The organism is Streptomyces sp. NPDC096310 (assembly GCF_044763125.1).
In the GTDB taxonomy this organism is placed as follows: domain Bacteria; phylum Actinomycetota; class Actinomycetes; order Streptomycetales; family Streptomycetaceae; genus Streptomyces.
On record NZ_JBIWFO010000019.1, the window covers coordinates 1 to 111,690 of the forward strand.

104 protein-coding genes and 4 pseudogenes are annotated in these 111,690 nt (G+C 70.5%); 53 read left to right on the plus strand and 55 right to left on the minus strand.

Annotation, left to right across the window (positions count from 1 at the left end):
- Positions 1-201: 201 nt before the first annotated feature.
- A pseudogene (locus tag ACIQ7D_RS27790) lies at positions 202-813 on the minus strand (PH domain-containing protein); the annotation flags it as partial.
- A 439-nt stretch (positions 814-1,252) separates the two neighbouring features.
- On the opposite strand from ACIQ7D_RS27790, the gene deoC reads away from it, so the two are divergent.
- The 3 genes from deoC to ACIQ7D_RS27805 are packed head-to-tail and all read left to right on the plus strand — an operon-like array spanning position 1,253 to position 4,599.
- Positions 1,253-2,200 (plus strand): deoxyribose-phosphate aldolase, encoded by a 948-nt coding sequence (deoC, locus tag ACIQ7D_RS27795; protein WP_403942246.1) that lies wholly within the window; start codon positions 1,253-1,255, stop codon positions 2,198-2,200.
- A 7-nt stretch (positions 2,201-2,207) separates the two neighbouring features.
- Entirely contained in the window at positions 2,208-3,662 is a 1,455-nt protein-coding gene (locus ACIQ7D_RS27800) for an aldehyde dehydrogenase family protein (RefSeq protein WP_403941972.1), read from the plus strand.
- Positions 3,655-4,599: an aldehyde dehydrogenase family protein gene (locus tag ACIQ7D_RS27805; protein ID WP_403941973.1), complete on the plus strand. Its 945-nt coding sequence runs from the start codon at positions 3,655-3,657 to the stop codon at positions 4,597-4,599. The genes ACIQ7D_RS27800 and ACIQ7D_RS27805 overlap by 8 nt, the downstream gene beginning before the upstream one ends.
- A 113-nt stretch (positions 4,600-4,712) precedes the next feature.
- Here the strand turns inward: ACIQ7D_RS27805 and ACIQ7D_RS27810 are convergent, their stop codons facing one another.
- Entirely contained in the window at positions 4,713-5,135 is a 423-nt protein-coding gene (locus ACIQ7D_RS27810) for a hypothetical protein (protein WP_403941975.1), read from the minus strand.
- 180 nt (positions 5,136-5,315) lie between these two features.
- On the opposite strand from ACIQ7D_RS27810, the gene ACIQ7D_RS27815 reads away from it, so the two are divergent.
- Positions 5,316-5,996 (plus strand): uridine kinase, encoded by a 681-nt coding sequence (locus ACIQ7D_RS27815; protein WP_403941977.1) that lies wholly within the window; start codon positions 5,316-5,318, stop codon positions 5,994-5,996.
- 373 nt (positions 5,997-6,369) lie between these two features.
- On the opposite strand, the gene ACIQ7D_RS27820 is transcribed toward ACIQ7D_RS27815, so the two are convergent.
- Positions 6,370-7,131, minus strand: coding sequence for a SigE family RNA polymerase sigma factor (locus tag ACIQ7D_RS27820; RefSeq protein ID WP_403941979.1), 762 nt, complete (start codon positions 7,129-7,131; stop codon positions 6,370-6,372).
- 159 nt (positions 7,132-7,290) lie between these two features.
- Between ACIQ7D_RS27820 and afsQ1 the strand changes: the two genes are divergently transcribed.
- The 5 genes from afsQ1 (at position 7,291) to ACIQ7D_RS27845 (ending at position 11,479) form a co-directional block, all read left to right on the plus strand.
- A complete protein-coding gene (afsQ1, locus tag ACIQ7D_RS27825; RefSeq protein ID WP_403941981.1) occupies positions 7,291-7,968 on the plus strand; it encodes a two-component system response regulator AfsQ1 in 678 nt (225 codons plus the stop codon).
- Complete coding sequence (locus tag ACIQ7D_RS27830; RefSeq protein ID WP_403941983.1) at positions 7,965-9,671, plus strand: ATP-binding protein; 1,707 nt, start codon at positions 7,965-7,967, stop codon at positions 9,669-9,671. The genes afsQ1 and ACIQ7D_RS27830 overlap by 4 nt, the downstream gene beginning before the upstream one ends.
- Positions 9,668-10,351 (plus strand): hypothetical protein, encoded by a 684-nt coding sequence (locus tag ACIQ7D_RS27835; protein WP_403941985.1) that lies wholly within the window; start codon positions 9,668-9,670, stop codon positions 10,349-10,351. The genes ACIQ7D_RS27830 and ACIQ7D_RS27835 overlap by 4 nt, the downstream gene beginning before the upstream one ends.
- Positions 10,352-10,511: 160 nt before the next feature.
- Positions 10,512-11,174, plus strand: a complete 663-nt coding sequence (locus ACIQ7D_RS27840; protein WP_403941987.1) for a VanZ family protein — start codon at positions 10,512-10,514, stop codon at positions 11,172-11,174.
- Between the two features lie 95 nt (positions 11,175-11,269).
- Entirely contained in the window at positions 11,270-11,479 is a 210-nt protein-coding gene (locus ACIQ7D_RS27845) for a PspC domain-containing protein (RefSeq protein ID WP_403941989.1), read from the plus strand.
- 262 nt (positions 11,480-11,741) lie between these two features.
- On the opposite strand, the gene ACIQ7D_RS27850 is transcribed toward ACIQ7D_RS27845, so the two are convergent.
- Positions 11,742-12,125 carry an ATP-binding protein gene (locus ACIQ7D_RS27850; RefSeq protein ID WP_403941992.1) on the minus strand — a complete coding sequence of 128 codons (384 nt, stop codon included), beginning with the start codon at positions 12,123-12,125 and terminating at the stop codon, positions 11,742-11,744.
- Between the two features lie 167 nt (positions 12,126-12,292).
- Positions 12,293-13,426 (minus strand): adenosine deaminase, encoded by a 1,134-nt coding sequence (locus ACIQ7D_RS27855; RefSeq protein WP_403941994.1) that lies wholly within the window; start codon positions 13,424-13,426, stop codon positions 12,293-12,295.
- Between the two features lie 201 nt (positions 13,427-13,627).
- On the opposite strand from ACIQ7D_RS27855, the gene ACIQ7D_RS27860 reads away from it, so the two are divergent.
- Positions 13,628-14,356, plus strand: a complete 729-nt coding sequence (locus ACIQ7D_RS27860) for an alpha/beta hydrolase (RefSeq protein ID WP_403942248.1) — start codon at positions 13,628-13,630, stop codon at positions 14,354-14,356.
- A gap of 7 nt (positions 14,357-14,363) precedes the next feature.
- Here ACIQ7D_RS27860 and ACIQ7D_RS27865 read toward each other — a convergent pair whose 3' ends face one another.
- On the minus strand, positions 14,364-15,275 hold the full coding sequence (locus tag ACIQ7D_RS27865) for a LysR substrate-binding domain-containing protein (protein WP_403942250.1): 912 nt from the start codon (positions 15,273-15,275) through the stop codon (positions 14,364-14,366).
- A 302-nt stretch (positions 15,276-15,577) separates the two neighbouring features.
- Here ACIQ7D_RS27865 and ACIQ7D_RS27870 point away from each other — a divergent pair, with 302 nt between their 5' ends.
- From ACIQ7D_RS27870 to ACIQ7D_RS27880, 3 genes are all read left to right on the plus strand, one after another.
- Positions 15,578-16,864, plus strand: coding sequence for an MFS transporter (locus ACIQ7D_RS27870; RefSeq protein WP_403941995.1), 1,287 nt, complete (start codon positions 15,578-15,580; stop codon positions 16,862-16,864).
- A 116-nt stretch (positions 16,865-16,980) separates the two neighbouring features.
- Positions 16,981-17,688, plus strand: coding sequence for a L,D-transpeptidase family protein (locus ACIQ7D_RS27875; RefSeq protein ID WP_403941998.1), 708 nt, complete (start codon positions 16,981-16,983; stop codon positions 17,686-17,688).
- Between the two features lie 105 nt (positions 17,689-17,793).
- A complete protein-coding gene (locus ACIQ7D_RS27880) occupies positions 17,794-18,777 on the plus strand; it encodes a sigma-70 family RNA polymerase sigma factor (RefSeq protein ID WP_403942001.1) in 984 nt (327 codons plus the stop codon).
- A 67-nt stretch (positions 18,778-18,844) separates the two neighbouring features.
- Here the strand turns inward: ACIQ7D_RS27880 and ACIQ7D_RS27885 are convergent, their stop codons facing one another.
- From ACIQ7D_RS27885 to ACIQ7D_RS27895, 3 genes are all read right to left on the minus strand, one after another.
- Positions 18,845-20,485, minus strand: coding sequence for a carboxylesterase/lipase family protein (locus ACIQ7D_RS27885; protein WP_403942003.1), 1,641 nt, complete (start codon positions 20,483-20,485; stop codon positions 18,845-18,847).
- A 107-nt stretch (positions 20,486-20,592) separates the two neighbouring features.
- Positions 20,593-20,745 carry a hypothetical protein gene (locus tag ACIQ7D_RS27890; RefSeq protein ID WP_403942004.1) on the minus strand — a complete coding sequence of 51 codons (153 nt, stop codon included), beginning with the start codon at positions 20,743-20,745 and terminating at the stop codon, positions 20,593-20,595.
- 120 nt (positions 20,746-20,865) lie between these two features.
- Complete coding sequence (locus tag ACIQ7D_RS27895) at positions 20,866-21,174, minus strand: STAS domain-containing protein (RefSeq protein ID WP_403942007.1); 309 nt, start codon at positions 21,172-21,174, stop codon at positions 20,866-20,868.
- A gap of 100 nt (positions 21,175-21,274) precedes the next feature.
- Here ACIQ7D_RS27895 and ACIQ7D_RS27900 point away from each other — a divergent pair, with 100 nt between their 5' ends.
- The gene (locus ACIQ7D_RS27900; RefSeq protein WP_403942009.1) at positions 21,275-21,961 is read left to right on the plus strand and encodes an HAD family hydrolase; all 687 of its coding nucleotides are present in this window, start codon (positions 21,275-21,277) and stop codon (positions 21,959-21,961) included.
- Here the strand turns inward: ACIQ7D_RS27900 and ACIQ7D_RS27905 are convergent.
- From ACIQ7D_RS27905 to ACIQ7D_RS27940, 8 genes are all read right to left on the minus strand, one after another.
- Complete coding sequence (locus ACIQ7D_RS27905; protein WP_399290677.1) at positions 21,954-22,538, minus strand: Uma2 family endonuclease; 585 nt, start codon at positions 22,536-22,538, stop codon at positions 21,954-21,956. The two genes, ACIQ7D_RS27900 and ACIQ7D_RS27905, sit on opposite strands and share 8 nt — an antisense overlap.
- A 94-nt stretch (positions 22,539-22,632) precedes the next feature.
- Positions 22,633-23,910, minus strand: a complete 1,278-nt coding sequence (locus tag ACIQ7D_RS27910; RefSeq protein ID WP_403942012.1) for a thymidine phosphorylase — start codon at positions 23,908-23,910, stop codon at positions 22,633-22,635.
- Between the two features lie 82 nt (positions 23,911-23,992).
- Entirely contained in the window at positions 23,993-24,439 is a 447-nt protein-coding gene (locus ACIQ7D_RS27915; RefSeq protein WP_403942014.1) for a cytidine deaminase, read from the minus strand.
- On the minus strand, positions 24,436-25,707 hold the full coding sequence (locus ACIQ7D_RS27920) for an ABC transporter permease (RefSeq protein WP_403942016.1): 1,272 nt from the start codon (positions 25,705-25,707) through the stop codon (positions 24,436-24,438). The genes ACIQ7D_RS27915 and ACIQ7D_RS27920 overlap by 4 nt, the downstream gene beginning before the upstream one ends.
- The gene (locus tag ACIQ7D_RS27925; protein ID WP_403942018.1) at positions 25,704-26,900 is read right to left on the minus strand and encodes an ABC transporter permease; all 1,197 of its coding nucleotides are present in this window, start codon (positions 26,898-26,900) and stop codon (positions 25,704-25,706) included. The genes ACIQ7D_RS27920 and ACIQ7D_RS27925 overlap by 4 nt, the downstream gene beginning before the upstream one ends.
- On the minus strand, positions 26,897-28,636 hold the full coding sequence (locus tag ACIQ7D_RS27930; RefSeq protein ID WP_403942253.1) for an ABC transporter ATP-binding protein: 1,740 nt from the start codon (positions 28,634-28,636) through the stop codon (positions 26,897-26,899). Before ACIQ7D_RS27930 ends, ACIQ7D_RS27925 begins: the two co-directional genes overlap by 4 nt.
- Positions 28,637-28,814: 178 nt before the next feature.
- The gene (locus ACIQ7D_RS27935; RefSeq protein WP_403942020.1) at positions 28,815-29,864 is read right to left on the minus strand and encodes a BMP family protein; all 1,050 of its coding nucleotides are present in this window, start codon (positions 29,862-29,864) and stop codon (positions 28,815-28,817) included.
- A gap of 164 nt (positions 29,865-30,028) precedes the next feature.
- The gene (locus tag ACIQ7D_RS27940; RefSeq protein WP_403942255.1) at positions 30,029-31,261 is read right to left on the minus strand and encodes an amidohydrolase; all 1,233 of its coding nucleotides are present in this window, start codon (positions 31,259-31,261) and stop codon (positions 30,029-30,031) included.
- A gap of 407 nt (positions 31,262-31,668) precedes the next feature.
- Here ACIQ7D_RS27940 and ACIQ7D_RS27945 point away from each other — a divergent pair, with 407 nt between their 5' ends.
- Complete coding sequence (locus ACIQ7D_RS27945; RefSeq protein WP_403942022.1) at positions 31,669-33,183, plus strand: ATP-binding protein; 1,515 nt, start codon at positions 31,669-31,671, stop codon at positions 33,181-33,183.
- A gap of 18 nt (positions 33,184-33,201) precedes the next feature.
- Here the strand turns inward: ACIQ7D_RS27945 and tgmC are convergent, their stop codons facing one another.
- The 3 genes from tgmC to ACIQ7D_RS27960 all read right to left on the minus strand — a co-directional run bounded on the left by tgmC (position 33,202) and on the right by ACIQ7D_RS27960 (position 35,528).
- Complete coding sequence (gene tgmC, locus ACIQ7D_RS27950; protein ID WP_403942023.1) at positions 33,202-34,344, minus strand: ATP-grasp peptide maturase system methyltransferase; 1,143 nt, start codon at positions 34,342-34,344, stop codon at positions 33,202-33,204.
- Between the two features lie 144 nt (positions 34,345-34,488).
- Positions 34,489-34,701: a DUF397 domain-containing protein gene (locus ACIQ7D_RS27955; protein WP_403942025.1), complete on the minus strand. Its 213-nt coding sequence runs from the start codon at positions 34,699-34,701 to the stop codon at positions 34,489-34,491.
- On the minus strand, positions 34,698-35,528 hold the full coding sequence (locus ACIQ7D_RS27960; protein ID WP_403942028.1) for a helix-turn-helix domain-containing protein: 831 nt from the start codon (positions 35,526-35,528) through the stop codon (positions 34,698-34,700). Before ACIQ7D_RS27960 ends, ACIQ7D_RS27955 begins: the two co-directional genes overlap by 4 nt.
- Positions 35,529-35,632: 104 nt before the next feature.
- Here ACIQ7D_RS27960 and ACIQ7D_RS27965 point away from each other — a divergent pair, with 104 nt between their 5' ends.
- The 3 genes from ACIQ7D_RS27965 to ACIQ7D_RS27975 are packed head-to-tail and all read left to right on the plus strand — an operon-like array spanning position 35,633 to position 36,800.
- The gene (locus ACIQ7D_RS27965; RefSeq protein WP_403942030.1) at positions 35,633-35,908 is read left to right on the plus strand and encodes a hypothetical protein; all 276 of its coding nucleotides are present in this window, start codon (positions 35,633-35,635) and stop codon (positions 35,906-35,908) included.
- Entirely contained in the window at positions 35,905-36,210 is a 306-nt protein-coding gene (locus ACIQ7D_RS27970; protein WP_403942032.1) for a hypothetical protein, read from the plus strand. Before ACIQ7D_RS27965 ends, ACIQ7D_RS27970 begins: the two co-directional genes overlap by 4 nt.
- Complete coding sequence (locus tag ACIQ7D_RS27975; RefSeq protein WP_403942033.1) at positions 36,207-36,800, plus strand: hypothetical protein; 594 nt, start codon at positions 36,207-36,209, stop codon at positions 36,798-36,800. Before ACIQ7D_RS27970 ends, ACIQ7D_RS27975 begins: the two co-directional genes overlap by 4 nt.
- Here ACIQ7D_RS27975 and ACIQ7D_RS27980 read toward each other — a convergent pair.
- The 4 genes from ACIQ7D_RS27980 to ACIQ7D_RS27995 all read right to left on the minus strand — a co-directional run bounded on the left by ACIQ7D_RS27980 (position 36,745) and on the right by ACIQ7D_RS27995 (position 41,485).
- Positions 36,745-37,875: a hypothetical protein gene (locus tag ACIQ7D_RS27980; protein WP_403942035.1), complete on the minus strand. Its 1,131-nt coding sequence runs from the start codon at positions 37,873-37,875 to the stop codon at positions 36,745-36,747. The genes ACIQ7D_RS27975 and ACIQ7D_RS27980 overlap by 56 nt on opposite strands.
- A 4-nt stretch (positions 37,876-37,879) precedes the next feature.
- Complete coding sequence (locus ACIQ7D_RS27985; RefSeq protein ID WP_403942036.1) at positions 37,880-38,806, minus strand: N-acetylneuraminate synthase family protein; 927 nt, start codon at positions 38,804-38,806, stop codon at positions 37,880-37,882.
- Positions 38,807-38,850: 44 nt separating this feature from the next.
- On the minus strand, positions 38,851-40,068 hold the full coding sequence (locus ACIQ7D_RS27990) for a cytidylyltransferase domain-containing protein (protein ID WP_403942038.1): 1,218 nt from the start codon (positions 40,066-40,068) through the stop codon (positions 38,851-38,853).
- An 82-nt stretch (positions 40,069-40,150) separates the two neighbouring features.
- A complete protein-coding gene (locus ACIQ7D_RS27995) occupies positions 40,151-41,485 on the minus strand; it encodes a DUF6716 putative glycosyltransferase (protein WP_403942039.1) in 1,335 nt (444 codons plus the stop codon).
- Between the two features lie 208 nt (positions 41,486-41,693).
- Here ACIQ7D_RS27995 and ACIQ7D_RS28000 point away from each other — a divergent pair, with 208 nt between their 5' ends.
- The 3 genes from ACIQ7D_RS28000 to ACIQ7D_RS28010 all read left to right on the plus strand — a co-directional run bounded on the left by ACIQ7D_RS28000 (position 41,694) and on the right by ACIQ7D_RS28010 (position 45,389).
- Positions 41,694-42,677 carry a glycosyltransferase family 2 protein gene (locus ACIQ7D_RS28000; protein WP_403942041.1) on the plus strand — a complete coding sequence of 328 codons (984 nt, stop codon included), beginning with the start codon at positions 41,694-41,696 and terminating at the stop codon, positions 42,675-42,677.
- Positions 42,678-42,682: 5 nt separating this feature from the next.
- Positions 42,683-44,092, plus strand: coding sequence for a polysialyltransferase family glycosyltransferase (locus ACIQ7D_RS28005; protein WP_403942257.1), 1,410 nt, complete (start codon positions 42,683-42,685; stop codon positions 44,090-44,092).
- 145 nt (positions 44,093-44,237) lie between these two features.
- On the plus strand, positions 44,238-45,389 hold the full coding sequence (locus ACIQ7D_RS28010) for an acyltransferase family protein (RefSeq protein ID WP_403942043.1): 1,152 nt from the start codon (positions 44,238-44,240) through the stop codon (positions 45,387-45,389).
- 70 nt (positions 45,390-45,459) lie between these two features.
- Here ACIQ7D_RS28010 and ACIQ7D_RS28015 read toward each other — a convergent pair whose 3' ends face one another.
- Positions 45,460-45,948 carry an RICIN domain-containing protein gene (locus ACIQ7D_RS28015; protein ID WP_403942045.1) on the minus strand — a complete coding sequence of 163 codons (489 nt, stop codon included), beginning with the start codon at positions 45,946-45,948 and terminating at the stop codon, positions 45,460-45,462.
- A gap of 451 nt (positions 45,949-46,399) precedes the next feature.
- Between ACIQ7D_RS28015 and ACIQ7D_RS28020 the strand changes: the two genes are divergently transcribed.
- Positions 46,400-46,594 carry a DUF1918 domain-containing protein gene (locus ACIQ7D_RS28020; RefSeq protein WP_403942047.1) on the plus strand — a complete coding sequence of 65 codons (195 nt, stop codon included), beginning with the start codon at positions 46,400-46,402 and terminating at the stop codon, positions 46,592-46,594.
- 19 nt (positions 46,595-46,613) lie between these two features.
- On the opposite strand, the gene hemC is transcribed toward ACIQ7D_RS28020, so the two are convergent.
- The 3 genes from hemC to ACIQ7D_RS28035 form a co-directional block, all read right to left on the minus strand.
- Positions 46,614-47,549: a hydroxymethylbilane synthase gene (gene hemC / locus ACIQ7D_RS28025; RefSeq protein ID WP_403942049.1), complete on the minus strand. Its 936-nt coding sequence runs from the start codon at positions 47,547-47,549 to the stop codon at positions 46,614-46,616.
- Positions 47,550-47,665: 116 nt separating this feature from the next.
- Positions 47,666-48,325 (minus strand): leucine efflux protein LeuE, encoded by a 660-nt coding sequence (gene leuE / locus ACIQ7D_RS28030; RefSeq protein WP_403942051.1) that lies wholly within the window; start codon positions 48,323-48,325, stop codon positions 47,666-47,668.
- A gap of 108 nt (positions 48,326-48,433) precedes the next feature.
- Positions 48,434-49,990, minus strand: a complete 1,557-nt coding sequence (locus ACIQ7D_RS28035; RefSeq protein WP_403942054.1) for a methylmalonyl-CoA mutase — start codon at positions 49,988-49,990, stop codon at positions 48,434-48,436.
- Positions 49,991-50,298: 308 nt separating this feature from the next.
- On the opposite strand from ACIQ7D_RS28035, the gene ACIQ7D_RS28040 reads away from it, so the two are divergent.
- A complete protein-coding gene (locus ACIQ7D_RS28040) occupies positions 50,299-51,231 on the plus strand; it encodes a peptidoglycan-binding protein (protein ID WP_403942056.1) in 933 nt (310 codons plus the stop codon).
- Between the two features lie 172 nt (positions 51,232-51,403).
- On the opposite strand, the gene ACIQ7D_RS28045 is transcribed toward ACIQ7D_RS28040, so the two are convergent.
- Positions 51,404-52,588: a hypothetical protein gene (locus ACIQ7D_RS28045; protein WP_403942059.1), complete on the minus strand. Its 1,185-nt coding sequence runs from the start codon at positions 52,586-52,588 to the stop codon at positions 51,404-51,406.
- Complete coding sequence (locus ACIQ7D_RS28050; protein ID WP_403942260.1) at positions 52,588-53,301, minus strand: RNA polymerase sigma factor; 714 nt, start codon at positions 53,299-53,301, stop codon at positions 52,588-52,590. The genes ACIQ7D_RS28045 and ACIQ7D_RS28050 overlap by 1 nt, the downstream gene beginning before the upstream one ends.
- 490 nt (positions 53,302-53,791) lie before the next feature.
- Here ACIQ7D_RS28050 and ACIQ7D_RS28055 point away from each other — a divergent pair, with 490 nt between their 5' ends.
- Positions 53,792-54,058: a type II toxin-antitoxin system Phd/YefM family antitoxin gene (locus tag ACIQ7D_RS28055; protein ID WP_403942061.1), complete on the plus strand. Its 267-nt coding sequence runs from the start codon at positions 53,792-53,794 to the stop codon at positions 54,056-54,058.
- 7 nt (positions 54,059-54,065) lie between these two features.
- Positions 54,066-54,332, plus strand: a complete 267-nt coding sequence (locus ACIQ7D_RS28060) for a type II toxin-antitoxin system RelE/ParE family toxin (protein WP_403942064.1) — start codon at positions 54,066-54,068, stop codon at positions 54,330-54,332.
- Here the strand turns inward: ACIQ7D_RS28060 and ACIQ7D_RS28065 are convergent.
- On the minus strand, positions 54,317-55,825 hold the full coding sequence (locus ACIQ7D_RS28065) for an ATP-binding protein (RefSeq protein ID WP_403942066.1): 1,509 nt from the start codon (positions 55,823-55,825) through the stop codon (positions 54,317-54,319). The genes ACIQ7D_RS28060 and ACIQ7D_RS28065 overlap by 16 nt on opposite strands.
- A 383-nt stretch (positions 55,826-56,208) precedes the next feature.
- Between ACIQ7D_RS28065 and ACIQ7D_RS28070 the strand changes: the two genes are divergently transcribed.
- Positions 56,209-56,373 (plus strand): integrase, encoded by a 165-nt coding sequence (locus ACIQ7D_RS28070; RefSeq protein ID WP_403942068.1) that lies wholly within the window; start codon positions 56,209-56,211, stop codon positions 56,371-56,373.
- A 162-nt stretch (positions 56,374-56,535) separates the two neighbouring features.
- Here the strand turns inward: ACIQ7D_RS28070 and ACIQ7D_RS28075 are convergent, their stop codons facing one another.
- The 4 genes from ACIQ7D_RS28075 to ACIQ7D_RS28090 form a co-directional block, all read right to left on the minus strand.
- Positions 56,536-56,814, minus strand: a complete 279-nt coding sequence (locus ACIQ7D_RS28075; protein ID WP_403942070.1) for a DUF6881 domain-containing protein — start codon at positions 56,812-56,814, stop codon at positions 56,536-56,538.
- Positions 56,811-57,206, minus strand: a complete 396-nt coding sequence (locus ACIQ7D_RS28080) for an HYD1 signature containing ADP-ribosyltransferase family protein (RefSeq protein WP_403942072.1) — start codon at positions 57,204-57,206, stop codon at positions 56,811-56,813. Before ACIQ7D_RS28080 ends, ACIQ7D_RS28075 begins: the two co-directional genes overlap by 4 nt.
- A gap of 130 nt (positions 57,207-57,336) precedes the next feature.
- A complete protein-coding gene (locus ACIQ7D_RS28085) occupies positions 57,337-57,807 on the minus strand; it encodes an NUDIX domain-containing protein (protein WP_403942074.1) in 471 nt (156 codons plus the stop codon).
- A gap of 2 nt (positions 57,808-57,809) precedes the next feature.
- Positions 57,810-58,529 carry an XRE family transcriptional regulator gene (locus ACIQ7D_RS28090; protein ID WP_403942263.1) on the minus strand — a complete coding sequence of 240 codons (720 nt, stop codon included), beginning with the start codon at positions 58,527-58,529 and terminating at the stop codon, positions 57,810-57,812.
- Positions 58,530-58,811: 282 nt separating this feature from the next.
- Between ACIQ7D_RS28090 and ACIQ7D_RS28095 the strand changes: the two genes are divergently transcribed.
- The 5 genes from ACIQ7D_RS28095 to ACIQ7D_RS28115 all read left to right on the plus strand — a co-directional run bounded on the left by ACIQ7D_RS28095 (position 58,812) and on the right by ACIQ7D_RS28115 (position 61,729).
- Entirely contained in the window at positions 58,812-59,054 is a 243-nt protein-coding gene (locus ACIQ7D_RS28095) for a hypothetical protein (protein WP_403942265.1), read from the plus strand.
- Complete coding sequence (locus tag ACIQ7D_RS28100; protein WP_403942077.1) at positions 59,042-59,287, plus strand: hypothetical protein; 246 nt, start codon at positions 59,042-59,044, stop codon at positions 59,285-59,287. The genes ACIQ7D_RS28095 and ACIQ7D_RS28100 overlap by 13 nt, the downstream gene beginning before the upstream one ends.
- A 600-nt stretch (positions 59,288-59,887) precedes the next feature.
- Positions 59,888-60,088, plus strand: coding sequence for a hypothetical protein (locus ACIQ7D_RS28105; RefSeq protein ID WP_403942079.1), 201 nt, complete (start codon positions 59,888-59,890; stop codon positions 60,086-60,088).
- Between the two features lie 184 nt (positions 60,089-60,272).
- On the plus strand, positions 60,273-60,449 hold the full coding sequence (locus tag ACIQ7D_RS28110) for a DNA-binding protein (protein ID WP_403942082.1): 177 nt from the start codon (positions 60,273-60,275) through the stop codon (positions 60,447-60,449).
- The gene (locus tag ACIQ7D_RS28115) at positions 60,449-61,729 is read left to right on the plus strand and encodes a tyrosine-type recombinase/integrase (protein WP_403942084.1); all 1,281 of its coding nucleotides are present in this window, start codon (positions 60,449-60,451) and stop codon (positions 61,727-61,729) included. The genes ACIQ7D_RS28110 and ACIQ7D_RS28115 overlap by 1 nt, the downstream gene beginning before the upstream one ends.
- Before the next feature lie 106 nt (positions 61,730-61,835).
- On the opposite strand, the gene ACIQ7D_RS28120 is transcribed toward ACIQ7D_RS28115, so the two are convergent.
- Together ACIQ7D_RS28120 and ACIQ7D_RS28125 are read right to left on the minus strand one after the other, a co-directional pair.
- Complete coding sequence (locus ACIQ7D_RS28120; protein ID WP_403942086.1) at positions 61,836-62,504, minus strand: hypothetical protein; 669 nt, start codon at positions 62,502-62,504, stop codon at positions 61,836-61,838.
- Between the two features lie 9 nt (positions 62,505-62,513).
- Complete coding sequence (locus ACIQ7D_RS28125; RefSeq protein ID WP_403942089.1) at positions 62,514-70,265, minus strand: polymorphic toxin-type HINT domain-containing protein; 7,752 nt, start codon at positions 70,263-70,265, stop codon at positions 62,514-62,516.
- Between the two features lie 571 nt (positions 70,266-70,836).
- Here ACIQ7D_RS28125 and ACIQ7D_RS28130 point away from each other — a divergent pair.
- The 4 genes and pseudogenes from ACIQ7D_RS28130 to ACIQ7D_RS28145 form a co-directional block, all read left to right on the plus strand.
- A complete protein-coding gene (locus ACIQ7D_RS28130; RefSeq protein ID WP_403942091.1) occupies positions 70,837-74,064 on the plus strand; it encodes an FG-GAP-like repeat-containing protein in 3,228 nt (1,075 codons plus the stop codon).
- A 50-nt stretch (positions 74,065-74,114) separates the two neighbouring features.
- A complete protein-coding gene (locus ACIQ7D_RS28135) occupies positions 74,115-74,786 on the plus strand; it encodes a hypothetical protein (RefSeq protein WP_403942094.1) in 672 nt (223 codons plus the stop codon).
- Positions 74,787-74,931: 145 nt separating this feature from the next.
- Positions 74,932-75,294, plus strand: coding sequence for a hypothetical protein (locus tag ACIQ7D_RS28140; RefSeq protein ID WP_403942096.1), 363 nt, complete (start codon positions 74,932-74,934; stop codon positions 75,292-75,294).
- Between the two features lie 320 nt (positions 75,295-75,614).
- Positions 75,615-75,695 (plus strand): annotated as a pseudogene (locus ACIQ7D_RS28145) (hypothetical protein); the annotation flags it as partial.
- A 115-nt stretch (positions 75,696-75,810) separates the two neighbouring features.
- Here the strand turns inward: ACIQ7D_RS28145 and ACIQ7D_RS28150 are convergent.
- From ACIQ7D_RS28150 to ACIQ7D_RS28160, 3 genes and pseudogenes are all read right to left on the minus strand, one after another.
- Positions 75,811-75,927, minus strand: a pseudogene (locus ACIQ7D_RS28150) (site-specific integrase); the annotation flags it as partial.
- 168 nt (positions 75,928-76,095) lie between these two features.
- Positions 76,096-76,758 carry a hypothetical protein gene (locus ACIQ7D_RS28155; protein WP_403942098.1) on the minus strand — a complete coding sequence of 221 codons (663 nt, stop codon included), beginning with the start codon at positions 76,756-76,758 and terminating at the stop codon, positions 76,096-76,098.
- A gap of 233 nt (positions 76,759-76,991) precedes the next feature.
- Positions 76,992-78,590 carry a glycoside hydrolase family 20 protein gene (locus ACIQ7D_RS28160; RefSeq protein WP_403942101.1) on the minus strand — a complete coding sequence of 533 codons (1,599 nt, stop codon included), beginning with the start codon at positions 78,588-78,590 and terminating at the stop codon, positions 76,992-76,994.
- Between the two features lie 307 nt (positions 78,591-78,897).
- Between ACIQ7D_RS28160 and ACIQ7D_RS28165 the strand changes: the two genes are divergently transcribed.
- The 6 genes from ACIQ7D_RS28165 to ACIQ7D_RS28190 all read left to right on the plus strand — a co-directional run bounded on the left by ACIQ7D_RS28165 (position 78,898) and on the right by ACIQ7D_RS28190 (position 83,995).
- Positions 78,898-79,665, plus strand: coding sequence for a 2-oxo-4-hydroxy-4-carboxy-5-ureidoimidazoline decarboxylase (locus tag ACIQ7D_RS28165; protein WP_403942103.1), 768 nt, complete (start codon positions 78,898-78,900; stop codon positions 79,663-79,665).
- A 169-nt stretch (positions 79,666-79,834) separates the two neighbouring features.
- A complete protein-coding gene (gene sdhC / locus ACIQ7D_RS28170; RefSeq protein WP_403942105.1) occupies positions 79,835-80,215 on the plus strand; it encodes a succinate dehydrogenase, cytochrome b556 subunit in 381 nt (126 codons plus the stop codon).
- An 8-nt stretch (positions 80,216-80,223) separates the two neighbouring features.
- Positions 80,224-80,718: a succinate dehydrogenase hydrophobic membrane anchor subunit gene (locus ACIQ7D_RS28175; RefSeq protein ID WP_403942107.1), complete on the plus strand. Its 495-nt coding sequence runs from the start codon at positions 80,224-80,226 to the stop codon at positions 80,716-80,718.
- 20 nt (positions 80,719-80,738) lie between these two features.
- A complete protein-coding gene (sdhA, locus tag ACIQ7D_RS28180) occupies positions 80,739-82,493 on the plus strand; it encodes a succinate dehydrogenase flavoprotein subunit (RefSeq protein WP_403942109.1) in 1,755 nt (584 codons plus the stop codon).
- Entirely contained in the window at positions 82,493-83,281 is a 789-nt protein-coding gene (locus ACIQ7D_RS28185) for a succinate dehydrogenase iron-sulfur subunit (protein WP_403942111.1), read from the plus strand. The genes sdhA and ACIQ7D_RS28185 overlap by 1 nt, the downstream gene beginning before the upstream one ends.
- Positions 83,282-83,413: 132 nt before the next feature.
- Complete coding sequence (locus ACIQ7D_RS28190) at positions 83,414-83,995, plus strand: hypothetical protein (RefSeq protein ID WP_403942113.1); 582 nt, start codon at positions 83,414-83,416, stop codon at positions 83,993-83,995.
- Positions 83,996-84,455: 460 nt separating this feature from the next.
- On the opposite strand, the gene ACIQ7D_RS28195 is transcribed toward ACIQ7D_RS28190, so the two are convergent.
- Positions 84,456-84,686, minus strand: coding sequence for a hypothetical protein (locus tag ACIQ7D_RS28195; RefSeq protein ID WP_403942115.1), 231 nt, complete (start codon positions 84,684-84,686; stop codon positions 84,456-84,458).
- Between the two features lie 292 nt (positions 84,687-84,978).
- Here ACIQ7D_RS28195 and ACIQ7D_RS28200 point away from each other — a divergent pair, with 292 nt between their 5' ends.
- Both ACIQ7D_RS28200 and ACIQ7D_RS28205 read left to right on the plus strand, forming a co-directional pair.
- Positions 84,979-85,803, plus strand: a complete 825-nt coding sequence (locus ACIQ7D_RS28200) for a Scr1 family TA system antitoxin-like transcriptional regulator (protein WP_403942118.1) — start codon at positions 84,979-84,981, stop codon at positions 85,801-85,803.
- Positions 85,800-86,015, plus strand: coding sequence for a DUF397 domain-containing protein (locus ACIQ7D_RS28205; RefSeq protein WP_403942119.1), 216 nt, complete (start codon positions 85,800-85,802; stop codon positions 86,013-86,015). Before ACIQ7D_RS28200 ends, ACIQ7D_RS28205 begins: the two co-directional genes overlap by 4 nt.
- Positions 86,016-86,021: 6 nt before the next feature.
- Here ACIQ7D_RS28205 and ACIQ7D_RS28210 read toward each other — a convergent pair whose 3' ends face one another.
- Entirely contained in the window at positions 86,022-86,843 is an 822-nt protein-coding gene (locus tag ACIQ7D_RS28210) for an SDR family NAD(P)-dependent oxidoreductase (RefSeq protein ID WP_403942121.1), read from the minus strand.
- 127 nt (positions 86,844-86,970) lie between these two features.
- Between ACIQ7D_RS28210 and ACIQ7D_RS28215 the strand changes: the two genes are divergently transcribed.
- The 5 genes and pseudogenes from ACIQ7D_RS28215 to ACIQ7D_RS28235 all read left to right on the plus strand — a co-directional run bounded on the left by ACIQ7D_RS28215 (position 86,971) and on the right by ACIQ7D_RS28235 (position 89,777).
- Positions 86,971-87,618, plus strand: a complete 648-nt coding sequence (locus ACIQ7D_RS28215; RefSeq protein WP_403942124.1) for a TetR/AcrR family transcriptional regulator — start codon at positions 86,971-86,973, stop codon at positions 87,616-87,618.
- Between the two features lie 98 nt (positions 87,619-87,716).
- Complete coding sequence (locus ACIQ7D_RS28220; RefSeq protein WP_403942126.1) at positions 87,717-88,127, plus strand: hypothetical protein; 411 nt, start codon at positions 87,717-87,719, stop codon at positions 88,125-88,127.
- A gap of 6 nt (positions 88,128-88,133) precedes the next feature.
- Entirely contained in the window at positions 88,134-88,607 is a 474-nt protein-coding gene (locus ACIQ7D_RS28225) for a thiol-disulfide oxidoreductase DCC family protein (RefSeq protein ID WP_403942127.1), read from the plus strand.
- A 142-nt stretch (positions 88,608-88,749) separates the two neighbouring features.
- Positions 88,750-88,929, plus strand: a pseudogene (locus ACIQ7D_RS28230) (TetR/AcrR family transcriptional regulator); the annotation flags it as partial.
- Positions 88,930-89,018: 89 nt separating this feature from the next.
- Entirely contained in the window at positions 89,019-89,777 is a 759-nt protein-coding gene (locus ACIQ7D_RS28235) for a TetR/AcrR family transcriptional regulator (RefSeq protein ID WP_403942129.1), read from the plus strand.
- A gap of 61 nt (positions 89,778-89,838) precedes the next feature.
- Here the strand turns inward: ACIQ7D_RS28235 and ACIQ7D_RS28240 are convergent, their stop codons facing one another.
- The 3 genes from ACIQ7D_RS28240 to ACIQ7D_RS28250 all read right to left on the minus strand — a co-directional run bounded on the left by ACIQ7D_RS28240 (position 89,839) and on the right by ACIQ7D_RS28250 (position 93,309).
- Positions 89,839-91,395 carry an ABC transporter substrate-binding protein gene (locus ACIQ7D_RS28240; protein ID WP_403942132.1) on the minus strand — a complete coding sequence of 519 codons (1,557 nt, stop codon included), beginning with the start codon at positions 91,393-91,395 and terminating at the stop codon, positions 89,839-89,841.
- Positions 91,396-91,588: 193 nt separating this feature from the next.
- Complete coding sequence (locus ACIQ7D_RS28245) at positions 91,589-93,034, minus strand: metallophosphoesterase (protein ID WP_403942134.1); 1,446 nt, start codon at positions 93,032-93,034, stop codon at positions 91,589-91,591.
- A complete protein-coding gene (locus ACIQ7D_RS28250; protein WP_403942137.1) occupies positions 93,034-93,309 on the minus strand; it encodes an SCO4848 family membrane protein in 276 nt (91 codons plus the stop codon). The genes ACIQ7D_RS28245 and ACIQ7D_RS28250 overlap by 1 nt, the downstream gene beginning before the upstream one ends.
- Positions 93,310-93,406: 97 nt before the next feature.
- Here ACIQ7D_RS28250 and ACIQ7D_RS28255 point away from each other — a divergent pair, with 97 nt between their 5' ends.
- The gene (locus ACIQ7D_RS28255) at positions 93,407-94,723 is read left to right on the plus strand and encodes a D-alanyl-D-alanine carboxypeptidase family protein (protein WP_403942138.1); all 1,317 of its coding nucleotides are present in this window, start codon (positions 93,407-93,409) and stop codon (positions 94,721-94,723) included.
- Here the strand turns inward: ACIQ7D_RS28255 and ACIQ7D_RS28260 are convergent.
- Positions 94,671-95,702: a YihY/virulence factor BrkB family protein gene (locus ACIQ7D_RS28260; protein WP_403942140.1), complete on the minus strand. Its 1,032-nt coding sequence runs from the start codon at positions 95,700-95,702 to the stop codon at positions 94,671-94,673. The genes ACIQ7D_RS28255 and ACIQ7D_RS28260 overlap by 53 nt on opposite strands.
- A 114-nt stretch (positions 95,703-95,816) precedes the next feature.
- Between ACIQ7D_RS28260 and ACIQ7D_RS28265 the strand changes: the two genes are divergently transcribed.
- The gene (locus ACIQ7D_RS28265; RefSeq protein WP_403942267.1) at positions 95,817-96,626 is read left to right on the plus strand and encodes an SDR family NAD(P)-dependent oxidoreductase; all 810 of its coding nucleotides are present in this window, start codon (positions 95,817-95,819) and stop codon (positions 96,624-96,626) included.
- Positions 96,627-96,662: 36 nt separating this feature from the next.
- Here the strand turns inward: ACIQ7D_RS28265 and ACIQ7D_RS28270 are convergent, their stop codons facing one another.
- Both ACIQ7D_RS28270 and trpS read right to left on the minus strand, forming a co-directional pair.
- A complete protein-coding gene (locus ACIQ7D_RS28270; RefSeq protein WP_403942143.1) occupies positions 96,663-97,253 on the minus strand; it encodes a 2'-5' RNA ligase family protein in 591 nt (196 codons plus the stop codon).
- A gap of 270 nt (positions 97,254-97,523) precedes the next feature.
- Positions 97,524-98,591 carry a tryptophan--tRNA ligase gene (trpS, locus tag ACIQ7D_RS28275; RefSeq protein WP_403942145.1) on the minus strand — a complete coding sequence of 356 codons (1,068 nt, stop codon included), beginning with the start codon at positions 98,589-98,591 and terminating at the stop codon, positions 97,524-97,526.
- 232 nt (positions 98,592-98,823) lie between these two features.
- Here trpS and rocD point away from each other — a divergent pair, with 232 nt between their 5' ends.
- On the plus strand, positions 98,824-100,029 hold the full coding sequence (rocD, locus tag ACIQ7D_RS28280; protein ID WP_403942147.1) for an ornithine--oxo-acid transaminase: 1,206 nt from the start codon (positions 98,824-98,826) through the stop codon (positions 100,027-100,029).
- A 22-nt stretch (positions 100,030-100,051) separates the two neighbouring features.
- Here the strand turns inward: rocD and ACIQ7D_RS28285 are convergent, their stop codons facing one another.
- From ACIQ7D_RS28285 to ACIQ7D_RS28295, 3 genes are all read right to left on the minus strand, one after another.
- Positions 100,052-101,503, minus strand: a complete 1,452-nt coding sequence (locus tag ACIQ7D_RS28285) for a hypothetical protein (protein ID WP_403942148.1) — start codon at positions 101,501-101,503, stop codon at positions 100,052-100,054.
- Positions 101,504-101,621: 118 nt separating this feature from the next.
- A complete protein-coding gene (locus ACIQ7D_RS28290; RefSeq protein ID WP_403942150.1) occupies positions 101,622-102,842 on the minus strand; it encodes a glutathionylspermidine synthase family protein in 1,221 nt (406 codons plus the stop codon).
- Positions 102,842-103,126, minus strand: coding sequence for a hypothetical protein (locus ACIQ7D_RS28295; protein ID WP_403942152.1), 285 nt, complete (start codon positions 103,124-103,126; stop codon positions 102,842-102,844). The genes ACIQ7D_RS28290 and ACIQ7D_RS28295 overlap by 1 nt, the downstream gene beginning before the upstream one ends.
- A 204-nt stretch (positions 103,127-103,330) precedes the next feature.
- On the opposite strand from ACIQ7D_RS28295, the gene ACIQ7D_RS28300 reads away from it, so the two are divergent.
- Complete coding sequence (locus ACIQ7D_RS28300) at positions 103,331-104,194, plus strand: hypothetical protein (protein WP_403942270.1); 864 nt, start codon at positions 103,331-103,333, stop codon at positions 104,192-104,194.
- Positions 104,195-104,395: 201 nt separating this feature from the next.
- Positions 104,396-105,532: a methyltransferase domain-containing protein gene (locus ACIQ7D_RS28305; protein WP_403942155.1), complete on the plus strand. Its 1,137-nt coding sequence runs from the start codon at positions 104,396-104,398 to the stop codon at positions 105,530-105,532.
- Between the two features lie 179 nt (positions 105,533-105,711).
- Here the strand turns inward: ACIQ7D_RS28305 and ACIQ7D_RS28310 are convergent, their stop codons facing one another.
- The 4 genes from ACIQ7D_RS28310 to ACIQ7D_RS28325 are packed head-to-tail and all read right to left on the minus strand — an operon-like array spanning position 105,712 to position 111,557.
- On the minus strand, positions 105,712-106,701 hold the full coding sequence (locus ACIQ7D_RS28310; protein WP_403942157.1) for an ABC transporter substrate-binding protein: 990 nt from the start codon (positions 106,699-106,701) through the stop codon (positions 105,712-105,714).
- A gap of 1 nt (position 106,702) precedes the next feature.
- The gene (locus ACIQ7D_RS28315) at positions 106,703-108,790 is read right to left on the minus strand and encodes an ABC transporter permease subunit (protein WP_403942160.1); all 2,088 of its coding nucleotides are present in this window, start codon (positions 108,788-108,790) and stop codon (positions 106,703-106,705) included.
- Positions 108,787-110,010, minus strand: a complete 1,224-nt coding sequence (locus tag ACIQ7D_RS28320; protein WP_403942162.1) for a glycine betaine/L-proline ABC transporter ATP-binding protein — start codon at positions 110,008-110,010, stop codon at positions 108,787-108,789. Before ACIQ7D_RS28320 ends, ACIQ7D_RS28315 begins: the two co-directional genes overlap by 4 nt.
- Positions 110,007-111,557, minus strand: coding sequence for a GMC family oxidoreductase (locus tag ACIQ7D_RS28325; RefSeq protein ID WP_403942164.1), 1,551 nt, complete (start codon positions 111,555-111,557; stop codon positions 110,007-110,009). The genes ACIQ7D_RS28320 and ACIQ7D_RS28325 overlap by 4 nt, the downstream gene beginning before the upstream one ends.
- Between the last annotated feature and the right edge of the window lie 133 nt (positions 111,558-111,690).

A 111,690-nucleotide genomic window follows, 5' to 3' on the forward strand; every position in this document is an offset into this window, starting at 1 on the left:
GCGGTGCAGGGACGGGGGTCAAGGGTGGAGCGCAGCGACATCGGCGAAGCCGACGCGACGCAGGAGCGCCCTTGACGCCCGGCCCGGAACCGCGATCATCGGATCAGGGAGGGGGCGGCCCGCCCGCCACAAAACACCCCGCGCCCACCCCGACAGGCACGACCGCCCGCGCCCCGGATTGCCTGTGGCTTCCCTGGGCCTTCAGCGCGCCAGCAGCAGGACCAGCAGGACCACCAGGCCCGCCACTGACGGGGCGATGACCTCGTAGGCCCAGCGGATCACCGGGGCGCCCTGGGCCGTGGTGCGGGTGGCGGAGCGTTCGGCCAGGTCTTTGAGGTCGGCGGTTGTGCGATCCGCCGTGGCCATTCTGGCCTGGTGGTCCGTGACGTCCACGTTGACCGAGGTCCTGCCGTGCGGGTCGTCGCCCGCCCTGCGGGTCTGCTGGCGGGCGGCGCGCTTGCGCTGACGCAGGGAGACGGGGACCGCCCAGAGCTGGAACTTTCCGTTGTCCCGCGTGAACGCCTCGCACGAGTACGAGGCCCGTATGTCCGTGACCGACCCCCAGGGCAGGACGATCGTCCGGAACGGGTTCCTGATCCGGAGCCGGTCCTCGCCCGCGAAAACCGCAGGGCGCAGCGTGAACGCGACGATCAGCGGTACGGCGCAGAGCATCCCGGCGAGCGCCAGCCACGGCGTACTCCTCGTACCCCGGACAAGCGCGTCGATGCCGATCCACAGGACGAGCGCGAGCAGCAGGGCGCCGCCCACGATCCCGCCGCCGGACCGGAAGACACGATCGGCGTAGGCCGGCTCCGCCTTCCGCCGAGCAGGCTCCGCAGCGGCGCCGGGCTCGGAACCGGACTCGGGCCCGGAACCGGAGCCGGAACCGGAGCCGGAGCCGGAACCGGAGCCGGAACCGGAACCGGAGCCGGAACCGGAGCCGGAACCGGAGCCGGAACCGGAGCCGGATTCAGTACCCGCTGCGGAACCCGGTTCGGAATCGGGCTCGGGCGCAGGGTCGGGGGCAGGGCTCGTCATACGTCCGATTCTGCCGTACGGCTCCGACAGGCGCGGCCCCCGTCCCCCGCCCATGGACGCCCCCGCCCGCGACGCCCCGGTCCACGGTCATCCCCCGCCCGCGTATCGGGCACCCCTGGGGCGCCCCGGGTCACAGCTCGGAAACAGCCCGTTCGCGGAACCTCACACCCCCTGTACAGGTCGCTACGCGCGTAGATATGCTCATCTGGTGACCATGCCCACCATCACCCCCGCATTCGCTGACGCGACCGCGTCCGACAGCACACTGCGCCGCTACCTGCACGGGCTGCCCGGTGTCGACGCCGTCGGCCTGGAGGCCCGCGCCGCCGCGCTCGGTACGCGTTCGATCAAGACCACGGCCAAGGCGTACGCCATCGATCTGGCGATCTCCATGATCGACCTGACGACGCTCGAAGGCGCGGACACCCCCGGCAAGGTCCGGGCGCTCGCCGCCAAGGCCGTACGCCCCGATCCGACCGACCGTACGACGCCCGCGACCGCCGCCGTCTGCGTCTACCCGGACATGGCGGAGACCGCGGTCGCCGCGCTCGCCGGGTCCGGGGTGAAGGTCGCTTCCGTCGCCACCGCCTTCCCGGCCGGCCGCGCCGCGCTCGGCGTGAAGCTCGCCGACACGCGGGACGCCGTGGCCGCGGGCGCCGACGAGATCGACATGGTCATCGATCGCGGCGCGTTCCTCGCGGGGCACTACCTCAAGGTGTACGAGGAGATCCGCGCCGTGAAGGAGGCGGCCGGGGCCGCCCGGCTCAAGGTGATCTTCGAGACCGGCGAGCTGTCCACGTACGACAACATCCGCCGCGCGTCCTGGCTCGGCATGATCGCGGGCGCGGACTTCATCAAGACGTCGACCGGCAAGGTCGGCGTCAACGCCACCCCCGCCAACACGCTCCTGATGCTGGAGGCGGTACGCGACTTCCGGGCGCAGACCGGGGTGCGGATCGGGGTGAAGCCCGCGGGCGGCATCCGTTCCACGAAGGACGCGGTCAAGTTCCTGGTGCTGGTCAACGAGACCGTGGGCGCGGACTGGCTGGACAACCACTGGTTCCGCTTCGGCGCTTCCAGTCTGCTGAACGACCTGCTGATGCAGCGTCAGAAGCTCAGCACCGGCCGGTACTCCGGCCCCGATTACGTCACGGTGGACTGAGGCAGAGATGGCATCACAGAGCACACCCGAGAACCCGTTCACGTACGCGCCCGCCCCCGAGTCCCGCTCGGTCGTCGACATCGCGCCCTCCTACGGGCTGTTCATCGACGGCGAGTTCGGCGAGGCGGCCGACGGCAAGGTCTTCAAGACCGTCAGCCCGTCCACCGAGGAGGTGCTGTCCGAGGTCGCGCAGGCCGGTGCCGACGACGTCGACCGCGCCGTACGGGCCGCCCGTAAGGCGTTCGAGAAGTGGTCGGCCCTGCCCGGCGCCGAGCGCGCCAAGTACCTCTTCCGTATCGCGCGGATCATCCAGGAGCGCTCGCGCGAACTGGCCGTGCTGGAAACCCTCGACAACGGCAAGCCGATCAAGGAGACCCGCGACGCGGACCTCCCGCTGGTCGCCGCGCACTTCTTCTACTACGCGGGCTGGGCCGACAAGCTCGGCCACGCGGGTTACGGCGCCGATCCGCGCCCGCTCGGGGTCGCCGGGCAGGTCATCCCCTGGAACTTCCCGCTCCTCATGCTCGCTTGGAAGATCGCCCCGGCGCTCGCCACCGGCAATACGGTCGTTCTGAAGCCCGCCGAGACGACCCCGCTCTCCGCGCTCTTCTTCGCGGACATCTGCCGCCAGGCCGGGCTCCCCAAGGGCGTTGTCAACATCATCACCGGCGACGGCACGACGGGCGCGGCGCTCGTCGGCCACCCGGGCATCGACAAGGTCGCCTTCACCGGTTCGACCGCCGTCGGCAAGGCCATCGCCCGCGAGATCGCCGGTACGGGGAAGAGGGCCACGCTCGAACTGGGCGGCAAGGGCGCGAACATCGTCTTCGACGACGCCCCGGTCGACCAGGCCGTCGAGGGCATCGTCACGGGCATCTTCTTCAACCAGGGCCAGGTCTGCTGCGCGGGCTCGCGGCTGCTCGTCCAGGAGTCGGTCCACGACGAGGTGCTGGACGCGCTCAAGCGCCGGCTGTCCACGCTGCGCGTGGGCGATCCGCTGGACAAGAACACCGACCTCGGCGCGATCAACTCCGCCGAGCAGCTCGCCCGGATCCGGGCGCTGGCCGAGACGGGCGAGGCGGAGGGCGCGGAGCGCTGGTCGCCCGCGTGCGAGCTGCCGTCGGCCGGCTACTGGTTCGCGCCGACGCTCTTCACCAACGTCACGCAGGCGCACACCATCGCCCGGGACGAGATCTTCGGCCCGGTGCTGTCGGTGCTGACGTTCCGTACGCCCGACGAGGCCGTGGCGAAGGCCAACAACACGCAGTACGGCCTTTCCGCGGGCATCTGGACGGAGAAGGGCTCGCGCATCCTCGCGGTCGCGAGCAAGCTCCGGGCGGGTGTCGTCTGGGCCAACACGTTCAACAAGTTCGACCCGACCTCGCCCTTCGGCGGCTACAAGGAGTCGGGTTACGGCCGCGAGGGCGGTCGCCACGGCCTGGAGGCGTACCTCGATGTCTAAGGATTCCGCAGGCGCCGCCACCGGCCGTCTGAACGTGTTCAAGACCTACAAGCTGTACGTAGGGGGCAAGTTCCCCCGGAGCGAGAGCGGTCGGGTGTACGAAGTGACCGACTCAAAGGGCGCCTGGCTGGCCAACGCCCCGCTGTCCTCCCGCAAGGACGCCCGGGACGCGGTCGTCGCGGCCCGCAAGGCGTTCGGCGGCTGGTCGGGCGCGACGGCGTACAACCGGGGCCAGGTCCTCTACCGGGTCGCCGAGATGCTGGAGGGCCGCCGGGAGCAGTTCGTACGGGAGGTCGCGGAGGCCGAGGGCCTGTCGAAGCCGAAGGCGGCGGCCGTGGTGGACGCGGCGGTGGACCGCTGGGTCTGGTACGCGGGGTGGACGGACAAGATCGCCCAGATCGCGGGCGGGGCCAACCCGGTCGCGGGGCCGTTCTTCAACCTCTCCACGCCCGAGCCGAGCGGTGTCGTCGCGGTCCTGGCACCGCGTGAGTCGTCGTTCCTGGGGCTGGTCTCGGTGATCGCGCCGGTGATCGCGACGGGCAACACGGCGGTGGTCGTGGCGAGCGAGACGTTCCCGCTGCCCGCGCTCTCGCTGGGCGAGGTACTGGCCACGTCGGACCTGCCGGGCGGGGTGGTCAACATCCTCTCCGGCCGTACGGCGGAGATCGCCGCGCCGCTCGCCGCGCACCAGGACGTCAACGGGATCGATCTGACCGGCGCGGACGAGGCGTTGGCCAAGGAGCTGGAGATCGCCGCGGCCGACAACCTCAAGCGCGTACGGCGCCCCCGCGCCCAGGACGCCACGGGCGCCACGGGCACCCCGGGCGCCACGGAGTGGACGGCCGACCCGGGTACGCACCGCCTGACGGCCTTCCTGGAGACGAAGACGGTCTGGCACCCGACGGGCAGCCTGGGTGCGTCCGGCTCGGCGTACTGAATCGGCGTAGCGAATCGGCGTAGCGAATCGGCGTAGCGAATCGTCAACGCGGAAGCCCTGTCTCCCCTCGCTCAAGGGGAGACAGGGCTTTCTCCATGCGGTCCTCGCACGGCTCACCCCGGCAGCAGCGCCACCACCTGGCCCACCAGCGGCATGTCCTTGAGCGCGCCGCTCCCCTTGGTCAGCGGGTCGGTGAGCGGGGCCGTGGAGATCGGCTTGAAGTCCGCCACCTGGGTGCCCAGCGAATTGTCCAGCGGGTCCACGCCCGTACCGGCCAGGGGGTTGAGCTTGAGGGAGGTGATCGGGTTCAGGGCGCCCGCCACCCCGTAGCCGAGCGCGCCGGTGAGGGCCTGGCCCGCCGCCCGGCCCGACTCGGCGATCTGCGCCTCCGTGTCGGACGAGGAGGCGGGTGCGGGCGCCGGGGCCGCGTGGGCCGCCGCCCCGCCCAGGCCGAGGGCCGCGCCCGCCGCCGTGAGGGTCAGGCCGGCGCGCAGCAGGGTGCGACGCGGGGCGGGGGGAAGTGCGTGACGTGCCATGAGATGTCCTGCCTGGCCGGATCGAGCAAGCCGGTTGGTGGTTTTGGGTAATCGAAGCGGCACTCAGCGTAGTTGACGCACCGTTCGCGATGCCGATAAACCCGCCAAATCGACCACGGGAACTCGCCTGATCGCCCCCAGGGGTTCACCGTACGGACGGATGCCGCACACTGGTGTCCCGTGAGCTCTCCCACTCTTCCGCCCCGAGTCGTGCTGCTCGCGGGGCCGTCCGGCTCCGGAAAGTCGTCTCTCGCCGCCCGTACGGGGCTGCCGGTGCTGCGCCTCGACGACTTCTACAAGGAGGGCGACGACCCGACGCTGCCACTGGTCCCCGACAGCGCGGACATCGACTGGGACTCCGTACGCTCCTGGGACGCCGACGCCGCGATCGCCGCGATCGTGGAGCTGTGCCGTACGGGCCGTACGACCGTTCCCGTCTACTCCATCGCCACCAGCTCGCGCGTGGACACGGAGGCGCTGGACGTCGAAGGGGCGCCCCTGTTCCTCGCGGAGGGCATCTTCGCCGCGGACATCGTCGCGCGCTGCCGGGAGCTGGGGTTGCTGGCCGACGCGCTCTGTCTGCGGGGCCGGCCCTCGACCACGTTCCGGCGGCGTCTCGCGCGCGATCTGCGCGAGGGGCGGAAGTCGGTGCCGTTCCTGCTGCGGCGCGGCTGGCGGCTGATGCGCGCCGAGCGCGCGATCGTCGAACGGCAGACGGCGCTGGGCGCCCACCCGTGCGCCAGGCCGGAGGCGCTGGACCGGATCGCCGCGGCGAGAGCCGGGCGGCGCCTCATGCCGCGCGCCGAACAGGACGCCGGGCTGCCCGCGGAGCCCACGGCCACCCGGACCAGCTCCACCTGACCAGCTCCACCTGACCGGCACGCACGAAAATCCGCGCGGACGGAACTCGGCGCGTACGGAAACGTCCGCCCCCGAAGAGCGGGGGCCGCACGGCCCCCGCCCCCACAGAACACGAAAGCGGGGCCGTACCGGCCCCCCAGCCCGTACGGTCCCGCTTCCTTTTTCGTGTTCCCCCATTGGTCACCGCAGTTCCCCCGCGGCTTTTACTGTCCCCCCGTATCCCCCCGTATCCCCCCTGTCCCCCGTGGTTCCCCCCGTTCCCCACGGGTTCTCCCCCGAACCCCCCATATTTCCCCCGTGCTTCCGCCGTCTCCCCCGAAACGACGGACCCCCCGCATTCCCCCGTGTTTCCCCCGTGCTCCCCCCACTGCCCTCAGGCGACCAGTTCGCCGAAGGACTCTTCCTCGTCACGGCCGAAGCTGAGGACCTCGTCCTCGCGCAGCCGGCGGAGCGACCGCCAGATGCTCGACTTCACCGTGCCGACACTGATGTCGAGGATGTCCGCGATCTCCGGATCCGTGCGGCCCTCGTAGTAGCGCAGGACGAGCATCGTCCGCTGGAGTTCGGGCAGCCGGGCGAGCGCCTGCCAGAGCACGGCGCGCAACTCCGTGCCGCGCATCGCGTCCGTGTCGCCCGCCGTCTCCGGCAGCTCCTCCGTCGGGTACTCGTTGAGCTTGCGCCTGCGCCAGGCGCTGATGTGCAGATTGGTCATCGTGCGGCGGAGGTAGCCCCCGACCGCCGCCTTGTCACTGATCCTGTCCCAAGCCCGGTACGTGGAGAACAGGGCGCTCTGGAGCAGGTCTTCGGCCTCGAACCGGTCCCCGGTCAGGTGGTAGGCCGTCGCGTACAGGGAGGCGCGGCGCTCCTGGACGTAGGCAGTGAACGCCGCTTCGGCGTCCGCCGTCCCCGCCGGAGCGGTCCGCTCCCCCGTGGCCCCCGTGGCCTCCCCGTACGCGACTTTCCCGCCGCCCGCCTGGGGCGCGTCAACCACCGTCATGTACGACGGCTTGTGCTGACGCCCGGCGCCGCGAACGCACCCCCGCCCGTTCACGGCGCCGGACTTCTCCGTACTCCTGGTGACGTCGTGAAGACGCGTGACCACTGCGCTTGAGGTCGTTCCGTGCAGTGCGTTCATCCCGCGCCCCCCGTCGGTTGGAGTCTCTTCGTTCCGTGTGGCAATGAGCTTGCCGGGGCAGTTTCATGGCCCTGTCCTCCGACTGTCACAGCCGTGTCACAGGGGCCGGTGGCACGCAACGGTCGAACTCCGGTCCCCCCATGGGACACAATGACCTCCGTGCCTTTTCTGCTGCTGATCGAGGACGACGACGCCATCCGCACGGCCCTCGAACTCTCCCTGTCACGCCAGGGCCACCGGGTGGCCACCGCGGCGACCGGTGAGGACGGCCTGAAACTGCTCCGCGAGCAGCGGCCGGATCTGATCGTGCTGGATGTGATGCTGCCCGGGATCGACGGGTTCGAGGTGTGCCGCCGGATCCGTCGCACGGACCAGTTGCCCATCATCCTGTTGACCGCCCGTAACGACGACATCGACGTGGTGGTCGGACTGGAGTCCGGCGCGGACGACTATGTGGTGAAACCGGTGCAGGGCCGGGTGCTGGACGCCCGGATCCGCGCGGTGCTGCGACGTGGTGAGCGGGAGGCCACGGACTCCGCGACGTTCGGGAGTCTGGTGATCGACCGCTCCGCGATGACGGTGACCAAGAACGGTGAGGACCTTCAGCTCACGCCGACCGAGCTGCGGCTGCTGCTGGAGCTGAGCCGACGGCCCGGACAGGCGCTGTCGCGGCAGCAGTTGCTCCGGCTGGTGTGGGAGCACGACTATCTCGGTGACTCGCGGCTGGTGGACGCGTGCGTGCAGCGGCTGCGCGCCAAGGTGGAGGACGTGCCGTCCTCGCCGACGCTGATCCGTACCGTGCGCGGGGTGGGCTACAGGCTGGACACGCCTTCGTGAGTGACGTACCCAGGGGGGACGGGCCGGAGACCGGCCCGGAGAAGAGCGAGCGGGCGGGCGACGACCGTCACCCGGGTACGGAACCGTGCCAGGACCAGGGGTCCGCGGACCAGGCCGTGGACCCGTATGTCCGTCCGCGGCGCGGCAGCCCGGCCGCGGGCAAGGGCGGTACGGCCAGGAAGGCGTTTCTGGCCGGGCTCCGCTGGACGAGTCTGCGGCTGCGGCTCGTCATCGTCTTCGGGGCCGTGGCGCTGACGGCCGCCGTCTCCGCGTCGGGGATCGCGTACTGGCTCAACCGCCAGGCGGTGCTGACCCGTACGCAGGACTCGGCGCTCAACGACTTCCAGCAGGAGATGCAGAGCCGCGCCGCCGAGCTGCCGCTCTGGCCGCGGCAGGGCGATCTCCAGAACACCGCGGAGCGGATGGCGGGCGACAACTCCGGTTACAGCGTGGTGCTGATCGCCGCGCGGGACAAGGGGAAGCCGATCGTCGGCGCCTCCGATCCCGACCTGTTCACCATGGACGACGTGCCGGAATCGCTGCGGAACGCCGTGAACGACCGGCAGCAGGTCACGGCGTCCAACAAGTACCCGTACCACGTGTTCTGGCAGCGCACCGAGCGCGGCGGCACCCCCTATCTGGTGGGTGGCACGCGGATCATCGGGGGCGGTCCCACCGGCTATCTGTTCAAGTCCCTCGACCAGGAGCAGGCGGATCTCAACTCGCTGGCCTGGTCGCTGGGGATCGCCACGACGCTCGCGCTGATCGGTTCCGCGCTGCTCGCGCAGGCCGCCGCCGAGACCGTGCTCAGGCCGGTGCAGCGGCTCGGTGAGGCGGCGCGGCAGCTCGGCGAGGGCAAGTTCGGGACGCGGCTGCGGGTGTCAGGCTCGGACGAGCTGGCGGATCTGTCCCGTACGTTCAACAGCGCCGCCGAGTCCTTGCAGAAGAAGGTCGCGGACATGAGCGCGCGGGAGGAGTCGAGCCGCCGCTTCGTCGCCGACATGTCGCACGAGCTGCGCACCCCGCTGACCGCGCTCACCGCCGTGACGGAGGTCCTGGAGGAGGAGGCCGACAGCCTGGACCCGATGATCGCGCCGGCGGTGACGCTGGTGGTGAGCGAGACACGGCGGCTCAATGTGCTGGTCGAGAACCTGATGGAGGTCACCCGCTTCGACGCCGGTACGGCGCGGCTCGTGCTGGACGACGTCGATGTGGCGGACCAGGTCACGGCGTGCATCGACGCACGCGCCTGGCTGGACGCGGTGGAGCTGGACGCGGAGCGCGGCATCATGGCGCGGCTCGATCCGCGCCGGCTCGACGTGATCCTGGCGAATCTGATCGGCAACGCGCTCAAGCACGGCGGTTCGCCGGTGCGGGTGGCGGTGCGGACCGAGGACGACGAACTGGTCATCGAGGTACGGGACCACGGCCCGGGCATCCCCGAGGACGTGCTGCCGCATGTCTTCGACCGTTTCTACAAGGCGAGCGCGTCCCGGCCGCGTTCGGAGGGCAGCGGGCTCGGCCTGTCGATCGCGATGGAGAACGCGCATATCCACGGCGGGGACATCATGGCGGCGAACGTGCCGGACGGCGGCGCGATGTTCGTGCTGCGGCTGCCGCGCGACGGCGGGGAGGAGCCGGACCGGGACCATGGTCCCGGGTCCGGGGACACGGAGCCGGGAGAGGCGGGCGGGACGCCGTGACGCGGGGGAAGAGGGCCGGTCGTCGCCGTACGGACGGACGTACGGTTGCGGGCGTCCGTACGGTTGCGGATGCCCGTACGGTCGCCGGGCGCATCGCCGGTCTGGTCGTGCTCATGGCGCTCGCGGCCGGGTGCGGGATCAGGACCACCTCCGTACCGGTGGACGCCGGGCCCGCGCCGTCGCGGATGCCGTGCGAGATCGCCGGGAAGGATGCCGCCGCGCAGTCGGAGTCCGGCGTTGCGGTCCGGGTCTATCTGGTGTGCGCCTCCGGCCTCGCGTCCGTCGGGCGTACGGCCGGGGCCCCGGCGGGCAAGGCCGCCGACGCCCGGGTGGGGGCCGCGCAGACGCTGCTGGACGCGTTGCAGGCCGAGCCGTCCGCCGCCGAGCGCGAGGCGGGGTTCACCACGTCCGTACGGGGGCCGCTGACCGTCTCGGCCGCGCACGGCGGCGATCCGGCCGGGGCGCTGCGCCTCAGCCGGCAGCCGGAGGATCTGCCCGCCGCGGCGCTCGCCCAGATCGTCTGTACGTTCGCGGAGAGCGCGGGCTCGGACGGCCGGGTCGTCCTGGGCGGCCCGGGCGCGTACCCGACGCGTACCTATGTCTGCGACCAGGAGACGAAGCGGCATCCGGACGCCGATGTGCCGACCCTGACCCCGAGTGCGAGCGCGAGCGGCGGCTGAGTCACGCCCACCGCGCTCCGTTCGGGCGGTACGAGGCCGCCCGCACCATCGTCCGTACGTTCGAGCGAGGTGCCCGCTCCGGCCCACCGGGCGGGTGACTCCGGTCTCAACCGCGCGTTGCCCCGATCCGCCCGGAACCGATGACGAGGCGCGCCGCGTCTTGGGAAGCGTGCGTCAAGGTCCGGGCGGCAGTGCCGTCTTCCGCTTCCGTGTGGCGGGGTTCGTATCCCTGCTCGTGCATCTCTCACTGGTGGGGTGGGTGACGCTCCGCCCTCTCGATGTGATGTGGGTGAACGCGGCCAATCTGACGCCGTTCGCGGGCATCAGGGCCGATCTGGCCCTCGGGCCGCTGGAGGCGGCGCGCCGGATCGGTGAGGGGCTGCTGCTGCTCGCCCCGGTCGGGGTGCTGCTGCCGCTGGTGGACGGCCGGATCGCCGTCTCCTTCTGGGCCTCCCTGACGCGTACGGTCACGGCGGGCGCGCTGCTCTCGCTCGGGATCGAGATGGCGCAGACCGTGGTGCCGGGCCGGGTCGTCGATGTGGATTCCCTGCTGCTCAACACCGTCGGGGTGGCGCTCGCGCATCTCGCGGTGGTGCCCGCGTGCCGGGCCAGGCTCCGCGGGGAGGGCCGGGTGCGGCGGCCCCGTACGGTGCGCGGGGGGCCTTCGTCGCCCCGTACCGCCGGCGGCCGGGCCCGGGCCGGTGGGGAGACGACGGTCCGGGAGTCGGCCCTCAGGAGGGCCGCCGCGGGCGAGAACGTTCTGCGGGAGGAGAACCCTCAGGGGGTCACCCCGACGATTCCCAGGGTCGGGATCGCCCCGTAGAGGGATGCTTTGCTCCCTCCGCCGCGCGACCATGGAGTCATCGGGAGCACACGGACAAGGGATGCTCCCCCGATGGTCTCGTGAAGGAGCCCACCATGGCCGGTCGTCTGGTCCGCCCCCGTCACGGACGCATGCTCGGCGGGGTGTGCGCGGCGCTGGCACAGCGCTTCGGCACCTCCGCGAGCACGATGCGCGTGATCTTCCTGGTCTCGTGTCTGCTGCCCGGACCCCAGTTCCTGCTGTACCTGGCGCTCTGGATACTGCTGCCCGGCGAGAAGCGGGCGTCGGCCTCCACGGCCTGGTAGCCCGCCCGCCGGGCTCCGCCGACGCCCGGCCCCGATGCCGTGCGCGCGTCCGTAACGCCGTAGATGCCGGTACGGGCGCGCGCACACACGACGGTGGGCCGCGTACCCCGGATCCGGGGTACGCGGCCCACCGCGTGGTGTCCTGGACGGTGGTCCCGGACGGCAGGGGATCCGGCTCGGGAGCGGACCGGGCCGGACGGGGACCAGCCGGACGCGGACCAGCCGGACGGGCCCGAGTCGGCTCGGGCCGGGGCGGGAGGGGTCAGCCGCCGAGCGGGATGCCGTTGACGCCGAGGCCGCCATCGGCCAGGCCGTTCACGGGCAGGCCGCCGAGAAGGGTGCCGAGGGGGTCGGAGACCAGGTCGCCGAGCGGGTTGGAGGCGCGGACCGCGTCGAGCGCGTACGGCGTGGTGAACTCGACGGTGTCCACCGCGCTTCCAGCGGCCGTCGCCGCGCCGGAGAGCGGCTGCGGGAGCTGTGTGGCGGCCTCGTCCAGGGGCAGCGTCTTGGCGACGGAGCCGACGACGCCGAGCGCGGCACCCGCGTCGGGGACGGCGGGCGCTGCGGAGGCGCTGCCCGCGGCGGCTACGGCGAAGGCGGCGCCGAGGGCGGCGACACCGAGGGTCTTGACGGCGGACTGCTTCATCGGGATCTCGTCCTTGGGGACTCGGGGATACGGGGAATATGAGCGGCTCTGCAAGGTAGTCAGCCGCATACCTGCCCCGCAAATACCCGGCGGCGGCCGGAAACACGTGTTCCCGACCGCCCGGTATAACTCCGGATTCCCGCTGTTCGATCCGCGAAGCGTGCGTTTTAGCTGGTCACAGCGGTCTGACGAAACAGCCATTCGGATTTCAGCTCGGCATATCCGGGCTTGATCACGTCATTGATCATGGCCAGTCGTTCATCGAAAGGAATGAATGCTGATTTCATCGCATTGACTGTGAACCATTGCATGTCGTCGAGCGTGTACGTGAAGGCGTCGACCAGCAGCTCGAACTCCCGGCTCATGCTCGTGGCGCTCATCAGCCGGTTGTCGGTGTTGACCGTCGCGCGGAAGTGCAGCTTGCGCAGCAGCCCGATGGGGTGGTCCGCGATCGAGGCGGCCGCGCCGGTCTGGAGGTTGGAGCTGGGGCACATCTCCAGCGGGACGCGCTTGTCCCGTACGTACGCGGCGAGCCGGCCCAGCTTCACCGTGCCGTCCTCCGCGACCTCGATGTCGTCGATGATGCGCACGCCGTGGCCGAGCCGGTCGGCGCCGCACCACTGGAGCGCCTGCCAGATGGAGGGGAGCCCGAACGCCTCGCCGGCGTGGATGGTGAAGTGGTTGTTCTCGCGCTTCAGGTACTCGAACGCGTCGAGATGCCGGGTGGGCGGGAAGCCGGCCTCGGCGCCCGCGATGTCGAAGCCGACGACGCCCGAGTCCCGGTAGCGGTTGGCGAGTTCGGCGATCTCCAGGGCGCGGGCCGCGTGCCGCATCGCGGTGAGCAGCGCGCCGACGCGGATCCGGTGGCCGTCGGCGCGGGCGCGCAGCTCGCCTTCGCGGAAGCCCTCGTTGACGGCCTCGACGACCTCTTCGAGGGTGAGCCCGCCTTCGAGGTGCTGCTCGGGCGCGTACCGCACCTCGGCGTAGACGACGCCGTCCTCGGCGAGGTCCTGGGCACACTCGGCGGCGACCCGGAAAAGGGCGTCGCGGGTCTGCATCACGGCGCAGGTGTGGGCGAAGGTCTCCAGATAGCGCTCCAGCGACCCGGAGTCGGCGGCCTCGCGGAACCAGAGGCCGAGCTTGTCGGACTCGTGCTCCGGCAGGGACGCGTAGCCGGTCTCCCGGGCGAGATCGATGATCGTGCCGGGACGCAGTCCGCCGTCCAGATGGTCGTGGAGCAGGACCTTGGGGGCGCGGCGGATCTGATCGGCGGTGGGCGGACGGTACGTCGGGCTCGTCATCCGTGAACTCTAACGCCTCTCCCCCTACGCGCGTAGAGTACAGCTGGGCGATACGTAACAGTGACCGCGCGGACGGGTGGCGTACACCTGCCCTTCTGAGACTGTTCTGTTATGGGACAGCAGGCGGTTCCCGCGCCGGGGGGACGTACGGCAGGCCGGGACGGTGGGGCACGCGCGCGTCGCGCGGAGCCACGGGCGCGACTGGGACGGGCGGTCGCCGCACCGGCCGCGGACGCGGCGGTGGGGGGTGTGATCCTCGTCCTCCCTTCGGGTGCACCGGTCTCGGCCAAGGGCGCCTCGCTCCTCGCCCACGCCCGGATGCTGCCGCTCGCGCGCTCGCTGGCCTCGGCGGGCGCGCCGGAGGGGCTGGTGGCACATGTGGTGCGGTACGCGCGGCGCGGCTGGAACGGTACGGAGGCGCATCTCGCCGCGGATGCCCGCTGGGCGGCGGAGGAGGTCGTACGGCGGTACGGGGACGTGCCGGTGTGCCTGGTGGGGCACGGGATGGGCGGCCGGGCGGCGCTGTGGGCCGCCGGCCATCCGGCCGTCAACTCCGTACTGGCGATGGCTCCGTGGCTGCCGGAGGACGACCGGGCCGCCGAACCGGAGCCGGTACGCCAGCTCGTGGGGCGCCGGGTGCTGATCATGCACGGCACCACCGACGCGCGCACGGACCCGGAGCTGTCCTACCGGCTGGCCGAGCGCGCCAAGAAGACGAGCCGCGACATCTGCCGCTTCGAGGTCCACTCCGACGGCCACGCGCTGCGCCAGCACCATGCCGAAGTCCTGGCGCTGGCCTCGGACTTCGTCCTGGGTTCGCTGCTGTCGCGGGCGTACTCGCGCCCGGTGGCGGACGCGCTGGCCGCGCCGCCGCCGCTGGGGCTGCGGATGCCGCTGGCGGCGGGGTTCGGCCGGTCGCTGCGGCCGTGACCGGCGGTCATACGGGCAGGAGTTGACCCCGGCGCGAGAGCAGAAAGCGTTTGAAGGCGGCCACCGGCGGGGTGTCCGGATGCCCGTCGAGCCAGGCGACGCCGATCTCCCGTACCGCGCGCGGCGCCGTGACCGTCAGCTCGACGACGCCCGGGCGGGCCACGGCCGGGGGCGGCAGCAGCGCGACGCCCAGGCCCGCGGCGACCAGGCCGCGCAGTGTCTCGGCCTCCTCGCCCTCGAAGGCGACGCGCGGCCGGAACCCCGCCTCGGCGCAGAGGTCGTCGGTGATCCGGCGCAGCCCGTACCCGGGTTCGAGGGTGACGAACGTTTCGTCGGCGGCCTCGGCGAGGCGTACCCGGCGGCGCCGGGCGAGCCGGTGGTCGTCGGGGACCACCAGGCGCAGCCGCTGTTCGTCGAGGCGGCGGGCGACCAGGTCGGGGGCGTCGGGGACCGGTGAGGTGAGACAGAGGTCGAGTTCGCCCGCGCGCAGGCGCTCGATCATCGCCTCGCCGTAGTTCTGGACGAGCTGGAACCGGATCCGGGGGTGGTCGGCGCGGAAGGCCCTGATCAGGCCGGGTACGGTCTCGGAGCCCATGGTGTGCAGGAAGCCGAAGGCGACCTTGCCGGAGGCCGGGTCGGCGTCGGCGCGGACGGATTCGGCGGCGCGCTCGACCTCGCCGAGGGCGCGTTCGACGGAGCCGAGGAACGCCCGCCCCGCGTGGGTGAGGGCGACCGTACGGCCCTTGCGGGCGAACAGGGCGACGCCCAGGTCCTCTTCGAGCCGGACCATCGCCCGGGAGAGCGTGGACTGCGGGACGCCCATGTCCTGCGCGGCGCGGGTGACGTGTTCGTGGCGGGCCACCCCGGCGAAGGAGGCGAGGCGCGGGGCGAGGACGGCGGACCAGGACCCGGGGTCCAGGCCGGCGACCGCCGGGGGCCGGGGGCCGGGGTCCCGGTCCGGGGGTCTGCGGTCCGGGGCCGACGGTCCCCGCTCCGGGTTCGAGGGCGAGTTCGGGGACGGGTTCGGGGACGGGTTCGCGGGCGTCCTCGGCGACGTTCGAGGCGACGTTCGCGGGGCCGCGCTCGGGGGCGTGTGATCCATGTCCTGTTCGTCACTGTTCTGTGACAGCTCAGCCTGTGACCTCTGCTCATGCACCATGGGAACGATTATCGCCATTCCATGCATTGGACGCATGAGAAGGCGCTGCCTATGTTCGACGTATGCCTTCAGTCAGTACCGAGGCACCCGCCACCCCGGGTGCCTCCGCCGCGCCGTCCGCTCCGAACTCCTCGGATTCGCTTCTCTCCCCCGGCCTGCCCGGCTACCGCCGGATGAGCTTCGCGCTCTTCGCCGCCGGGGTGGCGACCTTCGCCCTCCTCTACTCGACGCAGGCGCTGCTGCCCGCGATCTCCGCCGGGCTCGGTGTGACGGCGGGTCAGGCGAGCTGGACGGTCTCGGCGGCGACGGGCGCGCTGGCCGTCTTCGTCCTGCCGCTGAGCGCGCTCTCGGAGCGATACGGGCGCCGTACGGTGATGACCGCCTCGCTGGTGGTCGCGGTGGCGGTCGGGCTGCTGGTGCCGTTCGCGCCGAACGTCGAGTCGCTGGTGGCGCTGCGCGCCGTGCAGGGCGCGGCGCTCGCCGGGCTGCCGGCCTCCGCGATGGCGTTTCTCGCGGAGGAGGTACGGCCGAAGGCGCTGGTCGCCGCGATCGGGCTGTTCGTCGCGGGCAACAGCGTCGGCGGTATGAGCGGCCGGATCGTCACCGGCTGGGTCGCCCAGCTCTGGGGCTGGCGCGCGGCGCTGGGCGCGGTCGGTCTGATGGCCGTGGTGTGCGCGGTGGCCTTCCGGATCCTGCTGCCGAAGGCGCGGCACTTCCGCCCGCGCTCGCTGAGTCCGAGGGGGCTGGCGCGGACGGTGAGCGGCCATCTCTCCGATCCGCTGCTGCGCCGGCTGTACGCGATCGGCGGGCTCTTCATGGTGGTGTTCGGCGCGGTCTACACCGTGATCGGATACCGGCTGGTGGAGGAGCCGTTCAGTCTGCCGCAGGGCGTCATCGGCTCGATCTTCCTGGTCTATCTCGTGGGTACGGTCTCCTCGGCGGCGGCCGGCCGGCTGGTCGCGCGGCTGGGGCGGCGCGGCGCGCTCTACCTGGCCGTCGGGACGACGACGACGGGGCTGCTGCTCTCCCTGTCGGACGCGCTGTCGGTGGTGCTGCTGGGGCTGGTGCTGATCACGGCGGGCTTCTTCGCCGGGCACGCGGTCGCCTCGTCCTCCGTGAGCCGCACGGCGCAGACGGCGCGCGCGCAGGCGTCGGCGCTCTACCAGTCGTCGTACTACCTGGGCAGCAGCGCGGGCGGCACGCTCGGCGCGGTCGCCTTCCACGCGGGCGGCTGGGCGGCGACGGTGGCGCTGGGTCTTGCGGCGGTCCTCGGGGTCGTCTCGATCACCCTGTACGGGACGCGGGTCGCGCGGGCGGAGCGCGCCGAGCGGCACCTGGCACTTTCGTAGAACCGTAAAGAACGCCCCATCACTGCTCCGTTCAGGGCAACTGCCCGCGCCCCTCGGCCGTCTAGCCCTCCAGGACGCGCCCTTGAGGCGGCGCGCGGTGAAGGGGGCGGGGACGCATGGGTCGCAGAGGACCGATATCGCGCAGAGGGGCCGTGGCCGCGGGGATCGCGGGGCTCGTCGTACCACTGGCCGTGTCGGTGGCGGGCGCCGCGCCCGCGCAGGCCGCGTCGTGCACGTCCGGTACGGGTCCGTACCAGAAGCAGGTCGAGAAGTTCCTGGGCCGGCCGGCGGACGGCAAGCAGTCCACCGCCGACTGCACGGCCGTCCGGGCCTTCCAGACGAAGCACGGCATCACTCCGAACATCGGTTACGCGGGCCCCGTCACCTGGGGCGTGATGGACCTGATGAACAAGCAGAAAGCGGCGGGCAAGACCCCCAACGCGGCCGGGAAGTGCCCCACGAACAAGGGGCGGATCGCCTGCGTCGACCTCACTCGGCAGCTCAGTTGGGTCCAGGACGGCAAGAAGCTGGTGTACGGCCCGGTGCCGGTGCGTACCGGCCGGGACGGCTACGAGACCAGGACCGGGCTGAAGAAGGTCTACTGGCGCCACAAGGACCATGTCTCGTCGATCTACCACGTGCCCATGCCGTACAGCCAGTTCTTCGACGGCGGCCAGGCCTTCCACTCGGTGGGCGTCAGCATGTGGAATCCGCCGGGCTCCCACGGCTGTGTGAACATGACCAAGGCCGACGCGGTGAAGTACTGGTCGCTGCTGAAGAACGGCGACGAGGTGTACGTGTACGGGCGCAAGCCGGGAACCTGAGCAAACGGCGAATTCACGCCATTTGTCGGCACGGGGCGGCGGCTTCCGGGAGACTGGATCAGGACGGGACCAGAACTGGATTCAACGGGCTGCCGGGGTGACGCCGTGAGCGAGAGTGCCGCTACACAAGATCTGGACGTGCGGCTGGAGAAGCACCGTACGGAGCTGACCGGCTACTGCTACCGGATGCTCGGCTCGGCGTTCGAGGCCGAGGACGCCGTCCAGGACACGATGGTGCGCGCGTGGAAGAGCTTCGACAAGTTCGAGGGCCGCTCCTCGCTCCGGTCCTGGCTCTACCGCATCGCGACGAACGTCTGTCTGGACATGCTCACGGCGGGCAACCGCCGGGCCCGCCCGATGGACCTCAGCGGCCCGACTCCGGTGGCGCAGGCGCAGCTCAACCCCCAGCCGGAGATCGTCTGGCTGGAGCCGGTGCCGGACGGCCGGGTCCTGCCGTCGATGGCGGACCCGGCGGAGGCCGCGGTGTCCCGGGAAACGATCCGGCTGGCGTTCGTCGCCGCGCTCCAGCACCTCCCGCCGAAACAGCGGGCGGTGCTGATCCTGCGCGAGGTGCTGGCGTGGAAGGCGAGCGAGGTCGCCGAACTGCTGGACACGACGGTCGCGTCGGTCAACAGCGCGCTCCAGCGGGCCCGCGCGACGATCGCCGAGTCGGAACCGGCCACGACGGAGACCTCGGACCCCCTGGACGAGGAGCAGAAGGCGCTGCTGGAGCGGTATGTCACGGCCTTCGAGGGCTACGACATGAAGGCGCTGACCGCGCTGCTCCACGACGACGCCAAGTTCACGATGCCGCCGTTCGACCTGTGGCTCCAGGGACACGACGACATCGTGGCCTGGATGCTCGGCCCAGGCGCCGCGTGCCGCGGCTCGCGGCTGCTGCCGACGTTCGCCAACGGCACTCCGGCCTTCGCCCACTACAAGCCCACGGAGTCGGGCGACGCGTACGTGCCGTGGGCGCTCCAGATCATCGAGATCGAGAACGGCCGGATCTCCACGATGCACTGCTTCCTGGACACCGCGCGGTGGTTCCCGCTCTTCGACCTGCCGATGAGGCTGGAGAAGGAGTAGCCGCGTGCGGGCCGGGGCGCCACGCGGATGGCGTCCCGGCCCGAACCGGCTTCTCCGGCCGGTCAGTTCACTCCTTCTCCCCCGGCAGGGGCAGGGCCGTGAACAGATGGGACTCCCAGAGCAGACGGGAGTCCTCCTCGGGATAGGCGGCGATCGCGTTCTCCCCGCCGTCGAGGACGAGGACCTGGCGCTCCTTCGGGTCGTACCGGGGCCAGTCCTCGTCGGTGAGCCGGTCGGACGCGAAGGCCGTCCACGCGGCGCGCAGGCGGGCCGACAGGGTCTCCGCCTCGGCCGGCGGCTCCGGCCCGATCAGCATCGGCGCGAGCCCGCTCGTGAGATTGCCGAAGGTCAGCGGTACGTCGAGGGCGTGGCAGGCCCCGAGGACGCCGCCCATCCCGGGCGCCTGCCAGGTCAGTTCGTAGACGCGGGCCCTGCCGCTCCCGGCCACCTGCGCCTGTGCGAGACGCAGGCTCGGCATCCGGAACAGCCAGTCGGAGAAGACGAGTTCGTGCAGCTGCTCGGCGTCGGCGTCCGGGTGGGCGGCGCGGTAGGCCGCCGCGCTGTCGGCCACCGGACCGAAGGCGCTGAACGCGGCACGGGCCTGCTCCTCGGTGATCCGGCCGAGCTGCCCGCTCAGGGCGGCGAACAGCCGGAACTCGTCGCGGTTGTGCCCGACGATCAGCTCGACGTCCGAGGCTGCCCCGTCCGCCAGCGCCTCCCAGGGCGCGCGGGGCAGCACCTCGCCGTCGACGACCGGTGAGTACGGCGCTCCCGTACGGGCGACCCCGCCCCAGCGCTCCTCCCACCCGCGCATCTTGCCGGCCGTGGCGGCGCCCGCCGCGACCAGCCGGTCCGGTGCGAACTCCGCCAGCTCCCGGGCCGTCGGCCGGATGCCCGGGCCCAGCTCGGCGGCGATCTCCGTGGAGATGTCCGCCGCCAGCTCCGACGAGAAGTACGTTCCCGGGACGCTCTGGGCGATGGCCCGCGCGAAGAGCCCGGCGGCCCGCTCCATGACCAGCAGCGCGGCCACCGACCCGGCGCCCGCCGACTCCCCGAAGACGGTGACACGGCCCGGGTCACCGCCGAACGCGCCGATGTTGTCCCGTACCCACTCCAGTGCGGCGACCTGGTCGAGCAGCCCCCGGTTGGCGGGCGCCCCCTCGATCCAGGCGAAACCCTCCACCCCGAGACGGTAGTTGAGGGTGACCACCACAACGCCGCCCTCGCGCGCGAGCCGCCCGCCGTCGTAGCCGGGGTCGCCCGCGGTCCCCGACATGTAGGCGCCGCCGTGGATCCACACCATGACCGGCAACCGGACATCGGGGTCCGTGACGGTGCCGGGGAGCGCGGGCGACCAGACGTTGACGGTCAGCCACTCGTCCGGCGCCGCCCCGGGGCCCCCGTCGTCCGCGTCACCGCTCGACCGGGTGAGCCGGACCGGCACCTCGGCCTGCGGGCACGAGGGCCCGTACGCCCCCGCGTCCCGCACCCCCGCCCAGCCGGCGGCGGGGCTCGGCGCCGCGAACCGCAGTGCGCCCACCGGCGGTTGTGCGTAGGGAATGCCACGGAAGACGGCGACGCCGCCCTCCCGGCGGCCCCGCAGTCTTCCGGTCGCGATGCTCAGTTCCGTGCCAGGATCGGACCCGGTCGCCGTTCCCACCGAATCGGGGTGGGAGTTGGGGTCCGGGTCGAGGTCGGCAGCGGTCATCGGAGGTCCTCTCGGCCGGGCCGGCCGGGCCGGCCGACGGGGTACGCCGTACACGACGCACTACGGCAACGTCCGAGCCGCGCGGCCGGGTTCCGGACACCCCCCGTCTATCCGCGTGACCTCTTACGGACCAGGAGGCAGCCCTGTGGAGCCCCCGTACCGTCCAGATCTCTCACCAGCGTGGCGTCCACGACGAGCCCGGCGCGCTCCGCCAGAGCGGCGACCCGTTCGATCGGCAGCAGATGGACGTCGAGGGACATGGGGTGGCCGCCGTACCCCTCCTTCTTGCGCCGCCGCTCGTCCCCGACGTGGAAACCGAGCAGAAGAAGTCCGCCGGGCGCCAGGACCCGGCTGAAGTCGGCTCGGCCATGCCGGGCATCCTATTCCCGCGCCTCCCGGCCCCGTCCGTCCTCCTCGTCGCCGAGCCCGAGCGGCGCCCCGTCCCGCCCGGCGAGCCCCACCAGATCCAGCAGCAGCCGCAGTTCGCGCCCCACCCCGCGCAGCCGCAGCCGGCTGCCCTGTCTGCGGGCGTCGAGCTGGAGCGCGGCCAGGACATGGACGGCGGCCAGGTTCGGCCGGCGGAGCCCGCCGACGTCACAGACGACGCCGGCCCCCTCGGCCCCGTACAGCCGCGCGCCCAGCTCGGCACGGAGCCGGGGCACGTCGCCGGGGGTGACGTGGCCCGCCACGACAAGAACGATCGGATCACCTGCGTCCACGTGAAAGGAGACCGATCCCACGCCCGGAACTCATCGCAACGCCCCGTGCACAGCCCGTACGCTGCCGGTCATGACCCATGCCCCTGTCGAACACGCCGAACAGGCCCCTGTCGAGCTGGTGATCTTCGACTGCGACGGTGTCCTGGTGGACAGCGAGCGGATATGCGTCCGCGTGGACGCGCAGGTCTTCGCCGCGCTGGGCTGCCACTTCACCGAGGAGGAGATCGTCGAGACCTTCGTCGGCTCCTCGGGGGAGATCTACGACGCGGCCGTCGAACAGCGCCTCGGCCGCCCGCTGGAGCCGGGCTGGCACCGCGCGTACGAACACCTCTACCAGGAGGCGTTCGACGCGGAGCTGACCGCGATCGACGGCGTCGCCGAGACGCTGGAAGCCCTCGGCCTTCCCTTCTGCCTCGCCTCGAACGGCGGCCACGCCACCATCCGCCGCAACCTGACGACCACGGGCCTCCACCACCACTTCGAGGGCCGTATCTTCAGCGCCTCCGATGTCCCCCGGGGCAAGCCCGCCCCGGACCTCTTCCTCCACGCGGCCCGCACGATGGGCGTGGCCCCGGAGCGCTGCGCGGTCGTGGAGGACAGCGCGTACGGCGTGACGGCGGCCCGCGCGGCGGGCATGCGCGCGTTCGGCTACGCGGGCGGCCTGACGGCCCCGCACAAGCTGGCGGGGCCGGGGACGGTCGTCTTCGAGGACATGCGGGAGCTGCCGGGGCTGCTGGCGGGCCGGCCAGTTAGCTGACAGGCAGCTCGGAGGTGTCGATGGCCAGGTCGAAGGGGGCGGGGAGGGTGAGCTTGCCCCCGTACTCGACCGCCTGAAGCGTGCGGTACGTGCCGCCCTCGGGCTCGCCGTAGAGCGTCGCGGTCGGGCTGTCCGACACCCAAGGGTCGAGGAGCAGGTAGAGCGGAACTCCGGCCTGGGCGTAGCCGCGCGTCTTGGCGATGCGGTCGTGGTTGGCGTTGCTGCGTGAGGTGATCTCTACGACGAGCTTCGCCCGGCTCACGGGGAACAGGTCCCCGGGGGCGGGCCGGTCCTCCTCCGCCGCCACCATCAGGTCGGGGATGTAGAGGCCCTTGCGACCCGGTACCGCCGCTTCCTGGGTCTGGAAGATTCTCCAGTCGCTCGGGATCACCGCCGCGAGTCGAAGCAGCAACAGAAAGGCAGTCGAATTGTGATCCCAGGACGGCGTCGGTGACACGGTGATGATCCCCTCGATGATCTCCACCTTGCAGCCCTCGGGTGCGTCCTTCTCCTTCCAGAGACGGACGAGGTCGTCCCAGCCCGGCTCGGGCTCGTGGTCGACGGTGAGTGCGCTCATGGCGGTCTCCTTCGTTGTGTCACCGATTCCAGCATGCCGAACGGGACCGGTGGCCGTCCACCGGTCCCGTTCACCCGAATGAGGAAACCGCAGGTCAGGCGATACGTTCCCGCACCACCGGCGTGGTCTCGTACGCCGTGCCCGCCGGGCTGATGTCGTACGCGCCCTCCAGCGCCCCGGCCGCGTACGCGAACTTCTCCGGGGTGTCCGTGTGCAGGGTCAGCAGAGGCTGGCCCGCCGTGATGTGATCGCCCGGCTTCGCGTGGAGTTCGACGCCCGCGCCCGCCTGGACCGGGTCCTCCTTGCGGGCGCGGCCCGCGCCCAGGCGCCAGGCGGCGACGCCGACGCCGTACGCGTCCAGGCGGGTCAGGACGCCCGAGGCCGGGGCCGTGACGGTCTGCTGTTCGCGGGCGACCGGGAGGGCCGCGTCCGGGTCGCCGCCCTGGGCCGCGATCATGCGGCGCCAGACGTCCATCGCGGAGCCGTCGGCGAGGGCCCTCGCCGGGTCGGCATCGGTCAGGCCCGCCGCGTCGAGCATTTCGCGGGCCAGGGCGAGGGTCAGTTCCACGACATCGGCCGGGCCGCCGCCCGCCAGGACCTCGACGGACTCGCGGACCTCCAGGGCGTTGCCGGCGGTGAGACCGAGCGGGGTGGCCATGTCGGTGAGCAGCGCGACCGTCCGTACACCGTGGTCGGTGCCCAGGCCGACCATGGTGGAGGCGAGTTCGCGGGCGTCCCGAAGAGTCTTCATGAAGGCGCCGGAGCCGACCTTGACGTCCAGGACCAGCGAGCCGGTTCCCTCGGCGATCTTCTTGGACATGATCGAGGAGGCGATCAGCGGGATCGCCTCGACGGTGCCGGTGACGTCCCGGAGCGCGTACAGCTTCTTGTCGGCGGGGGCCAGTCCGTCGCCCGCCGCGCAGATGACCGCGCCGGTGGTGTCGAGGACGTCCAGCATCTCGGCGTTGGAGAGCAGCGCCCGCCAGCCGGGGATGGACTCCAGCTTGTCGAGGGTGCCGCCGGTGTGGCCGAGGCCGCGTCCGCTGAGCTGCGGTACGGCGGCGCCGCACGCGGCGACCAGCGGGGCCAGCGGAAGTGTGATCTTGTCGCCGACGCCGCCCGTGGAGTGCTTGTCGGCCGTGGGGCGCGACAGCGCGGAGAAGTCCATGCGCTCGCCGGAGGCGATCATGGCGGCGGTCCAGCGGGCGATCTCCGTTCGGTTCATGCCGTTGAGCAGGATGGCCATCGCCAGCGCCGACATCTGTTCGTCGGCGACCTCGCCGCGCGTGTAGGCGTCGATCACCCAGTCGATCTGCTCCGGGCTCAGTTCGCCCCGGTCGCGCTTGGTGCGGATGACGGAGATGACGTCCATGGCGGTCCTTTGATCCTTGCGTTCGACTACGTACGTACAGCGGCCCCGGCGCCGCCGGATCGCGGCGGGGCCGGGGCCGGGTTCAGTGGGTGCGCTCCGGCGGGCGGTTGGTGAGGTGCCCGGGGCCGAAGGCCTGCGGAAGCATGTCGGCAAGCGTACGGATCCCGTCCGGGGTCTCCATGACCAGCTCCGGGCCGCCGAACTCGTACAGGAGCTGGCGGCAGCGCCCGCACGGCACCAGCACCTCGCCCGCGCCGTCGACGCAGGTGAAGTGGGTGAGCCGGCCGCCGCCGCTGAGCTGGAGCGCGGAGATCAGCCCGCACTCGGCGCAGAGCCCGAGACCGTACGAGGCGTTCTCGACATTGCAGCCGGTGAGCGTGCGGGCCGTACCGCCGTCGTCGGTCACCGCGAGCGCCGCGACGCCGACCGGGTAGCCGGAGTACGGGGCGTACGCGCGGGACATCGCGTCCCGCGCCGCCGCCCGCAGCGCCTCCCAGTCCACCCCGGCCGTCCCGTCCGGGGCCGTCACTTGCCCTGGCCCTTCCGGTACGGGAGTCCGTCCGCCTTGGGCATCCTGAGCCGTTGCGCGGAGAGCGCGAGGACCAGCAGCGTGGTGACGTACGGCGCGGCGTCCACGAACTGGCTGGGCACCTGGTCGGTGAGGCCGTACCAGACGAAGAGCAGCGCGGAGACGGCCGCGGAGATCACCGCGGGCACGTACTTCTTCTTGTAGAGCTGCCAGCAGAGGACCAGCACCAGCAGGATCGCGAGGAGCAGCAGCATCGCGTGGACGTTCTCGGCGCCGCCGCGCAGCTTGAGGCTGTCGGTGAAGCCGAAGAGCCCGGCGCCCAGGGCCATGCCGCCCGGCATCCAGTTGCCGAAGATCATCGCGGCGAGGCCGATGTAGCCGCGCCCGCCGGTCTGGCCCTCCTGGTAGATGCCGGTGGAGACGATGGCGAGGAAGGCGCCGCCGAGCCCGGCGAGACCGCCGGAGACGACGACGGCGATGTACTTGTACTTGTAGACGTTGACGCCGAGGGATTCGGCGGCGACGGGGTTCTCGCCGCAGGAGCGCAGCCGCAGGCCGAACGCGGTGCGCCACAGCAGCCACCAGGTGCCCGGGATCAGCAGCAGGGCGACGACGGTGAGCAGCGAGAGGCCGGTGACCAGGCCGCCGACCAGGCCCGCGAGGTCGGAGACGAGGAACCAGTGTCTGGCCTGGAGGTCCTGCATCCAGTCGGAGAGCCCGGGGACGGTGATCTCGGTGATCGGGTCGACGCGGGGGGACTGCTTGGAGGAGCCGCCCTCGGCCGCGTCGAAGGTGAACTTGGAGAGGTAGCGGGTGGCGCCGACGGCGAGGATGTTGATGGCCACACCGGAGACGATGTGGTTCACGCCGAAGGAGACGGTGACGACGGCGTGCAGCAGTCCGCCGAGGGCGCCGCCGATGATGCCGAAGAGGACACCGGTCCAGGGGCCCCACTGGTAGCCGGCCCAGGCGCCGAACCAGGTGCCGAGGACCATCATCCCTTCGAGGCCGATGTTGACGACGCCCGCGCGCTCGGCCCACAGGCCGCCGAGTCCGGCGAGGCCGATGGGGATGGCGAGTTCGAGCGCGCCGGCCACCTGGCCGACGGAGGTGATGTCCTCGGCTCCGCTGATCAGCCGTACGAGCGAGACCAGGGCGAGCGCGCCGGCGACGATCAGCAGGATGACGGGCAGGGAGAGGGTGGGCCGGCCACCGCCCTTCCTGGGGGCGGCGCTCGTGGCGGAGACGGTGCTCGTGGTCGTGGTCACAGCGCGGACCCCTCCTTCTCGGTCTTGTCGTTGCCCGACGGGCCGGTGGCCGGGGTGTCGCTGTCCGACGGGCCGTGGTCCGGCGGGGTCCCGGTGGTGGCGAGGGCGCCGCCCGCGGCGAGTTCCTCGCCGACCTTCTGCTGCTGGCGGCGGAGCCCGTAGCGGCGGACGAGTTCGTAGCTGACCACGACCGAGATCACGATCAGGCCCTGCATGATCGTGGCGATCTCCTTCTCGTACCCGAACTGGTCGAGGGAGGCCGACGACTTGTCGAGGAAGGCGATCAGCAGCGCGCTGAACGCGATGCCCAGCGGGTTGTTCCGGCCCAGCAGCGCGATGGTGATGCCGGTGAAGCCGACGCCGGTGGGGAAGTCGAGACTGTACGTGTGGGCGTCGCCCAGCAGGGTCGGCATCCCGGCGAGTCCGGCGATGCCGCCGGAGACTAGCATCGCGGTGAGGATCATCTTCTTGGCGTCGACGCCGGAGGCCTGGGCCGCGCTCTCGCTGGCGCCGGTGGCGCGCAGGTCGAAGCCGAAGCGGGTCCGGCCGAGGACGAACCAGTAGACGATGCCGCAGGCCGCGGCGACGAAGGTGAAGCCGTAGATCTCACCGGCCTCGGCGCCCATGTTCAGGCCGGGGAACCAGCCGGACTCCGGGATGTCGCCGGTGGTGAGGTTGTTGGAGCCGGCGGGCTGGACGCCGAAGTTCTTCGGCAGGATCAGCCAGGCGACCAGGCTGGTGGCGATGGAGTTGAGCATGATCGTGGAGACGACCTCGCTCACCCCGCGGGTCGTCTTGAGGATGCCCGCGATCCCGGACCAGAGGGCGCCGACGAGCATCGCGACGACCACGATCAGGGCGATCTGGAGCGGCCCCGGCAGGTCGACACTGGCGCCGACGAGCGCGGCGGTCATCGCGGCGAGCCGGTACTGGCCGTCGACCCCGATGTTGAACAGGTTCATCCGGAAGCCGATGGCCACGGCGAGGGCGGCCAGGTAGTACGTACCGGCCTGGTTGACGATCAGCACCTGTACGTCGACGTACGAGGCCGACTCGAACATGATGCGGTACGGCTCCCACGGGTTGGTGCCCGAGACGAGCAGCACCACCGTGGTGAGGGCGAGGGCGACGACGAGTGCGAGCACCGGTCCCGCGAACCCCAGGATCAGCCGGTCCTTGTCGAATTTCTTCATCGGGCGTCGTCCTCCGGGACCGTGCTCTCCGCTGCTGCCTGTGCCGCCGCCGGCGCCCCGGGGGCCTCCGGGGCGTCCGCCGCTTCAAGGTGACCGGTGGCGGCGCCCGTCATGGCCGAGCCCAGCTCCTCCGGGGTGATGGTGGCGGGGTCCGCGTCGGCGACGAGCCGGCCGCGGTACATCACCCGCAGCGTGTCGGAGAGCCCGATCAGCTCGTCGAGGTCGGCGGAGACCAGGAGCACGGCCAGGCCCTCGCGGCGCGCCTCGCGGATCTGGTCCCAGATCTGCGCCTGCGCGCCGACGTCCACCCCGCGGGTGGGGTGCGCGGCGATCAGCAGCTTGGGGTGGTGGCTCATCTCGCGGCCGACGATCAGCTTCTGCTGGTTGCCGCCGGACAGGGAGGCCGCGGTGACCTCGATGCCGGGGGTGCGGACGTCGTACTCGCGCACGATCCGCTCGGTGTCGGCGCGGGCGGCCTTGAGGTCGAGGAGGCCGCCGCGGCTGTTGGGCCGCTCGGTGACATGGCCGAGGATGCGGTTCTCCCAGAGCGGGGACTCCAGCAGCAGGCCGTGGCGGTGCCGGTCCTCGGGGATGTAGCCGATGCCGTCCTCGCGCCGCTTGCGGGTGGGGGCGTGGGAGATGTCCTCGGTGCCGAGGGTGATCGCGCCGCCGTCGGGGTCGCGCATCCCCATCAGCGCCTCGATCAGCTCGGTCTGGCCGTTGCCCTCGACGCCGGCGATGCCCAGGACCTCGCCGCGGTGGATGGTGAAGCCGATCCCGTCCAGGACCTCGCGGACGACGCCGTCGGGGTCGGTGGCGGTGAGCCGCAGCGCGTCGACGGTGAGCACGGGGACGTCCGTGACGGTGGACTCCCGGGTCTCCGGCGAGGGCAGCTCGCTGCCGACCATCAGCTCGGCGAGCTGCTTGGTCGTGGTGCGCGCCGGGTCGGCGGTGCCCACGGTCGTACCGCGGCGTATGACGGTGATGTCGTCGGCGACGGACAGCACCTCGCCCAGCTTGTGCGAGATGAAGATGACGGTGAGGCCCTCGGCCTTCAGCTCCCGCAGGTTGTCGAAGAGCGCGTCGACCTCCTGCGGTACGAGGACGGCGGTGGGCTCGTCGAGGATCAGGATGCGGGCGCCGCGGTAGAGGACCTTGAGGATCTCCACGCGCTGGCGGTCGGCGACGCCGAGGTCCTCGACGAGCGCGTCGGGGCGCACGCCGAGTCCGTACGCCTCGGAGATCTCCTTGATCTTCCGGCGCGCCTTGGTGCCGATGCCGTGCAGCTTCTCGCCGCCGAGAACGACGTTCTCCAGGACGGTGAGGTTGTCGGCGAGCATGAAGTGCTGGTGGACCATGCCGATGCCGCGCGCGATGGCGTCGGCGGGGCTGCCGAAGACGGCCTGTTCGCCGTCGACGGTGATGGTGCCCTCGTCCGGCTTCTGCATGCCGTAGAGGATCTTCATCAGGGTCGACTTGCCGGCCCCGTTCTCGCCCACGAGGGCGTGGACGGTGCCCTTGCGGATGGTGATGTCGATGTCGTGGTTGGCGACGACACCGGGAAAGCGCTTGGTGATCCCCTGGAGCCGCACGGCGGGCGGCGCGACGGGCGCGGGGCGCTCGGCGGTCTCCGGGGTCGCGGGCGGGCTCGGGGGGCTGCTGGGCGGACTGCTGGACGCGTTGATGACGCACTCTCCTCGGCGGGGAAGGAGCGGGGGGTGAGGCTGCGGGGGCAGGGCGGGGGTGAAGCTATCGCGCCGGAGGGCCGTCAACACGCTTAGCGCTGCCAGAACATGAGGGATGGGGCGGGATGAGCTGAATCTCCCGGGCCCGGAGCGGCGGCGGCCGCCGTCGTCCGGGCCCGGGAGACCCGGGGTGCACAGCGCGGACCGGGTGCGGTCCGCGGGTGCGATGTTACGGGGTGGTCTTGACGGTGATCTTGCCGTCGATGATGTCCTTCTTCGCCTTCTCGACGGCGGTGACGACATCGGTCATCTTGGTGTACGCCGGGTTGGAGTCGGCCAGGCCGACGCCGTCCTTGTCCAGGCCGTACCGGATCTCACCGGACTCGGGCTTGCCGTCCTTGACCGACTTGATCAGGTTGTAGACCGCGTCGGAGACGTCCTTGGTGACCGAGGTGAGGATCTTGTCCTTGTACTTGGCCAGGCCCTTCTGGGCGTACTGGTCGGAGTCGACGCCGATGGCCCACTTGCCGGCCGTCGCGGTCGCCTCGATGGCGCCGAAGCCGGCCAGACCGGCGGCGTGGTAGACCACGTCGGCCTTCTTGTCGAGCTGGCCCTGCGCGGCGGCCTTGCCCAGGTCGGGCTTGGAGAAGCCGTCGAAGTTCGGGGGCTGCGTCAGGTACTGCGAGAGGACCTTCACCGACGGGTCGGTGGCCTTGACGCCCTGCTCGAAACCGGCCTGGAACTTCTTGATCAGCGGGGTCTCGACACCGCCGATGAAGCCGACGGTCTTCGTCTTGCTGACCTTGGCGGCGGCGACGCCCGCGAGGTAGGAGCCCTGCTCCTCGTTGAACACCATGTTGGCGATGTTCTTGTCGGTCATCGAGGAGTCGTCGATGATCCCGAAGGAGACCTTGGGGAACTTCGGGGCGACCTTCTTGATGGCGGGCGCGTAGGCGAAGCCGATACCGATGACCGGGTTGTTGCCGGCGCGGGCCAGGTCGGTCAGGCGCTGCACCTTGTCGGCGTCGGCCTCCCCGTCCGTCGGCTCCGAGTCGGTGCCCTTGATGTCGAGGTCCTTCTCGGCCTTGGCCAGACCGGCGTAGGCCGCGTCGTTGAAGGACTGGTCACCCTTGCCACCGACGTCGTACGCGATGGCGGCCTTGGCCCCGCCGGAGCCGGTTCCTGCGTCCGACGACGACTTGCCGCCACAGGCGGTGGCGGAGAGCGCGAGTGCCGCTGACGCGACGCCCACGGTGGCTATCCTGGTGATCCGGCGCACGGGAGGCTCCTTCTGGCCTAAGCGCCTCTTCCGGCGCTGGTTTCGCGGCGATCGTAACGCGCGTAGATGTCAGATAAAGACCTGTACGGAAGCCGTTATCGGATCGTCGCGAACGGGAAGCGAACAGCAGGCGAGCGGACGGCACGCCGGAGCTCCGCGGCCGGTTACGGACGGTCGCCGTCGATCAACGCGGCGGCGGTGAAAAGCTCCACGCCGACCTGGATGGCATGCTCGTCGACGTCGAAATCACCACGATGCAGGTCGTACCGCGCCTGGCTGCCGGGGGCCCGTACGCCGAGCCGTGCCATGGCTCCCGGCACCTGTTCGAGATACCAGGAGAAGTCCTCGCCGCCGAGGCTCTGCTCGGTGTCCTCGATCGCATACGAACCGCGGCGCGCGGCCTGCGCGGTGCGGAGCAGTTCGGTGACGACGGGGTCGTTGACGACCGGCGGCACCCCGCGTACGTATGTGATCTGTGACTTCGCGCGGTGGAGCGTGGCGATCTCGTCGATCGCGGCGTGCACCAGGTCCGGCGCTTCCCGCCACGCGGGCAGGTCCAGGCAGCGGACGGTGCCGGAGAGTTCGGCGTGCTGCGGGATGACGTTGCAGGCGTGGCCCGCCTCGATACGGCCCCAGGTGACGGCGAGCCCGGAGCGGGCGTCGACGCGGCGCGCGAGCAGCGCGGGGACGTCGGTGGCGACCTTGGCGGCGGCGGTGACCAGGTCGGTGGTGAGATGCGGGCGGGCGGTGTGACCGCCGGGCCCGTCGAGGGCGATCTCCAGCCGGTCACAGGCGGAGGTGATCGGTCCTGGCCGCAGTCCGATCGTTCCGGCGTCGACCTTGGGGTCGCAGTGCACGGCGATGATCGATCCGACGCCGTCCAGCACACCGGACTCGATGGCGTCGGCGGCGCCGCCGGGCAGGACCTCCTCGGCGGGCTGGAAGATCAGCCGTACGGGCGACGGCAGCAGCCCCTGCCGGTCAAGACCGGCGAGGACGAGCCCGGCGCCGAGGACGGCGGCGGTGTGCACGTCGTGCCCGCAGGCGTGTGCCCGGTCGGGCACGGTGGAGCGGTACGGGACGCCGGTCTTGGTGTCCGGGATGGGCAGGCCGTCGATGTCGGCGCGCAGCGCGAGCATGGGGCGCGCGGGGTCCGGGGTCCCGATGTCGCAGACGAGCCCGGTCCCGGTGTGCAGGACGCGCGGTGCGAGCCCCGCCTGCTCCAGCCGCCGCTTGAGCGCGGCGGTGGTCCGGAACTCCTGGTTCCCCAGCTCGGGGTGCATGTGCATGTCCCGGCGGAAGGCGATCAGCTCGTCGCGCAGGGCGTCGGGCAGCGTGCCGGGGAGCGCCGGGTGGGTCGCTTCCCCGGGCAGATCGGTCTCGGACTCGCAGGACATCAACTGGCTCACCTGTCGAAGGGTAGGCCCCTTTAGTGATCAACCAACCATGGATCAACAAAATTTCAGCCACTCAGGCGAAGAAATTTTATGCCTCCGCGCTTGGCGATCACTCACAGCGGGTATCACAAGCGATTTCGCCCAGCCGGGTGTCCGCGTCCCAGCCCCGGGGTCCGCCTGATGGGCAGCGCCGCAGGCGGCGAGGAGAGGCTCCCGGAGACCGGCGAGAGCGGGGCGGGGATTGGCCCGCGCGCCCCCGCCGGGGAGAAGGCCCGCCGGGAGGAGGGGGAACAGGGAAGAGGACGAACGGGCGCCGAACCGCGACGTGACCACGACGGAGGTTCGTATAACTGGACCTATACTGATCAGTATAGGTCCAGTTATACGACTCCGGGAGTGGCCGAACGATGCTGGAGAAGCCTTCATGGGTACACGACCGCGACCGTGAATGGCGGGTCCTGAACCAGTTCCTGTCCGCCGAGGACCCGTACCTGCGGCTCGGGCTGCTCTCCGGACGTAGGCGCCACGGCAAGTCGTTTCTGCTGCGCGCCCTCGCCGAACAGGCCGGCGGTCTGTATCTGACGGCGGTACGGGAAGAGGGGCGCACCGCCTCGCTGCGGCGGGCCACCGCTGCCGTCGCCGCCTATGCCGGGCTGCCGGAGGCCGAGGTCGCGATCGGCGACTGGGAACGGATACTGACCACGGCGCTCGACCAGACCGCCGCCCGCGCGGCCGTTCCGCTCCTCGTCATCGACGAACTGCCCTATCTGCTGGAGCACTCTCCCGAGGTCCCCGGCATCCTCCAGAAGCTCTACGACGACTCCCGCGCCCGGGCGGGCGCCACCGGGGAGCGCGGCTCGGGGGCCCGGATCATTCTGTGCGGTTCGGCCATGAGCGTCATGCACGAACTGCTCTCGGGCTCCCAGCCACTGCGCGGCCGGGCGGCCATGGACATGCGGCTCGCCGCCTTCGGTTACCGGGCCGCCCGGCGGCTCTGGTCGGTCGAGGACCCGGCGGTCGCCCTGCGGCTGCACGCCGTCCTCGGCGGTGCGCCCGGCTACCGTCAACTGGTCGCGACCGGCACCCCCGACTCGGAGGCGTCGTTCGACACCTGGGTCGTGGACAACCTCCTCAGCCCGGACATCGGCGTCTTCACCCGGACCGAGACCGAGTACCTGCTGCGCGAAGATCCCCGCATCACCCGCCGCACCCTCTATTACGACGTCCTCACGGCGGTGGCCCGAGGAGCGTCCTCACCGGCGAAGATCGGCGGTCTGATCGGCCGGGAACGGACGGCGCTGGCACACCCGCTCGACGTACTGCAGAGCTCCGGATACCTGGTCAAGGAGCAGGACATGCTGCGGGGCCGCAGCACCAGCATCAAGGTCGTGGACCCGGTGATCAGGTTCAATCAGCTCGTCGCCGTTCCCCGGGCCGATCTCATCGACCGGGGCCAGTCCGAGCAGGCTTGGCGGGCCTCGGCCACCACCTTCCGGTCGAAGATCCTCGGACCGCACTTCGAAGAGCTGGCCCGCCAGTGGACGGGGCATTACGCCCACGAGCTCCTGCCCGACCTGGAACCGGGCGCGATCGGCACGACCGTCGCACCCGACCCCGCGGCGCGCACCGCCCACGAGATCGACGTCATCGCCCTCGACCTGGACAGCCGCCGTCAGCAGCCCGGGGCCCGTATCCGGCTGCTCGGAGAGGCCAAGGCGACGGTCGAGCGCCGAGGCCCGCACGACCTCGCCCGCCTGGAGCACATCCGTACCCTCCTGGCCGACCAGGGCTACCGAACGGACGGGACGGTTCTCGCCCTGTTCTCGCTCAGCGGCTTCCACTCGGACCTGGCACGCATCGCCGAACGCCGCGCCGATGTGGCACTGGTGGACCTGGCGACGCTGTACGGAGCGCAGGGCTGACCACAGGGCCCGCTTGTGTCAGATCGGCAGGTCCCACCCGGGGCCGTCCTCGGTGCCGAGCCACACCCTCTGGCCGGCGGCCGAGACCGTGATTCCGAACCGCTCCTGGTGAGGCTCGTCGGCAGCCTGCCAGCACTGCACGGCCCCTTCGACCCGATCCCACAGACGAACGGGGCCCCGCTGGACAACGGTCCACCCGCCTTGGGAGGTGGGGGCCGTCCGGGCCTGCGAACCGGTGGACACGTCCCAGAGGATCTGTTCCGCCCCCGCCCCCATGCGTTCGGCCGAGGGCGCCGCGAGCTGCGCGACCCAACCGCCCGTCCAGTCGTCGAGCTTCGCGGGGTCGATCTGGCTCGGACGCTCATCTCCAGGCAGCAGGGCCAGCATCGCGCGCGGCGGACGGTCGTGCGGCCGGGCGATCATGAAGCTGGTGTAGCCGGGCAGGAAACGGCCCGTGGCCTCCCCGGGGCCGGTCACGTCCAGCAGTGCAAGGGCGTTGGCGTAGCTCCACCCGGACAGCGTGACCAGAATCCTTCCGCCCGGCTGCACCTGGTGCAGCCACGGCAACGGAATATATCGGACCGAACACGTGGCGATCAGCCGGTCGAACCTGCCTCCGTCCGGGTCACCACGCAGCCCGTCACCGATGATCAGCCGGGGCGCGAAACCGGCGGCCTTGAGCGCTGCTGCCGCAGCACCACCGACCACCGGGTCGTACTCGACGCTGGTGAGGTTGGCGTCCCCGAGGCAGTGCGCACCGAGGGCGGTCGAGTACCCGGTGCCCGTGCCGATCTCCAACACCCGGTGACCGGCCTCGGCGCCGAGTTGCTGCCACATACGCAGCACCAACGACGGCAGGGTGGAGGACGACGACGGAGAGCCGGCCACGGTCCCCTCGGTCACGTCGTCGGGCCTGACCCGACCGTCCAGTTGGGTGATCAGCGTTTCGTCGGAGTAGGCCCCCTCCAGCCATCCGGGCTCCCCCTCCCTGACGGGCCGGTAGCTGGTCGGAACGCTTCCCGTCACCGGCATGAAGTAGGACCCGGTGAACAGCTCGCGCGGAACCGCCATGACGGCGCTGCGCCAATCAGGTTCCGTCAGGGCGCCCTCTTCGGTGAGTCTGTCCGTCAAGGCGTGGCGAAGCCGAGCCGATGTGCTCACGCGTCGGGGCCTTTCTCCAACTGGTCGGTCAGAGCATGGAGCGAGGACCGCGCCGCCACACGGAACCGCACCCGGCCCCCGACGGCGGCCGGCCCGCCACCCGAAGAGGGTGGCGGGCCGGGAGTGGTACCGGTGTGGGCGTGCTCAGGCGGCGCGGAACTCTTCGGCGCTGACGGACGCGACGAAGGACGCGAACGAGTCGGCGGGGAACGCCAGTTGCGGACCGCTCGGGTTCTTGGAGTCCCGCACGGGGACCACGCCGCGCGAGGCGACGAGATTGATGGCGACCTCTACGCAGGTACCGCCGTTGCCGCTGTAGGAGGAGGTGAACCAGCGAGGGGATGCGTCGGTTGTCACAGGATGCCCTTTCGTACCTCGTTGATCAGGGCCACGGATGCCGCTTGGGAGAGCGCTTCGGCCTGTAGTTGATGGTAGGCCCTCACCAGCGGCACCACGGTAGGGATATCGCGGTCCAGATATCCCCGGGTCTGCGACTCGACGTAGGAGACCACGGACCGGTCCGCCAGGGTCAGCAGATTGACCACCCTGCTGAACGGGCACCGCTCTCCTATGGCGAAGGGGGCGATCTGGAGCATCGTGTTCGGCTGATCGGCGAATGCGATCAGTCGCGTCAGCTGGGCCTCCATGACCTCGGGCCCGCCCACCATCTTGCGGATACAGCTCTCGTCCAACACGGCGATCACGATGGGCGGGTTGGGCCGTTCCAGGGCGGCCTGCCGCTCGGCCAGGAAGGTGAGCCGTTCCTCGGCCTGTTCGGGCGGGATGGCTCCGCGCTTGACGTTCGCCGCCTCCACGGCCGTCGCGTACTCCGGTGTCTGGAGCAGCCCAGGGATGGCACCGACTTCGAAGATACGGATCTCCACGGCGCGCTCCTCGCACCGCACGTACTCCGGGAAGCCCTCCAACAGGCTGCCGTGCCGAAGATCGCGCCACTCGCGTTCGAATTCGTCGCCGACGTCCAAAACGAGATCAGCACGGCGCGCGAAGCGCAGAGTTGGCGGTTTGCGACCAGTTTCGACAGCGGACACATGCTGCCCTGAATATTCCATCTGGTCCCCGAGGTCGTCCTGCGTCACCCCGCGCGCCTCTCGCACACTGCGTAAACGCGCTCCGAACGCCGCTCGTGGCGATGCTTCCGGGTTCAGATCCTTGCGGTTGACCATGGCGTGGCCCTCTCTTCAATCCCTGCTGCCAGGTTGCTTGCTTTTCCGAGGGTAGGTGACTCTGAACGCGTTTGGTAGTGGATCCGCTACGGAGAGGAGTCATCATGTCCGACAACAGCGTCTCCGCCACGTCGCAGCAGCCCCCGCGTATCCCGGCCCCCGATGGGCCCAAGTCCCCGGTCGAGCGGCGTTCTTCCGGGATCGTGCCGGTCGCGCCGTACCCCCCGGTCGACCTCGCCCCCGAGCCGGGTTGCGATCTCTGCGCCTGGTGGGACCGGCGCCGGGAGAACGCCCAGCGCGGGATCGATTCGGCGACGCCGCTGGAGTGCGCCCGGCAGATCGCCTCGCACCCGCACCGCAGGGCGGGAGACCTCGGATGACGTCCGGCGCGCGCGACGGACGGTGTTACCCGGCGCGGCGGCTCCAGCGTCTACAGCCGAACGTGCCCGTCCTCGGGCAGGAACTCCGGGTGGGCATGGCGGTGTTCGACCACAGGACGGACATGCCCGGCCTGATCCGTTCCTTCGCCGGATCGGTGGTCCGCCTGGTCCGTCCCTCGGGCCACACCTGGGAGGCCCCCCGATTGTCGGTCCGCCCGGCGACCGCGCGGGAACAGACACAGCTCCGCGCCCTCGCCGCCCTGCACCGCGAGCAGCGGCCTCCCGCGCGGAGGGAGGGATGAGCGCCGCCCCGCTCTACCGCCTGACCGTGATCTGCGAGGGTCCGGTCAACGGCGCGTGGGTACGGGTCGTCCTCGCCGCCCGGCAGTCGGCGTCGCCCGACCACGCCCTGTTCTTCCTGCGCTGTCAGGCCCGGCGCATCGCCGACGGGCTCGACCCCGACCCATGGTCCCTGTGGGCCCCTCCGGGCACCCTTGTCCGCGCAGGCCCCCCGGTCCCGGACGCGCCCACCGAACTCCGTTGCTGGTGCGACGACTTCGCAGCCCAGGAGAAGGCGCGGAATCATCTCCTCGCCGGTGCGGCGTTCACCTTCCGCGCCTCCGACCACACCGGCCTCTACCTGCTCGCGGCGGCGCCCGTACCCGCGTACCACCCGTCAACCCCGGTGCCCCGCCCCGGCCGCCGCAGACACCGCAGACCCCGCTGGTACGACCGGTTCCGTCTGCGACGACGCCCCGGCCGGATACGGGCTCGGGATGACGCGAGCCCGGCCCGCCCCCGTGAAGAGGGAGCGGGCCGGGGACGGTGCGGGCGGGTCAGGCCGGCGACGGCAGCCTCGGGAGGCGGTGGACGTCGCGGGCCGTGCCCGTGACGCCGGAGAGGAAGCCCTGCGCGCGGGGCGACGCCGTCTCCTTGAGCCATTCCGGGGCTATGTCGCAGACCGCGACCCGTACGCCCGTGCCCGCGAGGGCCAGCGGCAGGGTGTGGACCACCGTGGACGGGAAGCTCAGCACCGTACGGCCGATCGGGCCGCGGCGGGCGATCAGCTCCAGGGGCAGGTCGGGGCGGACGATCTCCAGGCCCGTCGCGATGTGGAGCTGGTGGAGCTTGTCGACGTTCTCGCGCCGGTGGGCGAAGTAGCGCGTCGCGCCGTGGGTACGGGCGAGCGAGATGACCGCCTCGGTGTACAGGTCGGCGTCGACCACGCCCGTCTCGACCAGCGAGGTGCCGACCATGTCGGCGCCGGTCGTGATCCGCGGCGGCCCGAAGGTCGCACGGGTCCAGGCGAAGGTGTTGGCCGTGACGGTGATGCCGTGCGGCACCCCCTCGACCGGCATCGAGGTGAAGACCTCGACCGCGCGGGCGGCCGACGGGGTGAGCCGGCGGCGCGCGGCCGCGGTGACCGGCGCCAGGACCAGTTCCCGCGGCCCGCGCGCGCCGCCGCGCCGGTGCCAGCGCACCAGCCGCTCGCCCCGGGCGAGCTGCCCGACGAACTCCATCGTCGCGGTGCCGTCGTCGACGACCGTCAGTTCCTTGGTGGGAACCAGGGCCAGCAGGAGCTGTACGTAGCGGGAGAACGGGTCACCGATGACGACCCGGTCCGCCTTGCGCAGCAGTGGTGCCAGCTCCCGTACCGTCCGCAGCGGCGCCCCGGCCCCGCCGCGCGCCTCCTGCCAGCGCACCGTGAAGCCCTCGTCGCGGGCCAGTTCGGCCACCCGGCGGAGCTGGCCGCGCGACATGGGGTCGGTGGGCGACAGCACGACGACGGTGAGCGCGTCGCCCGCCCGGCTGAGGTGCGCCCACTCCAGCACGTTGAGCAGTTGGACCGGGCTCTCCACGAAGGCGATCGTGGGGGCGGCGGGGGTGTCGGAGAGGGGGACGCCCGCGGGCGCCGAAGCCGCTGTCTCGCTCTGGTACGGGGAGCTGCCCCCGCCGGCACCGGTCATGGCGTCAGACCGCGACCGGCTCGGCGGCCTCGGCGACGACGCCCGCGACCCGGCGGAGCTTCTTCATCGGGCCCAGCTCCGACTCGTACACCTTCTTGACGCCGTCACCGAGGGAGGCCTCGATGGTGCGGATGTCGCGGACGAGGCGCGTCAGGCCCTGCGGCTCGACGGAGGCGGCCTGGTCCGAGCCCCACATGGCGCGGTCGAGGGTGATGTGGCGCTCGACGAACGTGGCGCCGAGGGCGACGGCGGCGAGGGTGGTCTGGAGACCGGTCTCGTGGCCGCTGTAGCCGATCGGGACGTTCGGGAACTCGGCCTGGAGGGTGTTGATCACCCGCAGGTTCAGCTCCTCGGCCTTGGCCGGGTACGTCGACGTGGCGTGGCAGAGCAGGATGTTGTCGCTGCCCAGGACCTCGACCGCGTGGCGGATCTGCTTCGGCGTCGACATGCCGGTGGAGAGGATGACGGTGCGGCCGGTGGCGCGCAGGGCGCGCAGCAGCTCGTCGTCGGTGAGGGAGGCGGAGGCCACCTTGTGGGCGGGCACGTCGAACTTCTCCAGGAAGGCGACGGCCTCGGTGTCCCACGGGGAGGCGAACCAGTCGATGCCGCGCTTGGCGCAGTGCTCGGCGATGGTGCGGTACTCGTCCTCGCCGAACTCGACGCGGTGGCGGTAGTCGATGTACGTCATCCGGCCCCAGGGGGTGTCGCGCTCGATGTCCCACTGGTCGCGCGGGGTGCAGATCTCCGGGGTGCGCTTCTGGAACTTGACCGCGTCACAGCCCGCCTCGGCGGCCACGTCGATCAGGGCCAGGGCGTTGTCCAGCTCACCGTTGTGGTTGATGCCGATCTCGCCCGTGATGTAGACGGGGCGGCCGGGGCCCGCGGTCCGGGTACCGAAGGTCCGCAGGCGGGAAGGGGAGTTGGTGCTCATGGCGGTGCGTCCTTACTTGTTGACAGTGTGGAGGGTGTGGGGGTTCACGGGGCGGTGGGGGTGGCGGGAGCGGTGGAGAGCGCCGGGCCGAGCAGCCAGGTGGCGATCTCCCGGACGGCTCCCTCGCCGCCGGGCGTGGTCGTGACGGCGCGCGCCGCGGCGCGTACCTCGTCGTGGGCGCTCGCGACGGCCACCGGCCAGCCGGCGAGGCCGAAGCAGGGCAGGTCGTTGACGTCGTTGCCGACGTAGAGGACCCGCTCGGGCGCGATGCCGTGCTCGTCGCACCACTGCTTGAGCGCCAGGTCCTTGCGGTCGATGCCGTGCAGCACCGGTACCTGGAGCTTGCGGGCGCGGGCCGCGACGACCGGGTTCTGCTCGGTGGAGAGGATGAGCAGGTGGAGCCCGGAGCGGCGCAGCGCGGCGATCCCGAGGCCGTCGCCGCGGTGCACGGCGACCGTTTCGCGGCCGTCGGAGTCGATGTGGACCTTGTCGTCGGTCTGCGTCCCGTCGAAGTCGAGGACGACGGCGTCGACATCGTCGTACGAGGGCAGGACCTGCGGGTCGAGCAGCGGCGCGAGGAGCCGGGCGCGGGCCAGGTCGTGCGGGTCGTCGATCTCCAGCACCCGCGCGGGGTCGGTGGGGACCAGCGCGGTGCGGCCGAAGAAGCGGTGGCGTGCGGCGCGGAAGCCGTCGGCGCGCATCGCGTAGGCGGCGCCGGTCTCCAGGTACTCCTGGGGACGGTCCTGGCGGCGCGGCCGGTTGGCCTTGTCGTGGTTGACGCCGTAGCCGTCCGGCTCGGTGCGGCCCGCGCCGTCCTGGCGCCAGACGAAGCCGTGGGTGGGCGCGACGGTCAGGGCGGTGTCGGCGCCGTCCTCGGTGACGGCGCCGGTGACGCCGTCGAGGTCGTCGGCGGTGAGGAAGGGGCTGGTGCACTGCACCAGCAGCACCACGTCGGGGTCGCCTTCGCCGTCCTCGCCGCGCGGGGCGGCGTACGCGTCCATGGCGTGCAGGACGGCGTCCTCGCTGGTCGCGGTGTCCCCCGCGATCGCGGCGGGGCGCAGGACGACCTCGGCGCCGGCCGTGCGGGCGGCCTCGGCGATCAGGGCGTCGTCGGTCGAGACGACGACGTCAGTGACGCGCCGGGCCGCCAGGCAGGCGCGGACCGCCCGGACGACGAGCGGGACGCCGCCGACGGGCGCGAGGTTCTTGGCGGGTACGCCCTTGGATCCGCCGCGTGCGGGGATCACCGCGAGGACGGTCATCAGTACTCCGTAGGGGGTCGGGTGTGCGCGGCTCGTGCGATGACAGGTCGTGCGGGGGTGCCCGGGCGGCCGGCGGGCGCGGTCACAGCTCGCCCATCCGGCGGATGACCGGCGCCACGCGCTGCACCCCGTGGCGGTACGCGCCGCGCGCCGCTCCCCGTACCGCCTCGCGCACCACGCGCCGCACTCCGCCCGCGCTGTTCTCGGCGGTTCTGGCGGCCGCGGGCAGCGGAGTCCCGTCCGCCGCGAGGTGGTAGCGGGCAAGGAGGCCCGGCAGGTATCCGGGGGCGGTCGTGGCCGTGTAGTACGGGCTGATCCCGGGGAGTTCCCCGGCGGCGGCCCGCTCGGTCAGCTCGGTGACGCGGCGGCGGGCCGTGTCGAAGGCCCTGGCGTACGAGCCGTCGGCGGCGACGCCCTGCCTCTCGGCCCACCGGGCGTCGGGGACGGGGCGTCCGCCGCCGTCGAGCTGGTCCCAGGAGGCCAGGCAGCCGGAGCCGATGAAGTGGTGGTTGCCGAGCGGCTCGCGCACCCCGAAGTCGGTGAGGATCGCGGTGGGGACGGAGCGGTGCAGGGACTCCAGTGCGGCCGTCGAGGAGACGGTGACCAGCAGGTCCGTACGGTCCAGGACCTCGCCCATGTTCCCGTACACCAGCTTGAAGTTGTCCGGGAGTCCGCCGGGCACCTTCTCGGCGAGGCGCTGGTAGGGGAACTCCTCGATGTGCGTGGTGTGTTCGCCGGGCTTGCTGCGCAGCTTGAGCAGCACCTGGCGGCGCGGGTGGAGCCTGGCGTGCTCGACAAGACGGCGCAGCAGGTACGTACGGTCGGCGCGGGTCGCCGGTACGGAGGGCTGCGCGGCGAAGACGAGCGTGTCGCGGCCCTCCTCGGGCTGGTAGCGCTCGCCACCGAGGAACGGCAGCGCCGCCTCGGTGACGGAGGAGGCGTCGGCGCCCACGCCCTCGTAGACGGCGCGGAACCGCTCGGCGTCGTACAGGGAGTTGGCGAGGACGACGTCCGCGCCGTGCCGCAGCAGCAGCCCGTCGGAGAGCTTCTCGTAGACGACGCCGACGTAGCCGGTGACGACGACGGGCCGGTTCGCGAGCTTCAGCGCGGCGATGCCGTGCAGCATCGCCTGGACGGCGCCGCCGACGAGGGCCAGCACGACGATGTCGTAGGACTCCTCGCGCAGTGCCCGCAGGAAGGCGGTACCTGTCACCTCGCGCAGGGCGTCCGCGTCCGCGCCGACCTCCGCGAGCTGACGGGCGGTGGGCGTGGCTCGGCCGCGCAGCAGGAAGCCGCTGAGCTCTGTGGGGCGGTCGTCCGGGGCGATACGGCGCGCGGTGAGCGCGCCCCACTTCCACCGGGTGTCGGAGTCGGCGAGCACGGCGACCCGGACCGCTTGGTTGATACGTGATGGCACGTCGAGGACGTTAGGAAGCCATTCCGTTTGTCGGCCCAACTCAATGGCAATGGAGGGTTAACAACACGTCTACGAATGGCGTCGCACCCCCGGAAACGCCCGGAAGAAGCACCGCCTTCGACCGATTCACTGTTCCGACACTCTTCGTTCATCTGGCATGCCCCGCGAAGTCAGCCCTGATGACGGCATGCCCCCTAGCGTCAGCCGGGTGGTGAAGCTCTCTGTTGTCGTGCCGTTCTACAACGTGCGGACATATGCCCCCGAAACCTTGCGCAGCCTGCAGGCGAATACGCGTGCCGACTTCGAATTCCTGCTTGTCGACGATTGTTCGTCGGACGGTACGGGCGAGATCCTGGACCGTGCGGAACGCGAACTGCCCGGCGCCAGGGTGATCAGACATGAGCGGAACGGAGGACTCGCCACCGCGCGCAACACCGGACTGGACGCCGCGACGGGTACGTACATCACGTATCTGGACGGCGACGACTGGGTGGCTCCCGGCTATTTCGAGCAGTTGCTCGCCGCGGCCGAGGAACTGGACTGCGATTTCGTCCGTACGGACCATGTGCAGTTCACCGGGAAGTCCCGGGCGGTGCACCGGGTCCCGGTCGGCCGGCGCTCCACGCCGCTGAACCCCCGGGACGCGATCCTGCCCGCCGACCGGTCCACCTCGGTCGACTACGCCTACGCGTGGGCCGGGATCTACCACCGCCGGCTGGTCGACCGCGGGCTGCTGCACTTCACGGACGGGCTGCGCACCGCCGAGGACCGGCCCTGGATCTGGAAGCTGCACCGGGAGGCGGAGTCCTTCGCCGCGGTGAGCCTGCACGGGGTGTTCTACCGGCGCGGGGTCACCTCGTCACTCACCCAGATCGGTGATGTCAGGCAGCTCGACTTCATCCGCGCGTTCGACCAGGTCGTGGCGGAGACGGCCGCGGACCGGGACGCGGACCTGCTGCTGCCGAAGGCCGTACGGACGTACTGCGCGGTCATGGCCCACCACCTTGGCTCCATCGAGAGGTTCGAACCGCCCGTGGCACGTAAACTCCGCTCGCTCAGCGCGGCGGCCCTCAAGCGCATTCCGGCGCCGCTCCTCACGGAGACCCTGGACTCGATGGACTCCGCGCGCGCCGGGCGGCTGCGCCGGGTCCGCCGCCGTCCGATCGCCCAGCGGGGACCGGAGGCAGCCTGATGAGCATGTCGGCCAAGGGCACCACGCAGCTCTTCTTCGCCTGCACGCAGTACGCGGCGGCGACCGTCACGGCGGCGATCCGCGCCGGGCTGTTCGGCCCGCGCGCGGAGCACCGCAGGATCCTCGTCATCAGCGACACCTCGTCCTCCCCCGAACTGGGCACCGCGCTGGAGTCGCTGCCCGGTTTCCGCCCGCTGCGGCCCGAGTACGACGAGATCCGGTCCTGGAACGACTTCGTACGCCCCTTCCACCCGGCCGGCTGGTCCCCGCGCGAGCAGGACGCCACGCTGTGGCAGCGGGCCGTCCGGGAAGCGTGGGGGCTGGGCGACACGCCGGTGGAGATCGCCTGTGAGTCGATCCAGGCCAACCCGTCCCAGGCGGTCGCGACCATCTTCGGCGACAGCCCGATCCATGTGTACGCGGACGGGCTGATGAGTTACGGGCCCACCCGGAGCAAGCTCGACCCGCTGATCGGGGGGCGGGTCGAGCGGCTGCTGCACCTGGATCTCGTACCGGGTCTGAAGCCGCTGCTGCTGACGGAGTTCGGCGTCGAGCCGGAGATCATCCCGGACGAGACCTTCGTGAAGGTGCTCGCGGAGATGGCGGACGCGGAGAGCGCGGCGGGCACGGACTTCGGCGGCGCCCCGCTCGGTGACACCTCCGACGAGCCGCCCGCGCTCATCCTCGGCCAGTATCTCTCCGCGCTCGACATCCTCACCGTGCCGGAGGAGGAGGAACTGCATCTGGGGATGGTCAGGGGCGCGATCGCCCGGGGCCACCGGAATGTCGTCTTCAAGCCCCACCCCTCCGCGCCCGCGCAGTGGTCGCGCAGGCTGGAGGAGGAGGCCGCGTCGCTCGGCGCCACGCTGACGGTACGGTCGGGCCCCGTGCTGGCCGAGGTGCTGTACCAGCGGCTGCGCCCCGCCCTCGTCATCGCCTGCTTCTCCACGGCCCTGTTCACGGCGCACGCCTTCTACGGATTGCCGGTCGCGCGTACGGGCACGGAACTGCTGCTGGAGCGGCTGGCCCCGTACCAGAACAGCAACCGGGTGCCGGTGACGATCGTGGACGCGCTGCTGCCGCCGCTGGAGAACACGGCGGGCACCTCCGGGGGCGCGGACGCGGCGCGGGGCGGGAGCGCGCCGTACGAGCCGTACGAGCGGCTGTCCGAGCTGGTCGCGGCCGTCGGGTTCGCGATGCAGCCGCAGATCTACCGGGGTCTGCGCCCGGCCGCCGATGCCTTCCTCTCCCGGCATCTGACCCCGCGCACCTCGGTCTACTTCAAACGCCGCAGGCTCGCGGTGCTGGCGCTGCCGGGCGGTGTGCCCACACAGCTCGCCTTCATCCCGCGCAACGCGACGGTCCGCAGGGTCGCCCGGCACGCGCGCTCGTTCAAGAAGGCGGCCCTGGGCTGAGTGCCCGGCCGGCCACGTGAGGCGGAGCGTTGCGACCAAGCGCGGCGCTCCGCCTCACGTGGTCCGTACGGAGCCCGCGTTCATCCATTCCACGATCTCCACTCCACGATCGACGCATCGACGCAGGGACGAACGGAACCCCGGAATGACACAAACGACCCTGGCCAAAGCACCGGAGCCGGCGCCCGAGCCAGTGGGCGCCCCGGCCCCCGCGGCGCCCCCCGCGAGGGAGAACCGCCTGCGCGCCTTGGACGGCCTGCGGATCCTCGCCGCCCTGATGGTGTGCACCTTCCACTACGCGGGGAAGGGGCAGGTGGAGCACGCGTGGGGCCAGTCCCCGAAGGAACTCTTCCCCGATCTGTCGGCGGTCGCCACCTACGGTTCGCTGGGGGTCCAGCTCTTCTTCGTCATCAGCGGCTTCGTCATCTGCATGAGCAGTTGGGGCCGTTCGCTCGGTGACTTCTTCCGCTCCCGCGTCACCCGGCTCTACCCGGCCTACTGGGCGGCCATCGTCCTCGTCACCGCCGCGTGCGTGGCCCTGCCGTCGGTCATCGCTCCCCTGCGCCTCAACGAGGTGCTGGTGAACCTGACGATGCTCCAGCAGCCGATGGGGGTCGACCGGGTCCTCGGCGTGTGCTGGACGCTGTGGGTCGAGGCACGCTTCTACCTGCTCTTCGCGCTCTTCGTGGTGTGGAAGGGCGTCACGTACCGCCGGGTCGTCATCTTCTGCTGCCTGTGGACGGTGGCGGGGGTGTTCGCCCGGGTCGCCGACCACCCGCTCACCGACGAACTCGTGATGCGCGACCACGCCCCGTTCTTCATCGGCGGCCTGGCGCTCTACCTGATCCACCGGTACGGCAGCGATCTTCTGCTCTGGTCGATCGTGGGCACCAGCTGGCTGCTCGGCCAGCGCTACTCGACGACCGCGCTGTGGGACCCGAACGCGACCAGCGTCTTCCAGGAACGCTCCCCCTACGTGATCCTGCTCCTGGTCACCTTCGCGTTCGGCGCGGTGGCGGCGGTGGCGCTCGGCTGGCTGCGGTGGGCGAACTGGCGCTGGCTGACCTTCGCCGGGGCGCTCACGTACCCCTTCTACCTGATCCACGAACACCTGGGCTGGTTCGTGATCGCGGTCTACCACCGGAAGTTCGGTCTGGACGCGCGGCTGACGTTCGTCGCCACGGTCGTCTCGCTGCTCGTGCTCGCCTGGCTGATCCACCGGCTGGTGGAGAAGCCGGTCGGCCCGCGCATGAGGCGGATGATGAAACAGCAGGCGGAGCGGCTGCGCACGTCGTAACGTCTCGGCACGGCCCACGTACGGGCGGCGGCCCGGGAGTTCGGCTCTCCCCGGCCGCCGCCCGCCCGGATCACCAGGCCCAGCGCTGCTCCGCGCCGCCGTTGCAGGTCCAGATGATGGCGGCGGTGCCGTTCGCCGTGGAGCCGCCGTTGTCGAGGGACAGGCACTTGCCGGACTTCACGTTCACGAGTTCGCCGGTGTTGTAGAGGACCCAGGACTGCTCGGCGGAGCCGTTGCAGGTGTACTGGATCGCGGCCGCCCCGTTGGCGGTGGAGCCGCCGCCCGACACCGAGAGGCACTTCCCGCTCTTGAGATTGAGCAGCCCGGCGCTGTCGAACGACCAGTACTGTTCGTCGCCGCTGTTACACGTGTACTGAATGGCGGCGGCGCCGTTGCCGGTGGAGCCACCCCCCGATATGGAGAGGCATTTACCGCTCTTTCCATTGACCAGCGTCGCGTACACGGCATTCTGGTCGGCGGAGGCCGTTCCCGTACCGGCGAAAACGGCCGCGGTCGCCACTCCGACGGCGAAAACCCCACGCATGACGGCAGTACGCATGATGACCAGCCCCTTCAGGAATCAACTTCGGGAATCTACTTCGGGAATCAACTCGGGAATCAACCGGAACAACACCCGGATCTTGTCAGAGAATTCTGCGGAAATATCGGCCGTTTCCGGCCGTACCGGAAAAGGAACGCCAGGTACGGCGTGGGTGACTTTCCCGTTTCGGCCCGTCGAACGGAAGGGAAAGCGGCCGCACGGGTCCGCCCGGAACGGATCGCTCCGGGCGGCGGGGACCGCCGCCGCCCGTGCCGTGATCGGCCGGATCCGCCCCCTTGCGGTTCCAGCGCGTGTCCGGCCGCTCACCCACGGGTGCACGGATCGCCGGGGCGCGCGTGACACGGCCGACCCGATCGGCCTGACGGAATGGCTGACAGAGGCGGGCCGCCTCTACACTCCACACAGCGTCGCGTTACGCGATGTGACGGTCGAACCACAGGGAGTGGGCATGAAGGCGAGCAAGGGCGACCGGCTGGTCATGCACGGCAGGGTGGTCGGCAAGCACGACCGCGTCGTGGAGATCGTGGAGGTGCTGGGCCCGGAGGGCACGCCGCCCTTCCGGGTACGTGCCGAGGACGGCCACGAGACGATCATGTCGCCGGGCCCGGACACGATGGTCGAGCACCGCAAGGGCAACGACTGACGGCCCGGGACCGGGCCCGTCAGTGGGCGATGGTGTCGATCAGCTCCCGCGCGCCCTGGCGCAGCAGCGCGAGGGCGACGGACGCGCCGAGATCGGCCGGGCTGAGCAGCCCGGCCCACTCGTGGGCGTTGAGCACGGTCTTGCCGTCCGGGGTGAAGACACAGGCCCGCAGCGAGAGATCGCCGTTGGGGCGGGCGGTGGCGTATCCGGCGATGGGGCTGTTGCAGTGCCCCTGGAGGACATGCAGGAACATCCGCTCGGCCGTCGTCTCGCGATAGGTGTCCGTGTCGCCGAGGCCGCTGACCGCGTCGATGAGCGCCGTGTCGTCCTCACGGCACTGGAGGGCGAGGACCCCGGCGCCGATGGGCGGGCACATCGTCTCGGGCGAAAGAATCTCCGTGATCACGTCGGTGCGCCCGATCCGCTCCAGCCCGGCGGCCGCGAGCAGCAGCGCGTCGGCCTCCCCCGCGGCGAGCTTCTCCAGCCGCCGGTTGGCGTTGCCCCGGAACGGGACGCACTCCAGATGCGGGTGCGAGGCGGCGAGCTGGGCGATCCGCCGCACCGACGACGTACCGACCCGTGTCCCCTCGGGAAGCCGGTCGAGGGTCAGCCCGCCGGGATGGATCAGGGCGTCACGGATGTCGTCCCGCTTGAGAAACGCCGCGAACGTCGTCCCCGCAGGGAGTGGCCGGTCCGCCGGTACGTCCTTGACGCAGTGCACCGCGAGATCGGCCTCGCCCGCGAGCAGCGCGGCGTCGACCTCCTTGGTGAAGGCGCCCTTCCCCTCGACCAGGGAGAGGTCGCCCAGCCACTTGTCCCCGGTGGTCTTGACGGGCACGACCTCGGTCGCCGTACCGGGATACAGCGCCCCCAGCTCGGCACGGACCCGCTCCACCTGGGCCAGGGCCATGGGCGAGTCGCGGGAGACGATACGGATCAGCTCAGGAGCGGACATGCCTCCACGATAGACCGCCCGCGGGCTGCCCCAGGACCGCCGTCGGGGTGGACGCGGCGCCCCAAGGCGCCGTCGGACGCTGCTCAGTGAGAGCTTCGCCGCCGCTCGGTGAAAGCTCAGACGCCGCTCAGTGAGAGCTTCGCCGCGAAGCCCAGGAACATCGCCCCCGCCGCCGTCGTCATCCCCGCCGAGAGGCGCCTACGGCGGCGGAAGGCCGCCGCCAGGCGCGTGCCGCCGAATATCAGCGCCGAGAGGTAGAGCGCGCTGGCCACGTTGGCGAGGAGCCCCAGCAGGACGAAGGAGAGCGCGGGGTGGGCGTAGCCGGGGTCGACGAACTGGACGAAGAAGGAGATGAAGAACAGGATCGCCTTCGGGTTGAGCAGACTGATCATCAGCGCCTTGCGGTACGGGCGCTCGGCCGCCGGGGCCGTCTCCCGTCCACCGGCGGCGACCGCCTCGACCCGTTCGTGCCGGGCGCGCCACATCGACCAGGCGGCGCGCAGCATCCCGACGGCCAGCCAGGTCAGATATCCGGCGCCCGCGTACTTCACGATGCCGAACAGCACGGCGTTCGCCTGGAGGAGCGAGGCGACACCGGCCGCCGAGAGCACCATCAGGACCGTGTCACCGCACCAGACGCCCGCGGCGGCCGTGTAGCCCGCGCGTACCCCTCGCCGGGCCGCGACGGAGAGCACGTAGAGGGAGTTCGGGCCCGGCAGGAGAACGATCAGTGCGAGGCCGACGAGATAGGTCGGCAGATCAGTGACACCCAACATGTACCGGAGTGTCGCATACGAGTTCGACGCCTCGCCCGGACAATCCGGCTGCCGGACACCGCCCCCGGGACCGCCCTGGAGCGGGGCGCCCGGAGGTGTCGTCACGTCTCAGTACGCGTCCACCGGTACGTACGTCCCCCACACCTCCCGCAGCGCGTCGCAGACCTCCCCCACCGTCGCCCGCGCCCGCAGCGCCGTCCGCATCGGACGGAGCACATTGACCGTGCCCGCCGCCGCCTCCCGCAGCTCCGCGAGCGCCCCGGCCACCGCCGTGCCGTCCCGTTCCGCGCGCAGCCGCGCCAGCCGCGCCGCCTGGCGGGTCTCGATCTCCGGGTCGAGCCGCAGCGGGGTGTACGGCTCCTCCTCGTCCAGCGTGTACCGGTTCACGCCGACGACCACCCGCTCGCCGCTCTCCGTCTGCCGGGCGACGGCATAGGCGGCGCGCTCGATCTCGCCCTTCTGGAAGCCGCGTTCGATGGCGCCGACCGCGCCGCCCATGTCCTCGATCCGGGTCATCAGCGCGAGGGCGGCGGCCTCCACCCCGTCCGTGAGCCGCTCGACGGCGTACGACCCGGCGAACGGGTCGACGGTCGCGGTGACGTCCGTCTCGTACGCCAGCACCTGCTGGGTACGGAGCGCGAGGCGTGCCGCCTTGTCGGAGGGGAGCGCCAGGGCCTCGTCGTAGGAGTTGGTGTGCAGCGACTGCGTGCCGCCGAGGACCGCCGCGAGGCCCTGGACCGCGACCCGGACGAGATTGGTCTCCGGCTGCTGCGCGGTGAGCTGCACGCCCGCCGTCTGGGTGTGAAAGCGCAGCATCAGCGATCTGGGATTCCGCGCGCCGAACTCCTCACGCATGATCCGGGCCCAGATCCGGCGCGCGGCACGGAACTTGGCCACCTCTTCGAGGAGCGTCGTCCGCGCGACGAAGAAGAAGGAGAGCCGGGGCGCGAAGTCGTCCACCGCCATACCCGCCGCCAGCGCCGTCCGTACGTACGCGACGCCGTCCGCCAGGGTGAACGCGATCTCCTGCGCGGGCGTGGCCCCGGCCTCCGCCATGTGGTAGCCGGAGATCGAGATGGTGTTCCACTGCGGGATCTCGGCGCGGCAGTACCGGAAGAGGTCGGCGACCAGCCGCAGGGAGGGCTCCGGCGGGAAGATGTAGGTGCCGCGCGCGATGTACTCCTTCAGTACGTCGTTCTGGACGGTCCCGGTCAGCTCCCGCGCCGGAACGCCCTGTTCCTCCGCGACCAGTTGGTAGAGGAGCAGCAGCACGGCGGCGGGCGCGTTGATGGTCATCGAGGTGGACACCTCGCCGAGCGGGATCCCGTCGAACAGGACCCGCATGTCGTCGATCGAGTCGATCGCGACCCCGACCCTGCCGACCTCGCCGCGCGCCAGGGGCGCGTCGCTGTCGTACCCCATCTGCGTCGGCAGGTCGAAGGCGACGGAGAGGCCGGTCGTGCCGTGCGCGATGAGCCGCCGGTAGCGGGCGTTGGACTCGGCGGCGGTGCCGAACCCGGCGTACTGCCGCATCGTCCACGGCCGGCCGGTGTACATCGTCGGGTGGACGCCCCGGGTGAACGGGTACGCGCCGGGCTCGCCCAGCTTCTCGGCGGGGTCCCAGCCGGCCAGGTCGCCGGGCCCGTACAGCGGCTCGACGGGCACGCCACTCTCGCTGAGCCTGACGCCCCGTCGTCCGCCAGGTCCACGGGGAGGACCCGTCGTCGGACTCGTCGTCGAGTCGGTCGTCGGATCGGTCGTCGGGTTCGTCGTCGGGTCCGTCATGGGATGCCGCCTCCCGTCGCTGACCACCGGTCACCACGGACTGTAGCGGCGGCCGGTCGTCCGCGCGCCCCGGGAATTCGGGAGTTACGGGCACACGGGCGGTGTCGGCGCGGGATCATGTCACTCCGGTCACTCCGGTCCGGCAGCCCGCCGGGAACCGTCTTCTTCCTCTTCGGGGAGCCGCGAAGATGCTCACGACGTCCACCTTGTGCAGAGGGTTCGCCACGGCCGCCGTACTGGCCGTGAGCGTGGGTTGTACGGTGCAGCCGGGCACGGGCGAGCCCGCCGGCGACGCCAAGGGCGGGGGCTCCCTGGGGGTGAGCATCGGCCCGCTGCCCGAGCGGACCACGGCCACGCCCACCCCGCCGCCCGCGCCGGCCCCCACGGCCGCGTCCGCCCGCCCCGCCACCGACCGCACGGCGCCCCCGGCACCCACATCCGCGCCGCCCGGGACCCCGGCGCCGAGCCCGACCCCGACACGGACCGCGCCCAGGACGCTGATGACGACCGGCAGCCAGAGCGACCAGGTGCGCGAACTCCAGGCCCGGTTGGGCCAGATCGGTTACTTCGACCGCGCGCCCACCGGCTACTACGGCTCCGTCACCGCCGCCGCGGTCTCGGCCTTCCAGGACAGACGGGGGCTGCCCACGACCGGGGCGACGGACACCGTCACCTGGCAGCGCCTGCGTGGCATGACCCGTACACCGACGGCCGACGAGCTGACCCCGCCCACCACCAAGCCGGTCGCCGCGCCCGATCCGCGGTGCATGAAGGGGCGGGTGATGTGCATCAGCAAGACGAGCAGCACGCTCTCGTGGATGATCGACGGAAAGATAAAATCGTCGATGGACGTGCGCTTCGGCTCGGAATACACGCCCACGCGCGAGGGGACGTTCACGGTCGGCTGGAAGTCCCGGCACCATGTCTCGACGCTGTACGACTCCCCGATGCCGTACGCGATGTTCTTCAGCGGCGGCCAGGCGGTGCACTACTCCGCGGACTTCGCGGCCCGCGGCTACTCGGGCGCCTCGCACGGCTGTGTCAATGTCCGGGACGAGAAGAAGATCGCCGCCGTCTACGCCCAGGTCAAGACCGGCGACAAGGTCGTCATCTACTGGTGAGAGGCGCGGGCGGGACCGGGGGAACGTGTCCCGCCCGCGCCGATGCGCCGAGCCGAAGGTACGGGGGGAACCCCGGCTCAATGCGCTGCCGATGACCAGTCGGCTCACTCTGTACTGCGTCAGGGCCCCGAAAAGTGTCACACCGGACGTCACGGGACCGAATAACAGCAGGTCAGGAGGGGTCTGACGGAGACTGCCCAGGCGGCGTCGGCGCTGTGGGTCCGGCCGGTTCGGCCGGTTCCGACGAGGCCGCCGACAGCGGGGGCGCCGAGTCGGTCGCCGGTTCGGCCGGGCTCTGCGACGCCTCCGGGGCCTCCGGGGACGGCGCGCCGTGCGCGGGGGGTGCGATGGTCGGCCGGGTGGGCGGCGCGGGGGTGAGCTGCGGCTGCCCGCTCTCGCCCTGGCCGCCTCCCTCGCCCTGGCCGCCCTCTTCTCCGTGGCTCTCCTGGCCGCCCAGGTCGCCGTAACCGTTCCGGTCCTTGCCGCCGCCGTCCCGGTCCTTGCCACCGCCCCGCAGGTCTCCGCCGAGCAGCCGGTCGCAGTAACGCTCCGTACCCCCGGGCTCGTCGGCCGCCGCGTCCAGCGCCTTTCTGCGCTCGGGGTCGATCGCGCCGCTGCGGTAGTCGCGGCAGGCGTCGACGGTCGCGCGGTACCGGGCGCCGGACGCCGGGTCCGTGTTCGGTACGAACGGCTCTCGGTGGCCGTCCGCCGACCTGCCGGTGGCGTGCTCGTCCCCCTCGGCCTCGCCCCGTACACCGTCGTCCGTCGCACCGCCGTCCCCGCCCCGCGCGGTCCCCGCCGTCGAACCGGGCGAGGAAGGGCCGACGGGCGCGCGCCCGCCCGCGCCGTCCGCGCTCGGGCGGTCCGAGGGCGGCACGGCCCGGTCGTGGCCCCGGTCGGCGGAGCCGGACGACAGCGGTCGCGGGGAGGCGCCCGCCGAGACGGAGCTGGCGGGCCCGGGCGCGGGTCCGCCGAAGAGCGAGGGCAGTACGGTGGCGCCCGCCGCGACGGAGAACCCGCCCAGCGCGCAGCCGGCCACGGCGACGACCAGCCCCCGGCTCAGCGGACGGCAACGCCGCCGGGTCCGTACGGCCCTGGGCGCCAGGGCGAGCCGTACCGTACCGAGCAGATCCGTGGTGCCGTCCGGTTCGGCGGCCTGCCGGAAGGCGGCCAGGGCGGCGGCCTCACCGGGCAGTTCCGCATCGTTTGCGTACGTGACGGCGGACATGTCCCGCAGTGCCCCGGAGAGCCGTTCCCGCCGGGCCCGCACCTCCGCGTCCGGCGCCTCGACAGGCTCACCGCGCAGCAGTCTCTCCGCCGTGTCCTTGTCGAGCCACGCGTCCCGCTCGTCGGCCATCACATGTCCTTCTGCGTCCGCAGGCGCGAATACGTCACACCTGTGGAAGCGGCGGCTCCCGGTCGCGGGGTGCGCTGCGGGGGTACGGCGGCCAGCTCGGCACGGGGGGCCACGCCTGAGGGATCGATACCCGGAGCTGGAGGAGCGTCGTCGGCCGTGTCCGCGTCCGCGTCGAGGAGTTCGGCCAGCCGCTTGAGCCCGCGGTGCGCGGCCGTCCGTACCGCACCCGGACGCTTGCCCAGGGTCTTGGCCGCGCTCTTCGCGTCGAGCCCGACCACCACCCGCAACACAACGGCCTCGGCCTGGTCCTGCGGAAGCCGGGCGATCAGCTCCATCGTCCGGCCGGTCGCGAGGGCTTCCATCGCCTCGTCCGCGGTGTCCGAGTCGGCCGCCTTGCCGGTCAGCTCCGTCTCGTCGGCGCCGATGGCCGGGCGTCTGCCGCGCATCCGGAGGTGGTCGAGGGCACGGTTCCGGGCGATCCGCGCCGCCCAGCCGCGGAACCGGTCGGCGTCACCGGTGAAACGGCCGAGGTCACGGGCGATCTGGAGCCATGCCTCGGAGGCCACGTCCTCGGCGTCCGGCTCGCCGACGAGTGTCCGTAGATAGCCCAACAGCCGCGGGTGCACCGCGCGGTACACAGTACGGAAGGCGTTCTCGTCCCCGTCCTGTGCCGCGAGCACCGCAGCGGTCAGCTCCGCGTCGTCCCCCAGCACTCCCACACCTGTCCTGAAATCGCGGCCGCTCCCTGCCGCGCCGCCCCACGCGTTCCTGCACGCTACGGCTTTACCCGGTCCGCGTCCACGCCTAGTACAACCCGCAACAACTTGCGGGCGTTATGAGGTGTGACACAAAACGCCCACGTGACGCTGAGAGAAATGCGGGGCCGTGCTGCGGCTCCGGCGGACGGCGACCGGGGCCTCTCCTGTGGGGGGTGGCGGCCCCGGTCGTCCTCTGCTTTCCATGCCCCGACCTGGGACGATGCTCGGCATCGGTGCCCCACGCGGCCACCGCGTGACCAACCGGTCGATGCCGACCCCTACTGGGCCATGGCGCAGCCCCGGTCAGTGGCGCCTCACGCTGACGCGGCGGGCCCCGGTCGTGACCACCACCTCGTCCCAGCAGGTGTCCAGGAACTCGGACGGCTGGAAGCAGGGCCCTCGATCGCCATTGTGTACACCTAGAACATCCGGTACCTTTGAGCGCATGACGCAGATGCCCATAGAGTCCATCCGTGATGTCCGCGCGCACCTTGCCGAAGTCGTCGAGCGGGCCGATCGCGATGACCAGCCCACCGTGATCACGCGACGAGGAAAAGAAGTCGCCGCCGTCGTCTCGATCGACGTCCTGCGCAAGTACCAGCAGTGGGAAGAGCGCGAGATCAATCGCATCATCGACGAGCGGATGGCGAACCGCTCGGCCGGCGTCCCCATCGAGGACGTCATGAAGGAGACGCTGGCACGCAGTGAATGAGCACAGCGTGAGTGAGTACCGCACCGTCTTCCGGCCCGAGGCACAGGCCGAACTGCGCAAGATCCCGCGCGACATGGCGCTCCGCATCCTCGCCAAGCTGACAGAACTGGAGAGCGACCCTCTCGGCTTCAACACCACCGCACTCGTGTCGCAACCAGAGCGCCGTCGCCTACGGGTCGGCGACTATCGCGTCGTCTACACGATCGACAACGGAGAACTGGCGGTGTGGGTCATCCACGTCGGACATCGCTCCACGGTCTACGACATGCCGTAGAGGGTGGGCAGATCAACGAGGAGGAGATCGTCCCGGCGCTCGGCCAGGTCCACCAGGTCGGGGTAGAAGCCGTGCAGTGAGTACAGGGCCAGCGTGGTGGCAGCGGTGTCGTATCCCTGATCTGCGAGCAGGACACGGATACGTTCCAGACGCTCCAGGTCACCGGTCCCACGGCGGGCGGCGGTCGCTTTGGCCTCACCCAGCAGCGCGATCCTCGCGCGGGGAGCCTGCGGGCGCTCACCGGCGGCGAGGGCGATCACGTCGACCTCATGCTTCGTCCGGGCGGCCTGGTCGGCGACCTCGGTGGTACCGACCGGGCCGGACAGTCCACCGGGCAGCAGGGCGTGGGCGTAACGGCGGGTGAAGTCGCGGGCCAGGTCCTCGAAGTGCGGCCCGAGGATCTTGGAGTTGAAGGTCGGGGCTGCCTGCTGCCACACCTGTTCGGCGAAACCCTGCTCCACGGCGGCGGCCTGCGGAAGGGTGATGAGCTGGTTGAACCGGATGATGGGGTCGGCGAGCGTGATGACGGGGTGCCTGGAGCGGAGGATGTCCTGTTCCCGCCGGATGTAGCCGGTGGATTCCAGCACTCCGAGCGGGTGCGCGACGGCATTGCGCGGGCGTTCCAGAGCGGCACCGATCTTGCTGGGGGTGGTGGCGCCTTGCGCGATCGCGGTGAGGATGTCGTAGTACAGCGTGTGCTGGGTGATCCTCGGATCTTCGCGCAGCAGGTACTCGGTCTCGGTACGCGAGAACACCGCCCGCCCCGGGTCGAGCAGCGTCCGGGTCAGCCAGGCGTCGAAGCCGTCGTCCGGATGCGGCCGACCCGCCACCGGCCGGTAGCCTGGCGCGCCGCCCAGAACCGCGTGCACCTTCAGCGCGGTCAGAGGGTCGGCGATCTGCCAGAATTCCCGGCTGTCGCGATAGTCGAAGGCACCCAGCCGTAGATCGACCACGGCACGTCCCCGCAGCGGCTTGGTCCCGGAGAGCAGTTCGTGCATGACGCTCATCGCGGAGCCGCACAGGATCAGCCGCGGCCCCGGCCCGGCACCGGGCAGGGCACCCCGCTGGCGTTCGTCGTAGAGCTGTTGCAGCAGCCCCGGGATTTCCGGCGAGTGCTGAAGCAGATACGGCAACTCGTCGATCACCAGGAGCGGATGGGACGAACGGGCGGTCACATCAAGGGCGTTGACCAGGACGTCACGCCAGTCGGACAGGCGCAAACTGCCCGGACGCAGAGCGGCGTGGGTAGCGACCGCGTTACTGAACCGCTGGATCGCCGGCAGCCGCCCCTCCTCCCGGACCGCTGTGACGTACAGGCCGCCGACCTGCTCGGACAGGGCCTGCAGAAGGTACGACTTCCCGTGCCGCCGCCGCCCCGACACGATGCCGAGCCGCATCGCCGGATCCGGATCGGTGAGGAACTCCGCGAGCAAATCCCACTCCCGGTCCCGGTCGACCACGTCGCCGGGCTTGGCCGGCAGACTCCTCTTCACTCGCTCTCCTCACCACATCAAGCACGACGGATTCTGACCAAGTCTACTTCGACGCAATCCGTCATACTGGAATTCACCATCGTGCTGCGGCAGCCGACTCCAGAGAATCCGCCGGGCGTCGCGGGCAGAGACACGACGGCCTCCAGCCCGCGCCTACAGGCGCCTGCGGGCACCCACGGCCGCCGCCCTCGAACCAACACTTCTGGCACCCGCCACGTGCAGCAACAGCGCGAGCCTGCGGGCACAGGTGACGGCACTGGGCAGAGCGACCGACCCGACCACCTCACCCACACCACCTTCACCAGGCCCCTCCGCACGGCGGGCCTCCGCCGCATCCGCTTCCACGACCTCAGGCGCTCCTGGAACAGGAGGTCGAACTCGTCGTGATCAAGGAACTTCTCAGCCACGCCCACATCGGCGTCACCGTCGGCGTCTACGCCCACGTCCGACTCCGCCTCCAACGCCAGGCCATCGAAAACCTCGGCAACGCCCTCGCCCAGGGCGACGGAGCCCCGGAGGACCCATCCGCCACAGCCGTCGTCCGCTGACGTTGCCGTCAGCGTTGCCGTCAAACACCCCAGAAGCCCCTCCCGGAAACATCCTCCGGGAGGGGCTTCTATAACAAGATCGCACCTATCCGTATTGGAGCGTATTCGACTCAAGCGGCGGAAAAATCCACACCAAGCGAATTCGTCAACGACGGAAGGTGATCAATTCCGTGTAGCATATTGCCAGATGGTCTCAAATTCTCCGGCTTCTATTTCAGACGGGGTGAACTCTTCCAGTTCAGCTAGCTCCTCGATACTCGGCGTCGCTATCTCGCCAAGCATCGTAGTTCCCTTCGATGTGACCGAATCAGCAAAGTCGCATCGGCCATCCAGATATACGTCGATTTTGCGCACCTCGTATCGCTCATCATCGATTTCACTGAAGAGAGTCACAGGCTCGTCAGGGAAGTCGTGATGCCAGATCACCTTGAGATACTTCATGGCCCTATTGGCCCCCTTCCGTGACCTACGATTCTATTCGACACGTCGAGTACACCGCCGTTAAGGACGAAGACGCCCTCGCGATCTGGAGCCTTCACTACGCCGAGCCCACGAACATCGATTGCAACGTAGTGGCTGTACCTCTGCCCTCCCCACGGAGTTCCGTGCAAAGCCCTGGCAAGCTGACCAGGGCGCTTGGTTCCAGGCTTGACGTCTGTGAAGTATTGGCCATCGCCGTACTTCGCGTCAGTCGGCCTTGCCGCCTTCGTGGACGGCCAGAGCTCGCCACTTTCGCGAATTCCGTTCATCCCGTCCTCGGTCGTGTAGTGATAGAGGGTATCGGGAACTTCGTTACAGTTGTGAACCAGGACCGGCGTGGCCCCCGCCAGCACATAGTACGTGTGCTACGCGAACCCCTCGGCCTGCATTTCTACAGGTCAAGTGCAGTTTGCCGGTCCGGTGAAGTGCATAGGTGTCCGTGGTTGTGCGGGGTTGTTGCCGTCACTACTGCCGTCAGTTGGTTCAACCCAGGTACGGGCTCTCGCGCTGTTCCAGGAAGTGTTGGAGCCTGAGCCGTTGGGTGTGGTGCATCGGCAGCTGTTCGATCTCTTCCGGTGGCACGAACCGGAGCTCGGTGGACTCGTCGGAGATTCCCAGCCGACCGCCGGTGATGCGGGCGGTGAAGCAGACGTTGAACTGTCGCCGGACCTCGCCGTCGGTGTAGGCGATGATGTGTTTCGGGTCGGTGTAGGTGCCGACCAGGCCGGCGATCTCCACGTCAAGGCCGGTCTCCTCTTTGACCTCGCGGACGGCTGTGCCTGGCAGGGAGTCGGTGAGGTCCATTCCGCCTCCGGGCAGGGCCCATAGGTCGTTGTCGCGGCGGCGCTGGAGGAGGATGCGCCCGTGATCGTCGGTTACGACGGCAGAGGCGGCGACGACCATGCTGTTCGGCTTGGGCGCGTTCGGCTCGTCGTAGTACTCGGTGCGGGCCACGGTCAGCCTTCCTCTCGTACGGGGGTTGCGGTCGCCCACACGGCGTCGAAGCTCTCGGCATAGGTGTTGAACATGCCGCTCTCCCGGTGTCGGCGAAGATGCCATACGGGGGCGGCGTAGGCGTTGACGCCCCAGACGTGGGCGTTGACGAGTTGCTGGTCGTCGGCGCGGTAGAGGGAGTTGTAGAGCGTGGTTTCGTGGGTGCGGACTTCGATGCCGGTGGTGCTGGCGAGCGGTCTGTAGTGCATGAGCGCGAGGCGGCAGCGGGATTCGATGCCGTGGCCGAACCGCTCTTCCTGGCCGCGGGCTTGGACGGTGTCGCTGTCGGCGTCCCCGATCGCGATGCGGACGGTGCAGCCTTCGGCGGCACGTTCGGAGAGGAGTTCGCTCAGCCGCGGGTACGCCTCGTGGAGGAAGACTGCCGCGTAGACGAGGATGTCGATCCGTTCCCGGGCCTGGGCCATCAGGTCGGTGAACGCCGAGACCGGGAGGTCGGCCCGCTGCTCGTAGAGCGCCACCAACTCAGGGCTGATGGCGCGGGCGGGGCGGGCCTGGCGGAGCGCCGGCCAGAGTGCGTGCACATCTTCTCCCAGGGCCTTTGCCGCCTGGAGGGCGGTGGCACGACGTGGGATACGCCCGAGGTTCACCCAGCGCTCGACCGACTTGGGGTCGACCTCGACCTGCTGAGCGAGTGCGGCGTACGTCCAGCCTCCCGCCGCCATGACGGCTCGTAGTCTCTCGTTCGGCACGAGTCTCCCCCTTCGTCTCAGGACGGCACTAGGGACGTTCTACATGGTGCAGGACGTCCCGAAGTGGGGTTTGGTGGAGGTTCCTTCGTCCCAGTGACCGACGTGAGGATCGGTGCCGACCCTGCGGCACCAACAGGCCCAGGGGCACGTATCAACGCCGCCGAGGAGCGTCACCGTGCGAATGAGCGCCACCCCATGTGTTCCCGCCCTGCGACTGGACGCCCGGTCGCGCGCCGCCTCGCCGGGGTGGTCACGATGACGGCCCCCACCCCTGATGCCTACGGGCACACCGTCTCGGCCGATGCCGGCGCCCTGGTGGTCGACCGGCGAAGCGGCAAGGTGGGCGTGGTGATGGGGCATGTGGGGCCGTACGTGCAGCTTCGGCCACCGCGCGGTGGCCGGGAGTGGGACGTGCCGCCCGAGGACGTACGTACGCCGACTCCGACGGAGGAGTTGAGCGCGAAGGTGGCCGTGGCCAACCGGAGGTGGGGACGGTGACCCCTCGATCAGTCCTGCGGTACGAGACCTGGACGCTCCAGCACGACCGCGAGCCGGACGCGGAGCCGGTCCTGTACGCGATGCAGTGCGCCGTGGACGGAGAGGCCTCACCGACAAGCGAGGACTTCGCCGAGCCGCAGGACTGGGTACTGCGGCACTGCGGTCAGAACCCGTCCCACCACACCTATCGGGAGATCATCACCCGCCCCTGGCGGACCTGGCGCCAGACGTGACCCGCCTCGTTCGCCCAAGCGTCGCACCGCGCTGACTCACCCGACTCCCGTCCCTGCCGGACACGACCGATCGAGGCTCCCCCGTCCTCGTCAGCCCCGGCAGGGACGGGCCCTCACGTGCGTGCCGTGCCCATGGCTGTGGGGGTTCTGGCCTCTGCCACAGAAAGTCAGCCACGACGGCGGGCGTGCCGACCGGCCACCCGCCACGTGTGTCTCGCTCAACCCCGTACCGACATCAGCCCAGTTATCTCCATCGTCACGACCCTCAGCCAGGCAGCAAGCATGGGCGTCCGGGACGGCGCGAGCCCGCCCGGCGGCCTCTCGGGTGCCCTGCTGGTCTGCTGCTGAGCGGTCGGCCCGGGGGCTTCCATTGGCAGCCCGGCCTACGCTCCCGGGCTCTGCGCGCCGAGTGGTCGGCGGCCGTCGCCAGCGGGGCGGCAGACAGGAGCGGGCGGCGGTCACCGACCGCCGGCGCGCGGCGACCCGCGTCAGCGGGACGCCCTTGACCAAGTAAAGAAACTCTGAACAGCTCACCCACTGCGACGGCTGGACAGGGCCGCCTGATGGGATGTGGACCGCTTGTCAGCGGCGCTTCTTCGCTTGGGAGAGCTTGTCTTCGAGTTCCTTGCGGGCTGCTGCGGGGTCGTCGTGGAGCGGTGGCGCGAGTTGGCCTCGGCGGGCCAGTTCTCTGGTGATTTTCCGCCCCTTCTCGACCGCCGCCTTGTAGGCGTCGCGGGTTCGGTTGAGCTCGTCGTGGAGTTGGCTGGCGAGCGCCTTGAGTTCGGCGTCGGAAAGGTGTGAGAACTCGCCGGCCGTACTCCGGGCCTGGCGTTCGAGCTCCTCGCGCTGGAGGTGCTGAACGACCTTGGAGCTGTAGTGCTTGCCCGGCGTGGGGGCGGTGCGGACGAAGACGCCACGTCCCTTGACTGCGTAGATCAGCCCCTCGCTCTTCAGGAGGCGGAGGGCGTTCTGCGCGCTCGAATCCGTGTTGCTCTGCTGCCGTCGGCGGTGTGCATCGCGGGCACCGACCAGCCGATCCGCCGTCTACGACCTGCTCCGCACCCGCCAGCTCGCCTCGATCACCCTCGGCCGCGCCCGCCGCATCCCCACCCACGCCCTCACCGACTTCATCCACACCCGCCTCGAACAGGACGCCGCCTGATGACCACGCCCCGCGACACCCCCGCCTCCCGCCGCGTCCGCGCCAACGGCGACGGAACCGTCTACCAGCGCAAGGACGGACGGTGGGAGGCCGCCGGATACGTCCTTGCCCCCGGCAACACCCGCAAGCGCATCCGCGTCTACGGCACCACCCGCAAGGAGGCCCTGGCCAAGCTCACCGAGAAGATCGCCGCCAGCAACCGCGGCCTGCCCACCGCCGCAGCCGATAGCACCGTCGGCGACTACGTGACGTACTGGCTGGGCACCGTCGCCGTCCATCACCTCCGCGAGAACACCCACACCCGCTACGCAGCCTGCATTCGCCTCCACCTCAACCCCGGCCTGGGTACCAAGAAGATCGCCCGGCTCACAGCCCGGGACGTGCGTACCTTCCTCGACCGGCTCCGTACCACCTGCCAGTGCTGTGCCCAGGAACGGGACACTGGCCGACGGCGATGCTGCGCCATCGGCCAGTGTTGCGGCAAGACACTGTCACCGCTGACCGTGACGTACGTTCACTCAGTCCTCAAGTCCGCCCTGGAGCATGCCGTTCGCGAGGACGAACTGCCGCGCAACGTCGCCCGGAACGTCAAGACCGCGACACCTCGCCCCAGACGCTTCCGGCCCCTCACCGCGGCCGAGACTAGGCAGCTCCTCCAGACGGCCAGCGGCGACCGGCTGCACGCCCTGAACGAACTCGCCCTGCGCACCGGACTCCGCAAGGGCGAACTCCTCGGCCTCCACTGGGAAGACCTCGACCTCGACAGCGGCACCGCCACCATCCACCGCTCCCTCCAGCGCACCCGAAGTCAGGGCCTGACCGTCCTGCACACCAAGACCCTGGCCTCCGAGCGGCGCATCGCCCTGCCCACCGAATGCCTGAGCTCCCTCAAGATCCACCAGGAACAGCAGCAGGAAGAGCGCCAGGCAGCCGGAACGGGCTGGACGGACAACGGACTCATCTTCACCACCCCGAAGGGCAGGCCGCTCGACCCCGGCAACCTGACCCGCCGCTTCCGCCGCCTCCTCCACAAGGCAGGACTCCGGACGATCCGTTTCCACGACCTCCGCCACTCGACCGCCACCCTGCTCCTGGAACAGGGCGTCGACCTCGTCGTCATCAAGGAACTCCCCGGCCACGCCCACATCGGCGTCACCGCCGGCGTCTACGCCCACGTCCGACTCCGCCTCCAACGCCAAGCCATCGACACCCTCGGAGGCGTCCTCGGATCAACCGACGACGCCCCCGACAACCCATCCGTCACAGCCGTCGTCCGCTGACGTTGCCGTCACCGTTGCCGTCAAACAGCCAAAGTGCCCCGCCGGAATCAATCCGGCGGGGCACTTTGTTGATGAAATGCGCGGTCTTTCACGACCCCCTATGAGATCAAGGGGTCGCGGTCGACACCAATTCCCTCATCCGGACAAGGAAAGGCATACCTTCCCTTTCGGCGCGCATCGCAGCATCACGGAACAGGAGCTTCTCGTCAGACTCATCAGCGCCAGACAGGAGGGCGATATCCCGCACTTGCTGCCCGTAGTGAGTCATCAACCTGTCCCACGAAACGTCGCCTTCGGCGCCTGGACGTTCGGCCTCGCCTTCCGCCCAAACAGAATCAACCTCAAGAGCGCCAATAACGGCATTGAATGCGCCACTTCGCGATTCTTCGAGGTAGGCGCGCAACGCCAGAGTCGCGGCAGAAATTGACTCCACAGTCAAAGCTTGCGCGAGGCCAAATTCATCAACCGTGTTGATCGACTCAAGGTCTGACTCTGCACTCCTGATCGCAGCCTCAAGCCTGGGAGCAAGTTCGATGGCAGAGGCGCCCGGCCTGGCGCGCAGAACTCGCCACGCCCCCACCAGGCCATCGTGAACCAATCCGTATCCTTCCAGCTCAGCGTGGGCCTCGCTGTACGCCTGATAGACGGGAAGAGTCCGGTGGGCTGCGGCCAGAGAGAGCACGAAGACTCTCTCCAGGGCCAGCTCGCCACATGCTGCCTCGATCCGGCCAATCTCTTCCTTTGTGAGCATTTGCACCCCTTCCGATGCCGCCACGATCGAGAGTTACCTTACGCCGGGCGGAAGCCAGAGAGCGGTCCTAGGGCTCACAAGTGTCGCACCCTGGTTTGTCAGGAACTGAGAACAAGCAGGACAGAAAGGCCTACTGGCTGCAATCCCACCAGGACTAAGACCTAGGTGCTGAGCTGCAGTTACTAGCTTCACTTCAGCATGCGCACCATTACTCATCGATATAGCCAATTCTCCAGCGTCAAGAGAATCAGCCCTTTGGATCAGAGTGAGGTTACTCCTCGCTCCAACAGCAGACAGATCAATGCCTCCACCAACGCCGTCGGCGTGCAACACCCCGGTAGTCCTGTACCGCTGGCCGCCTGACGGAATCAGAGAATGCAAGTCGTCGGCCCTATCGGTCAGATGACCTAGGTCGGCAGCCCCGCCGCCGCAGTTGTGAACCAGGACCGGGGTAGCCCCCGCCAGCACATAGTACGTGTGCAAGTCACCGACGGTGAGGTTGTAGACCGCCTCGTCCGGTACGGTCCGGTGTTCGACCGTCGTGATCTGGACGAGTGTGCCCGCGCCGGTGCGCAGCCACTGGCCTGGTCGGAGGTCGGTGGCGTCGATCCATTCGTCGAGTTCGGGGACCCAGAAGGGGTGGCCGTCCGTCGCCGTGACCTGGGCTGTTTTCTTGCCCTGCTTGCCGTCGGTGTCGATGACGACCTTGACCAGGTGTTTCAGGCCCTGGCCCTTGATTTCGGCGGTGACCGTCTCGATGCGGGTCTCGCCCGTCTTCGGGTCGGTCGCGATGACCTTGTCGCCGGTCTTCACCTGCTCGATCGGCTTCGTGGTGCCGTCGGCCATCTGCACCTTGGTGCCTGCCACGAAGCTGTTGCCGACCGAGCAGGAGCCGCCGCCGTCGGCCTTGCCCGAGCCGCCGCTGCCGCTGGAGCCGCCGCTGTTGCGGGAGGAGCCGCCGGAGTTGCCGCCCGGCTTGGAGCCGCCGGCCTTGCCGCCGGCCTTGCTTCCGCCGCCGCCACCGCCGGAGGCCTTGTGGGTGGAGACCTTCGGGGCCGCCTTCGCCTGGGCCTGCTTCTGGACGGCGTTGCCGGTTTTCTTGGCTTGTGCCGCGGCCCTGTCGGCGATTCTCTTCGCCTGTTCGGCCGCCTTTTTCTTGGCTCTCTGGGCGGCTTCCCTCTTCGCCTTCTCGATCGCCGCCTTCTTGGCCCGCAGCGCCGCCGCTTCCGCCGCCTTCGCCGCCTTCAGGACCAGTTCCGCCGCCTTCTTGGCCGTGCGGAAGGCCATGACGGCGTTGATGGTGCGGTCGACCGCCTTCAGCACCGAGGGGATCTTGCCCAGCTTGCTCCAGGGGATCGCCCCGATGATCAGGCTGCCGCACGACCACATGTCGCCGCCGAAGCAGGACATCGCGTCGTTGATGCCGATGAAGTCCTTCAGGGTGTCCCACGCGACCGCGAGGATCACCGAGGTGAGGGACTTGCCCATCATGGCCTGGGCCTGCGAGACCTGGGCCGGCGAGAGGCCCGCGCCGGCCAGGGCCGCCGCGCGTTCCGAGGCCGTCAGGGAGATGGCCAGGCCCGTCGGGTCGGACATCGTGACGGGGTTGTTGTGGGCGTACGCGTAGCCGTTGGACTGGAGGACGTCGTTCAGGTCCACGACCGGGTCCGCCGACAGGAAGCGGCCCACCAGCGGGTCGTACAGCCGCGCACCCAGCGGCTGGAAGCCGGAGGAGTCGTCGCGGGTGGCGCCCAGGAAGCCGGTGTGCGACTGGAGGTTGGCGCCGGTCGTGCTGGTGCCGCGCTGGTTGCCGAACGGGTCCTGCTTGCGGATCCGGACCGTGTTCGTCGTGTTCAGGGCGACCTCGGCGTAGGTGCTGCCCTGGTGGTCACCCGCCAGCGCGACCAACTGCTCGGCGCCCTCGCCGTTCGCGTACCGCATGACCGCGCCGCCCGGCGCCGCGTAGGTGCGCTGCGTGTGGATCAGGGCGCCGCCCGCCGCGACCGTGACCTCGGTGTCGCCGAGGGAGAGCGTGGCCTGCTTGCCCTTGATCGAGAGCAGCCGGCTGCCGTCGGGACCGTAGATGTACCGGGTGTCGTTCTGCGCAGCCCACTGCTGCTCGGCCTTGCCGGTCGTGCAGGTGGCCAGTACGAGGGGGGTCGCGCTGGCCGGGTCGGCGTTCTGGACTGTTACGCACAGGCCCGATGCCACGTGCGTGAGCTGGCCGGACGCCGTCCGCTTCAGCTCTTGGGCCGGTTTGCCGTCACACTTCTGGATTCCGAGCGCCGAGCCCGCCGTGTTGGCCGCCGGCTGTACGCACCAGTCGTCATGGACGGTCAGTGCGCCCCGGTCCGCGTCGGCCTGCCCGGGCGTCGGCGTGAAGCGCCAGCTCTGGGCCGGGGACGTGTTGCAGGGGTAGAGCTGGAGCGGCTGGGCGGCGGTCGCCAGGCCGTTCTTCAGATCGAGGCACTTGTCGGCCAGGCCGACGTACGGAGTCTTCCCGCCCGTGCCCTGGCCGGTGATGCGCTCGACCTGGCCGTCGTGGGTCCAGGACAGCTCCTGCTTGTCGCCGTTCTGGGACGAGGTGATCGACTTGGTCTCGCCGGTGAGTTCGTACAGGCGCTCCGCCTCGGTCTTGACCTGGGCGCCCTCCGGGGTGGTGTAGGCCTTCGAGACCTTCGTCAGCGTGTGCGGCTGGGTGCCGTCCGCCCTGCCGTACGCGTACGAGGTGACCGCGTCCTTCGCCGTCGTGCCCGTCAGGTCCTTCTCGGTCAGCTTCTCGCGGTTGCCGACCAGGTCGTACTCGTACTCCTGCCAGTAGCCGGAGCTGTCCTTGCCCGCCGCGACGTTCAGCGAACCGTCACTGTTCTTCGGGGCCGTGCAGGCGGTCTGCTCCTTGGCGGTCCAGGCCGTCTTGAGCTGGCCGAGCGGGTCGTAGGTGAAGCACTGGCGTTCGGCGATGCCGGTGGAGTGCTCGCGGATCGAGGTGACGTTGCCGGACGGGTCGTAGGTGTAGGCCCGCTTGGAGACGAGGTTGCCGGCGACGACGCTCTGGTCGCCGGTCTGCTCGCGGTAGACGGCCTGATCGGTCAGTTCACCGCTGGACTCGTCGTACGTCGCCTGTGTCCACACCCGGTTCGGCTGCGCGCCGAGCGTCGAGCGCTGGACCTGGCCGAAGGAGTCGTAGACGGTCTCGGCGCCGTACCAGTCCTTGCCGGAGAGGGAGAGCGGCTTGCCGTCCTCGTTGTAGCGGACGACGAGCTTCTCCGCGTCGAACCGGCCGGCCTTCGGAAGCGTCGCCTCCTGGAGCATGCCGTTGTCGTTGTACGCGTACCCGTAGGTGTACGACGTCTCCAGACCCCACGCGGTCTTCAGCGAGTCCGGGAGGGTGAGGGTGGTCGAGGTCGGCTGGTAGTCCTTGGTGTAGCCGTCGACCTTCTGCGTGTACGCCTCGCCGTCGGTGTAGCGGGTCGCGGTGTACGGCATGCCCTTGCCGCCGGGCGCCTTGTCGTAGTCGAGGACGGCCAGCAGCTTGCCGGTGGAACTGTCGAGGCGCTGCTGGGTCGGCCGCGACAGAAGGTCGTAGCCGTTCCAGACCGTGACGTTCCGGTCGTTCTTGGAGGTCAGGACGCGGTCACGGTGGTCGTACGTGGTCTTCATGGTGCCCGTGTCCGGGTCGCTCGCCGTGACCTGACGGCCCCGGTGGTCGTACGTCCAGCTCCACGGGTGCTTGGTGTCGGCCGAGCTGGTCGCCTTCTCCATACGGCCGTGCTGGTCGTACGCGTACCGCATCGAGGTGAAGCCGTCCGGCGCCGCCGGGTCGAAGGTGTCGACGCGGGAGGTACGGCCGAGGGCGTCGGTGTAGACGCGGTAGTCGGAGGTGCCGGCCGGGTTGACGACCTTCGACCAGTCCTGGCCGTACTCGTAGCGGGTGGCCCGTTCCGGGACCGGCTGTGAGGTGGCTTCCTTGGTCAGCGGGTCGAGGACCTTCAGGACCGGGGTCTCCGCCAGGACCCGGCCGAGTCCGTCGTAGGTGTAGCGCGTGATGTTGGGTACGGCGGTGTCGGCGAGCGGGGCGAACAGCTCACCCGGCTTCGCGTCGTGGGTGAGATAGGCGTTGTTGGTCTGCCAGACCTCGCCCGAGGTGTTGTAGAGGGTGTCGGTGATCAGATGACCGCCGCCGTCGGCCTCCTCCTGCGTCTGCCGCTCGCGGCCGAGACCGTCGTAGAGGGTGACGGAGGTTTCGATCCGGTCCTCGTGGCCGCGCGCCTGGGTGGTGACGTACGGCGGCTTGCGGTCGGGGTTGTTCTCGTCGTACCGCGGGATGGTGTAGGTCGCGCGGAAGTCCGGGACGGACGAGGAGGACGGCGTACGGCCCGCTCCCCATGCCTCGGACATGCGGCCCAGGGGGTCGTACTTCGCCTCGCTGACCTGGCCGTTGGCGTCCGTGGTCCTGAGGTTCGTGGAGCGGCCCGGCTCCAGTTCCTGTGTCTGCGAGTGGCCCGCGGCGTTGGTCTCGGTGATCGTGAAGACCTGGCCGGTGGGCGGGTCGTAGGTGATCGTGCCGGCGTTGCCGTCCGCGTCGTACTGCTTGGTGACGCGGCCCATGGCGTCGAACTCGGACCGGCCGTCGCTCTGGAAGCCGGTGCCCGTGCCGTTCAGGGACCACGTCTGGGTGGCCTCACCGAGGCTGCCGGCGGCGAGCGCGGTGCCGTAGCCCTGGCCGTCGTAGGCGGTGCGCGTACCGCCGCTCAGCGTGGACAGGTCGGCGAAGTCGGCGGCGGCGCAGGTGGTCGGGGAGACCAGGACCTGCTTGGTCAGACCGATGAGGTGCTTGGCGCTCTGGTGGGCGTACTCCAGCCTGGTGCACGACTCGTCGCCGCTCCTGCCGGTGTCGCCGAGCGATTCGACCTGGGTGGGCAGACCGTACGTCGGGTCGTAGGACGTCGTGGACCTGACGGTCCGCTGGGTGCGGGTGTCGTCGCCGGTACCGGAGGAGCGGGTGTACGCGACCTCCTCGGGCTCGGTGACCCGCCAGGCGCGCAGCGGGCTCAGACCGTCGTCGCGGTCCCTTTTGGCCAGTTCGGTGGCTTCGGGGACGGTGACGCTGCGCGAAAGCCAGTCGGTGTCCGCGTCGGAGGCGCTGCTGTACGTCAGTTCCTCGGCGATACGGCCGGCGAAGGGCTCCCGGTCCTTGGCGATCTCGGCGCCGGTGATGTCCTTGACGGGGACGGTGTCGCCCATGCCGCGGAAGTAGCGGGTGACGGACTTGGACTTCTTGCTGCCGATGGACTTCTCGTCCGTGCCGGTGATGACCGTGGTCTGCTCGAAGCCCGCGAACTGGGCGTACGTACGGGTGGACTTCTTGGTGAACTCGGCCTCGGCGAGCTTCCAGCCCGCGTTCTGGTAGGCGTAGGCCGTCTGTGTCGCGAACGCGCCGTCGACGTTGGGGAGTTCCTCGATGGTGTCCACCACGTACTTGTGGAACCAGTCGATCTCCTCGGCCTCGGGGTCGGGGTGCCAGAACGACGGATAGCACAGCCGGGTGTTGGCCTTCAGCGCCGCGGTGTCCTTCTTGCCGGGTAGACCGGTGCCCGAACCGCACTGCCCTTCGGGCTGTTTGTACGTGACGACGGTCTCGCCGCCGTACTCGTTGATGACCCGCGCGATCCGCAGCCGGGAGAAGCCGGGGCGCGCGTCGTTCTTCACGCGGTTCGGCATGTCCTCGGCGTTGGACTCGAAACGCACCGCGTTCAGGGTGACGCTGTCGTCGGTCGAGCCCTTCCGGGCGTAGCCCGTGCGTTGGATCGACTCCAGCCACAGGGCCGTGTTGGCGCCGGTCTTCAGGACCGGGAAGCTCTGCTTGAGGGTGTACTTGTCGACCACTTGGCGGGCGTCGGTGGTGGTGAGGCGCTGGGACGAGGTGGTGATGGTGGTCAGCCGCTTGCGGGTCCAGAACGACGGTCCTGCGTTCCAGCACTTCTTGCCCGCCTGGCAGCGCAGGTCGGCCGGGGTGTCGTACCAGATGCGGTACTTGCCCGGGTCCTTGTCGGCGAAGTTGTCGTTCGAGCAGGTCAGCGCGCCCTCAGTGAGGCAGCGCTCACCGACCGCGAAGGAGACGCGTTCCGTGGCCGGGGAGGCGAAGACACCGTCCTTGGTGTTGCGCTGGCCGTAGTCGATGTGGTCGAGCCAGCCGCCGCGGTCGTAGCGGACCGGGGCCTTGAAGTTGAAGTTGCGGGCGTAGTAGTTCTCTTCCTTGTTCCACCACAGGGACATGGCGTTGCCGTGGACGTTCTCGACGTAGTCGAGGTTCCAGCGCCAGGCCTGGGTGCACCAGGAGCCCGCCCAGTCACCGGACTTGTAGCAGTCCTCGCCGGAGTGGTTGCCGTACACCGGCACGGTCAGGACCGAATCGGTGACCGGCTGGCCGCTCGACCAGCCGGGCAGCTTGTGCTTGCCGAAGTGGTACCGGGTGCCGTCGCGGGTGGTGACGACCCAGTACTCGCCGTTCCGCGCGCCGTTGCCGGTGGTGTCGTCCTTGATCTGCTCGACCTTGGCGCCGTCGCCGTTGGCGGTGGTCCACTTGCCGTCGTCCCACACCAGCTCGGTGGTCATGCCGCCGAGGGAGAGCGTCGCGTTGTTCGAACCCCAGCACAGGTCCGCGGTGCGGTGGGTGGCGTTGTTCGAGCCGGGCTTCTTGGAGTCCTCACGGCAGGTGGCGTACGAGCGGGTGATCGAGCCCGGGTTGTAGTCCCAGCCGTCGCCGATCCAGGACGCCTGGTTGTTGGACGCCGAGGTGCGGCCGTCCACCGACTGGGAGGAATAGCTCAGGTCGACCTTCGGCGTCAGACCGCCCGCGGACTCCGGGACCTGCACCTGATAGCCGTAGGTGAAGGCCCCTGAGGACGAACCCGCCGACCAGGAACCCGAGGAGAGCAACGGGGTGGCGGTGAAGTCGCCGGAGGCGGAGGACCCGGTGTCCAGGGCCCCGACCACCTGGGGACCGGAGGCGTCGACGGCCGGGAGGACGGAGGTGGGGGTGGAGGTGGAGGCCGAAGCCGTACGGACGGACGCGCCGGAGGCGGACGCGCCGGAGTCACCGGAGTCGTTTGCGTCGCCCGCGTCACCGGACAGCAGCCCGGCGACTGGGACCGAGCCCGAGAGGATCTTGCGGGTCGGAGACTTCTCGGCGGCGGTGGTCCGGGTCGGTGCCTCGGCGGCCGGGACCACCTCGACCGAGCTGCTCAGCCGCTCGGCCTTCTCCTCGGCCGTGCCGGACATGGTCGTGGCGCCCTCGGCGGCGCAGTCGCCGGTCTCGGGGGCGTCCATGACACAGTCGGGCAGCAGCATCAGGCCGAAGCGGTCGGCGGCCTGGGGCCCGTAGAGGTCGGCGAAGGCCGTGGTGTCGACGGCGAGCACGACCTCGGCGGCCGGGTCGGCGGTGGCCGGCGGGGTGACCCGCATGATCAGGCCGGAGACGCCCGCGTCCTGGGACGTGGTCGGCGGGGCCAGATCGACCTTCCAGTCACCCGCGAGGGCGGACGCGTCGCCGCCCTCGGGCACGCCGACCGCGATCGGCAGTTCGTCGACCGGGACGGTGGTGCCGGGCGCGGTGTCCGTCTTCAGCGTCCCGATGCCACTGCCCTTGGTCCACGGGGTGACGGCGGTCGGCGCGTACGGGTCGACCGGGACCTCGGGCGCGGTGGTGAGGCTCTTGTCGGCCTCCTCGTCACCGTCGACCGCAGTGTTCTCCGGCAGTTCGGGCAGCTCGAACGACCGGCTCATGCCGGGACCGGGCACAGCGAACGCGCCGTCGCTCAGACAGGTCACCGTCAGCGTCGAAGACAGCAGAAGGACGGTCGCCGTGCGGGCATGCCGCCGACGCCGTCGTTGTGACTCCGTCCTGACCAGGCGTCTTCGACCCAACCAGGACAGTGGACCTTGAACACGCATACGCGACGACCCCACCCAGGCGATGCAAAAAACAACAGAGGCGGTCCGCACCTTCTGTCATGAGCGCCACAGACTTCAAGGGCATTGTGTGACCACGGGACAACACCCTGTGAGGTGCCTCACACGAAAACCGCTGTCAAATCACCGTTTGAACGACTTCGCACACCAGATCCATCAACAACCCTGCTTACCGCCACACACCCACCGGCCAAGATCATCTAAATCCGACACTCACGATAGGTGACCAAGCGCTCACCAAACCTCCGTCACGGATTCATAAACTTTTCATACGTGGACGCACTGTGAAAACCGTGTGATCGTGTCCGCGCCCATGTCCTCATCCGCCTGGTTCACACGGGAGTAGACCGTGGTGTCCGCGCCGCCCCGCTTTCTCAGCCCCTTCGTGCGCACACGCACCCGGCTGACCCTCACTCTCGGCCTGGTTCTGGCCGCACTGACCGCTGCCCTGCTGCCGTGGTGGCAGTCCGACGACCCGTCACCACCCGAGGCCCGCACACCGATCGACGTACGCAAGGCGGCGACCGCTCCTCGCGACCAGACCGCCGCCGCGGCCGAGGCCCGACGCACCGGCAAGGCGGTGATCGTCGACACGGCGACCACCGCCACCGACCTGACCTGGGTCCAGCCGGACGGTCAACTGCGCACGCAGATGGCCGCGCTGCCCCGGCGGGCGAAGAACGCCGAGGGGCGGTGGGCGCCGATCGACAACCGCCTGCGCCGCACCGCCGGCGACCCCGACGGCCTCGGTGTCCGCCCGGCCAACCCGGCCGTACCGCTGCGGTTCGCCGACGGCACGGCCGCCGCCGGGAAGACGCGCGCGAACCGGTCGTACACCAGAGCGCTGTTGACGGCCGATCAGACGTCCTCCGGTGAAACGGTGTTGGCGGAGACGGTCGTCCATGGCCACGTCATCTCGTACACCTGGCAGGGCGAGCTGCCCGAGCCGGTGCTCGACGGTCCGCGCGCCCTCTACTCGGAGGCGCTGCCGGGCGTCGATCTGCTCCTGGTCGCGCGGGAGGAGGGCGGCTTCGCGCAGTTGCTCATCGTCAAGGACCGTGAGGCCGCCCGGAACCCGGCGCTGACGAAGATGTCGTACGGGCTGAGGTCGTCGACGGCCGTCTTCCGGTACGACACGACGGCAAGCCGGATCCTGGTGCTGGACCCGGACGGCAAGGAGATCGGGTCCGTGCCGACGCCGTTCGCCTGGGATTCCAGCGGCCGGGATCCGGAGGCGCCCGAGGGGACGGACGGGGGAACGGACGAGGGAGCGACGGAAGGCACCGGCCCGGGGACCGACCCGGACACGGATCCGGGCACCGACGAGCCGCGTACCTCGGTCGCCACTACGGAAGACGTACTGAAGCTGTCCGGACTGACCGGAATCGAGCCGGGGGCCCGGCAGGCTCCGGCCCCGATGGAGCTGGCCGGGGACGGTACGGGGACGGCGCGGATCGACGTGAAGGTCGGCGAGACCGGCCTGCTCAACGATCCTGAGGCCCAATTCCCGGTGTTCGTCGACCCGACCCTCAACGCGGGCTGGGTGGCCTGGACCGTGGCCTACAAGCCGCACCCGAACACCAGCTTCTGGAACGGCACCAACTTCAGTTCGGGCACGTCCGACGCACGAGTGGGCCACGAGGACGACACCGGCGGCACCGCCCGCTCCTACTGGCGGATGAGGTACAGCACCACACTGAAGGGCGCGACGGTCACCTCGGCCAAGTTCAAGGTGCTCAACAACCACTCCTGGTCCTGCACCAAACGGGAGTTCCAGTTCGGGCTGACCGGTGCGATCTCCTCGGGTACGACATGGAACAAGAAGCCGGGCTGGGCGGGCACGGTCCTGAAGCAGTCGTTCGCGCACGGCTGGTCGTCCAGTGACTGCCCCGACGCCTACGAGTCGTTCGACGTGAAGTCGGGCGCGCAGAAGGGCGCGGACAGCGGCTGGTCCACCATCACCTTCGGGATGCAGGCCACCAGCGAGAGCGACACCCAGACCTGGCGGAAGTTCCGGGCCACCTCGGCCGAGCTGACCGTGGTCTACAACCGCAAGCCGGCCGTGCCCAGCAGTGTCACCTCCACCCCGGGCGGTGCCTGCAAGGCCACCACGGCCGGCACGACGATCGGCAAGACCAACCTGGTCCTGTCGGCGAAGTCCACCGACCCGGACGGCAACCTCAAGGGGCTGCGCTTCCGGTTCTGGAAGTCGGGCGCCAGCACTCCGGCCGGCACCCTCGTCACCAGTCTCTCCAGCGGCAAGGGCACACTGACCGTCCCGTCGACCACTCTGGTGGACAAGGGCGTCTACCACTGGGACGTACGGGCGGAGGACTCCGGCGGCCTGGTCTCCGCGTACTACCCCACCAGCGGCAACCGGTGCACCGTCACGGTCGACGGCTCGGCCCCGCCGCCGCCGACCGTCGAGAGCGACGTCTTCCTTGAGGCCACCGACGACGGCCTGACCTGGGCGACCGTCAAGTTCCCCGGTTCCGGGGCCGTCACGTTCACCTCCCCGGGCACGGCGAAGTTCCAGTACGGCATCGACGGCCTGGGCTGGACCGATGTGACCGCAACCAACGGCACCGCCACCGTCCCCGCCCTGAAGCCCTCCCACTCGGGCCCCAACTCGCTCCGGGTGTACGCCTTCGACTCCAACGGGAACAAGAGCGCCGTCACCAACCACATCTTCTACGTCCAGCCCGGCGACAAGGGCGACAGCCCCGGTGACACCGGCGGCGACGGGATCCCCGACCTCCTCAAGGTGGACAGCGCCGGAAACCTGTTCACCTGCGTCGGGTTCCCGGACGGCGAACTGAACGGCTGCCTGGACGCCTCGTACACCTCAGGCACCTCGGGTACGTCCGGCAAGCAACTGCACCCGGAGAACCACTGGTACAACCCCACCACCGGCAAGGCCGCGCTGATCAGCCATTACGGGGACGCCTACCCCGGCGACGGCATCACCGACCTCTTCGCCGTCACCCCGGACGGCGCCCTCTGGCTCTACCCCGGCGACGGCTACGGCAGCTTCGACGTCGGCAAACGGATCAGAATCCTGCTCCCCTCCAACGCCCCGGCCCCCTCCACCTGGACCCAGATCAAGGCTCTGGGCGACATCGACGGCGACAAACTCCCCGATCTCGTCCTGCGGGCCGGCCCCGCTTTCTGGATCCTGTCCGGCTACACCGGCGCCACCTTCCGGACGGCGACGCTGATGAACGTCGACGCATGGGCCCGCCGCGACATCGTCAACGTCGCCGACATCAACGGCGACAGCGTCCCCGACCTGCTGTGGCGCAACCTGGACAACGGCAACATGTACGTCCGCCACGGCAAGCCCGGCAAGGCGGGCGGCGCCGACCTCGAATCGCTCAAGCTGGCCTCGAACTCCCTCAACGGGGACGTCTCCTACGGAACGAGCTGGACGGAGGCCAACATCTCGACGGCCCTCGGTGTCCCCGACATCAACGGCGACGGCATCCCCGAGATCTGGGCCCGCTCCGGCGTCGACGGAAAGATGCGGATCTACCACCCCTCGAAGACCAACACGAACGCCCCGGTCAAGGTCGCCCTGGCCGAGGACTGGAGCTCGGTGAGAGCCCTCGGCTGACCCGCTTGGACCCGCGCTGATCGCTGATCGGTCCGAAGGGGCAACGTCCGGTGCGCTGCCCCGCACCCGCTCGGCCGCCGAGCGCGAACGCACGACGGCCGGGTTCTGGTTGCCCCCTCCATCCAGGGGGCAACCAGAACCCGGCCGATATCGGAGCAACCGACCTCCGACCAGGCCAGTGGCTGCGCACCGGCGCGGGCACACTCGTCCAGATCACGACGGTCGAACACCGGACCGTACCGGACGAGGCGGTCTACAACCTCACCGTCGGTGACTTGCACACGTACTACGTGCTGGCAGGGGCTACCCCGATCCTCGTTCACAACTGCAATGTCAACGGTGCGGCCGAGGTCAGGATCCCTGACTGGGCTACAGATGCAGAGGCGCAGCAGTTTGCGGACTATGTAGATGCGGCCAATGATGCGATTGCCCGGGGCCAGATGTCACCTACGGGCCGCGTTTCCACTGCTGGTGCAATCAGGAGGGAGGCGGCACGTGAGGCGGCGGCCGAGCGGCGCCGTGCGGTGGCAGCTGGAACCCCGTACTCCGGAGTGGCTGGGCATGCGCCTGACGCGATGTGGCTGGGCCATGGGGTACCCCCCACCTGGATTGATATGACGAAGCGGGTGAACAGCAGCCTTTCTGCCCAAGGGCAACGCTGCCCTGTAGGGTGCAGCCCTAGAAGCTTCGTACTCGTGGACAATAGGGGTGGCGGTGTCTGATTGGTCGAGGCTCTTCGCAGAAATGGAAACGGCTAAGCGCAGGTTGGCGGTGAGTGACCGAGACGGGCTGTGGCGTCACGAGCAACGTCGACCTCCAGCCATACCGGATCGGATCACGGAGATCGCCAGGGTGACGCACTGTTCGATGGACCCTGAGTACGCAGATTTCCTCCTGCATGCGGATGGTTGGCCAGCCATTTTGCAAGATATTGATCTATTTGGCACGGCGGACTTCGATACCGACGCTTACGCCGAATCTGAGGAATTGGTGCGGGTGATCGAAGATGAGGTGGAGATCGAGCGTGGAGAAGGCTTCACTCGCTTGATTCCCATCGGGGCGTCACGGACGGATATCGACATCCTCGTCATGCCGTGTGCGAGCGATTTGAAGCGATCGGCCCCTGTCATCTGGCTTGCGGGCGGGGAAGTCGAAAGGTACCAAACCTTCTCCGATTTCTTTCAGGGGATGATCGCCGAGAATAACGCGGAGGCGGACTCCCTGGCGTGACTCGCCAGTTGTCCACCCCCCGAGTGACAAGAGCAAATGTGAAGCCCCGCCAGGGGTCTTGGGTCTAGTGGTTGTCGCAACACCCCAGTTCAGGGGATGCGATGGACTTCGAGATCCGGAAGGTCCGCAAGGCTCATGGGCCTATGAAGTTGCGGCGGGAGCGGGAGCGATACTTCCTGCTTGTGCGACAGGGCTTGTGCAACAAAGAGGCGTCCCGACTGGTGGGCGTCAACGAGCGGACCGGACGTGAGTGGCGTAACGGCCGCAGTGATCCGGCCAGGTTTCGGGCGCCTGCCCAGCAAGGGCGGGCGCCCGTCGCCATGTCGTCGGGCCGGTATCTGCGCGACGATGAACGGCTTCACATCGCTGACCGGCTGCGGGAGAAGGCCACGATCCGTGCGATCGCCGCGGAGCCGGGCCGCAGCCCGTCCACGGTCAGCCGGGAGATCCGCCGCAACCGCACCACGGATCCTCGTGGTCAGTGGCACTACCGCCCCCACGCGGCCCAGGCACGTGCAGGTACGCGGCCACACTGCCCTGCGCGGAGGGGACGGGGACGCCGCGGTTGCTGGCGGCGATCTTCTCGGTGAGCTTGGCCGGGACGTCTCTGCGGGTGGTGCCGTAGACGCGGAGGGGGAGGGGGAGCCGCCGGATACGTCCTCGGCGCTCGCAACCGCAACATGCCGTGTGCCGGCGCAGGCCGTGCCGTGACCTCGTTCTTGTCGAGCGGGAAAGCGCTGCCGCCATGGCGCGGGCCCCGCCCTCCGGTCCTTCCTCCGTCGCCGTCGTCGTACGCCGCCGTCAGTTCCGCGCCCTCGCCCGGCGCGAGACCACCGCGCGCAGTACCCGCTGGCCCTCGGTCGACAGGTCCATCGCCCGGCGCATCGCGCCCGCGTCGCCCGCCGGGTCGGTCAGGATCTCCAGGATCCGGATCTGGCGCCGCAGTTCGCCGGCGACCAGCGGGCCGACTCCGTCGCCGCCCTCCGTTCCGTCCACCGCGTCGGCCACGGCCGCCGGGTCCTCACGGCAGCGCACCAGCCACGCGGCCGCGGCGGCGCTGCCGCTCTCGCCGACCGCGTCGAGCTTCTGGTGGATCTCCAGCGCGACGACGGAGCAGGTGTCGGCCCAGACCCGCAGTGGTCCGGCTTCCCACCGGGGCGGCGCTGAGCCGAGCATGGTCCGTACGAGCGCGAGGGTGACCCCCGCGCCGGAACCGCCCCCTGCCTCCGAAGCCGCCGCTTCCGGCTCGGGGCCCGGCTCCGCCGCGATCGCCGCGTCCAGTGCGGCCCTGGCCTCCGCCAGCCGGTCCGGCCACCCCGTCGCTCCGGCGGCGACACCCGCCCACAGCGGGCGCAGCGCATCAGGCTCCTCGGCCAGCGGTGGCAGGCACCGGTCGAGGCAGGCGAGACCGCTCGCGGCCAGGCCTCGCTCGTCCGCCTGCGCGATCAGTTTCACCAGACTCATGAATGTCTCCCGTCGCGGACGCAGTACTGACCAGTACTGCGTCGATCACCCGGAAAATGTCACTCCGAGATCGCGCGTAGACCGCCCATAGGCCGTGGAACGCCCATCCATGCATCAACCATCTTTCAACGGCCCGCCCTTGGAGGGCCTGACCGATCTCCTCGATCTCCTCCGCAGGGCCGCCCGTGGAACACCTGTCTCCCACGGGCGGCCCTGTACGCAGGTCGCGCGGTTCAGACGCCGAGCTTCCCCGCGAGCGCCGTGAACGCGCTCCAGCTCCGCGTCGGCTTGTCCGGGTTCCACAGTTTCTGCGCCACCGCGGCCAGCGGCATCCGGATGCCCTGGGCGACCTGGGTCTCGGTCTGGGCGTTCGGGAAGTCGCCCCAGATCGCGAACGCGCCGCCCTGGATCTGCTTCGAGTACCGCTCCGGCACCGGCTTCGTGCCCCGCAGGACCAGCGGGGTCCAGTCCTCGTAGATGCGCTTCCCGGTCGGGTAGACGAAGTCGTTCGGCTCGCCGAGCACGTAGTAGAGGTACTCGTCGTTGAAGTTCACGACCTTGCGTCCCTCACTCAGGTACGCGACCGGCTCGCGCGCCCCGATCTCCTTGCCCGTCCAGTACTGGACCTCCATGTCCGGGTCGGCCTTCACGACCCCGCCCTTGAACAGGCCGTCGTTCCAGACCTTGAGCTTCTTGCCGTACGGGCCGAGCGCCTTGCCCCGGTCGTTCGTCCAGGCCGTGGTCAGGTCCTGGATCCGCGCGTTCGGGCCGTACTTCTGGACCGCGAGCCGGGCCAGCTCCGGGTAGGAGGCCTCGGGGTTCCGGACCACCAGGGCCTGGTACTCGTCCGCGCCGAGGTTCCACCACTTACCGGGGAAGAGCTGGGCGAACTCGCTCTGGAGGTCGTCCACGATCTTCGCCGCGGCCGGCTGGGAGATGTCGATCGCGCCCTTGGTCGGCTGCCCGTTGACGTTGCGGAGCTGGAGGGAGGGGTGCGGGCGCATCACGGCGCCGAGGTGTCCGGGCGAGTCGATCTCCGGGACGACGGTGATGTGCAGCCGGTCGGCGAGCGCCAGGATCTGGCGGACCTGGGCCTTGGTGAGGTGCTGCTGGGAGACGATCTCGGGGTGGGTCGTGGACTCGATCCGGAACCCCTGGTCGTCCGAGAAGTGCAGGCCGAGCTGGTTGAGCTTGAGGTCGGCCATCTCCCGCAGCCGGTCCTCGATCCAGCCCGGCGTGTAGTACTTGCGGGCGATGTCGAGGTTGAGCCCGCGCTGCGGGCGGGCGGGGGCGTCCCGTACGACCCCTTCCGGCATCGTGCCGTCGGCGCGTACCGCCTGCTTGAGCGTGCGGGTGCCGTAGAAGACCCCGGCCTGGTCGGGCCCGGTGATCCGGACCTTGTTGTCACGGGCGGTGAGGGTGTACGACTCGGCGGCGCCGCTGCCGCTCGCGAGAGCCAGCTCGACATCGCCGGCCCGGGCGGCGACCGCGCCCCGGTAGGAGATCTTCAGCTCCTGGGAGAGCAGCTTCCCCTCGTCGGCCAGTCCCTCACTGCCCTTGGCTATGACGACCCCGCTGTCCGGGGCGGGTTTCCAGCCGGGACCTCTGGCCGCCTCGTGCTTCCGTACGGAGGGTATGGACTGCGGCGCCTTGGAGAGCGGATAGGACCGTGTGGGTGAGGGCGTGGCCGCGGCGCTGGTGGCGGAGCGGCCCGCGGTGTTGTCCGAGGAGCCGGCGTTTCCGCTCCCGGAGTCGCAGCCCGCGACGGTGACAGCGGTGGCCAGGGCTACGGCCGCCGCTCCGGCGGCCCGGGTACCCGGGGATGACCACATCACTCAAACCTCCTGTGTACGGATGTACGGCATACGTGCGACACGTGTACGGCATACGTGCGACACGATTACGGCGAAGGTCCCACGGCGACGTCCATTCCGCGCGCCGAAACTCTCCCATCCGGGTGAATCGCGCGCAGCCGTCGGACGTCTCGCTCAGGGCATCGATAACGTTTACGACGCATCCGCCCCTGCCGGCTCAACCATTTCGTGTGCCAGTACGTCTGTCTTTGTGCCGGTCGTGTGTGCAGACCGTACGGACGGGTCGTGCAGGGCCGCTCCGGCCGTACGCACGTGTCGTCCGCACATGTCGTATCACCCCGCCGACCATCCGCTCACATCACGCCATCTCCCCGGGCATGTGCCCGTGGGACATGTGCCCGACCGCTGTCGTCCCACCGCGTTCGAGGAGCCTTCGCTGTCCCGCGCATCAGACGCCGGCCACTCGGACGGCCTGCCCCGTCCGACCGGCCTGCCCGTTCCGACCGGCCTGCCCCGTCCGACCGGCCTCGCCCGCTTCAACGCCGCCGCACCGGCCGCCGCCGAAGCCGCGCTGCTCACCTGCTGCGGCAGCCACCGCTGGGCCGAGCGCGTCGCCGCCCACCGCCCGTACCCCGATCTCGACTCGCTGCTCGCCGCCTCCGACGAGGCCGGTTACGACCTGCCGGTGCCCGATCTGACCGAGGCGCTGGCCGCCGAGTCCTCCGCCGTACCGCCGCTCCCGGCGCCGCGCGCCGCACGGACGGCGCTGCACGCCGCGCATTCCGCGTACGAGAGCAGCTTCGGGCACCCGTTCGTGATCAGCCTGGACGATCGGAGCCCCGAGGAGCACCTGGACCACATACTGGCCGGTATCCGCACCCGGCTCTCCCACGACCCGGACCTGGAGCGCTCCGTCTCCGCCGACGAGCTGCGGCGACTCGCCCGGGGCCGGATCGTCCGGCTGCTCTCAGGGGGAGCGGGTCCGGCCGGGCGGCAGCCGGGGCCGCCGGACCCGCGTACCCCGGAATCCGGCGGGATTCCGGGCCGTTCCGGCTGTTCAGGGTGGAGCGATAGCCCGTCCGTGGCTGTTTGATTGCCTGTTTGATCACATCTATGGGACCCCACGCGAAGGAACCGACAAGTCGTCGCTACCATTGCCGGGGCCGGTGGACCGTACCCGGCCGGGCGCGACCGACACCACTGTGCTTGATTGAGTAGAAGATGGCGGCCGGCCCCGATCCCCGCTCCCGGAGGGCTTTTCCGTGCCGGCTGGAACGCTGTACCGCGGCCGGGAAGGAATGTGGTCGTGGGTGGCTCATCGAGTCACCGGCGTGCTCATCTTCTTCTTCCTGTTCGTACACGTGCTGGACACCGCTCTCGTCCGCGTCTCGCCAGAGGCGTACGACGATGTCGTGGCGACCTACAAGACGCCGCTCGTGGCGCTGCTCGAATACGGCCTGGTGGCCGCGATCCTCTTCCACGCGCTCAACGGCCTGCGTGTCATCGCCGTGGACTTCTGGTCCAAGGGCCCCCGCTACCAGAAGCAGATGCTCTGGTCCGCCGTGGGCATCTGGATCATCCTGATGGTCGGTGCCCTCTACCCCGTGCTCGGCCACGCCGTACGCGAAGTCTTCGGGAGCTGAGAGTTCTGATGTCCACCGACACCACGCCCGCTTCCACCACCACTTCCGCGATCAGTCCGGTCGAGGGCGAGAGCCTCTACGACGTGGATCACCCGGCTCCGCTGATCGAGCCGCCGCGCAAGCGCACCGGCAAGACCCCGAAGTCGACCCGCGGCAACTTCGAGATGGCCGCGTGGCTCTTCATGCGCCTCTCCGGAGTCGTCCTCGTCGTCCTGGTCATCGGCCACCTGCTCATCCAGCTCGTACTGGACGGCGGTGTGTCCAAGATCGGCTTCGCCTTCGTGGCCGGCCGCTGGGCCTCCCCGTTCTGGCAGGTCTGGGATCTGCTGATGCTCTGGCTCGCCATGCTGCACGGCGCCAACGGCCTCCGCACGATCATCAACGACTACGCGGAGCGCCCCAACACGCGCCTGTGGCTCAAGGGCCTGCTGTACACCGCCACGGTGTTCACCATCCTTCTGGGCTCGCTGGTGATCTTCACCTTCGACCCGAACATCCGCTAGAGCCGGGGCAGACGAGACCAATGAAGATCCACAAGTACGACACCGTCATCGTCGGCGCCGGCGGCGCCGGTATGCGCGCGGCCATCGAGTCGACCAAGCGCAGCCGCACCGCGGTGCTCACGAAGCTCTACCCGACCCGCTCCCACACGGGCGCGGCGCAGGGCGGCATGGCCGCCGCGCTCGCCAACGTGGAGGAGGACAACTGGGAGTGGCACACCTTCGACACGATCAAGGGCGGCGACTACCTGGTCGACCAGGACGCCGCCGAGATCCTGGCGAAGGAGGCCATCGACGCGGTCCTCGACCTGGAGAAGATGGGCCTGCCGTTCAACCGCACCCCGGACGGCACCATCGACCAGCGCCGCTTCGGCGGCCACTCCCGTAACCACGGCGAGGCGCCGGTCCGCCGGTCCTGCTACGCCGCGGACCGTACGGGCCACATGATCCTCCAGACCCTGTACCAGAACTGCGTCAAGGAGGGCGTGGAGTTCTTCAACGAGTTCTACGTCCTGGACCAGCTCCTCACCGAGGTCGACGGGGTCAAGAAGTCGGCGGGCGTCGTCGCGTACGAGCTGGCCACCGGCGAGATCCATGTCTTCCAGGCGAAGTCGGTCATCTACGCGTCCGGCGGCACCGGCAAGTTCTTCAAGGTGACCTCGAACGCGCACACCCTGACCGGTGACGGCCAGGCCGCGTGCTACCGCCGCGGGCTGCCGCTGGAGGACATGGAGTTCTTCCAGTTCCACCCGACGGGCATCTGGCGCATGGGCATCCTGCTGACGGAGGGCGCCCGCGGTGAGGGCGGCATCCTCCGCAACAAGGACGGCGAGCGCTTCATGGAGAAGTACGCGCCCGTCATGAAGGACCTCGCCTCGCGTGACGTCGTCTCGCGCTCCATCTACACGGAGATCCGCGAGGGCCGCGGCTGTGGCCCCGAGGGCGACCACGTCTACCTGGACCTGACGCACCTGCCGCCGGAGCAGCTCGACGCCAAGCTGCCCGACATCACGGAGTTCGCGCGGACCTACCTGGGCATCGAGCCGTACACGGACCCGATCCCGATCCAGCCGACCGCGCACTACGCCATGGGCGGCATCCCCACCAACGTCCAGGGCGAGGTCCTCCGCGACAACACGACGGTCGTCCCCGGGCTGTACGCGGCCGGCGAGGTCGCCTGTGTGTCGGTGCACGGCGCCAACCGCCTCGGCACCAATTCGCTGCTCGACATCAACGTCTTCGGCCGCAGGTCGGGCATCGCCGCGGCCGAGTACGCGGCGAAGAACGACTTCGTCGAGCTGCCCGAGGACCCGGCGTCGCTGGTCGAGGCCCAGGTCGAGCGGTTGCGCGCGTCCACGGGCAAGGAGCGGGTGGCGACGCTGCGCCTGGAGCTCCAGGAGTGCATGGACGCCAACGTGATGGTGTTCCGCACCGAGCAGACGATCAAGACGGCCGTCGAGAAGATCGGCGAGCTGCGCGAGCGCTACCTGAACGTCTCCGTCCAGGACAAGGGCAAGCGGTTCAACACGGACCTGCTGGAGGCCATCGAGCTGGGCAACCTGCTCGACCTGGCCGAGGTGATGGCCGTCTCCGCGCTCGCCCGCAAGGAGTCGCGCGGCGGTCACTACCGCGAGGACTTCCCCAACCGTGACGACGTGAACTTCATGCGCCACACCATGGCGTACCGCGAGGTCGGCGACGACGGCAACGAGTCCATCCGTCTCGACTACAAGCCGGTCGTCCAGACCCGCTACCAGCCGATGGAGCGTAAGTACTGATGGCTACCCCGACCCTGGACAAGCTCAGCGCGCTGGAGGCGGACTCCACCTCCTCGCACCTCATCGCGGTCACGTTCCGGATCCGCCGGTTCAACCCCGAGGTCTCCGCGGAGGCCGAGTGGCAGGACTTCCAGATCGACATCGATCCGAAGGAACGCGTCCTCGACGCCCTCCACAAGATCAAGTGGGATGTCGACGGCACCCTGACGTTCCGGCGCTCCTGCGCACACGGCATCTGCGGCTCCGACGCGATGCGGATCAACGGCCGCAACCGGCTGGCGTGCAAGACGCTGATCAAGGACATCATCTCGACGGACAAGTCCGGCGCGGTCTCCAAGCCGGTCACGATCGAGGCCATAAAGGGGCTGACGGTCCTCAAGGACCTCATCGTCGACATGGACCCGTTCTTCCAGGCGTACCGCGACGTGATGCCCTTCCTGGTCACCAGCGGTAACGAGCCGACGCGGGAGCGCCTGCAGTCCGCCGAGGACCGCGAGCGATTCGACGACACCACCAAGTGCATCCTGTGCGCCGCGTGCACGTCGTCCTGCCCGGTGTTCTGGAACGACGGGCAGTACTTCGGCCCGGCCGCGATCGTCAACGCGCACCGCTTCATCTTCGACTCGCGTGACGAGGCGGGCGAGCAGCGCCTGGAGATCCTGAACGACAAGGACGGCGTGTGGCGTTGCCGCACCACGTTCAACTGCACGGACGCCTGCCCGCGCGGTATCGAGGTCACGAAGGCGATCCAGGAAGTCAAGCGTGCGCTGATCACGCGCCGCTTCTGACGCCGTCGCGATGTCGCCCGGCCCGAAGCCCGTTCCCGTACGCATGCCGTACGGGAACGGGCTTCCGGTGTGTCAGGATCGGTGCGAGGCAGCCGAGGAGGCCCCATCGGGCCCGGGGAAGCGGGGAATGAGATGAGCGAGCCAAATCCGTACGCGGACGGTGACTACACCTGGGGTCCGGCGCAGCAGTCCGGCCCTGGAACCCCGGCGGGCCAGCCCGGACCGTATACGCCTGGGACCCCGCAGTACGACTTCCCGCCCCCGACACTCGCCGACGGCCAGTCGTTCACGCCCCCGGGATACGGCTTCCCCCCGCCGGCCCAGGGCTATCCCCCGGCCCCCATGGGCGGCCCGGGCCCCGGCGGCGGCGCGCCGCTGCTGGCGATCGGCGACATCACGGTCACGGGCGACTCGATCATCACCCCTTCGGGCACGATGCCGCTGAAGGGCGCGGTCTGGAACGCGACGGACATGTCCCGCACGGAGGAGAAGATCCCCACGCACGCCATTGTGCTGGCGATCGTCTTCGGTCTGCTCTGCCTGGTCGGGCTCTTCTTCCTCCTGATGAAGGAGAAGCGGACGACGGGCTTCGTCCAGGTCATGGTCACGAGCGGCGGCAGGCACCACTCGACGATGATCCCGGCGATGGGCCCGGAGTCCTTCCAGATGGTCATGGGCCAGATCAACTACGCCCGGTCACTGAGCAACATGTGAGGCCGGGCCCCGGCTGAAGCGCCAGGCTGTTGGCCGGGGGCGCGCGGTAGTGGAGTGGGGCGGCGGCGCGCTTCGTCAAGCGTCCGCCGACCGGATGGGGGTTGGGGCTCATGCCCCGCTGGTCACTGTCGGGTGTTGGGTGCGGGTTCGGGCGGTGGCCTGCCGGGTGGGGTGGGTGCCGGGAGTCCCGATCAGCGCTTCCCCACCCGAAAAGCATGCACTATGCCCCACTTTGACCTACCTGGCAGGGGGTTGGGTGCCCGTTGTTCCACTCGTGCGGACCGAAAGCTCCCCTATCCGGGACTTTCGGTCCATGCACCCCCTCTAGGCACCACACCTGCCCCACACGTCACACCCGGCCCGAAGTCACCCGGCCCCTCCACCCACGAACAGTGACCAGCGGGGCATGAGCCCCACCAACAACCCACCACCGGCCGCCGGGCCCGCCCCATGCAGCCCCTCAGGGTTGCCCTTCCCCCTCATCCGCTTTCAGCGGCGCAGCCGCAGGCGGCGGTTCGTAGTCCGGGCACTTCGGGCTGCCGCACTCGCACGGCGGCCACTTCAGCGCCGACCCCGGCGCCAGGTCGGCGCCCTCCGCCCCGGGCTCGCCCTTGCGCACGACGAGCGTGCCGTCGACTCCGAAGGTCGCGATCAGCATGGACAGGCGCTGCCGCGCCTCGCTGCTCGTCATTCCGACCTCCGCAGGCCGCACGCCAAACGCCCCAGCAACTCCCGCGTGGGCGGGGCGAATCGCCGAGGCACCCAGCCGGGTACGAGGCGCCAGAACCCTCCGCTCTCGATCAGCGCGGCCAACTCGTCCGAGTCGTCCGTCCTCGTATCGGTGGCCTGCTCGCACATAGGGGATGTACCTTCCGTTATCAGCTGCTCGCTTTCTGTACTCAAGCTTCGGCGTGCGCGAGCGGGTCCAACAGACAGGCAGGCTGGACGCTGATGGCTGTCCAGCGGACATTCGGGGGGTTCACGTGACTGTCGAAAACGAAACCGAAGAGACGGCCGACCCGGCCGTCTCTCCTCTCGCCCACTTCGGCGCCGAGGTACGGCTTGAGCGCGAGCGCCTGGGGATCACACGCGAAGCGCTCGGGAAGGAGGCGTGCTGCGGTTACTCACTCGTGGCAAAGATCGAATCCGGGAAACGCGTACCGCCACTGAACTTCGCCGAGGCGTGCGACCGGATGTTCCCGCACTCCAACGGACGCTTCGTCAGGCTCTGGCCGCTTGCGTTGCGGTGGGCCTTTCCGCCGTGGTTCCGCACCTACGTGGAACTGGAGTGGACCGCTACCGCACTGCGTATGTTCCACCCACAGTTGGTGCCTGGCATCGCACAGACGGAGGATTACGCGCGGGCGGTGTTGCGCACTGGGCGCCCGACCAATCTTGAAGCTCTGGTCACCGCGCGCGTCGAGCGTCAGCGCGTCCTGGAACGAGAGCAGCCGACCCGGTTGTGGCTCATCCTAAACGAGGCGGTTCTTCGTAACACCGTCGGCAGCGAGGCAGTGATGCGAGGCCAACTCGCTCACCTCATGCACCTTGCCCAGACACCACCGCACGTCGTGCAAGTCATCCCGGACAAGGGTAACCACCATGGCTGGGCCAGTCCTTTCGGGCTGTTGTCGTTCACCGAAGGCACCGATGTGGTCCATGTAGACGGATTCCCACGCGGCTACCTCCTGGCGGATACTGACGACGTGACCACGGCTGATACTGCCTATGATCTACTCAGGGCCATGGCCGCGTCACCCAATGAGTCGGCCGAATTGATCGACTCCATCTCGAAGGACTACTCATGATCAGCTTCGATCGCGTCCCGGAAGAGAGCTGGCGGAGTTCCACCTACAGTCAGAACAACGGCGGCGAGTGCGTCCAGGTCGCGGACGGCATCCCCCGCACCATCCCCGTCCGCGACTCCAAGACACCCGAAGCCCCCCACCTCACCTTCCCCGACGCCGCATTCGGCACCTTCGTCCACGCCGTACGCCAAGGCCAGTTCAACACCCCCTGACCGGCGTCAGTTCGCCGAGGTCCTGACGTCCTGGGCCTCGTGGAAGCCCATGTGGCGATTGAACCCCGCGGTCACGCGCGTCACCGTGCTGCGGGGCAGGAAGCGGGGCGCCCAGGTGGTGGCGCGGAAGAGGGGGCGGCCGGGGTACGAGGCCGTCTTTCCGCGGGCGAAGTCGGCCAGTGTCTTCGCGGCGACCGACGTCGGGCTGTCGGCTCTCTTGGCGTCCATGACAGCGGTGGTGTGGTCGAAGAAGCCGGTGTCGGTCGCGCCGGGGTGGGCGACCATGACGCGTACTCCCGTGTCCCGGAGTTCCGCCGAGAGGGCCTCGCTGAAGGAGAGGACGAACGCCTTCGTCGCGGCGTAGCTCGCCTGGTAGGGCATGGGCTGGAACGCCGCCGTCGAGGCGATGTTGATGATCCCGCCCGAGCCGCGTTCGAGCATGCCCGCCCCGATGAGGCGGGTCATCAGCATCAGTCCGGTGATGTTGACGTCGATCGACTGCACGTGCTGCGCCAGGGGGCGGGCGAAGAAGGGGCCGACGGAGCCCAGCCCCGCGTTGTTCACGAGCAGATCGACGGCTACCCCCTGCCGATGCAGTTCCTCGGCGAGGGCCGTGGGGGCTGCCGGATCCGAGAGGTCCGCCCCGATCACCCGGGTCTCGACCTGGTGTTCCGCGTGGATCTCGGCGGCGAGCCGTTCAAGGGCCGGGGCCGAGCGGGCCACGAGGATCAGATGCGCGCCGCGCCGGGCCAACTCCTGCGCGTAGGCCCTCCCGAGCCCTTTGGAAGCTCCGGTGACCAGTGCGGTGGTGCCTCGATAACTGTGCATGGGCGAGGGGCCTTTCCAGGGGAGGTAGGGGGGTGGTGGGCAACGCGACGGGCTCCGCGGCGTCGTGGTACGCGGCCGGGGCGGGCACAATGTGTACAGCGTCAACAATCACCCAAGGAAGTGCGCAGTGTCAACATCTGATCGGCAGAGCTACCACCACGGCGATCTGCGCGCCGCCGTGCTGCGGTCCGCCCTGCATCTGCTGGACACCGACGGCGCGGACGCCCTGTCCCTGCGCGCCGTGGCCCGGCACGCCGGCGTCTCCGCCAACGCCCCGTACCGCCATTACCGGGACAAGGAGGCGCTGCTCGCGGCATTGGCCACCCATGGCTTCACCGAACTCAAGGCACGCTTCGAGGCCGCCGCCGACGACCCGGACGCACCGGACGACCCGGCGGCCTCCCGCCCGGCGGACCTGGCGAGCGCCCTGGCGCCTCTGGCGCGGACCACCGTGCGCTACGCCCTCGACCATCCCGGCCTCTTCCACCTGATGTTCGGGCATCCATGTGTCAGCCATGCCGATGTGAGCGCCGCCTCCGACGCGGCGCAGGCCGCCGTGACCGCGCGCATCGCCGCCTTCGCGCCTCCCGAGCACCGCGAACCCCTCAAGCTCGGCGTCTGGGCCCTCGTCCACGGGCTCAGCCTTCTGCTGCTCGACGGCCGCCTCGGGGATCCCACGCCCCAGCAGATCGACACCCTGGTCGACACGGTGACGCGCACCGTGATCGGCGCCGATTGGCTGGCCGGCAATGCCGCGCCCGGCGAAGAGAGTTGAGACCCGGGACACCGCCCCCAACCCGTCTTGAACATGTTCAAAAGGAGGTCTAGAGTCATGACGTCAGCTTTTGAACAGGTTCAAAAGGAGGGTGGGGCATGGACCTCACTGTTGTCGCGTATGCGGTCTACCTGCTGATCAGCGTCGCGCTGACCGTATGGGTGGCCCGGACACTCAGCCGGAATGGGCGGGTCTTTCTCTCCGACGTACTACAGGGGGACGACAAGCTCGCCGATGCCGTCAACCACCTGCTGGTCGTCGGCTTCTACCTGGTCAACCTCGGCTTCGTCGCGCTGTACCTGAAGGCCGCCGACACCGTCGAGAACGCGCGGGGGCTCTTCGAGGCCCTTTCGGTGAAGGTCGGTGTCGTCCTGCTCGTGCTCGGGGTGATGCACCTCGGCAATGTGTACGTGCTCAACAGGATCCGGCGGCGCGGAATCCTGGAGCGCGAGCAGACGCCCCCCGTGCCGCCGCAGGGCTGGACGGGCACCGCCGTCGCCGGGAGCTGAACGGCGATGGCCGGCACACCCCGCCCGGACACCGGGCCCCGCCCGAGTACCGCGCCCCGGCTGCCCGTACGGCGGCTGACCTTCCTCTACGACGCCCAGTGCGGGCTCTGTGTCCATCTGCGGCACTGGCTGATGCGTCAGCCCCAGCTCGTACCGCTCGACCCGGTGCCCGCGGGCTCGCAGGAGGCCCGGCGGCGGTTCCCCGGCCTCGATCACGGCGCCACGCTCAAGGAGATCACCGTGATCGGGGACAGCGGCCAGATCTACCGGGGGACGGCCGCCTGGATCGTCTGCCTCTGGGCGCTCACCGAACACCGGCCCAGGGCCCACTGGCTCGCCACCCCGGCCGGGGCCCCCTTCGCCAGGGTGAGCGTGCTCGCCGCGTCGAAGTACCGGGAGCTGACGGCGGCGGGCCGTACGGACGACGGCGGAAGCTGCGCCGACGGGGCGTGCGCCAGGCCCGCCCCGCCGTCCCGCTGAAAGCCTCGGCCCGTCGAAGTGCTCACGGCCGTGGCGGCGGCCTGAGGCTCCAGCGGGGGCACGTCGAACTTGGCGTCGTGGGTGAGCCCGCACAGCAGGGCGCGTGCTGCCGCCGACGGCCACGACGGTGGCCAGGCATCCGGCACTCAAGGCCCTGCTGCGGGCCGGCGAGAAGGCCGGCACCATCCGCCCGGGAGTGACCGGCGAGGACTTCACCCTGCTCATCGCCGGCCTCTGGGTGATCGATCCGCGCGGCGCGTGGCAGCCGCAGGTCACCCGGCTCCTGGACCTCGTCATGGCCGGCCTGCGAACGGGAGCGTAGGCCCTCTCCCGTCCGGATCCTGCCAGAACGAACGATCTCCGATCGCCCGTGACTACTGAGAACATGGCGTTCCTCTAGGCTCGGGCAGCGTGAAGGACGAGAAGGATCAGAAGGACGCCAAGGCCCCCGCCACCCCCAAGAGCGAGCAGACCCGCACGCTCATCCTGGAGACCGCGCTGCGGCTCTTCCGGGAACGCGGTTACGACAGAACGACCATGCGGGCCATCGCCCAGGAGGCCGAGGTCTCCGTGGGGAACGCGTACTACTACTTCTCCTCCAAGGAACACCTCGTCCAGGGCTTCTACGACCGGATCGCCACCGAGCACCGTGTGGCGGTCCGGCCCGTGCTCGACCGGGAGACCGGGCTGGAGGCACGCCTCGCCGGGGTGCTGACCGCGTGGCTGGAAATCGCGGAGCCGTACCACGAGTTCGCCGCCCAGTTCTTCAAGAACGCCGCCGACCCGGACAGCCCGCTGAGCCCCTTCTCACCTGAGTCGGAGCCCACCCGGGAGGCCGCCATCTCCGTACACAGGGAGGTGCTGGCCGGCTCCACCACCAAGGTCGACGCCGAACTGGCGCCCTCCCTGCCGGAGTTGATGTGGCTGGCTCAGATGGGCCTGGTCCTGTACTGGGTCTACGACCGCTCGGAGGGCAGCGAACGCACCCACCGTCTCGCCCTGCGCGGCGCACGGCTGGTCGCGCGCAGCGCCGCGCTCTCCCGCTTCCGGGTGCTCCGGCCCCTCGTACGCGAGGTCCACGAACTGTTCACGGACTTCCTGCCGGGCATGGCCCAGGTGGCCGCCGCCCGGCAGGAGAACGGCGGCGGCAGGAGAGGGAAGAAGAGCTGAGGCGGACGACGCACGGGGGCGGCTGATGGCGGGCGGCGACCGGCTGATGGCGGGCGGACGGTCAGAGCCGGCCCAGCCGCCACAGCCGCCAGATGCCCGTACCGTCCGACAGGTACTCCGAGCCCGTCACGTCCTCGCCGCTCAGGACGTAGTCCTTCTTCTGCCAGAGCGGCACGATCGGCACGTCCTCGGCCACCGTGCGCTGCAACGACTTGAAGTCCTGTGCGGCGCGCCCGCGTTCGGCGTACCGCTGCGTCGAGCGGATCAGTTCGTCGACCCGGTCGTCCGTGTAGCCGTTGTGCAGGATCGAGCCGCGTCCGATCAGCGGCTGGATGAAGTTGTCGGGGTCGGGGAAGTCCGGTACCCACCCGATGGTGTACGCATCGAACTCGCCCTTGGAGTAGCCCTTCTGGAACTCCGTCCACTCCTTCTCGACGACCTTCACCTTGAAGAGCCCGGTCGCTTCGAGCTGGCGGCGCAGCTCGGCCGCCTCCGGCGCCGCCGCGCCGCCCTGCGCGTATCCGAGCGTGAAACTCACCGGTACCCGGACGTTCGCGTCGTCCTCCAGGAGCGCGCGGGCACGCACGGTGTCCGGCTCCGGGTAGGCGTCGAAGAACGGGGTGCCGTGGGAGGTGATGCCCTGGGGGATCAACGAGTAGAGCGGTTCGACCGTCGAGTCGTAGACACCGGAGACGATCCGGGGCCGGTCGACGACGGTGGCGATCGCCCGGCGCACCGCCGGGTCGGCCATCGGCGATCCGGCCCGCGTGTTGAGGACGAGGTTGCGGATGGCGGCGCTGTCCGTCTCGGTGACCCGTACGCCGTCCGTGCCGCCGTCCAGCCCGGCGATCACCGAGGGCGGGAGCTGGCGGTGGGTGACCTCGACCGTACGGGCCCGCCAGGCGTCGGCGAGCGCGTCGGAGGTCTTGAAGTACTCGATGTCGACCGGGCCGCCGGTCGCGTCGATCGCGCCCCGGTAGTCGGGGTTGGGCTCCAGGTGGGCGGAGGAGCCCGGCAGGTACTGGTCGAGGAGGTACGGGCCCGAGCCGCCGACCTTGTCACCGGCGAGCAGCGCGTCCGCCGGGTACTGGGTGCGGTCGACGATCGCACCGGCCCCGGTGGCCACCTTGAGCGGGAACGTCGCATCCCCCGAGCGGAGCTGGAAGGTGACCGTCAGCCCGTCCGCCACCACGGACTTGAGCGTGGCGAAGAGGGGCGCGGGCCCGGCGTCCGCCTTGATGGCCAGGACGCGGTCGAAGGAGTACTTGACGTCCTCCGCGGTCAGCGTCGCGCCGCTGGGGAAGCGGATGTCGTCCCGCAACTCGCAGCGGTAGGTGGTGAGTTCCGTACCGACGAAGCCGCAGGAGCGGGCCGCGTCCGGTACGGGAGTGGCCGAGGCGGGTGTGAACGTGAGCAGCGACTGGTAGATGTTGCTGAACAGCGCCCAGGAGCCCGCGTCGTACGCCCCCGCCGGATCGAGCGACGAGACGACGTCCGTCGTGCCGACGGTGATCGGTTTCTCCTCCGCCCGGTTGGACGGCAGGAGCTGCCAGCCGCCCACCCCCGCGACCACCAGTACCAGACATGTGACGAGTATCCGCGCACGGACCGAACGCATCGCTGTGCCCCTCTATCACGCCCACCCCTGACCGTGATGGCGCTCACCCAACCACAAAGGTCTCCACCTGTGGAAGAGAAAACGGCACTCTCCCGGGCAACGGTCACGTCAAGCCGGGAACACTCGCGAGCAGGGAGCGGAGGAGGGGCCCGCCGGGTCCTCGCGGGGACCCCGCAGGGGCCCCCGCGAGGGGTCACGCCTGGCGTGAGGCCAGCTCCACGACGGTGATGTCGGAGGGCGCCCCGACCCGTACGGGAGGCCCCCAGGCGCCCGCGCCGCGCGACACGTAGAGCTGGGTGTCCTGGTACCGCTCCAGCCCGGCGACGGTGGGGTTGGCGAAGCCCGCGAGGAGGTTGCCGGGCCAGAGCTGGCCGCCGTGGGTGTGGCCGGAGAGCTGGAGGTCGACGCCGTGGCGTACGGCGTCGTGGATGACGACGGGCTGGTGCGCGAGGAGTACGGAGGCCCTGGCCTGGTCGCGGTCCCCGAGCGCCTTCACGAAGTCGGGGCCCTCGCCCTCGCTCTCACCCGCGATGTCGTTGACCCCGGCGAGATCGAATCCGGCGATCTCGACGCGCTCGTTCTCCAGGGGCCGCAGCCCCAGTTCGCGTACGTGGTCGACCCATTCGGCGGCGCCCGAGAAGTACTCGTGGTTCCCGGTCACGAAGAAGGAGCCGTGCGGCGCCTCCAGACCGGCGAGGGGTTCGGCGGCGGAGCCCAGGTTCTGGACGGTGCCGTCGACCAGGTCACCGACGACGGCGATCAGGTCGGGCCGGGTGGAGTTGATCGTACGGACGATGCGCCGGGTGTGGGCGCTGCCGAGGATCGGGCCGAGGTGGATATCGCTGACGACGGCGATACGGAAGCCGTGGGCGGCGCGCGGCAGCTTGGCCAGCGGGACGGTGACGCGCTTGACGGAGGGGCCGCGCAGGACGCCGTAGGTGCCGTACCCGACGGTGGCGAGCGCGGCGGTGGCGGCGGCGCCGCCGACGGCACGGGAGACGAACAGCCGGCGGGAGGGGCCGGACGGAGTGGGGGTGGGGGTGGTGGAGGAGGTGCCGGAGGGAGCGGGGGCGGGGGCCTCGGTGTCCGGTTCGGTGTCGGTCTTCGTCGCCGTGCCCGCCGGCGCCCGGGTCGTCGCGTCCGCCCGGGTCTTCGCGTCCGCCCGGGTCTTCGCGTCCGCCCGCGCCGTCGTCCTCGTCTCCGCCGTCGCGGTGGCGCCCGCTTCCGGGGCGCCCGCGTCCATGGCGGCCACGTCCCGTGGCCCCGTCGGAGTAATCGGCTCCGTTGTCTTTCCCGCCGTTCCCGCCGTTCCCGCCGCGTCCCGGCGCGCCAGGAAGCGCCGCAGCAGCGGGCGTACGGCCTCGGCCACCACCAGCGCCAGCACCAGGTACAGCAGCGTCGCCAGCCACATGAACCCCGGCCAGGCCAGGATCTGCTGGAGCCGGAAGGGCGCTCCCGAACGGCTCGAACTCAGGGCGCCGACGGAGAGGACAGGCAGCACAATGATCGCAACCGTTCCCAGCCTGCGGGCGGCCCCGGGCGCCGATGTCGTGTCGCGCACCAGGCGCCGCCACACGTACCAGTGTGCCGAGACCAGCACCGCGACGACCGCGAGCACTGCCAGAACGACCACGACCATCACGAAGAACGCTCCCCCTGAGCCTGTTGTTCGGGCTGTTCGCGCCGGAGTGCGCGGACGCCACGGAACCCGATCACGCCGATCGCCGTCCCCAGAAGAAAGGACACGACGGCGAGCGTCAGGTGCACCCAGAAATATCCCGTGGGGTCACCGGCGTCGTCGAAGGCGAGTCCGCTGCCGTCCTGCCAGAGATTTTTCACGAAAGTGATCCAGATGAACCAGCTCCAGACCCCGAAAACGAGCAGGAACCAGGACACGGGGCGGCTGAGCTTCATGGATTCAGTATCGCCGTCGCCCTCCGGACGGCGGCAGCGGGGTCCAGGAGATCCGCCGGTGTCCGCGTCCATGGCCGACGCATGTACGTTCTCGGTCGTGCCCGCTCTGAAAAAGACCGCTGTGACGGTCCTCGCCGCCGCTCTGCTGCCCGTGATAGCCGCCCTGCCCGCCGCCGCGGCCACCTCGGCGCCCGGGACACCCGAGGCACCCACGGCCTCCGCCGACAGCGCGGCCGACGCGCCCGGCAAGAAGCAGCCCCGGCCGCCCGCCTCGATGTCCACGGTCGGCGGGACCGTGCTCGGAAAGGCGGGTACGCAGGTGCATCTCGGCGCGGGCGTGCCGGTGCTGCCGAAGAAGCTGAGCGGCCGGTCCTGGATCGTCGCGGACGCCGAGTCCGGTGACGTACTGGCGTCGCACAACGCGCACTGGCGGCTGCCGCCCGCCTCCACGCTCAAGATGCTCTTCGCGGACACGCTGCTGCCGAAGCTGCCCGCGACGGAGCAGCACAAGGTCACCAACGCCGACCTCGCGGGCGTGGGCGCCGGCAGCAGTCTGGTCGGGGTGAAGGAGAACCTCACGTACTCGGTCCACGATCTGTGGCTCGGCGTCTTCCTGCGCTCCGGCAACGACGCCGTCCATGTGCTCTCCTCCATGAACGGCGGGGTGGAGAAGACGGTCGGGGAGATGCAGGCGCAGGCCGACGAGTTGCAGGCGCTGGACACGCATGTGGTCACGCCCGACGGCTACGACGAGAAGGGCCAGGTCTCCAGCGCGTACGACCTGACGCTGATCGCCCGCTCCGGCCTCCAGAAGAAGGAGTTCCGGGAGTACAGCTCGACGCAGTCGGCCAAGTTCCCCGGCGAGTTCTCCAAGCCGAAGGAGGGCGAGAAGAAGGAGGGCTTCAAGCCCGTACGGGAGAACTTCGAGATCCAGAACACCAACCGGCTGCTGACCGGTGCCAACGGCGTGGCCCAGTACCGGGGTATCGCGGGGGTGAAGAACGGCAGCACCACGCACGCGGGGAACACCTTCACCGGGGTGGCCGAGCGCGACGGCAAGAAGCTGCTGGTCACGGTCATGAACCCGTCGTCCACCGAGGCCCACGCGGTCTACCAGGAGACGGCGCGGCTGCTGGACTGGGGATTCGCGGCGAGCGGCAAGGTGAAGCCGGTGGGCGTGCTGGTGCCGCCGAAGTCCGCCCGTACGAGCCCGTCCCCGGCGCCCACGCAGGTCGGGGAGACGGGCGGCGGCCACGCCTCCACCGTGGCGGCGGCGAACAGCGGTGGTACGGGCGGGGCCGGGGTGGCGCTCGGCATCACGGGCGGGGCGCTGGTCCTGCTGGCCGGTACGGGGTACCTGGTCAACCGGCGCTGGCCGCTGCCCGACCTGGTCCGGCGCCGTCCGCGCGGGTAGCACCGCCGTACGCCGCGTCGCCGGCACCGGCACCCGCACCGGTCCCGGTCCCGGCACCACCGGCAGTGTCCCCGTCTCCGTCCCCGTTCCCGTCGTCGTCAGCCTCGGCCGCTTCCGCGTCCTCCTCCCGCTTGCTCCGCGTCGCCGTCCAAGCGGCGCAGAACAGCAGCAGCTTCGCCGTGAAGTTGATCCAGAGCAGCAGCGCCACCGGCACCCCGAACGCGCCGTACATGCTCTTCGTCGCCACGCTCCTCATGTAGCCGCCGAGCAGCAGCTTCAGCAGTTCGAAGCCGACGGCGCCGATCAGCGCGGCGACGACGAGCCTGCGGCGGGGCGGGTGGACGCGGGGCAGCAGCGTCAGGACGTACAGGAGCAGCAGGAAGTCGGCCACCACCGCCACCACGAGGGCGGCGGTCTGGAGCAGTGCGCCGCCCGCCCCGCCCTCGGAGATGCCGAGCTTGTCGGCGCTCCAGCCGACCGCTGTCGAACCGAGCCCCGAGGCGGCCAGCGAGGCGAGGCCGACCCCGCCGAGGCCCAGCAGCACCACGCCGTCCTTGCCCTTGAGCAGGAAGGGGTTGCCGTCCTGCGGGTCCTCCAGCTCCCAGACGGCCCGCAGACACTCCCGCATCGAGCCGATCCAGCCGATACCGGTGAAGAGCAGCAGCGCCCCGGCCACCAGTCCGACCGTGCCCGCGTTGGCGACGAGGGCGTTGAGGTCGAGCTGCTGCGAGATACCGGGGACCTGCTTGGCGATGCTCCCCTGGAGCCGGTCGAGCTGCCCCTTGCTGAGCAGTACGGCGCCGATGGCCGCGCCCACGGTGATCAGCGGGAAGAGCGCGAGAAAGCTGATGAACGTGATGGCGGCGGCGAGCCGTGTCCAGTGGACCCGGTCGAGCCTCTCGTACGAGCGCCAGGCGTGGGTCCGCATCAGCCGGGCCATGACCGGACCGATGACAGGGAGGTTTTTCAGCCAGTCCATGAAGAGGTGTCTACCCCCATTCATACGAGTATCCCTGCGGGCATCGCGACAAGAGCGCGCAAGAGTGAGATATAGGGCGATCCTGGCGATACGGTCGCGTGCATGCGCTCACCGATGAAGGACGCCTCCGGCACCTCGCCCGCCTCCGGTATCCCGCGGTCCCTGCTCGTTCTCGGCGGCACGTCGGAGATCGGGCTGGCCACCGCGCGCCGGCTGATCGTCCGCGGCACCCGTACGGTCCGGCTGGCGGGCCGCTCCTCCCCCGCGCTGGAGGCCGCCGCGGCGGGGCTGCGGACCCCGGGCGGCGCGGATGTCCGTACCGTCGCGTTCGACGCCCTGGACCCCGGGGCGCACGCGGAGACGCTGGGGAAGGTCTTCGCGGACGGCCCGGTCGACCTGGTGCTGCTCGCCTTCGGTGTCCTGGGCGACCAGGCGCGGGACGAGGCGGATCCCCCGGCGGCGGCGCGGGTGGCGCAGACGAACTACACGGGCGGGGTCTCCGCCGGGCTGGTCTGCGCGGCGGCCCTCCAGGCGCAGGGGCACGGCGCGCTGGTGGTGCTCTCGTCGATGGCCGCGGAACGGGCCCGGCGCGCCGACTTCATCTACGGGTCGAGCAAGGCGGGCCTCGACGCGTTCACGCAGGGGCTGGGGGACGCGATGCAGGGCACCGGGGTACGGGTCATGGTCGTACGGCCCGGCTTCGTACGGCCGTGGACGCCGGCGCGGCGCGGGCAGCTCCCGCCGGCCGGGGCGCAGGCGCCGACGGCCCTGACGCTGGCGACGACGCCCGCGGAGGTGGCGGTGGCCGTCGAGGCGGGGCTGCGCCGGGGCGCGGAGACGGTGTGGGTGCCGGGGGCGCTGCGGGTGCTGGCGACGGCGCTGCGGGTGCTGCCGCGCACGCTCTTCCGCAGGCTGCCCATCTGACCGGCCACGGTTCCTGCGGGTGACCGGCCGCGGTTCCTACGGATTCAGGGAGGCCGGGCGGTCGGCGGGGGTGGACTGGGAGGGCACCGGCGAGCTCTCCGTACCGCCGCCGAAGGCGTACTCCTGCACCTTGCGCCAGACACCGTCCGTGCCCTGTTCGTACAGCGCGAACGAGGTGCAGCTCCACTGCGCCCCGTACTCCGACAGCTCCTCGTAGGCCCGGTCCATCGCGTCCTCCGCGATGCCGTGTGCGACGGTCACATGCGGGTGGTACGGGAACTGCAGCTCGCGCACGAGCGGCCCCGAGGAGTCCCTGACCCGCTTCTGGAGCCAGGCGCAGGCGGACGCGCCCTCGACGACCTGGATGAAGACGACCGGGGAGAGCGGGCGGAACGTACCGGTGCCGGAGAGCCGCATGGGGAAGGGCCGGCCGGCCGAGGCGACGGCGGCGAGATGCGCCTCGATCGCGGGCAGCGCCGACGCGTCCACCTCGGTGGGCGGCAGCAGCGTGACATGCGTGGGGATGGCGTGCGCGGCGGAGTCACCGAAGCTCGCACGCCGCTCCTGGATCAGAGTGCCGTAGGGCTCCGGGACCGCGATCGAAACGCCGAGCGTTACGGTCCCCACGTCGTTCTCCTCAGTCTCTGGGTCGATCTCTGTCGCTGTCGCTGTCGGCCGGTCCGGGTCGGCCGGTCCGGCTGCCGCCCCTGACCGGCGGGTCCTGCCGGTCCTGCTCAGGTGCACCGCCCGCCAGTGTGACGGTCGCACCGCCGTGCTGGCCACCGCTCGCCGGACCGGGGGCCGGCGTCCGTACATGGCGTAACCGCCTGACGTACCCGCGTCACGCGGATTCGTCCGTACGGACGGCCCGCCGGCGCCTCCGTTCCGGCACCTGGCTCAGTGTTTGGCGGGCAGGAAGCCGACTCTCCCGTACGCCTGGGCCAGCGTCTCCGCGGCGACCGTACGGGCCTTCTCGGCCCCCGCCGCCAGGATGGCGTCCAACGTCTCGGGGTCGTCCAGATATTCCTGAGTACGGGTCCTGAAGGGTGTGACGAATTCGACCATCACCTCCGCCAGGTCCGTCTTCAGCGCGCCGTACCCCTTGCCCTCGTAACGCCGCTCCAGATCCGCGACGGACGTGCCCGTGAGGGTGGAGTGGATCGTCAGCAGATTGCTGACGCCGGGCTTGGCCGCCGCGTCGAAGCGGATCTCCGTGCCGGTGTCCGTGACGGCGCTCTTGATCTTCTTCGCCGTGGCCTTCGGCTCGTCCAGCAGGTTGATCAGGCCCTTCGGCGTGGACGCCGACTTGCTCATCTTGATCGCGGGGTCCTGGAGGTCGTAGATCTTGGCGACCTCCCTGACGATGTGCGGCGCCGGGACCGTGAACGTCGGTCCGAAGCGGCTGTTGAAGCGCTCCGCGAGGTCCCGGGTCAGCTCGATGTGCTGGCGCTGGTCCTCACCGACCGGGACCGCGTCGGCCTGGTAGAGCAGGATGTCCGCGACCTGGAGGATCGGGTACGTGAACAGGCCGACCGTGGCGCGGTCCGTGCCTTCCTTGGCCGACTTGTCCTTGAACTGCGTCATCCGGGACGCCTCGCCGAAGCCCGTGATGCAGTTCATGACCCAGGCGAGCTGGGCGTGCTCGGGAACATGGCTCTGGACGAAGAGCGTGCACCGCTGCGGATCGAGCCCGGCGGCCAGGAGCTGGGCGACGGCCAGCCGCGTATTGGCGCGCAGCGCGGCGGGGTCCTGCGGAACGGTGATCGCGTGCAGGTCCACGACCATGTAGAACGCGTCATGGGACTCCTGCAGCGCCACATACTGGCGCACCGCACCGAGGTAGTTCCCAAGGTGGAACGAGCCTGCGGTGGGCTGGATTCCGGAGAGGGCACTCAAACGAGGGGACGGCACGGAGTGCCCCGTTTGAGGGTGGTGGTGGGCGACGGGTGGGCGATCAGAGGCCATGTTCAGCATTGTCTCAGGTGGGACCGACAGCTCGAAACGGATCTCCGGAGGGCGCCGGAAGGAGGCCGGAGGGTAGGCCGGTGGGCGGAGTGCGGAACGGGGAACCTGTTCAATCGGGCGCCGCTCCGGGCAAGCTTTCATCGTCCGGACCGTGTGCGACGAAAGAAAGTGGGGCTGTGCCCCGCCGGCGCCGCGGAGCGTGCCAGCTTGCCCTGACCGATCGGAGAGTCCCGTGTCGACAACGGAGAGCGCCATCGCCTCGGCGGAGGCCCACAGTGCGCACAACTACCATCCGCTGCCCGTCGTCGTCGCCTCGGCGGACGGCGCGTGGATGACGGATGTCGAGGGACGGCGCTTCCTCGACATGCTCGCCGGGTACTCGGCACTCAATTTCGGCCATGGCAACCGGCGCCTCATCGAGGCCGCCAAGGCGCAGTTGGAGAGGGTGACACTGACGTCCCGGGCGTTCCACCACGACCGGTTCGCGGACTTCTGTGCGGAGCTGGCCGACCTGTGCGGCATGGAGATGGTCCTGCCGATGAACACCGGCGCCGAGGCGGTGGAGACGGCGGTGAAGACCGCCAGGAAGTGGGGGTACCGCGTCAAGGGCGTGCCGGACGGTATGGCGAAGATCGTCGTGGCGGGCAACAACTTCCACGGCCGTACGACGACGATCATCAGCTTCTCCACGGACGCGGAGGCCCGCGCGGACTTCGGTCCGTACACCCCGGGGTTCGAGATCGTGCCGTACGGCGACCTCACGGCCATGGAGGAGGCGCTGACCGAGAACACCGTGGCCGTGCTGCTGGAGCCGATCCAGGGCGAGGCCGGGGTGCTGGTCCCGCCGCCCGGCTATCTGGCCGGGGTGCGCGAGCTGACCCGGGAACGGAACGTGCTCTTCATCGCGGACGAGATCCAGTCGGGGCTGGGCAGGACGGGCGCGACCTTCGCCTGCGAACACGAGAACGTGGTGCCGGACATGTACGTGCTCGGCAAGGCGCTCGGCGGCGGGGTGGTCCCGGTGTCGGCGGTGGTCTCCTCCGCGGCGGTGCTGGGTGTGCACCGGCCCGGTGAACACGGGTCGACGTTCGGCGGGAACCCGCTGGCGTGCGCGGTCGCGCTGGAGGTCATCGCGATGCTGCGGACCGGGGAGTTCCAGCAGCGCGCGACGGAGCTGGGCGACCATCTCCACCGGGAGCTGGGGCTGCTGACGGCCGGCGGGACGGTGAAGGCGGTACGCGGCCGGGGGCTGTGGGCCGGGGTGGACATCGATCCGGCGCGCGGGACGGGCCGGGAGATCTCGGAGCGGCTGATGGACCGGGGCGTCCTGGTGAAGGACACGCACGGCTCCACGATCCGGATCGCCCCGCCGCTGGTGATCAGCAAGGAGGACCTGGACTGGGGGCTCGACCAGGTGCGGGCGGTGCTGGCGGGGTAGGGGCCGGCCCGCCCGGAGCGGATCAGCGCGTGGCGGCCCGGGGCGGAGGCTGCGGCTGGGGCTCGGGCCGGACCACGGCCTGTGGCAGTGGCTGCTGCTGGGGCCGGGGCTGTGCTTGGGCCGGAATCCGCGGTGGGGCCGGGGGCTCCTCCGATGTCAGCCGGGTCCTCGCCTCCTGTTCCGCTCTCCAGCGCCGGTTGTTCCGCTCCCGCCGGGTCTTCGCCCCCTTCAGGCTGATCTCACCCGCCGCGACCTTCCGCCGCATCAGCGCGGCGAACAGGGACGGCTCCACGGCGGGCGCGGCGGGCCCGCGCTCCTCCTGTACGTACGGCTCGAACACACCGCTCGCCAGACTGCGCATCACATGGGCCTTGAGCGCGCCCCGCCGCTGCGAGTTGTTCGCCCACTCCGGGTCGAGCGTACGGCTGCCCACCGGCGTGCCGAACGGTTCCATCTGGCGGCGGATCCAGGCGTACTCGCGAGGGTGACGGCGGGCCAGTTCCGCCCGTACCTCCACCTCCACCGCGTACCAGGGGGCGCGCAGGCGCTCCTGGCGGGCCCGGCAGTCCTCGGTGAGGCGGCGGACGATCCGCGCCAGCTCGGTCAGCCGGTAGTGCAACGCCACGTAGAAGCGGCGGCTGTTGAGCAGCGTGTAGACCTCCTGGCCGGTCAGGCCCGAGATGTCCCCCAGGTCGCCGAGGGCGGTCGTGGAGTCGGCGCGCGCCCGGGGCACCAGCTCCGTCAGCAGTTCGTGGACGGCCGCCTCCCAGCGGCGCAGCAGCAGGGGGTGGCGTAACGCCGTACTACGTTCCTCCTGCTCCTTGGCGTCGTTGGCGACCACGAGCCGGAAGGCGTGGTCGGGAGCGGCCATCAGGCGGGCCACGTCGGTCGTGACCAGCGGGTCGATCAGCTTGCTGCGGCAGGCGATCTCGATGCCGTGCAGCGCGTTCCGCGCGGGCTCCTGGTACGGCGCGCTTTCGGGGATGCCGCGCTCCGCGCACAGCTCCCGGCGCACCGCGTCCGCCTCGTCGCCGTACGCCCCGCGCAGCCAGGACCGGGCGGTGAAGACGGCGTCGCACATGTTCTGCCATTCGCGGCCGGCGCGCTGGTTCTCGTCCTGGTAGGCGCGCCGCACCCGGCGTGCCTCCATCAGGCGGGCCTGGACCTGCTCCAGCCGTCGCTGGTTGGCGCGCAGCCGGGCGTCGCCCCGGTAGCGGAGCCGTTCGCAGGCGATCTGCAGTTCACCGGCGGCGAAGGTCAGCGCGTCCAGCCAGTCGTGGTGCGTCTCCGGCGAGCGCAGCCACGCGGAGGTGGTGTCCCGGGTCTTCCTCAGGAACGCGTCCGCGAGGGCGGCGCGGACGAAGACCTCGAAACTCGCGGCGCTCGCGTCGGCGACTTCCTGCGTGGGGCGGGAGGCGCAGTCCCCGACGGAGAGCAGCTCCGCGCGGGGACCGGGGACCAGTGACTTGCGCATGCCGGGACGGTACGGCGACCGGTCCCCGGGCGCGCCGGGATCCGCGAAAAGAGAACCCGATCCGGTGAACAGGGGCCGCCCCGGGTCACGTTGACCGGATGGCGGGGCCGCCCCCGGGTCACGTCGAGGGTATGATGGCGCCGCCCCGGGTCGCGTCGGCCGGGATGACGTGGGGCAGGAAGCGCGCGTACTCGTCCGTGATCAGGCCCGCCGACTCGCGGATGCCGAGCCCGGCCGCCTCGTCCCCGACCACCCACGCGCCGAGGACGACATGGTTGCCGTCGAAGGCGGGCAGCGGGGCCAGTTCCTGGTAGCAGCACGCCTCGTCCCGGACCACCGGCGGCCCGCCCGGCTCGTGGACCGTGACCCCGGCGCCCTCGCGGCCCAGCAGCGGCTTGGCGACATAGCCTCGGGTGGCGGCGAGTTCGCGGGGGCCGTCGAGATGGGCGGGGAGGAGGTGGGGGTGGCCGGGGTTCAGCTCCCAGAGGATCGCGAGGAGCGCCTTGTTGGAGAGGAGCATCTTCCAGGCGGGTTCGATCCAGCAGGTGGTGCCCGTACCGCCGCCGTTGTCGAGGGTGTCCAGGACATGCGGGCCGAACCGGTCGGTGGCCAGCCACTCCCAGGGATAGAGCTTGAAGCAGGTACGGATGTACCGGAGCCGGTCGTCGACGAAGCGGCCGGAGAGCCGGTCCCAGCCGATCTCCTCGACGGAGAGCGCCTCGGTGTCCAGGCCGGCCTGCGCGGCGGTCTCGCGCAGGTAGGCGACGGTCATCAGGTCCTCGCCCAGTTCGTCGCCGTCGGAGTGCGCGAAGTGGACGGGGCCCGGCGGCAGCAGGGCGGCCTGCCGGCGCCAGGCGTCGACGAGGCGTTCGTGGAGGGAGTTCCACTGGTCGGCGCCGGGGAAACGATCCTCCATCCAGAACCACTGGGCGCTCGCGGCCTCGACCAGCGAGGTGGGCGTGTCGGCGTTGTACTCCAGCATCTTCGCCGGCCCGGTGCCGTCGTAGTGCAGGTCGAACCGGCCGTACAGGGAAGGCAGTTCGGCGCGGCGCCGCCAGGACTCGGAGATCAGCCCGGCCAGCCGGGGGTCGGTGATGCCGAGGTCGGCGAAGCGGTCCCGCGCGACGATGTGCGCGGCGGCGTCCAGGCAGAGGGCGTGCAGTTCCTCGACGACCTCTTCGAGGGCCTCCACCTCGGGCAGGGTGAAGGTGTAGTAGGCGCTCTCGTCCCAGTACGGGCGCAGGGAGCCGTCCGGGTAGCGGGTGAGCGGGTAGACGACGCCCTGTTCCTCGATGGTCCGCTGCCAGCCGGGGCGCGGGGCGATGGTGTGACGTCGCATCAGCCGCCACCGGATCCGGAGCTGGAGCAGCCGAAGCCGCCACGGTCGACGGCGGACTTGTCGAAGCTGCCGCCGTCGACCTTGCCCTTGCTGCTGGAGCCGCCGTAGTAGTACGAGCCGCTGCCGCCGCTCTTGCACTGGGAACTGGGCAGGGTCTCCTTGGTCGTACGGTCGGCGCACCGTTTGTCGGGCTCCGAGCCGCAGGACGTGAGCGCGAGCGCCAGCACTCCCATGGATCCGAGCACGACCGTGCTCGACCTCAGCTTCCGTTGCCGTGCGGACATGTGCCGCACCTCCCCCGTGATGTTCGATTCCAGCCACGTGGCCGCCCGAACACACTAGGGCCTTTCGTTTGGATCTGGCTGAGCCCAGCAAGATCCAAACGAGAGGCCCTGGATGGCCGGTTCGCCGCACTGTAAGGACGGTGCACCGTTCACCGCTGTTGGGTCCATCTCAAGGCGGACTAGAGTCACTTTGTGCTTCTTGGGATGATCTGCGCGCTGGGCTCGGCGGTCTGCTACGGCACCGCCTCCGTACTCCAGGCCGTCGCGGCGCGCGCCGCGGAGCCCGGGACGGGTTCGGGGGTCGATCCCGCGCTGCTGCTGCGTGCCCTGCGGCAGTGGCGGTACGCGGCCGGTCTGGGGCTGGACGCCCTGGGGTTCGTCCTCCAGATCGTGGCGCTGCGCGCGCTGCCGATCTACGCGGTGGGCGCGGCGCTCGCCGCGAGCCTGGCGGTGACGGCGGTGGTCGCCGCGCGGGTGCTGCGTGTACGCCTCAGCTCCACGGAATGGGCCGCGGTGGCGGTGGTCTGCGGCGGCCTCGCGATGCTGGGCCTGGCCTCGGGCGGGGAGGGCCACGGTACGGGCTCGGCCGCCCTGCGCTGGTCCCTGCTGGCGGTGGCACTGGCGATCCCCGTGGCGGGCGCCGCGGCGGGGCGCCTCCCGGGCCGGGCGCGGGCCCTGGTGCTCGGGCTGGGCTCGGGGTTCGGCTTCGGGGTGGTGGAGGTGGCCGTCCGGCTGATCGACCCGGCCGACCCCCTCGACCTGGCGAACCCGGCGCTCTACGCCCTGCTGCTGGGTGGCGCCGCCGCGTTCCTGCTGCTCACCTCGGCCCTCCAGCGCGGCTCGGTGACCACGGCGACGGCGGGCCTGGTCCTCGGCGAAACGATCGGCCCGGCCCTGGTGGGCGTGGCCTGGCTGGGCGACCGGACGCGGGGCGGGCTGGAATGGCTGGCGGTGACGGGTTTCGCGGTCGCGGTGGCGGGAGCGCTGGCGCTGGCGCGCTTCGGTGAGCCCGGACCGGGTCGTGGAGACGCGGCAGCGGCGAGGTCGGAGTCCACCCTTGGCGAGTAGACGCCAGAGGCAGTGGGACACCTTGCCCGTGTCGGTCACTTTGCGTGACGATAGCTTCGTAACGTTCACGACGCGGGAGAACACTATGGGTGATCACAACAAGCCTGATCCTGCCCCCTCCCAGGGCAAGCCTCCACCGGGGAACTCCGACAGCAAGGTGCCCGACCCCCCGCCTCCCAGCGGCAAGCGCAGGAAGTAGCCGTGGAGAGCCTGGAGACCGTGGACATCGACGCGTACCGGCGGCGACTGGCGGACGACATGGCGTCCGGTGGCTGCTGGCCGGGGGAATCCCCCTGGATCCGCGAGGCCGTTGACACGGTGCCCCGGGACCTGTTCGCCCCGGAGCGGGTCTGGTTCTGGGACGGCGAGGAGTACGGGGCGGTGGACCGCGCCGCCGATCCCCGGGGGTGGGCGGACGCGGTGTACGCGGGGTTGTACGACTCCACGGTCATCCAGGTCACCGATGGTCTGCCCACGTCCAGCCTGTCCTGCGTGTCCGTCGTGGCCGACATGCTCGACTCGCTGATGCCCGAACCCGGCCACCGCGTGCTCGAACTCGGCACGGGGGCGGGGTGGAACGCCGCGCTGCTCGGTGTGCGCGCGGGTGCGGGACGGGTCACCAGCGTGGAGTTCGACGCGGAACTCGCCGCCGCCGCGTGCGAGCGGATCAAGGGCGCGGGCGCGGAGGTGTCCGTACGGGTGGGCGACGGGGCGCTCGGACTCCCGGAGGGGGCGCCCTACGACCGGCTCATCGCGACCTACGCGGTGGAGGAGGTGCCCTGGGCCTGGGTGGAACAGACCCGCCCCGGCGGCCGGATCGTCACCCCGTGGGGCCGGCTCGGGCATGTCGCGCTCACCGTGGCCGACGACGGCCGGTCGGCCTCCGGGTGGATGCAGGGCCTGGGGATGTTCATGCCGAGCCGGTACGCGGCCGGTCCGGGCCGGGCGTTCCACGCGATCCGCGACGCGGTCCCGCCGGAGACCGAGTCCCCCTTCCCCTGGGACCCGCGAGCGCTCACGGACGGGAACCTGCTCTTCGCGCTGCGGGTGCTGCTCCCCGATGTACGGATCAGTACAGGGAGCGGCGCGGAGGGGCCGACCGCCCTGCTGCACGACGGGGATTCCTCCTGGGCGGTCCTCACCGGGACGGCGGACGGCCCGGCCGTGGCCCGCCGGGGCGGGCCACGGCGGCTGGCCGAGGCCGTCGTGCGGGCGCGGCGGAGGTGGGAGGACGCGGAGGCGCCGTCGCTCTACGACTTCGGCGTGACCCGTACGCCGGACGCGCAGTACATCTGGAGCGGCGACCGGCACACCGGCCCGCGCTGGGGGCCGGTGTAGTCAGCCGGGCGTCCCGGTACGGCACGGCAGGCAGAGCGCGGCTTCCGAGCGGATCTCCCGGATCGAACGCCTGGGCGACCAAAAGGGTCGGTTGGTCCACGGCCTCCGGTCAGGGCCTCGCTGTCCGACGGCCCTGACCAGGATCCGTTACGTCTGCCCGGCACCGAGGGCCAAGCCGATCACGAGGCCCCCTCCTGCTTCGGGAGCCACTTCTTCCACGTCGGCCCGTTCGCCTTGACCCACTTCTCCGCCGCCTTCTCCGGCGAGAGCTTCTGCTCCGCGATCATCAGGGCGACCTCGTTCTGTGCCTCGGTCGTCCAGTGGAAGTTCTTCAGCAGCGTCGCCGCGCCGCCGCCCTTCTTCGCGAAGTCCGCGTTCAGGTACTTCTGGAGCGGGGTGTGCGGATAGGCGCAGGCGACCTTCTTCGGGTCGGCGTCGCAGCCCTCCTTGTACTCCGGGAGTTCGACCTCCGTCATCGGCACCCGCTGGAACAGCCACTGCGGCGTGTACCAGTAGGTGAGGAAGGGCTTCTTCTCCTTGGCGAACTGCTTCATCTGGGTGATCTGCGCCGCCTCGGATCCCGCGAAGACGACCTGGTAGTCCAGCTTCAGATTGGACACCAGGGCCTTGTCGTTGGTGACGTACGACGGCGAGCCGTCCATCAACTGGCCCTTTCCGCCGCTCTCCGGGGTGCGGAACTGGTCCGCGTACTTGTTGAGGTTGCGCCAGTCCGTCACGTCCGGGTGCTGCTTCGCGTAGTACGTGGGGACGAACCAGCCGATATGGCCGGTGACCCCGAGCCCGCCGCCCGGGGTGATCGTCTTCTTGTCCTTGACGTACCGCTGTTCCTGTTCGGGGTGGCCCCAGTCCTCCAGGATCGCGTCGACCCGGCCCTGGCTGAGGGCGTCCCACGCGGGGACCTCGTCGACCTGGACGGTGTCCACGCGGTAGCCCAGCTCGTGTTCGAGCAGATACGTCGCCACGGCCACGTTGGCCTGCGCCCCGACCCATGACTGTACGGAGAGGGTGACCGTCTTCGAGCCCTGCGCGTTGGCGTACGGCGACGCCTGCTTGGTCATGTCGGCCGCGCCGCAGCCGGTGACGGCCAGCAGCGCGGTCGCCGAGGCGAGGGCCCCGGCCGTACGGATACGCGTACGGGTACGCGCCATGTCAGGCCCCCTTCCTGTCTCCGCCACGGCGTTCCGTGGGCTGGGTGACCCGGTCCAGCATCAGACCGAGGCAGACGATGGCCGCGCCCGCGACCAGGCCGGTCGCCAGGTCGCCCTGGGCCAGGCCGAACACCACGTCGTAACCGAGCGCCCCGCCACCGACCAGACCGCCGATGATGACGACGGCGAGGACCAGGACCACGCCCTGGTTGAGTGCGAGGCGCAGCGCCGGTCCGGCGAGGGGCAGTTGGACCTGGCGCAGTTGCTGACCGGCGGTCGCGCCGAGGGAGCGCGCGGATTCCAGCGCGGCCGGGTCGACCTGGCGCAGCCCCTGGGTGGTGATGCGTACGACGGCGGGCAGCGCGTAGACGACGGCCGCGGCGACCGCCGGTGCCCGGCCCACGCCGAAGAGCGCGACCACGGGGATCAGATAGACGAACTGCGGCAGGGTCTGGAAGACGTCCAGGACGGGCCGCAGCAGTGCCTCGAAGCGGGCGCTGCGGGCCGCCGCGATCCCGGTGGCGAAGCCGATGACCAGGGTGACGGCGACGGCGGCCAGCACCTGGGAGAGCGTGTCCAGGGACGGCTTCCAGACGCCGAGCACGCCGATCGCGGCCAGGGCGAGCACGGCGGTGAGCGCGGTCCGCCAGGTGCCGATGAGCAGCGCGAGCCCGGCGACGACCAGCAGCAGCGCCCACCAGGGCAGCGCCTGGAGTCCGCCGCGCAGCGGGTCGAGCACCCAGGTGGTGAAGTGCCCGGCCCAGTCGGCGGTGCCGCCGATGACGGGGACGCCGGAGTAGAGGTGCGCGGTCATCCAGTCGACGGCGCTGTTGACGGGCTCCGCGATGTTGAGGATCCAGCTCTCGGGCCAGTCGAGCCGGCCCACGAGACGGCCCGCGAGCGCGACGAGGGCGGCGGCCACGACCACGGTGGCCCAGCCGCGCCACCCCGTACGGATCCGGTCCGCCGCCGATGACGCGGGCGGCCGGTCGAGGCCGGAACCCGCCGCCGCGGTCGTCCGGTCGAGGACCACGGCGAGCAGCACGATCGGCAGCCCGGCGGCGAGCGCCGCGCCGACGTCGACCGTGGCGAGCGCCTGGTAGACCCGGTCGCCGAGCCCCCCGGCGCCGATCACGGACGCGATGACGGCCATCGACAGCGCCATCATGATCGTCTGGTTGAGGCCGAGAAGAAGCTGTTTGCGGGCGAGCGGCAGGCGCGCCGTCAGCAGCCGCTGCCTGGCCGTCGTGCCGAGCGAGGTGACGGCCTCCATCACGCCGCCGTCGGCTTCGCGCAGGCCGAGCGCGGTGAGCCGGGCCATCGGCGGGGCCGCGTACACGACGGTCGCCAGGACCGCCGCCGGGACGCCGATGCCGAAGATCAGCACCACGGGCAGCAGATAGGCGAAGGCGGGCAGTACCTGCATGGTGTCGAGTACCGGGCGCAGCGCGCGGTGCAGCCGGTCGGATAGTCCGGCGGCGAGGCCGAGGAGCGCGCCGACCACGACGGACGCGGCGACGGCGACGATCATCAGCGAGAGCGTCTGCATCGTCGGCACCCACATGCCGAGCACCCCGCACAGGGCGATGGAAGCGGCGGCGGTGAGGGCGAGGCGCACCCCCGCGACGCGCCAGGCGATCAGACCGGCCGCCGCGGTGACCCCGGCCCAGCCCATGGCGAGCAGCAGCAGGTAGACGCCGCGTACGGAGAGGACGACGGCATTGCTGAGGTAGCCGAAGAAGTAGAGGAAGAGCGGGTGGCTGTCGCGGTTGTCGATGATCCAGTCGCTGGCGCCGCCGAGCGGGCCGGAGAGGTCGACGGTCAGCGCTCCGGGCCAGACGGTGCCGGGCCAGCGGGTGAGGGCGAGCGGGACGAGGACGGCGGCGAACACCGCGAACAGCAGGAGCTTGCCCAGCCCGGGGCGGCGCCGCAGCGCGGCCGAGAGGCCGGTGGCGGCCGCTGAGGCGGTCCCCGGGGTTCCAGGGCCGTCGGGGCTCCCGGAGGGCCCAGGGTTCCCGGGGCTCCCGGGGGTTCCTTCGGCTCCGGGGGCGGAACCGGTGCGGGCGGTCGTGCCCGTGGCGGCGGTCATCGCAGGGCCGCCTCTCCGTTCTCCGGTCGCGCCGCCACATCCGTACCGGAGGTCCCGGACGTACCGGACGTACCGGAGGCGACGGACGTACCGGATGTACCGGCCGTACCGTCGACCCCCGCGACCACCCCGAGCAGGCACGCGTGGTCGACGACGCCGATGAGCCGGCCCCCGTCGACCACCCGCGCCACGGCGTCGCCGGAGCGTGCCACCGCCTCGATCGCCTCGGAGACGGTCGCGGTCGGCGCGAGGGCCGGGCCCCCGGTCGCCTTCGTGTCCGTGTCCGTACCGGCGTCCCCGGCGCCCGGGGAGGCCACGGGCCGCATGGCCGCCCGTACGGTGATCACCTGCTCGCGCGGTACGTCGCGGACGAAGTCCCGTACGTAGGCGTCGGCCGGGTGCCCGACGATCTCCTCGGGCGTGCCGAGCTGCACGATCCGGCCGTCGCGCATCAGCGCGATACGGTCGCCGAGGCGCAGCGCCTCGTTGAGGTCATGGGTGATGAAGACCATCGTGCGGCCCTCCTCACGGTGCAGCCGGATGACCTCCTCCTGCATCTCGCGGCGGATCAGCGGGTCGAGCGCGCTGAACGGCTCGTCGAAGAGGAGCACCTGGGGGTCGACGGCGAGCGCGCGGGCCAGTCCGACGCGCTGCTGCTGGCCGCCGGAGAGCTGCCTGGGCCTGCGGTCCTCCAGACCGTCGAGGCCGACCTTGGTGACGACCTCGGCGGCCTTCTCGCGGCGCTCGGCGCGGCCCATGCCCTGGATCTCCAGGCCGTAGGCGACGTTGTCGAGCACGGAGCGGTGCGGCAGCAGGCCGAAGTGCTGGAAGACCATGGCGGCCCGGTGCCTGCGCAGGGCGCGCAGCCGGGACGTGTCCATCGACAGGACGTCCTCGCCGTCGATGGCGATCTCGCCGGACGTCGGCTCGATGAGCCGGGTCAGACAGCGTACGAGCGTGGACTTGCCGGAGCCCGACAGGCCCATGACGACGAAGACCTCGCCCTTGCGGACGTCGAAGGAGACATCGCGCACCGCGGCGGTACAGCCGGTGCGTTCGCGCAGCTCGGACGGGGTGAGCGCGGCGAGTTCCGGGTCGGCGGGTATACGTCCGGCCTGCGGCCCGAAGACCTTCCACAGGTCGCGTACGGCGAAGACGGGCGGCCGGTCCGTACGGTGCCCGCCTCCCGTGGTGGTCCCGGCATGGTCGACGTCGCTCATCCGTTCAGCCCTTTCTCCTCGTCGGCCGCCCCCATGAGCAGGTCCGCGCACTTCTCCCCGACCATGAGGACCCCGATCATCGGGTTCACCGCGGGCATCGTCGGGAAGACCGACGCGTCGGCGATACGGACGGATTCGAGTCCCCGGATCCGCAGATCGGGTGCGACGACGGCCTGTTCATCGGTGGCGGCACCCATCCGGCAGGTGCCGGCGGGGTGGTACACGGTGTGGGCGCACTTACGGGCGTACTCGCTCAGTTCCTCGTCGGAGGTGATCTCCGGACCCGGCGCGACCTCGCGCTTCAGCCAGGTCGCCAGCGGCTCGGCGGCGGCGACCCGGCGGGCGATTCTGATGCCGTCGACGAGCGTACGGCCGTCGTAGTCGTCCTCGTCGGTGAAGTAGCGGAAGTCCAGGGCGGGTTTGACCTGCGGGTCCGCGCTCGTGAGGTAGAGCCGGCCGCGGCTGCGCGGCTTGGGGATGTTCGGCGTCATCGACACGCCGTGCTCGGGGCGTTCGTACCCGAGGCGCTCCGGGTTGTCGGTGAAGGGGATCTGGTAGAAGTGGAACATCAGGTCAGGGCCCTCGGCCGCCGGGTCGCGCCGGACGAAGAGCCCCGCGTCGGAGTCCATCGCCGAGTTCTCCGGGATCGGCCCGTCGGTCTCCCAGACGATCACCGACTCGGGGTGGTCGAGCAGATTCTCGCCGACACCCGGCAGATCGTGGACGACGGGGATGCCGAGCTTCTCCAGGTCGGCGCGCGGGCCGATGCCGGAGTGCAGCAGCAGCCGGGGCGTGTCGACGGCGCCCGCGCAGACGACGACCTCGGCACGGGCCTCGATCAGCCTCTCCTCGCCGTCGGCGGTCCGTACCCGTACGCCGGTGGCGCGGGTGCCGTCCAGCTCCAGCCGGTACGCCCAGGTCTCCAGCAGAAGGTGGAGGTTGGGGCGGTCGAGGAAGGGGTGGAGGTAGGCGACGGAGGCGGAGGAGCGCTTGTTGTTCTCCGGGTGGTAGGCGAGGTCGAAGAAGCCGACGCCCTCGTGGAAAGGCTTCTTGTTGAAGCCTTCGACGCGCGGGACGGTCAGCGCCGCCTGGGCCGCCTCGACGAAGTCGCGGGCGATGGCGTTGCGGTCGCGTTCGTCGACCGGTACGACGTTGTTGCGCAGCCGGGGGAAGTACGGGTCCATGGAGCCCGCGTCCCAGCCCTCGGCGCCCGCCGCCGCCCACTCGTCCCAGTCGGACGGCAGCGGCTTGAACGCGATGAGCGTGTTGTGCGAGGAGCAGCCGCCGAGCACGCGGGCGCGGCTGTGCCTGATGTGCGAGTTGCCGCGCGGCTGCTCGGTCGTCGGGTAGTCGTAGTCCAGCTCGCCGCCCAGCAGGCCCATCCAGCGCCGCAGGGTCAGTACGTCCTCGCGGTCGACGTCGGAGGGCCCGCCCTCGATGACGGCGACGGTGACGCCGGGGTTCTCGGTGAGCCGGGAGGCGATCACCGAGCCCGCCGTACCGCCGCCGACGACGACGTAGTCGTACGTGGCCGTCCTGTCCGTCATGCCCATGAGTGGTCTGCTCCTCTGCTGGAGGGTCGTACGAGGTTTTCGCGGCGCGGTTCCGGGGCTGTTCCGGCGCGGGTCCGGGGCTGTTCCGGGCCTTCGAACCTGAGAGCGCCGGGCTCCCGGTGCTCGC

What these genes read in the sequence shown, in the direction of transcription:
- deoC (WP_403942246.1), top strand. Translation starts at nt 1,253, where the DNA reads ATGCCCACCATCACCCCCGCATTCGCTGACGCGACCGCGTCCGACAGC.
- ACIQ7D_RS27800 (WP_403941972.1), top strand. Translation starts at nt 2,208, where the DNA reads ATGGCATCACAGAGCACACCCGAGAACCCGTTCACGTACGCGCCCGCC.
- ACIQ7D_RS27805 (WP_403941973.1), top strand. Translation starts at nt 3,655, where the DNA reads ATGTCTAAGGATTCCGCAGGCGCCGCCACCGGCCGTCTGAACGTGTTC.
- ACIQ7D_RS27810 (WP_403941975.1), bottom strand. Translation starts at nt 5,135, where the DNA reads ATGGCACGTCACGCACTTCCCCCCGCCCCGCGTCGCACCCTGCTGCGC.
- ACIQ7D_RS27820 (WP_403941979.1), bottom strand. Translation starts at nt 7,131, where the DNA reads ATGAACGCACTGCACGGAACGACCTCAAGCGCAGTGGTCACGCGTCTT.
- ACIQ7D_RS27845 (WP_403941989.1), top strand. Translation starts at nt 11,270, where the DNA reads ATGGCCGGTCGTCTGGTCCGCCCCCGTCACGGACGCATGCTCGGCGGG.
- ACIQ7D_RS27850 (WP_403941992.1), bottom strand. Translation starts at nt 12,125, where the DNA reads ATGAAGCAGTCCGCCGTCAAGACCCTCGGTGTCGCCGCCCTCGGCGCC.
- ACIQ7D_RS27855 (WP_403941994.1), bottom strand. Translation starts at nt 13,426, where the DNA reads ATGACGAGCCCGACGTACCGTCCGCCCACCGCCGATCAGATCCGCCGC.
- ACIQ7D_RS27870 (WP_403941995.1), top strand. Translation starts at nt 15,578, where the DNA reads ATGCCTTCAGTCAGTACCGAGGCACCCGCCACCCCGGGTGCCTCCGCC.
- ACIQ7D_RS27875 (WP_403941998.1), top strand. Translation starts at nt 16,981, where the DNA reads ATGGGTCGCAGAGGACCGATATCGCGCAGAGGGGCCGTGGCCGCGGGG.
- ACIQ7D_RS27885 (WP_403942003.1), bottom strand. Translation starts at nt 20,485, where the DNA reads ATGACCGCTGCCGACCTCGACCCGGACCCCAACTCCCACCCCGATTCG.
- ACIQ7D_RS27890 (WP_403942004.1), bottom strand. Translation starts at nt 20,745, where the DNA reads ATGTCCCTCGACGTCCATCTGCTGCCGATCGAACGGGTCGCCGCTCTG.
- ACIQ7D_RS27900 (WP_403942009.1), top strand. Translation starts at nt 21,275, where the DNA reads ATGACCCATGCCCCTGTCGAACACGCCGAACAGGCCCCTGTCGAGCTG.
- ACIQ7D_RS27905 (WP_399290677.1), bottom strand. Translation starts at nt 22,538, where the DNA reads ATGAGCGCACTCACCGTCGACCACGAGCCCGAGCCGGGCTGGGACGAC.
- ACIQ7D_RS27910 (WP_403942012.1), bottom strand. Translation starts at nt 23,910, where the DNA reads ATGGACGTCATCTCCGTCATCCGCACCAAGCGCGACCGGGGCGAACTG.
- ACIQ7D_RS27925 (WP_403942018.1), bottom strand. Translation starts at nt 26,900, where the DNA reads ATGAAGAAATTCGACAAGGACCGGCTGATCCTGGGGTTCGCGGGACCG.
- ACIQ7D_RS27940 (WP_403942255.1), bottom strand. Translation starts at nt 31,261, where the DNA reads ATGTCCTGCGAGTCCGAGACCGATCTGCCCGGGGAAGCGACCCACCCG.
- ACIQ7D_RS27945 (WP_403942022.1), top strand. Translation starts at nt 31,669, where the DNA reads ATGCTGGAGAAGCCTTCATGGGTACACGACCGCGACCGTGAATGGCGG.
- ACIQ7D_RS27960 (WP_403942028.1), bottom strand. Translation starts at nt 35,528, where the DNA reads ATGGTCAACCGCAAGGATCTGAACCCGGAAGCATCGCCACGAGCGGCG.
- ACIQ7D_RS27965 (WP_403942030.1), top strand. Translation starts at nt 35,633, where the DNA reads ATGTCCGACAACAGCGTCTCCGCCACGTCGCAGCAGCCCCCGCGTATC.
- ACIQ7D_RS27970 (WP_403942032.1), top strand. Translation starts at nt 35,905, where the DNA reads ATGACGTCCGGCGCGCGCGACGGACGGTGTTACCCGGCGCGGCGGCTC.
- ACIQ7D_RS27975 (WP_403942033.1), top strand. Translation starts at nt 36,207, where the DNA reads ATGAGCGCCGCCCCGCTCTACCGCCTGACCGTGATCTGCGAGGGTCCG.
- ACIQ7D_RS27980 (WP_403942035.1), bottom strand. Translation starts at nt 37,875, where the DNA reads ATGACCGGTGCCGGCGGGGGCAGCTCCCCGTACCAGAGCGAGACAGCG.
- ACIQ7D_RS27985 (WP_403942036.1), bottom strand. Translation starts at nt 38,806, where the DNA reads ATGAGCACCAACTCCCCTTCCCGCCTGCGGACCTTCGGTACCCGGACC.
- ACIQ7D_RS27990 (WP_403942038.1), bottom strand. Translation starts at nt 40,068, where the DNA reads ATGACCGTCCTCGCGGTGATCCCCGCACGCGGCGGATCCAAGGGCGTA.
- ACIQ7D_RS28005 (WP_403942257.1), top strand. Translation starts at nt 42,683, where the DNA reads ATGTCGGCCAAGGGCACCACGCAGCTCTTCTTCGCCTGCACGCAGTAC.
- ACIQ7D_RS28010 (WP_403942043.1), top strand. Translation starts at nt 44,238, where the DNA reads ATGACACAAACGACCCTGGCCAAAGCACCGGAGCCGGCGCCCGAGCCA.
- ACIQ7D_RS28015 (WP_403942045.1), bottom strand. Translation starts at nt 45,948, where the DNA reads ATGCGTACTGCCGTCATGCGTGGGGTTTTCGCCGTCGGAGTGGCGACC.
- ACIQ7D_RS28020 (WP_403942047.1), top strand. Translation starts at nt 46,400, where the DNA reads ATGAAGGCGAGCAAGGGCGACCGGCTGGTCATGCACGGCAGGGTGGTC.
- hemC (WP_403942049.1), bottom strand. Translation starts at nt 47,549, where the DNA reads ATGTCCGCTCCTGAGCTGATCCGTATCGTCTCCCGCGACTCGCCCATG.
- leuE (WP_403942051.1), bottom strand. Translation starts at nt 48,325, where the DNA reads ATGTTGGGTGTCACTGATCTGCCGACCTATCTCGTCGGCCTCGCACTG.
- ACIQ7D_RS28040 (WP_403942056.1), top strand. Translation starts at nt 50,299, where the DNA reads ATGCTCACGACGTCCACCTTGTGCAGAGGGTTCGCCACGGCCGCCGTA.
- ACIQ7D_RS28045 (WP_403942059.1), bottom strand. Translation starts at nt 52,588, where the DNA reads ATGGCCGACGAGCGGGACGCGTGGCTCGACAAGGACACGGCGGAGAGA.
- ACIQ7D_RS28055 (WP_403942061.1), top strand. Translation starts at nt 53,792, where the DNA reads ATGACGCAGATGCCCATAGAGTCCATCCGTGATGTCCGCGCGCACCTT.
- ACIQ7D_RS28075 (WP_403942070.1), bottom strand. Translation starts at nt 56,814, where the DNA reads ATGAAGTATCTCAAGGTGATCTGGCATCACGACTTCCCTGACGAGCCT.
- ACIQ7D_RS28090 (WP_403942263.1), bottom strand. Translation starts at nt 58,529, where the DNA reads ATGGCGGCGGGAGGCTGGACGTACGCCGCACTCGCTCAGCAGGTCGAG.
- ACIQ7D_RS28095 (WP_403942265.1), top strand. Translation starts at nt 58,812, where the DNA reads ATGACGGCCCCCACCCCTGATGCCTACGGGCACACCGTCTCGGCCGAT.
- ACIQ7D_RS28115 (WP_403942084.1), top strand. Translation starts at nt 60,449, where the DNA reads ATGACCACGCCCCGCGACACCCCCGCCTCCCGCCGCGTCCGCGCCAAC.
- ACIQ7D_RS28125 (WP_403942089.1), bottom strand. Translation starts at nt 70,265, where the DNA reads ATGAGCCGGTCGTTCGAGCTGCCCGAACTGCCGGAGAACACTGCGGTC.
- ACIQ7D_RS28140 (WP_403942096.1), top strand. Translation starts at nt 74,932, where the DNA reads ATGGACCCTGAGTACGCAGATTTCCTCCTGCATGCGGATGGTTGGCCA.
- ACIQ7D_RS28155 (WP_403942098.1), bottom strand. Translation starts at nt 76,758, where the DNA reads ATGAGTCTGGTGAAACTGATCGCGCAGGCGGACGAGCGAGGCCTGGCC.
- ACIQ7D_RS28160 (WP_403942101.1), bottom strand. Translation starts at nt 78,590, where the DNA reads ATGTGGTCATCCCCGGGTACCCGGGCCGCCGGAGCGGCGGCCGTAGCC.
- ACIQ7D_RS28165 (WP_403942103.1), top strand. Translation starts at nt 78,898, where the DNA reads ATGTCGTATCACCCCGCCGACCATCCGCTCACATCACGCCATCTCCCC.
- ACIQ7D_RS28175 (WP_403942107.1), top strand. Translation starts at nt 80,224, where the DNA reads ATGTCCACCGACACCACGCCCGCTTCCACCACCACTTCCGCGATCAGT.
- sdhA (WP_403942109.1), top strand. Translation starts at nt 80,739, where the DNA reads ATGAAGATCCACAAGTACGACACCGTCATCGTCGGCGCCGGCGGCGCC.
- ACIQ7D_RS28185 (WP_403942111.1), top strand. Translation starts at nt 82,493, where the DNA reads ATGGCTACCCCGACCCTGGACAAGCTCAGCGCGCTGGAGGCGGACTCC.
- ACIQ7D_RS28190 (WP_403942113.1), top strand. Translation starts at nt 83,414, where the DNA reads ATGAGCGAGCCAAATCCGTACGCGGACGGTGACTACACCTGGGGTCCG.
- ACIQ7D_RS28195 (WP_403942115.1), bottom strand. Translation starts at nt 84,686, where the DNA reads ATGACGAGCAGCGAGGCGCGGCAGCGCCTGTCCATGCTGATCGCGACC.
- ACIQ7D_RS28205 (WP_403942119.1), top strand. Translation starts at nt 85,800, where the DNA reads ATGATCAGCTTCGATCGCGTCCCGGAAGAGAGCTGGCGGAGTTCCACC.
- ACIQ7D_RS28210 (WP_403942121.1), bottom strand. Translation starts at nt 86,843, where the DNA reads ATGCACAGTTATCGAGGCACCACCGCACTGGTCACCGGAGCTTCCAAA.
- ACIQ7D_RS28220 (WP_403942126.1), top strand. Translation starts at nt 87,717, where the DNA reads ATGGACCTCACTGTTGTCGCGTATGCGGTCTACCTGCTGATCAGCGTC.
- ACIQ7D_RS28225 (WP_403942127.1), top strand. Translation starts at nt 88,134, where the DNA reads ATGGCCGGCACACCCCGCCCGGACACCGGGCCCCGCCCGAGTACCGCG.
- ACIQ7D_RS28240 (WP_403942132.1), bottom strand. Translation starts at nt 91,395, where the DNA reads ATGCGTTCGGTCCGTGCGCGGATACTCGTCACATGTCTGGTACTGGTG.
- ACIQ7D_RS28245 (WP_403942134.1), bottom strand. Translation starts at nt 93,034, where the DNA reads ATGGTCGTGGTCGTTCTGGCAGTGCTCGCGGTCGTCGCGGTGCTGGTC.
- ACIQ7D_RS28250 (WP_403942137.1), bottom strand. Translation starts at nt 93,309, where the DNA reads ATGAAGCTCAGCCGCCCCGTGTCCTGGTTCCTGCTCGTTTTCGGGGTC.
- ACIQ7D_RS28260 (WP_403942140.1), bottom strand. Translation starts at nt 95,702, where the DNA reads ATGGACTGGCTGAAAAACCTCCCTGTCATCGGTCCGGTCATGGCCCGG.
- ACIQ7D_RS28265 (WP_403942267.1), top strand. Translation starts at nt 95,817, where the DNA reads ATGAAGGACGCCTCCGGCACCTCGCCCGCCTCCGGTATCCCGCGGTCC.
- trpS (WP_403942145.1), bottom strand. Translation starts at nt 98,591, where the DNA reads ATGGCCTCTGATCGCCCACCCGTCGCCCACCACCACCCTCAAACGGGG.
- ACIQ7D_RS28285 (WP_403942148.1), bottom strand. Translation starts at nt 101,503, where the DNA reads ATGCGCAAGTCACTGGTCCCCGGTCCCCGCGCGGAGCTGCTCTCCGTC.
- ACIQ7D_RS28290 (WP_403942150.1), bottom strand. Translation starts at nt 102,842, where the DNA reads ATGCGACGTCACACCATCGCCCCGCGCCCCGGCTGGCAGCGGACCATC.
- ACIQ7D_RS28295 (WP_403942152.1), bottom strand. Translation starts at nt 103,126, where the DNA reads ATGTCCGCACGGCAACGGAAGCTGAGGTCGAGCACGGTCGTGCTCGGA.
- ACIQ7D_RS28300 (WP_403942270.1), top strand. Translation starts at nt 103,331, where the DNA reads ATGATCTGCGCGCTGGGCTCGGCGGTCTGCTACGGCACCGCCTCCGTA.
- ACIQ7D_RS28310 (WP_403942157.1), bottom strand. Translation starts at nt 106,701, where the DNA reads ATGGCGCGTACCCGTACGCGTATCCGTACGGCCGGGGCCCTCGCCTCG.
- ACIQ7D_RS28315 (WP_403942160.1), bottom strand. Translation starts at nt 108,790, where the DNA reads ATGACCGCCGCCACGGGCACGACCGCCCGCACCGGTTCCGCCCCCGGA.
- ACIQ7D_RS28320 (WP_403942162.1), bottom strand. Translation starts at nt 110,010, where the DNA reads ATGAGCGACGTCGACCATGCCGGGACCACCACGGGAGGCGGGCACCGT.
- ACIQ7D_RS28325 (WP_403942164.1), bottom strand. Translation starts at nt 111,557, where the DNA reads ATGACGGACAGGACGGCCACGTACGACTACGTCGTCGTCGGCGGCGGT.